At 54.1% G+C, this 115,343-nt stretch carries 92 protein-coding genes, 1 pseudogene and 1 riboswitch; of the genes and pseudogenes, 55 read left to right on the top strand and 38 right to left on the bottom strand.

Going from position 1 to position 115,343, the window contains the following annotated elements:
- Positions 1-31 precede the first annotated feature (31 nt).
- Positions 32-967: a LysR family transcriptional regulator gene (locus L1D47_RS00465; RefSeq protein ID WP_239882133.1), complete on the top strand. Its 936-nt coding sequence runs from the start codon at positions 32-34 to the stop codon at positions 965-967.
- 27 nt (positions 968-994) lie between these two features.
- On the opposite strand, the gene queF is transcribed toward L1D47_RS00465, so the two are convergent.
- Complete coding sequence (gene queF / locus L1D47_RS00460; RefSeq protein ID WP_239882132.1) at positions 995-1,852, bottom strand: NADPH-dependent 7-cyano-7-deazaguanine reductase QueF; 858 nt, start codon at positions 1,850-1,852, stop codon at positions 995-997.
- Positions 1,853-1,912: 60 nt separating this feature from the next.
- Between queF and syd the strand changes: the two genes are divergently transcribed.
- The gene (gene syd / locus L1D47_RS00455; protein ID WP_239882131.1) at positions 1,913-2,575 is read left to right on the top strand and encodes a SecY-interacting protein; all 663 of its coding nucleotides are present in this window, start codon (positions 1,913-1,915) and stop codon (positions 2,573-2,575) included.
- A 92-nt stretch (positions 2,576-2,667) separates the two neighbouring features.
- On the opposite strand, the gene L1D47_RS00450 is transcribed toward syd, so the two are convergent.
- A complete protein-coding gene (locus tag L1D47_RS00450; protein WP_239882130.1) occupies positions 2,668-3,441 on the bottom strand; it encodes a Zn-ribbon-containing protein in 774 nt (257 codons plus the stop codon).
- Entirely contained in the window at positions 3,441-3,776 is a 336-nt protein-coding gene (locus L1D47_RS00445) for a hypothetical protein (RefSeq protein ID WP_239882129.1), read from the bottom strand. The genes L1D47_RS00450 and L1D47_RS00445 overlap by 1 nt, the downstream gene beginning before the upstream one ends.
- Positions 3,777-3,923: 147 nt before the next feature.
- Here L1D47_RS00445 and L1D47_RS00440 point away from each other — a divergent pair, with 147 nt between their 5' ends.
- A complete protein-coding gene (locus L1D47_RS00440) occupies positions 3,924-4,295 on the top strand; it encodes a DUF3192 domain-containing protein (RefSeq protein WP_239882128.1) in 372 nt (123 codons plus the stop codon).
- A 182-nt stretch (positions 4,296-4,477) separates the two neighbouring features.
- Here the strand turns inward: L1D47_RS00440 and L1D47_RS00430 are convergent, their stop codons facing one another.
- Positions 4,478-5,140 (bottom strand): DUF2789 family protein, encoded by a 663-nt coding sequence (locus L1D47_RS00430; RefSeq protein ID WP_239882127.1) that lies wholly within the window; start codon positions 5,138-5,140, stop codon positions 4,478-4,480.
- A 143-nt stretch (positions 5,141-5,283) separates the two neighbouring features.
- On the opposite strand from L1D47_RS00430, the gene L1D47_RS00425 reads away from it, so the two are divergent.
- Complete coding sequence (locus L1D47_RS00425) at positions 5,284-5,934, top strand: GNAT family N-acetyltransferase (protein WP_239882126.1); 651 nt, start codon at positions 5,284-5,286, stop codon at positions 5,932-5,934.
- Complete coding sequence (locus L1D47_RS00420) at positions 5,927-6,226, top strand: DUF962 domain-containing protein (protein WP_239882125.1); 300 nt, start codon at positions 5,927-5,929, stop codon at positions 6,224-6,226. Before L1D47_RS00425 ends, L1D47_RS00420 begins: the two co-directional genes overlap by 8 nt.
- Before the next feature lie 1,661 nt (positions 6,227-7,887).
- Here L1D47_RS00420 and L1D47_RS00415 read toward each other — a convergent pair.
- Together L1D47_RS00415 and L1D47_RS00410 are read right to left on the bottom strand one after the other, a co-directional pair.
- Positions 7,888-8,277: a DUF3301 domain-containing protein gene (locus L1D47_RS00415; protein ID WP_239851565.1), complete on the bottom strand. Its 390-nt coding sequence runs from the start codon at positions 8,275-8,277 to the stop codon at positions 7,888-7,890.
- On the bottom strand, positions 8,274-9,287 hold the full coding sequence (locus tag L1D47_RS00410; protein WP_239882124.1) for a DUF3549 family protein: 1,014 nt from the start codon (positions 9,285-9,287) through the stop codon (positions 8,274-8,276). The genes L1D47_RS00415 and L1D47_RS00410 overlap by 4 nt, the downstream gene beginning before the upstream one ends.
- 135 nt (positions 9,288-9,422) lie before the next feature.
- On the opposite strand from L1D47_RS00410, the gene L1D47_RS00405 reads away from it, so the two are divergent.
- From L1D47_RS00405 to purU, 5 genes are all read left to right on the top strand, one after another.
- The gene (locus L1D47_RS00405) at positions 9,423-9,740 is read left to right on the top strand and encodes a YqcC family protein (protein WP_239882123.1); all 318 of its coding nucleotides are present in this window, start codon (positions 9,423-9,425) and stop codon (positions 9,738-9,740) included.
- 10 nt (positions 9,741-9,750) lie between these two features.
- Positions 9,751-10,572, top strand: a complete 822-nt coding sequence (truC, locus tag L1D47_RS00400; RefSeq protein WP_239882160.1) for a tRNA pseudouridine(65) synthase TruC — start codon at positions 9,751-9,753, stop codon at positions 10,570-10,572.
- Between the two features lie 405 nt (positions 10,573-10,977).
- Entirely contained in the window at positions 10,978-11,442 is a 465-nt protein-coding gene (locus tag L1D47_RS00395) for a flavodoxin (protein ID WP_239882122.1), read from the top strand.
- Positions 11,406-12,863 carry a PTS transporter subunit EIIC gene (locus tag L1D47_RS00390; RefSeq protein ID WP_239882121.1) on the top strand — a complete coding sequence of 486 codons (1,458 nt, stop codon included), beginning with the start codon at positions 11,406-11,408 and terminating at the stop codon, positions 12,861-12,863. Before L1D47_RS00395 ends, L1D47_RS00390 begins: the two co-directional genes overlap by 37 nt.
- Before the next feature lie 29 nt (positions 12,864-12,892).
- Positions 12,893-13,726 carry a formyltetrahydrofolate deformylase gene (purU, locus tag L1D47_RS00385; RefSeq protein WP_239882120.1) on the top strand — a complete coding sequence of 278 codons (834 nt, stop codon included), beginning with the start codon at positions 12,893-12,895 and terminating at the stop codon, positions 13,724-13,726.
- Between the two features lie 101 nt (positions 13,727-13,827).
- Here the strand turns inward: purU and L1D47_RS00380 are convergent, their stop codons facing one another.
- Positions 13,828-14,172, bottom strand: a complete 345-nt coding sequence (locus tag L1D47_RS00380; RefSeq protein ID WP_239882119.1) for a DUF3718 domain-containing protein — start codon at positions 14,170-14,172, stop codon at positions 13,828-13,830.
- 204 nt (positions 14,173-14,376) lie between these two features.
- Between L1D47_RS00380 and L1D47_RS00375 the strand changes: the two genes are divergently transcribed.
- Complete coding sequence (locus tag L1D47_RS00375; protein ID WP_239882118.1) at positions 14,377-16,293, top strand: HD domain-containing phosphohydrolase; 1,917 nt, start codon at positions 14,377-14,379, stop codon at positions 16,291-16,293.
- 52 nt (positions 16,294-16,345) lie between these two features.
- Here L1D47_RS00375 and dapD read toward each other — a convergent pair whose 3' ends face one another.
- The 3 genes from dapD to map all read right to left on the bottom strand — a co-directional run bounded on the left by dapD (position 16,346) and on the right by map (position 20,703).
- Positions 16,346-17,170 (bottom strand): 2,3,4,5-tetrahydropyridine-2,6-dicarboxylate N-succinyltransferase, encoded by an 825-nt coding sequence (dapD, locus tag L1D47_RS00370; RefSeq protein ID WP_239882117.1) that lies wholly within the window; start codon positions 17,168-17,170, stop codon positions 16,346-16,348.
- A 35-nt stretch (positions 17,171-17,205) separates the two neighbouring features.
- Complete coding sequence (gene glnD, locus L1D47_RS00365) at positions 17,206-19,779, bottom strand: bifunctional uridylyltransferase/uridylyl-removing protein GlnD (protein ID WP_239882116.1); 2,574 nt, start codon at positions 19,777-19,779, stop codon at positions 17,206-17,208.
- Positions 19,780-19,860: 81 nt separating this feature from the next.
- Positions 19,861-20,703, bottom strand: a complete 843-nt coding sequence (map, locus tag L1D47_RS00360) for a type I methionyl aminopeptidase (protein ID WP_268747955.1) — start codon at positions 20,701-20,703, stop codon at positions 19,861-19,863.
- A 234-nt stretch (positions 20,704-20,937) separates the two neighbouring features.
- Here map and rpsB point away from each other — a divergent pair, with 234 nt between their 5' ends.
- From rpsB to tilS, 17 genes are all read left to right on the top strand, one after another.
- Entirely contained in the window at positions 20,938-21,666 is a 729-nt protein-coding gene (rpsB, locus tag L1D47_RS00355) for a 30S ribosomal protein S2 (protein ID WP_011866432.1), read from the top strand.
- 119 nt (positions 21,667-21,785) lie between these two features.
- Entirely contained in the window at positions 21,786-22,634 is an 849-nt protein-coding gene (gene tsf / locus L1D47_RS00350; RefSeq protein WP_239882115.1) for a translation elongation factor Ts, read from the top strand.
- 133 nt (positions 22,635-22,767) lie between these two features.
- The gene (gene pyrH, locus L1D47_RS00345) at positions 22,768-23,511 is read left to right on the top strand and encodes a UMP kinase (protein WP_011866430.1); all 744 of its coding nucleotides are present in this window, start codon (positions 22,768-22,770) and stop codon (positions 23,509-23,511) included.
- A gap of 35 nt (positions 23,512-23,546) precedes the next feature.
- The gene (frr, locus tag L1D47_RS00340) at positions 23,547-24,104 is read left to right on the top strand and encodes a ribosome recycling factor (RefSeq protein WP_041509278.1); all 558 of its coding nucleotides are present in this window, start codon (positions 23,547-23,549) and stop codon (positions 24,102-24,104) included.
- Between the two features lie 81 nt (positions 24,105-24,185).
- Positions 24,186-24,977, top strand: a complete 792-nt coding sequence (gene uppS / locus L1D47_RS00335) for a polyprenyl diphosphate synthase (protein ID WP_239882114.1) — start codon at positions 24,186-24,188, stop codon at positions 24,975-24,977.
- A gap of 20 nt (positions 24,978-24,997) precedes the next feature.
- Entirely contained in the window at positions 24,998-25,855 is an 858-nt protein-coding gene (locus tag L1D47_RS00330) for a phosphatidate cytidylyltransferase (protein ID WP_041509280.1), read from the top strand.
- Between the two features lie 2 nt (positions 25,856-25,857).
- Complete coding sequence (ispC, locus tag L1D47_RS00325) at positions 25,858-27,045, top strand: 1-deoxy-D-xylulose-5-phosphate reductoisomerase (RefSeq protein WP_239882113.1); 1,188 nt, start codon at positions 25,858-25,860, stop codon at positions 27,043-27,045.
- A gap of 81 nt (positions 27,046-27,126) precedes the next feature.
- On the top strand, positions 27,127-28,488 hold the full coding sequence (rseP, locus tag L1D47_RS00320; protein WP_239882112.1) for a sigma E protease regulator RseP: 1,362 nt from the start codon (positions 27,127-27,129) through the stop codon (positions 28,486-28,488).
- A gap of 31 nt (positions 28,489-28,519) precedes the next feature.
- Positions 28,520-31,003: an outer membrane protein assembly factor BamA gene (gene bamA / locus L1D47_RS00315; RefSeq protein WP_239882111.1), complete on the top strand. Its 2,484-nt coding sequence runs from the start codon at positions 28,520-28,522 to the stop codon at positions 31,001-31,003.
- Between the two features lie 69 nt (positions 31,004-31,072).
- Positions 31,073-31,567: an OmpH family outer membrane protein gene (locus L1D47_RS00310; RefSeq protein WP_239882159.1), complete on the top strand. Its 495-nt coding sequence runs from the start codon at positions 31,073-31,075 to the stop codon at positions 31,565-31,567.
- Positions 31,568-31,573: 6 nt separating this feature from the next.
- Entirely contained in the window at positions 31,574-32,599 is a 1,026-nt protein-coding gene (lpxD, locus tag L1D47_RS00305) for a UDP-3-O-(3-hydroxymyristoyl)glucosamine N-acyltransferase (protein ID WP_239882110.1), read from the top strand.
- Positions 32,600-32,629: 30 nt separating this feature from the next.
- Positions 32,630-33,091 (top strand): 3-hydroxyacyl-ACP dehydratase FabZ, encoded by a 462-nt coding sequence (fabZ, locus tag L1D47_RS00300; protein ID WP_041509285.1) that lies wholly within the window; start codon positions 32,630-32,632, stop codon positions 33,089-33,091.
- Entirely contained in the window at positions 33,088-33,873 is a 786-nt protein-coding gene (gene lpxA / locus L1D47_RS00295) for an acyl-ACP--UDP-N-acetylglucosamine O-acyltransferase (protein ID WP_239882109.1), read from the top strand. Before fabZ ends, lpxA begins: the two co-directional genes overlap by 4 nt.
- A 261-nt stretch (positions 33,874-34,134) precedes the next feature.
- Positions 34,135-35,283 carry a lipid-A-disaccharide synthase gene (gene lpxB / locus L1D47_RS00290; RefSeq protein ID WP_239882108.1) on the top strand — a complete coding sequence of 383 codons (1,149 nt, stop codon included), beginning with the start codon at positions 34,135-34,137 and terminating at the stop codon, positions 35,281-35,283.
- Positions 35,284-35,296: 13 nt separating this feature from the next.
- Positions 35,297-35,923, top strand: a complete 627-nt coding sequence (gene rnhB, locus L1D47_RS00285; RefSeq protein ID WP_239882107.1) for a ribonuclease HII — start codon at positions 35,297-35,299, stop codon at positions 35,921-35,923.
- Positions 35,924-36,067: 144 nt separating this feature from the next.
- Entirely contained in the window at positions 36,068-39,541 is a 3,474-nt protein-coding gene (gene dnaE / locus L1D47_RS00280; protein WP_239882106.1) for a DNA polymerase III subunit alpha, read from the top strand.
- Positions 39,542-40,918: a tRNA lysidine(34) synthetase TilS gene (gene tilS, locus L1D47_RS00275; protein ID WP_239882105.1), complete on the top strand. Its 1,377-nt coding sequence runs from the start codon at positions 39,542-39,544 to the stop codon at positions 40,916-40,918.
- A gap of 113 nt (positions 40,919-41,031) precedes the next feature.
- Here the strand turns inward: tilS and L1D47_RS00270 are convergent, their stop codons facing one another.
- Complete coding sequence (locus L1D47_RS00270) at positions 41,032-41,907, bottom strand: GGDEF domain-containing protein (RefSeq protein WP_239882104.1); 876 nt, start codon at positions 41,905-41,907, stop codon at positions 41,032-41,034.
- A 232-nt stretch (positions 41,908-42,139) separates the two neighbouring features.
- On the opposite strand from L1D47_RS00270, the gene L1D47_RS00265 reads away from it, so the two are divergent.
- Positions 42,140-44,089 (top strand): monovalent cation:proton antiporter family protein, encoded by a 1,950-nt coding sequence (locus L1D47_RS00265; RefSeq protein ID WP_239882103.1) that lies wholly within the window; start codon positions 42,140-42,142, stop codon positions 44,087-44,089.
- Positions 44,090-44,104: 15 nt separating this feature from the next.
- Positions 44,105-44,863: an SGNH/GDSL hydrolase family protein gene (locus L1D47_RS00260; protein ID WP_239882102.1), complete on the top strand. Its 759-nt coding sequence runs from the start codon at positions 44,105-44,107 to the stop codon at positions 44,861-44,863.
- Here L1D47_RS00260 and L1D47_RS00255 read toward each other — a convergent pair.
- Positions 44,860-45,984 (bottom strand): patatin-like phospholipase family protein, encoded by a 1,125-nt coding sequence (locus L1D47_RS00255; RefSeq protein WP_239882101.1) that lies wholly within the window; start codon positions 45,982-45,984, stop codon positions 44,860-44,862. The two genes, L1D47_RS00260 and L1D47_RS00255, sit on opposite strands and share 4 nt — an antisense overlap.
- 496 nt (positions 45,985-46,480) lie before the next feature.
- On the opposite strand from L1D47_RS00255, the gene L1D47_RS00250 reads away from it, so the two are divergent.
- Positions 46,481-47,149, top strand: coding sequence for a response regulator transcription factor (locus L1D47_RS00250; RefSeq protein ID WP_041509294.1), 669 nt, complete (start codon positions 46,481-46,483; stop codon positions 47,147-47,149).
- An 85-nt stretch (positions 47,150-47,234) separates the two neighbouring features.
- On the opposite strand, the gene L1D47_RS00245 is transcribed toward L1D47_RS00250, so the two are convergent.
- Positions 47,235-50,735 carry a PAS-domain containing protein gene (locus L1D47_RS00245; RefSeq protein WP_239882100.1) on the bottom strand — a complete coding sequence of 1,167 codons (3,501 nt, stop codon included), beginning with the start codon at positions 50,733-50,735 and terminating at the stop codon, positions 47,235-47,237.
- Between the two features lie 257 nt (positions 50,736-50,992).
- Between L1D47_RS00245 and L1D47_RS00240 the strand changes: the two genes are divergently transcribed.
- The 9 genes from L1D47_RS00240 to L1D47_RS00200 all read left to right on the top strand — a co-directional run bounded on the left by L1D47_RS00240 (position 50,993) and on the right by L1D47_RS00200 (position 65,234).
- Entirely contained in the window at positions 50,993-52,030 is a 1,038-nt protein-coding gene (locus tag L1D47_RS00240; protein ID WP_239882099.1) for a DcaP family trimeric outer membrane transporter, read from the top strand.
- A 119-nt stretch (positions 52,031-52,149) separates the two neighbouring features.
- Entirely contained in the window at positions 52,150-52,947 is a 798-nt protein-coding gene (locus L1D47_RS00235) for an ABC transporter ATP-binding protein (protein WP_239851525.1), read from the top strand.
- Positions 52,947-54,914: a long-chain fatty acid--CoA ligase gene (locus L1D47_RS00230; protein WP_239882098.1), complete on the top strand. Its 1,968-nt coding sequence runs from the start codon at positions 52,947-52,949 to the stop codon at positions 54,912-54,914. Before L1D47_RS00235 ends, L1D47_RS00230 begins: the two co-directional genes overlap by 1 nt.
- Complete coding sequence (locus L1D47_RS00225) at positions 54,911-55,804, top strand: branched-chain amino acid ABC transporter permease (RefSeq protein WP_041509297.1); 894 nt, start codon at positions 54,911-54,913, stop codon at positions 55,802-55,804. The genes L1D47_RS00230 and L1D47_RS00225 overlap by 4 nt, the downstream gene beginning before the upstream one ends.
- A 60-nt stretch (positions 55,805-55,864) precedes the next feature.
- A complete protein-coding gene (locus L1D47_RS00220; protein ID WP_239882097.1) occupies positions 55,865-56,938 on the top strand; it encodes a branched-chain amino acid ABC transporter permease in 1,074 nt (357 codons plus the stop codon).
- Between the two features lie 139 nt (positions 56,939-57,077).
- A complete protein-coding gene (locus tag L1D47_RS00215; RefSeq protein ID WP_239882158.1) occupies positions 57,078-58,322 on the top strand; it encodes an ABC transporter substrate-binding protein in 1,245 nt (414 codons plus the stop codon).
- A 63-nt stretch (positions 58,323-58,385) separates the two neighbouring features.
- On the top strand, positions 58,386-59,204 hold the full coding sequence (locus L1D47_RS00210; RefSeq protein WP_239882096.1) for an ABC transporter ATP-binding protein: 819 nt from the start codon (positions 58,386-58,388) through the stop codon (positions 59,202-59,204).
- 8 nt (positions 59,205-59,212) lie between these two features.
- Entirely contained in the window at positions 59,213-60,439 is a 1,227-nt protein-coding gene (locus L1D47_RS00205; protein WP_239882095.1) for an AMP-binding protein, read from the top strand.
- Between the two features lie 178 nt (positions 60,440-60,617).
- Positions 60,618-65,234, top strand: coding sequence for a PKD domain-containing protein (locus tag L1D47_RS00200; protein ID WP_239882094.1), 4,617 nt, complete (start codon positions 60,618-60,620; stop codon positions 65,232-65,234).
- 100 nt (positions 65,235-65,334) lie between these two features.
- On the opposite strand, the gene L1D47_RS00195 is transcribed toward L1D47_RS00200, so the two are convergent.
- The gene (locus tag L1D47_RS00195) at positions 65,335-67,044 is read right to left on the bottom strand and encodes a proline--tRNA ligase (protein ID WP_239882093.1); all 1,710 of its coding nucleotides are present in this window, start codon (positions 67,042-67,044) and stop codon (positions 65,335-65,337) included.
- A gap of 212 nt (positions 67,045-67,256) precedes the next feature.
- Between L1D47_RS00195 and L1D47_RS00190 the strand changes: the two genes are divergently transcribed.
- Entirely contained in the window at positions 67,257-67,529 is a 273-nt protein-coding gene (locus tag L1D47_RS00190) for a hypothetical protein (RefSeq protein WP_239882092.1), read from the top strand.
- A gap of 81 nt (positions 67,530-67,610) precedes the next feature.
- Here L1D47_RS00190 and L1D47_RS00185 read toward each other — a convergent pair whose 3' ends face one another.
- The gene (locus tag L1D47_RS00185) at positions 67,611-69,335 is read right to left on the bottom strand and encodes an AMP-binding protein (RefSeq protein WP_239882091.1); all 1,725 of its coding nucleotides are present in this window, start codon (positions 69,333-69,335) and stop codon (positions 67,611-67,613) included.
- A 213-nt stretch (positions 69,336-69,548) separates the two neighbouring features.
- A complete protein-coding gene (locus tag L1D47_RS00180) occupies positions 69,549-71,102 on the bottom strand; it encodes a M28 family metallopeptidase (RefSeq protein ID WP_239882157.1) in 1,554 nt (517 codons plus the stop codon).
- Positions 71,103-71,832: 730 nt separating this feature from the next.
- Between L1D47_RS00180 and L1D47_RS00175 the strand changes: the two genes are divergently transcribed.
- A complete protein-coding gene (locus tag L1D47_RS00175) occupies positions 71,833-72,066 on the top strand; it encodes a hypothetical protein (RefSeq protein ID WP_160794500.1) in 234 nt (77 codons plus the stop codon).
- Positions 72,067-72,075: 9 nt separating this feature from the next.
- Here the strand turns inward: L1D47_RS00175 and L1D47_RS00170 are convergent, their stop codons facing one another.
- The 6 genes from L1D47_RS00170 to L1D47_RS00145 form a co-directional block, all read right to left on the bottom strand.
- Complete coding sequence (locus tag L1D47_RS00170; RefSeq protein WP_239882090.1) at positions 72,076-72,705, bottom strand: acyltransferase; 630 nt, start codon at positions 72,703-72,705, stop codon at positions 72,076-72,078.
- Between the two features lie 2 nt (positions 72,706-72,707).
- On the bottom strand, positions 72,708-73,445 hold the full coding sequence (tsaA, locus tag L1D47_RS00165; protein ID WP_239882089.1) for a tRNA (N6-threonylcarbamoyladenosine(37)-N6)-methyltransferase TrmO: 738 nt from the start codon (positions 73,443-73,445) through the stop codon (positions 72,708-72,710).
- A gap of 42 nt (positions 73,446-73,487) precedes the next feature.
- A complete protein-coding gene (rcsF, locus tag L1D47_RS00160) occupies positions 73,488-73,892 on the bottom strand; it encodes an Rcs stress response system protein RcsF (RefSeq protein WP_239882088.1) in 405 nt (134 codons plus the stop codon).
- A 78-nt stretch (positions 73,893-73,970) separates the two neighbouring features.
- Positions 73,971-75,239: an amidohydrolase family protein gene (locus L1D47_RS00155; RefSeq protein ID WP_239882087.1), complete on the bottom strand. Its 1,269-nt coding sequence runs from the start codon at positions 75,237-75,239 to the stop codon at positions 73,971-73,973.
- Entirely contained in the window at positions 75,239-78,367 is a 3,129-nt protein-coding gene (locus L1D47_RS00150; RefSeq protein ID WP_239882086.1) for an amidohydrolase family protein, read from the bottom strand. The genes L1D47_RS00155 and L1D47_RS00150 overlap by 1 nt, the downstream gene beginning before the upstream one ends.
- 323 nt (positions 78,368-78,690) lie before the next feature.
- The gene (locus L1D47_RS00145) at positions 78,691-79,083 is read right to left on the bottom strand and encodes an H-NS family nucleoid-associated regulatory protein (RefSeq protein ID WP_239882085.1); all 393 of its coding nucleotides are present in this window, start codon (positions 79,081-79,083) and stop codon (positions 78,691-78,693) included.
- Positions 79,084-79,395: 312 nt separating this feature from the next.
- Between L1D47_RS00145 and L1D47_RS00140 the strand changes: the two genes are divergently transcribed.
- The 3 genes from L1D47_RS00140 to L1D47_RS00130 all read left to right on the top strand — a co-directional run bounded on the left by L1D47_RS00140 (position 79,396) and on the right by L1D47_RS00130 (position 83,078).
- On the top strand, positions 79,396-80,145 hold the full coding sequence (locus tag L1D47_RS00140; RefSeq protein ID WP_041509319.1) for an electron transfer flavoprotein subunit beta/FixA family protein: 750 nt from the start codon (positions 79,396-79,398) through the stop codon (positions 80,143-80,145).
- Positions 80,146-81,069: an FAD-binding protein gene (locus tag L1D47_RS00135; protein WP_239882084.1), complete on the top strand. Its 924-nt coding sequence runs from the start codon at positions 80,146-80,148 to the stop codon at positions 81,067-81,069.
- A gap of 148 nt (positions 81,070-81,217) precedes the next feature.
- A riboswitch (Lysine riboswitch) is annotated at positions 81,218-81,434 on the top strand.
- A gap of 78 nt (positions 81,435-81,512) precedes the next feature.
- The gene (locus tag L1D47_RS00130; protein WP_239882083.1) at positions 81,513-83,078 is read left to right on the top strand and encodes a Na+/H+ antiporter NhaC family protein; all 1,566 of its coding nucleotides are present in this window, start codon (positions 81,513-81,515) and stop codon (positions 83,076-83,078) included.
- 252 nt (positions 83,079-83,330) lie between these two features.
- On the opposite strand, the pseudogene L1D47_RS00125 reads toward L1D47_RS00130, so the two are convergent.
- Together L1D47_RS00125 and L1D47_RS00120 are read right to left on the bottom strand one after the other, a co-directional pair.
- Positions 83,331-85,476: pseudogene (locus L1D47_RS00125) on the bottom strand (M3 family metallopeptidase).
- Positions 85,477-85,659: 183 nt separating this feature from the next.
- Positions 85,660-87,660 carry a cytochrome C gene (locus L1D47_RS00120; RefSeq protein WP_239882156.1) on the bottom strand — a complete coding sequence of 667 codons (2,001 nt, stop codon included), beginning with the start codon at positions 87,658-87,660 and terminating at the stop codon, positions 85,660-85,662.
- Between the two features lie 1,073 nt (positions 87,661-88,733).
- On the opposite strand from L1D47_RS00120, the gene L1D47_RS00115 reads away from it, so the two are divergent.
- Complete coding sequence (locus L1D47_RS00115; RefSeq protein ID WP_239882082.1) at positions 88,734-89,312, top strand: thymidine kinase; 579 nt, start codon at positions 88,734-88,736, stop codon at positions 89,310-89,312.
- A gap of 68 nt (positions 89,313-89,380) precedes the next feature.
- Here L1D47_RS00115 and L1D47_RS00110 read toward each other — a convergent pair whose 3' ends face one another.
- Entirely contained in the window at positions 89,381-89,812 is a 432-nt protein-coding gene (locus L1D47_RS00110; RefSeq protein ID WP_239882081.1) for a hypothetical protein, read from the bottom strand.
- 222 nt (positions 89,813-90,034) lie between these two features.
- Positions 90,035-90,799, bottom strand: a complete 765-nt coding sequence (locus tag L1D47_RS00105; protein ID WP_239882080.1) for a transporter substrate-binding domain-containing protein — start codon at positions 90,797-90,799, stop codon at positions 90,035-90,037.
- Between the two features lie 384 nt (positions 90,800-91,183).
- Between L1D47_RS00105 and L1D47_RS00100 the strand changes: the two genes are divergently transcribed.
- The gene (locus tag L1D47_RS00100) at positions 91,184-92,758 is read left to right on the top strand and encodes a PAS domain-containing methyl-accepting chemotaxis protein (RefSeq protein ID WP_239882079.1); all 1,575 of its coding nucleotides are present in this window, start codon (positions 91,184-91,186) and stop codon (positions 92,756-92,758) included.
- A 118-nt stretch (positions 92,759-92,876) separates the two neighbouring features.
- Here the strand turns inward: L1D47_RS00100 and L1D47_RS00095 are convergent, their stop codons facing one another.
- The 8 genes from L1D47_RS00095 to L1D47_RS00060 all read right to left on the bottom strand — a co-directional run bounded on the left by L1D47_RS00095 (position 92,877) and on the right by L1D47_RS00060 (position 101,516).
- A complete protein-coding gene (locus L1D47_RS00095) occupies positions 92,877-93,533 on the bottom strand; it encodes a 3-oxoacid CoA-transferase subunit B (protein WP_041509327.1) in 657 nt (218 codons plus the stop codon).
- Positions 93,534-93,545: 12 nt separating this feature from the next.
- On the bottom strand, positions 93,546-94,247 hold the full coding sequence (locus L1D47_RS00090; protein ID WP_033537610.1) for a CoA transferase subunit A: 702 nt from the start codon (positions 94,245-94,247) through the stop codon (positions 93,546-93,548).
- Between the two features lie 47 nt (positions 94,248-94,294).
- Positions 94,295-95,194 carry a hydroxymethylglutaryl-CoA lyase gene (locus tag L1D47_RS00085; RefSeq protein ID WP_239882078.1) on the bottom strand — a complete coding sequence of 300 codons (900 nt, stop codon included), beginning with the start codon at positions 95,192-95,194 and terminating at the stop codon, positions 94,295-94,297.
- 2 nt (positions 95,195-95,196) lie between these two features.
- On the bottom strand, positions 95,197-97,230 hold the full coding sequence (locus L1D47_RS00080) for an acetyl/propionyl/methylcrotonyl-CoA carboxylase subunit alpha (protein ID WP_239882077.1): 2,034 nt from the start codon (positions 97,228-97,230) through the stop codon (positions 95,197-95,199).
- A 57-nt stretch (positions 97,231-97,287) separates the two neighbouring features.
- Positions 97,288-98,088: an enoyl-CoA hydratase-related protein gene (locus L1D47_RS00075; protein ID WP_239882076.1), complete on the bottom strand. Its 801-nt coding sequence runs from the start codon at positions 98,086-98,088 to the stop codon at positions 97,288-97,290.
- A gap of 49 nt (positions 98,089-98,137) precedes the next feature.
- Complete coding sequence (locus L1D47_RS00070) at positions 98,138-99,745, bottom strand: carboxyl transferase domain-containing protein (protein ID WP_041509330.1); 1,608 nt, start codon at positions 99,743-99,745, stop codon at positions 98,138-98,140.
- A gap of 89 nt (positions 99,746-99,834) precedes the next feature.
- The gene (locus L1D47_RS00065; RefSeq protein ID WP_239882075.1) at positions 99,835-101,004 is read right to left on the bottom strand and encodes an isovaleryl-CoA dehydrogenase; all 1,170 of its coding nucleotides are present in this window, start codon (positions 101,002-101,004) and stop codon (positions 99,835-99,837) included.
- Between the two features lie 110 nt (positions 101,005-101,114).
- On the bottom strand, positions 101,115-101,516 hold the full coding sequence (locus L1D47_RS00060) for a MerR family DNA-binding transcriptional regulator (RefSeq protein WP_041509332.1): 402 nt from the start codon (positions 101,514-101,516) through the stop codon (positions 101,115-101,117).
- A 553-nt stretch (positions 101,517-102,069) separates the two neighbouring features.
- Here L1D47_RS00060 and L1D47_RS00055 point away from each other — a divergent pair.
- On the top strand, positions 102,070-103,974 hold the full coding sequence (locus L1D47_RS00055; protein ID WP_239882074.1) for a propionyl-CoA synthetase: 1,905 nt from the start codon (positions 102,070-102,072) through the stop codon (positions 103,972-103,974).
- Positions 103,975-104,034: 60 nt separating this feature from the next.
- Here L1D47_RS00055 and L1D47_RS00050 read toward each other — a convergent pair whose 3' ends face one another.
- Positions 104,035-105,663: a methyl-accepting chemotaxis protein gene (locus tag L1D47_RS00050; protein WP_239882073.1), complete on the bottom strand. Its 1,629-nt coding sequence runs from the start codon at positions 105,661-105,663 to the stop codon at positions 104,035-104,037.
- A 187-nt stretch (positions 105,664-105,850) separates the two neighbouring features.
- Here L1D47_RS00050 and L1D47_RS00045 point away from each other — a divergent pair, with 187 nt between their 5' ends.
- From L1D47_RS00045 to L1D47_RS00035, 4 genes are all read left to right on the top strand, one after another.
- Positions 105,851-106,867 (top strand): toxin-antitoxin system YwqK family antitoxin, encoded by a 1,017-nt coding sequence (locus L1D47_RS00045; protein WP_239882072.1) that lies wholly within the window; start codon positions 105,851-105,853, stop codon positions 106,865-106,867.
- Positions 106,868-106,884: 17 nt separating this feature from the next.
- Complete coding sequence (locus L1D47_RS21135) at positions 106,885-107,010, top strand: hypothetical protein (RefSeq protein WP_275661339.1); 126 nt, start codon at positions 106,885-106,887, stop codon at positions 107,008-107,010.
- A gap of 3 nt (positions 107,011-107,013) precedes the next feature.
- On the top strand, positions 107,014-107,358 hold the full coding sequence (locus L1D47_RS00040) for a cytoplasmic protein (protein ID WP_239882071.1): 345 nt from the start codon (positions 107,014-107,016) through the stop codon (positions 107,356-107,358).
- A gap of 276 nt (positions 107,359-107,634) precedes the next feature.
- Positions 107,635-107,826 carry a DUF3185 family protein gene (locus L1D47_RS00035; RefSeq protein WP_041509336.1) on the top strand — a complete coding sequence of 64 codons (192 nt, stop codon included), beginning with the start codon at positions 107,635-107,637 and terminating at the stop codon, positions 107,824-107,826.
- Positions 107,827-107,918: 92 nt separating this feature from the next.
- Here the strand turns inward: L1D47_RS00035 and L1D47_RS00030 are convergent, their stop codons facing one another.
- Positions 107,919-108,917, bottom strand: a complete 999-nt coding sequence (locus tag L1D47_RS00030) for an NADP-dependent oxidoreductase (RefSeq protein WP_239882070.1) — start codon at positions 108,915-108,917, stop codon at positions 107,919-107,921.
- Positions 108,918-109,160: 243 nt separating this feature from the next.
- Here L1D47_RS00030 and L1D47_RS00025 point away from each other — a divergent pair, with 243 nt between their 5' ends.
- Positions 109,161-109,634: a MarR family transcriptional regulator gene (locus L1D47_RS00025; RefSeq protein ID WP_239882155.1), complete on the top strand. Its 474-nt coding sequence runs from the start codon at positions 109,161-109,163 to the stop codon at positions 109,632-109,634.
- A 259-nt stretch (positions 109,635-109,893) separates the two neighbouring features.
- Positions 109,894-111,435: an NADP-dependent phosphogluconate dehydrogenase gene (gene gndA, locus L1D47_RS00020; protein ID WP_239882069.1), complete on the top strand. Its 1,542-nt coding sequence runs from the start codon at positions 109,894-109,896 to the stop codon at positions 111,433-111,435.
- 339 nt (positions 111,436-111,774) lie between these two features.
- Here gndA and L1D47_RS00015 read toward each other — a convergent pair whose 3' ends face one another.
- Entirely contained in the window at positions 111,775-113,307 is a 1,533-nt protein-coding gene (locus L1D47_RS00015) for a DUF3612 domain-containing protein (RefSeq protein ID WP_239882068.1), read from the bottom strand.
- Between the two features lie 189 nt (positions 113,308-113,496).
- Between L1D47_RS00015 and L1D47_RS00010 the strand changes: the two genes are divergently transcribed.
- The gene (locus L1D47_RS00010; RefSeq protein ID WP_239882067.1) at positions 113,497-114,033 is read left to right on the top strand and encodes a malate synthase; all 537 of its coding nucleotides are present in this window, start codon (positions 113,497-113,499) and stop codon (positions 114,031-114,033) included.
- Between the two features lie 102 nt (positions 114,034-114,135).
- Here the strand turns inward: L1D47_RS00010 and L1D47_RS00005 are convergent, their stop codons facing one another.
- Positions 114,136-115,008, bottom strand: a complete 873-nt coding sequence (locus L1D47_RS00005) for a 1,4-dihydroxy-2-naphthoate polyprenyltransferase (RefSeq protein WP_041509341.1) — start codon at positions 115,006-115,008, stop codon at positions 114,136-114,138.
- Between the last annotated feature and the right edge of the window lie 335 nt (positions 115,009-115,343).

Here is a 115,343-nt window from a genome sequence, read left to right as displayed (position 1 = left end):
AATATTTATATTATAAATAGTATTCGAGCCTATGCCGCAACGTAAACCATTAGACTTAAACCTGTTAAGGGTGTTTGCCGTCGTCTGTCGTACCGAGTCCTTTAGCAAGGCGGCTGAGGAACTGGATCTCACTCAGTCCTCGGTGAGTAATGCCATCACCCGCCTGAAGGCCAGGGTTGGCGAAGCCTTGTTTGTGCGCGTGGGAAGAGGCGTTAAACCCACGGCCGCGGCGCTGAATCTGTATTGGCATCTCGCCGGCCCCTTGGCTGAAATCGAGCAGTTGGTTGCAGGCCTGGAGGCTTTCGACCCTAAGTTGAGCCAGAGAACCTTCACCGTTTATGCCAACGACACCATCATTGAGCTGCTTCAGGCGGCGGCTGAGGAATACCTCAGTGAGATGCGGGTGGAGATCATCTTTAAAGAGGCGCCTGTGCAGGAGCAGGATTTTTTGAAAGATCTGCAAACTGAAAAGGTGGATCTGGCTATCGATGTCTCTAAGCCACAGGAAGCCGGCTTTGACGTTGCGCAGATATTGCAAGAGCGCATCGTCTGTGTGGCGCGCCGGCAGCATCCGCGCATTCAGGGGAGTCTGAGTTTTGAGCAGTATTTTGCGGAGAAGCATATCATCTTCAACCTCAGGCGTTTTAACCTCAAGGTGGTGGATATGCTGACGACCCAGGTGCTGCCGGAGCGTAAGGTGTATTGTGAGCAGTCTTCGCTATTGAGCATGATAGCCACGGCGGCGAAGAGTGATGCCCTGGCCATAGTGACCGAGTCTTACGCCAGGGAATATGCCGAACTGTTTAAGCTGCAGGTGTTTGAGCCCCCCTTTGAGACCAAGCCACTGAATATCTATATGCTGTGGTCAAAACGGCTCGCTCAGAATCCTGCCAATGTGTGGCTGCGCCAGACGCTGGTGAGTCTGCTGCAGGGGCAGCATCGTCAGGGCAAGAAAAAGCCCGCTTAGTGCGGGCTTATTTACGCATTCAACAGATCACTGACGCGCCAGTCGATGGTTTTCCGGTGGATTTTCGAAGTCGCTGCGATAGGGGTTAATGTCTAAGCCACCGCGGCGGGTGTAGCGGGCATAGACGGTCAGCTTGGCGCAGTGACACAGGCGCTTGAGGTCGACGAAGATACGCTCGACACACTGCTCGTGAAACTCATTGTGCTGCCTGAAAGAGATAAGATAGCGCAGCAATTTCTCGCGATCTATCTTGGGGCCCTGGTAGCGGATCATTACGCTGCCCCAGTCGGGCTGAGAGGTGATCAGGCAGTTAGACTTCAACAGGTTAGAGGTGAGTGTCTCGGCCACCACGCTCTTGTCATCCGTGCTGTCGATAAGATAATTGCTAGAGAATTCGTAGCTGTCGATCTCGATATCCAGATCGTCGATGCAGGTGCCTGGCAGTTCTACGACGCGCTGATGGACGAACTGCTTTGGCTCGATGATTTTTACTACCACCTCACCGCCGGCGCAGGCCGACAGATCCTTGGCTAAAGTCTGCTGAACCTGCTCGATGGAGTCGAAGCGGGTCTGGTTGAAGCTGTTGAGATAGAGCTTGAAAGACTTGGACTCGATCAGGTTGTCGCTGTTGAAGTCGAGGATAAACTCGGCGATGGCCACCATGGGTTTGCCTTTGGCGTTTAACCAGGAGAGTTCATAGCCGGTCCAGATGTCGGCCCCATGGAAGGGCAGGGGATCGCCTAAGGCGATGGCATCCCGGTTGAGCTGGCGCGGCACGCCTTGTAGCAGGGAGGCATCGTATTGGGCCTGATAGCCAGTCGATTTACCTAAGGTCAGTTTGGACAACGCGGGGGCGTCGCGATAAGGGTCATGAACCTGTGTCATCAATCGTTTTTCCATGTCAAAATAGGCGCACATTATACTTAAAATTCGGGTAACTGCTAAGTGTCTTATTTGCCTGCACTGGATCAATTTTTTACGCTTTATCATCAAGCCTATAGCGACAAACTGGGGGAATTTCCCCGCTATTTCCCCTTAGGGGAAGCCTCAATCTGCGTCCTGGCGTGCGATCAGGAAAAGGTGGAAGCGTCGCCCGAGCGCTCGGTGCAGTGGCAGGCGGTAAGACGCGACAGCCAGGGGCAGTTCGACAACATAGAGCATGCGCTCTCCATCAAACTGCATCCGAGCATACAGGCCTTGTATGGGCGCTATTTTTCGGCGCCGCTGATGTTTGACTCAGACTTTGGTAAAGGGGAGCTACTACAGCCTTGGAACCAGCAAGATTTTGAATACTTACAGCAAAATCTCATCGGCCACCTGATGATGAAACAGAAGCTGAAACAGCCTGCGACCTGGTTTATCGGCGTGCTGGGGGAAGGCGACGAGATGTTGGTGGTGGATAATGAGAATGGCAGCGTCTGGATAGAGATTCCGGGTGAGCTGCCTCATCGTCAACTGGCCGATAGTCTGGAGGATTTTATTGCTTCTCTTAGCCCGCGAGTCTGTCCGCCGCAGAAACCGGTCGAAGTCGCTATGCCCGAGACAGATCATCCCGGGATCTGGCAGCGACTCAAGACCATGTGGCGCCATCTGCGCGCTAAGGGCTAAGCTCAGCGTTAAATAATAGTCTGCTCACAAAGGACTATAGCGGTGAAGAGACGCCTTGGTTGAAGTGCGCCTCATTTGCAGAGACGTATTGATTAAAGGTGATCCCAGGAGATGTTGGAGACGATGCGGCAGTTATCGCATTTGAAGTGGAACAGATCCAGCAGTGGTGTCTCCTGTAGCCAATGGGGGTTACCGCAACGTGGACAGGGTCTTTGCTGTTCGGCGGCCAGACTCTCGCCCCCTACACGATAGAGATAGTAGTAGGTAGGGATCTTGGTGAGGTATTCGATGCGTCCACGCAGATCCCAGCCGCGACGAAACAGGTCGCTGTCGCACTGACTCAGTTCGTCTAAGGCGGCAAACTCTGCCTTAGTGGCCGCCGCCATCTGCAATTCATCACAGGCCTGCCATTCGGTTTGCCACTTGATCACCCGCTTGTGATCGCCGTTAAAGGTCGCCGGGAGTCGATACAAGGGAATGGGCTGCAGGGTATCACCATTTCTCAGGGGAGAGCACATATGCACATAGCTGGTATAGAGTAGTTGCCAGCTGGGTGTCTCTGTGCTGCTGACTTCAGAGTTGATATCCTGACCGATATATTTTTCTCTTGGATGCAACAGTTTGGCCTCGGTGAGTTCTTCGAGGGCATAGTTGACCCAGGGGCTGTTGAAACGTTTGGCTAGGCTGCTCTTTTCTGGTAACAGCAGATGCACCCTGAATTCACCTTCGTTGAAGGCCACGGCAAATTCGCGTCCCAATACCTGACCATTGGCGCGGTAGGCTTCGAGTAGACCATTAATGGCACGCTCGGCGGCCGTGATGGTGGTGTTGTCAAAACACTCGAATCTGAGTTCCACCACGTGCATCAGCAATTACCCTTGTCGTTTAATTTGGCTTCGAGCTCGGTGATACGTTTAATCAAGATCTCTTGATTGGCAGTGAGCTTAGCGACCTGCTCAGCCAGCTGGGCAAGATTCGGCGCCGCCTCTGCACTCTGAATACTTGCTGTAGGTGCCGCTGCGCTGACCACTATCGCCGCCTGTTCGTCGGCCGACATTGATTTAAAGCGTTGTAACCCTTGTACCAGTATGGGCATGGGAAGTGAGTTGCCGAGACTCGCCTTGATTAAAGCCAGGCTGGGGGGCTTACCCGCCAGACTCAATTTTCGTGCGGCGACCAGCACCTGTTCGAGAGGACTCATGATTGGTGAAATTCCTTACTTTTTAGCCTGGCTGACATGAATTAAAAATCAAATTTATCTTAAGGTTTTGATAAATATTGATATGTCTGTTTGGCATAAGCTTTGCTTTACCTGAATCCAGTTATAATAGATAAACAGGACGTGAAAGTGAAAACAAAATTAACAACAGCATTGGTCTTAGGCGCCGCCAGTATAGCGCTATCTGGGTGTGTATTGAATGTGGGCGAAGGCGACAAGGGATGGAGCACAGGTAATTCTTGGGAGCGCGTGCAGGAGCAGAACCGCGTTAATCTGTCTAAGTTATCTTTGGGGATGACCCGCGACCAGGTGCTGACACTGATGGGCACAGCCGATTTTAACGAGGCCTATACCAAGCAAGATAAGACGATCAACGTACTCTACTATCGTACCCAGCGTACGCGCGAAGATGGCACGACCACTAAGGATGAATGTACACCTATTGTGATCACGGATAACCGCGTCGTGGGCTGGGGCGAGAAGGCCTATCAGAACATGTAATGGAATAAGTTAACCTTTAAAGGCAAGCCAAGTTGGCTTGCTTTTTTGTTTAGGTCTTTTGGTGTTAAGCCTTTTGGCGGCCTTAGTTCGTTGCGCTATAAGGTGATACTTTATGCCTATAGCCTAGGCTCTAAGCTGGGCATCGAGATGATCGATCACCTCTGTCCACATGGCATCTTCTGCTAAGGAAGGTGCGAATAAGTCCCGTGCTTGCTCTGCGTGTGCTTAAAGTGGATAGATGCTAGGCACAGTTTGCAGCGAATGGCCCTAGTCCTTCGCAAGAACTGTAACGCAGCAAATACCGCTGTAAGCCTCGCCCTGCGGGGCTTTGATAGCAACACCATTTCGGCGTTATTCAACTTCAGCAGGCCTCGGCATGCCCTCAGTTGAATGCCTTGAACTGTCGCTGCTATCAAAGCCAGAGCTGTGCGCTTGCTCTGCGTGTGCTTAAAGTGGATAGATGCTAGGCACAGTTTGCAGCGAATGGCCCTAGTCCTTCGCAAGAACTGTAACGCAGCAAATACCGCTGTAAGCCTCGCCCTGCGGGGCTTTGATAGCAACACCATTTCGGCGTTATTCAACTTCAGCAGGCCTCGGCATGCCCTCAGTTGAATGCCTTGAACTGTCGCTGCTATCAAAGCCAGAGCTGTGCGACGACTTGTTCGCACCTTCCCTAAGGCCTCGGCTAAAAAGTGCTTCTGGGCCTGAGACCAGAAGGGCGCCTCGGCAATATGGATCTCCGCGGCGATGGAATGTTGCTTGATAAAAGCCTCTACGGCATCGGGGTCGCTCGGCAGGCCGAGTTGATCAAATAAGCTGGCTAGATCGGGTTGTGTTATATCCATCTTATCCCTCGCTTGTTAGTAGTAATGAGGTGCTCCTATTTAGTATGCAATAAATTGATAAAGTTTCGAATCGATTAAAGTTTGCACTTTTTTACGAGCTTGTTACATTGGACAATGTTGATCTGGATCAAGGAATAACAGCAATGATGACAACAGCTACCCCACCTGTTAATGAAACCTATAAAGCTGTCTATTTAACCGCCGAAGACCTACGTGTCGCCGCCTCGATTCTCTATAACGCCTACCATGATGATCCCTTCTTTATTGCCGCCCTGCATAAGGGAGACAAGGCGCAATATGAACAGAAGCTGCGTGGGGCTATTCGCGAGGAACTGCATACCCTCTGGCAAGAGGAGCAGGCTTTGATCGGCCTGTTTGAGGAGGAACGCCTGATTGGCTTGGCCTGTATCGTGACCCAGCAGGTACCTTTAGGGGAAGCCAGATATTGGCATTGGCGCCTCAAGATGTTGTTAAGCGCCGGTTGGCAGTCGACCCAGGCGCTGATGAAGAAAGAGTCTTCGATCCTCGAACATCTGCCCAGCACTCAATGTGGCATATTGCAGTTCATTGCCGTCCCCCCGATCGAGCAGCATAAGGGGTTAGGTAAGCGTTTGATTCAGGCGGTAATGAGCTGGTGTGACGAGCAACCCGAGCTCGAAGGCGTCGGGGTTTACGTGACACAGGACGAGCATGCTCATCTCTTTTCTTCCATGGATTTTGCGCCCATTGAGCGCCTGGTCATCGGTGGCGTGCCGGGGGAGCTGCTTTTCTATCGGAGCACCGAAATTGAGTAAACGCTATACCAACTTTCGGGATTTCTATCCGTTTTATCTGTCGCAGCATAGAGATCCTAGGTGCCGCACCTTGCATTATGTCGGTAGCCTGTCGGTGCTCGCACTCTTAGTCATGGCTATTGTGCTGGGCAAATATTGGATGCTGTGGCTGCTGCCGGTCTTGGGCTATGGTGCGGCCTGGATAGGGCATTTCGTGTTTGAGCGAAATAGGCCCGCGACCTTTGAGTACCCCTTCTACAGTTTCATTGCCGATTGGGTGATGTTGGCCCAGTGGCTTACCGGGCGTCGATGACTGCTTGGTCAATAACGCCTGTCTTAAGGTGGTCTAAGTGATGTCAGTTAACTCGCGGCGGATTAAGCGCGTGGCTCCTGGTTAATAAACTGGTGGGTGGGTCTGCGCTTGGCCTAGAGGCGCTAAATTGATTCAGAGAAGGTCTTTGAAATTCGCACTATGGCGCAGACGACTCACAATTTGCCAAGCTGTTTGTGAGAGATCGCTTACAAGTATGTGAGTCTTCCTCCTTATCTCTACCCTGTTTTCTCCTGCGGACACTTAAATAATATTTATATTCAATGTGTTATTCTTAACTTTCGCCTTGCTTGAAATTTAGTCGGTTTAAGGTTGTTTTCAGAGGCGTACATTCTGGCGCTGCGCCCAGTATACTGAAATTAAGTTAAGGAGCTTACTTAAGCAATGTGAAGGCAAAGGATATCCAAAGCTAAGGAATGTAAGCTAAGGAATAGCAGGCCAAGGAAGAGCAAGATTGTCGAGGACGTGAGAATCTTATCAGGGACGAGAGCTGGATGCTTTAGGACGATAGGCGATATGGATCATCGCGAAATGGATTTTCACTCAAGGGATACGAGTGTAACCAAAGGACAGCTACCAGGGAACAGGTAAGCGTAAGCATAAAAGGATAGCGGCAGGAAGCGTCGGAGCCCATAGGATGTGGGAGCGTGGTTGAATGAGTCGACCACCCAGGGAAGAAAAAGATAGGATGTCTCAGGAATTGGAGACGGCAGGAAGCCGATGTGATCAGGATGATGCAGGGAGCAAGGTGATAGCAGGATGGCTAACACAAGAGTATAGAAAGGCGCACTTATGGTGCGCCTTTTCTTTTTTGGGCTAATCGTTTTGGGCTACCTCAGCCCTTGGCCTGGGCGCAGGAAACGAAAGGTTTTGCAGGTGTTAGACTTAACTCACAGAAAGTGCCCGCCGCCGTGTGAGACATCTCTTACATTGATGTGCGAGATAAAGCTGATAACCTGCTATCTATATCTGTACCATTCTTTATTTGTTATTAAATTCAGGTGTTTACCTATTTTTTGTTGAGATGGAGATAATGTGACCAGCCAAGCAGAACTTTTTCCATCTCTATTATTGGGCGACAAGGGCACTAGAATTAACAGTGTTCAAGGATGAATGGAAAAGGAAGGGTCAGGACGACCTAATCATCATCAGGATGATGGATATCTGCCTAGGATGGCAGATGACAAGGAGTGTAGGAAAGGAATCCCAAGGACGAGACTGGACATGCTTAAGGATTAAGCAAACTTGGTAAATGGATGACCAAGTAAAGGGACGGTACCTAAGTACGCAAGTGCTAAAAGGTACAAGGAATGGAAGGACCAAGGAAGATGCAAGGAGCATAAATTCGCAAGGATGGAGCAGGGAGCACTTAAATAGCTGGATTGCTTAGCGAAAAAGACAGAAGGCGCGGCTCTTAATTGAGCCGCGCTTTTTCTTTATCTGCGCCATATAGAGAATTTCTATCCGTGAGCCTTATTTGTCATCAGAGGCTTCTCGGTTTAGTCGCCTCGATTTAGTCGTCTCGATTTAGGCGTCTCGATTTAGGCGCCTTTATAAAAGTACCTTGGTCAAAGTTTTTTGATTAAGGCATTGCGGCTGACTGAGCACTATTGTGGATCAGCCTTAGAGGTGAATTTGATGGCTTATTTGCAGCCACCAGAGTTGCAACCGCCGCGACTGCCACAGCTGCCGCCGACTGAACCTCTTGCCTCTGGCGCTTCGAGCCATTCCGGCTCGGGAAAGATGGGCCACTGAATTTTTTCTATCTTCTTACCATGCATCCAGATATGTGCACGATATTGATTGATACCGTCGGTACTGAACTCCATCAAGAACTTGGCTTTCCAGGTGAGTCCGCTAGTGCCGCCAATGCTGGGGCGGGCCGATTCCATGGCGATAGCCAGGAGCTGTACTCGCTGCTTCTTGCATTCACTGCTGGCGAACATCCGGCTCAGCTCAGCCATCTGTCTTAGCTGCCAGAAGAAGGCGGCAATGATCACCAGCGCGGCGATCATTAAAAAGTCTGTCATCATGCTTTTGTCACCTTAAAGAGTCCACCTATGGCATTGGCGAGGGCCTGGCTGCGCTCACTGTCTCTTAATGCCATCAAGAGTTGAGTTCGTATCGCTGGAATTGCCACAATATCAGCAAAGATATGGTTAAAGAAGCCTTGGGGTTGTTTTGCTAGGGCCTCGAGATAGATCTTGCGAGTCCGATCGTCTTTTAACGCAGTCCAGTTTCTGCCTGCTATGGTGATAAGGGCGTTATTGTCCAGCGCATCTTGCTCATCCAGATACTGTATCGCTTGTTGTGCCAGGGCGGGTGCTGAGGCCAGTGCACGCAGGTAATAAAGCCTCTGCTGGGCATTGGCATGATAAAACGCCTCAAGCAGCCGCTCGGCTAAGGGCGCCTCGAGGGTGATGTGCTCTAGCTGTTGGCACAGGGCTATCTTGACTTCGTCAGCGCTGTGCTCCAGGGCGTTGAGTAGTTGTTTACTATGATCGAGTTCTCTGGCATGCACGCAGATGTCGGCCATTCCCTGTAAGCCTACATCCTGCCAACGCTCGGCTGCAACCTGCCCCGATAGATACTGATAAGCAAACTCATATTGCGCCGAGGCGGGCAGGCCTAATTGCTTGCGAACCAAGGCGTTGAACAGCGCCAGCTTCTCTGCGCTGGGTTTGAAGGCAAAGGGATGGTTGGCGAGCTTGTCTTGCTGCTCCTCGGATAAAGCCTGAGTCGGGTCGCTGCCTAGGGCCTCAATCACCATGCGGATAAACTGCGTTCTCGGCGCCGGCGAGAGCAGGCCACGTTCATCCAGAGGTAACTTGAGGAACCAGATGAAGTGTTGGTTAGACTTGTCCCAGAAGACGATGGCAAATTGCGCATGACCCTGTATAGGCGAAGGATAAGGCGCCTGGAGGGCCTCAATTTGGGAGAAGGCCATCATGTCGATATGCTGTACCCGGCGGCCGAGATCATAGACCTGGAACTGGGTATTAGCCGTGGTGAGAAATTGAGTCAGGGTCGTAATTTCAGTCATTTGAATGCCGTTTTACTTACAGGGAACAGATTAAATGGCGCTTATTATAGGGAGAAGTCAGGTGAGATGGTACAATTTCGGCCGAATTAGCGCTCAGGCCTAGGCGCCGCGGCGAAAGATATCATCGAGGAAAGTGTGTCTCTCTATACCGAAAAACAGCTAAGGCTTATCGAAGCCGAATTGAAACGACTGCAACTGTGGCAAGACGAGCCGCCCTCCGCCGAGGCGATGGCCGACCCGACCCCCTTTGCCTGCGAGTCCATGGCCTTTGAGCAGTGGCTACAGTTTATCTTTCTGCCCAAGATGGGTGAGATCATTGCGGTCAATGGCACGCTACCCAGTCAGATAGCTTTAGGCCCCATGGCCGAGTATGTGTGGCAGGGGCGGGGCGAGATGCAAGCTTTAATCAACATTATTAATCAATTAGATGAGCATTTGAGTGGATCCAATTAATCCTGAACCTATGGAAAATCTTACCGAGCAACTAGCCGGTGACCATGACAGCACCACAGTTGAAGTGGCAAAGAAAATCGAGATCCTCTACGAAGATGACGACCTGGTTGCTATCCACAAACCTGCCGGCCTGCTGGTACACCGCAGTTATCTGGCGAGGCGGGAGAAATATTTTGCCATGCAGATGACGCGGGATCTGGTGGGCTGCCACGTCTTCCCCGTCCATCGTCTCGACCGGCCAACCTCTGGCGTATTGCTGTTTGCCAAGAGCAGTGAGATGGCCAATCAGCTGTGCGAACAGTTTGCCAGTAAGTCGGTCCAAAAGCATTATATCGCCTTCGTCAGGGGCAATATGCACGAGCCTGGGCTGCTGGATTATCCTCTGAAGCAGGAGCTCGATGACCTGGGCGACAAAGATGTCGATCCTAATAAGGCGGCGCAGGAGGCGCAGACCAGCTATCGCCCCTTGCTTAACTGTGAGATCCCTTATCCATCAGGCCGATACGCCACCAGTCGTTATGCCCTAGTTCAGCTGACACCACATACAGGGCGTAAGCATCAGCTGCGCCGGCACATGGCACATCTGCGCCACCCCATCATAGGTGACACTACTCATGGCGACGGCAAACAGAACCGTTTCATGCGTGAGCATAGCGGTATCAATCGTTTGTGGTTGATTGCCAAGAAGCTGGAGTTTAATCATCCGCGAAGCGGCGAGCGAATTGCGGTAGAGGCAGAGTTAGAGAGTGAATGGTTGGCGCTGTTTCAGCTACTGGGGTGGGACGATACACTACTGAGCGGCGAAGCTGCGCAGCTTATCTGTGAGGCTTAACCTTTAACGTCTAATCGCCAACTTCTAATGTCTAACGTCTAGCGTCTAACATCTGGTCTCGAAAACAGAATGTCTCAAAGCAAAACGTCTGTTGCTCAAGGCTAAGGGCCTATGGTTACTTTACCAGTGCGCAGGCCGATTTGATTGCCGAGAGGGGCGATAGCTTCTCTTCGGGGGCGTCTGTTTCTGATGGGGAGGGCGGATTGAGCGAGAGGGACTGAACGGTTCTGAAATAACACATGCGCCTGATGTGCGCGCTGCGGTGAACATGCTTTAGATGTTTCTGTCGGCTCGAGTGTCGCATCTAATTGATCCTTGAAACTCAATAACCTAGTGTAGCTATCAAGCTTTCAATAAAGTATGTTTAGAGTATAAGTAAATAATGCGCTAAGGGCTAAGTAAAACATGAGAAAAGTGAATCTGGTATATGGAACTGTCTATGGCAATGCGCAGTTTGTTGCCGAGACCCTGCAAGAAGAGCTGATGGCCAAAGATATCCAGGTTACTCTGATGACGCCTGAGACGCTCAATGGTTTCTTACCACCCGAAGATGAGCTGCTGCTGGTGGTGACCTCTACCACGGGCCAGGGCGATCTGCCCGATGATATCAGCCCTTGGTTTGAGACCCTGAGGGGCGAGGCGCCCTATCTGCCTAAACTCGAATATGGCATGGTGGCGCTGGGTGACTCGAGTTACGAGACCTTCTGTTTTGCCGGCATACGTTTCGATGAGTTGTTGACTGAGCTTGGCGGCACACGCATAGGCGAACTGCTTAAGATAGATGCCTGTGAGACGATGGAGCCGGAAGTAGAAGCAAAAGCATGGTTAACCCAATGGACCCAACTCATCAACGACCGCACGGCCGATTAAGTCGGATCAGTCGTCAATGGTTTAAGTTTGCCCAGCGGCTGAGCCAAGCACTGCTGCTGCCTATCGCCATCTTGCCTGCTGCGGGCGTGATGATAGGCCTGGCGACTAATCCCATCCCCTTTATTTCGGCCGATCTTGCCACCCTAATGTGGACCGTGGGCAACCTGGTTTTCTCCATGATGCCCATGCTGTTTGCCGTCACCATAGCCATAGGTTTCTGCAAAGATCAGGGGATTGCCGCCTTTAGCGCCGTATTCGGTTATGGGGTATTTTTCTCTAGCCTGTCGGCCCTGGCGAAGATCCATCACTTACCCACCGAGATGATCTTGGGGCAAGCCACCATAGACACAGGGATTGCCGGTGGCATGTTGGTGGGGGCCTTTACCTGTTTCGCAGTCAAACATAGCGAGCGCATACGCTTGCCAGCGGTGTTCTCTTTCTTTGAAGGGCGTCGTTCGGCGCCCTTGATGATGCTGCCCATGGCTATCTTATTGGCCTATCTTTTTCTGTTGTTGTGGCCCTTGCTTTCACAGTGGATTGAGCAGATCTCTAACTGGGCGGTTTATCAGGAGCCCGCCTCGGCGTTTGCCGTATACGGCATGGTGGAACGCCTGCTGATCCCCCTTGGGTTACATCATATCTGGAATGCGCCTTTCTACCTGGAGATGGGGCAATACTTTAATGGCGATGAATGGGTAAGGGGAGAGGTGGCCCGCTACCTGGCGGGAGATCCGCAGGCCGGTAACCTGGCCGGTGGCTACCTGATTAAGATGTGGGGGCTGCCCGCGGCGGCGCTGGCCATCTGGCGCTGCGCCGATAAACATGAGCGCAACCGGGTGGCTGGTATCATGCTGTCGGCGGCCACCGCCTGTTGGCTGACCGGGGTCACCGAGCCCATCGAGTTTGCCTTCATGTTTGTCGCCCCGCTGCTGTTTATCCTGCACGCCCTGATGACGGGGATTGCCTATGCGGTGACGATTTCGCTGGATATCCACCACAGCGTGGTGTTTTCCCATGGCTTAGTCGACTTCAGTCTATTGCTGGGACAGTCGAGAAATGTAGAATGGTTTTTGATCCTTGGTCCCATCACGGCGGTTATCTATTATCTGGTGTTTCGCGGCGCCATATTGGCCTTTAACCTCAAGACGCCGGGACGCATGGAGGCGGGGAGCGGCCAGCGGGCCGGCCTGATCTCCATGATCACCGCCCTGGGGGGGCAGGATAATATCAATGAATTAACCGCCTGCCTGACACGGCTGCGTATCTGCGTGAAGCATGCCGAGTTGGTGGACAAGGCTCAGCTTAATCAGCTGGGGGCTAAGGGGGTGGTGTTGGTCGGAAACGGTGTTCAGCTGGTTTATGGCACGAAAGCGGAGAGTATCAGGCGTTTATTGCAACGCTATCTGGATAGGCGCAAATAGTGAGAATTTGACATTAAGAGGTAGAGAAGATGCAACAGAGAGTATTAATCACAGATTGTGCCGACGCACCAGGACTTATCACTAAGATCACAGGTGTTTGTTATGCCCACGGGCTCAATATCGTTAAGAATAGTGAATTTGTCGATAATGCTCAGGGGCGATTCTTCATGCGCACGGAGTTGGAAGGTGTGTTCGATGAGACGAAGTTCTTGGCCGATATCGATGAGGTGCTTCCTGAGCAGCGACATCGTAAGCTGGTGGTCAAGGGCAAGAAGCGTGTGGTGGTGATGGTGACCAAGGAGGCGCATTGCCTCGGGGATATCCTGATGAAGGCCTACTATGGTGGTCTGGATGTGGAGATTGCCGCTATCGTTGGCAACTACGATACGCTCAAGCCGCTGGCCGACAAGTTTGATGTGCCTTTCTACTGTGTCTCTCACGAGGGCAAGACCCGCCATGAACATGAGCAGGAGATGCTAGCAGTCATAGCACAATATGACCCAGACTACCTGGTGTTAGCGAAATTTATGCGGGTATTGACCCCTGAATTTGTTGAGCAATACCCCAATCGTATCATCAATATCCATCACTCTTTCCTGCCGGCCTTTATTGGCGCCTCTCCCTATCGCCAGGCGTGGGAGCGAGGGGTGAAGATCATCGGAGCCACGGCCCATTTCGTCAATAACTGTCTGGATGAAGGGCCGATTATCAAGCAGGACGTGATCCCAGTAGATCATAGTTACAGCGCCGAGGAGCTGGCCAGATGTGGCCGGGATGTCGAGAAGAGCGTCCTCAGTAAGGCATTGCAACTGGTGTTGCAAGAAGCGGTGATTGTCTACGGCAATAAGACGGTGGTGTTTTAGCAAGCTTACTTATCGGCGAACCCCAATAAAAAAGAGCCTTTAGGCTCTTTTTTTATCGGCAATCTAGCGTAGATTCTGTCTTAGACTCGTTAGCTCTTGTCTTAGAAGTTAACGACGAAAATATCATCGTCATCATAGTTCATGGTGATATCTTTAATTGTTACAGAACCTAAGGTGTAACGTTCAATCTTGGCGGCGGTGCGATCGGCGCCGTTGCTTAGGGCAAACTGATGGAAGCTCTGATCATTACATACCAGGCGTGGGAACACGCGCTGCTTATTGATGCGATACTCTTTCATTGTGCCATTAAAGGTAATGACACTGTTGCTTGCACCGGCTTTGCATACGGCAACTAAGGTTTTTTCCATCTGAGGAGACATGGCGGCTTGAGAAGAAAAAGCCAGTGGTGCTAATGCGATGGCGGCAATCGTGAGTAACTTTTTCATTTTGTGCTCCTAGCATATTTCTGTTGGGTTCGATTATGAGTAAAGCTCTTTACCCAGTGAAAAGCTGTTAGCTATTTGTCGCTAAATGTATCGCAATGTGAGGTGTGGAAATTAGTATGTCTGTAGGTAACAAAATGTTTAAAGATTGGGCTGAAGGGGGTATGATAAATCCAAATAGGGACTGTTTTGATTTGGAGTGTGTGGATGAGAATACGCAATAACGATCAGTTTCTAAAGGGAACTGAACTGCCTACGAATTGCCCTGTCGCTTGGGCTATCATTAACAGCCATTTTGAAATAAAAAGAGTGAGTGAAGATTTCTACCGGTTGGCTGATAAGCCTATTTCTACATTATTAAACAGACATATATCTTCATGTTTTTCATCATTTGACGCTTCAAATATTACATTGTCTGATAAGGAAAGAGCAGTTAGTCATTGGGTGGATGACAAAGGGCGAGGTCTTCAAGGTGTCTTTACTCCCATACCTAATAAAGAAAAGCTCTGGTCAGTCATTTTGAGCGAAATCAACTTAGAAGATAAGTGGTTGATGGAGCTTCACCCTGACTATCATCATGCAATACAGTCCAGTGATGAATGGTTAACTCAGATCGAAACAGTCATGCTTTCTAAGCCTGAAGCTGTGTTTCAAACCGCAGTAGAACAAGCTATCTCTCTCACTTACAGCAAAATTGGCTACTTACATTTATACAACTCTAAGTCAAAAAAACTTACTCTGACGGCTTGGTCTAATTCAGTTTTAAATGTGTGCTCTATCCCTGTGGAAAAGCACCAAGATCTTAATGATGCGGGGATATGGGCTGATTGCATAAGGAAAGGCGAGGCGGTGATTCATAACAATTATGAGTTAGCGCGAAGTAAAACGGGTTTGCCTGAGAAACACTTCGAATTAACACGGCATATGAGTGTGCCTATTCATTATCGTAACCGAATTGTGGGCGTTATAGGTGTAGGTAACAGAGATACCCCCTATACCCCTGTTGATGCGAAATCGTTGAGTGTATTCGCAGCAATCCTTTGGCATAGTGTTGAATTACCTCGTTCAATGCGAGTGTTATCTAAGCAGTCCCAGGTGATTAGAAGTCAGCGTGAGCAACTAAGTTACACTTTAGTACAGTTAATTGGTGCGGTATCTGATGCCGTCGAATTGAAAGATGCTTACACGGCTGGACATCAAAAATCGGTTTCTCAGCTCGCATATTTAATGGGAGAGAAGCTTGGGCTGAAAGATCAACAGCTGGAAGGGTTAAAGCTTGGTGCATTAATACATGACATTGGCAAATTAGGTGTGCCAGGACAAATTTTAGCCAAACCTTCTAGGTTGACCAAGGAAGAATATGAGTTAGTAAAAATGCACTCACAGCAAGGTGCAGACATCATTGATGAGGTTGAGTTTCCATGGCCAATCAAACAGATGATTTTGCAACATCATGAGCGTTTGGATGGTTCAGGCTACCCAAGAGGGCTTAAAGGTGAGCAGATAATTCTTGAAGCTCAAATAATTGGTGTTGCAGATGTTGCTGATTCAGTACTTAGTCATCGCCCATATCGTCCTTCTCTTGGTATTAAAAAATTGACCGAGATTTTAGAAAGCGGTAAAGGAACTCTTTTTGACCCTAAAATTGTTGAAGTTTGTCTAGATATGCTCTCTGGACATGAATTTAGTAACATGCAATATGTTAGTCACATTCATTTAGAACCTGTAGCTGAAGTGGGGCTATATAATAGCATTGGAGAAGTACGCCAACTAATGAGCGATTGTAATGCTAAGGTTGCGCTGGTTCGAGATGAATCTGCTTTCAAGGTAGTCGGTGTAATCGATAAGACAGTTTTAGATTATTGGCATAGTCCATTACTAGATACTGCAGCAGAGAGGACCGTTGATAGAAACATCGAAAACAAGCGAATTCATCAAATTATGAGTCATAGCTTACCACTTGTTGAGGGAAAAACTATTTTAAAAGATGCTAAATATCTGATGGAAAATGGAGATTACGATTTTCTTATAGTGATGGAAGAGCAAACGCCATTAGGATGCTTAACGTGGAAAGCTCTTGCTAATGCGCATTCTTACGAAGTAGAGTACTTGTCAGGCCATTAAGGAAAAAAGCCAGGTAATAACCTGGCTTTTTAATATTGGCGCTGGATAGAAATTAATCGACGATGCGTAGAAGCTCGTTGATACCCACCTTGCCACGGGTCTTGGCATCGACCTTCTTCACTATGATGGCTGCATATAAGTTATATTTGCCACACTGAGATGGCAGGGTGCCAGATACAACAACGGACCCCGCAGGTACTCGACCATAGTGGATCTCGCCGGTTTCACGATCATAGATACGGGTACTCTGGCCTATGTATACCCCCATAGAGATAACACTGCCTTCTTCGACCACCACGCCCTCGACGATCTCTGAGCGCGCACCGATGAAGCAGTTGTCTTCGATGATGGTTGGACCGGCCTGTAGTGGCTCCAATACGCCGCCGATACCGACACCGCCTGACAGGTGAACGTTTTTACCGATCTGGGCGCAAGAGCCTACGGTTGCCCAGGTGTCTACCATGGTGCCTTCGTCGACATAGGCGCCGAGGTTAACGTAGGAAGGCATAAGCACGGTATTTTTACCGATGAAAGAACCTTTGCGCACCGCAGCTGGTGGTACCACACGGATTGCTTCCTGCTTGAAACGCGCCTCATCATAGTCGGCAAACTTCATCGGTACTTTATCGAAGAACTTGGTTTCTGCACCGTCGATCACTTGGTTGTCGAAGATGCGGAAAGAGAGTAATACGGCTTTCTTCAGCCACTGATGCACATGCCACTGGCCGTTGATCTTCTCGGCAACGCGTGCTTCACCAGTGTCCAGCATGGCGATGGCTTTTTCAACGTCGGCACGAACACTCGGCTCGACTGTGGTAGGGGTGATATCTGCGCGAGCTTCAAAAGCTGCTTCTATACGTTGGCGTAAAGCCTCCATTAACGTCTCCCAATTATCGTAAAATAGTCTGTTGATTAAACTTGGTTATGCGTATCGAGCGCCTTGGCCAGTGCTTCACTGAGCGCCTCTTGTTGTGTCTCGTTCAGTTGCTGCCCACCTCGTGTCTGCAACATAAAGAAATCTTCGGCGCGTTCGCCTATGGTGGTGATCTTTGCCGCTAACAGGGTGATCTCACAGCGATAAAAGATATCCCCCACCTTGGCCAGCAGCCCTGGGCTGTCTAGGGCGATCAGCTCCATCATGCTGGTGCCTGGTTTGCGCGCCGGCAGGAAGCTCACCTGCGTCGGTACCCTAAAGGGTTTCATCTTACGCGGTAGCTTCTTAAATTTTGGCAGTTTTGCCGTGTCATTGCTTAGTGCTTTCACCAATGTCTTCTTGATCCCCTGGATACGGGAGATCTGCGACACCGGGCTGCCATCTTGCTCTAAAATGACGAAAGAATCCAGTGCGTAGCCATCTTTTGAGGTCATGATATTGGCGTCATGCACATTGATGTTCTTGTTGTCCAGCACGGCCATCACTGTGGCAAACAGCTTAGGCTTATCCTGGCTGTAGACAAACAGTTCGGTCCCCCCACGTGTGGTGTGCTTGGAGATCAGCACCAGAGCCTCATCATGCTTGTGCTTGAGTATCGCCTCGGCGTGCCAGGCCACCTGATTGGGTTGATGACGCAGGAAGTAGTCGGCCTTGAAGCGCTGCCAGAGGGTATCCAGGCTCTTCTCCTTGATCCCGCGGCGTAGCAGTTCTTTCTTTGCCTTGGCCTGATGCTCGCGCACGCGGGCTCGAATATCCACCGGCTTCTCCTTGCCCCGGGCGAGTACCCTCTGGGTGGAGAAGTAGAGATCGCGCAGCAGCGAGCCCTTCCAGTTGTTCCAGGTTTTCTCGTTGGTGGCGCAGATATCGGCGACCGTGAGGCAGTAGAGGTAACTCAGGTGCACGGCGTCGCGCACCCGGTCGGCAAACTCGGCCACCACATCGGGATCGGAAATATCCCGGCGCTGGGCGGTCACCGACATCAGCAGGTGATTCTCTACCAACCAGCTGACCAGGCGGCCATCATGCTTGTTGAGGCCGTGTAGATCGCAAAAGTCCTGGGCATCGACGGCGCCGAGCTTACTGTGATCGCCGCCGCGTCCCTTACCGATATCGTGGAAGATGGCCGCGAGCACCAGTAGCCCCTTCTTGGGCAGCTGATTAATCAGTATGGAGCCCAGAGGGAACTCATCCTTCTGCTCCGTCTGTGAGAACCTGTCGATGTTGAGCAGTAGTCTGTGGGTATGCTCATCGACCGTGTAGGCGTGAAATAGGTCGAACTGCATCTGCCCTTCGATATTACGCCAGGCGGGCAGGTAGGCCGATAAGATGCCGTGGCGGTGCATCAAGGAGAGTGAGGCGATACCACGTGGATGACGCAGTATCTCTAAAAATACCTTTCGGCAGTCCTCATTGTCCATCAGCGGCGCTTGCTGGGCGCGACGGGCGCGTCTTAGGCTGCGCAGGGTAGGGGCGTAGATCCCCTTGATGTTGGAGTTGCGGGCCGCGTGTAAAAATACCCGCATGATCTCCACAGGGTCCTTAAACAGGTCCGTCTGGAGAGATTCGATGAAACTGCCGCGGCGCTGGTATTGTTCGTCGATGGGCTGGATCTCCAGCTCTTTGGTGTGGCCCAAGGTGGCGCGCTTAAAGAGTTGCAGCAGCATCTGGTTGAGCTCCATCACCCGGCGCACGGTGCGGTAGTAGCGCTTCATCATCTGTTCGACCGCAAGTTGAGTCTCATCCTTGTAGCCAAGAAGCTCCGCCACCTGGCGTTGTAGGTCGAACAGCAGGCGATTCTCGTCGCGCCCCGAGATCAGATGCAGGGCAAAGCGCAGCTGCCACAGGTAACCCTGACACTCGAGCAGCTCCTCGAGTTCATCCTGCTCGAGGAAGCCATGGGCGACCAGCTCCTCGGCGCAGCTGGCATCGAAGTAGCGCATTGCTACCCAGGTGATGGTCTGGATGTCTCTCAGGCCACCCGGGCAAGATTTAAGATTCGGCTCGAGATCGAAGGCGCTGGCCTTGGCGTGGCGCATGACCTGTTCATCGCGCTTGGCGACAAAAAAGTCGCTGGCGGGCCAGAAGTCACCTTCGCGCACCTTGTCATACAGGGTGTTAAACATGGCCTGGGGCCCGCAGAGTAATCTGGCTTCGAGCAAGTTGGTGGCTATGGTGATATCGGCCTTGCCCTGAGCTATGGTCTCATCCAGGGTTCTCACGCTGTGGCCCACCTCGAGGCCCGAATCCCAGAGGAAGGCGATAAACTGACTCAGTTTGGCTTCGTCACTCTGGACGAGCGCGCCTTGGATAAGGAACAGCAGATCCACATCGGATTGCGGGTGCAGCTCCCCACGGCCATAGCCGCCGACGGCGATCAGGGCGATGGAGGTTCCATCGAGTTGATGGGCTTGCCACTGGGCAATGAGGAGTTCGTCGACGAAACGGCAGCGTTGGCTGACCAGGGCGGTCACAGATTCGCCGGCGCTGAAACGCTCTAGCAGTTCTTGGTTTTGTTGTTTTAGGGCGTTCTTAGCTGTTAGCGCAGTGTTCATTGCAGTCCTTAACCTCAGAGCGAGCATAGCAGGCCGGATGGCCTGCTATGGGAGTAAACCACAATTTAGCTGCGTGTGCGATTAGTGGTTGATGATGCGGGGGAAGTTTTCTTCTTCGCGCAGAGTCAGGACTTCCACGCCAGTTGGCGTGATCAGCAGGGTGTGTTCCCACTGGGCCGAGTTTTTACCGTCGGAGGTCGTGACGGTCCAGTTGTCGTCCTTATCCAATACACTGGTGTGACGACCGGCATTGATCATCGGCTCGATGGTGAAACACATGCCAGGACGCAGTACCGTCTTGTCATTGTTTTTATAGTGCATCACCTGTGGCTCCTCGTGGAAGCCGGCGCCGATGCCATGGCCACAGTAGTCGGTCACGATACTGTATTTCTCCAGGCCGGTTTTCTTGCTCTTGATATACTTTTCGATGATGGTGCCGATCTCGCCCAGTTTCATGCCAGGACGTACCTTCTTGATCGCCTCATATAGGCTTTCTTGTGCCACACGGCATAGACGCTTGTCTTTCGCGCTGACATCGCCGATGAGGAACATCTTTGAGGTATCGCCGTGGTAGCCATCCTTGATCACTGTGATGTCGATATTGATGATGTCGCCATCTTTGAGGGCGCGATCGCTGGGAATACCATGGCAGATCACTTCGTTGATGGAAGTACAGATAGATTTAGGAAAGCCGTGATAATCCAGCGGAGCCGAAATCGCGCCTTGCTCTTCGGTATATTTCGCACAGATATCATTGAGTTCGTTTGTGGTGACCCCGGCCTTAACGTGGGGGGCAATCATCTCTAATACTTCGGCGGCCAGCTTGCCTGCCGCGCGCATTTTTTCGATCTCTTCGGCGGTTTTTATCACTATACTCATTAAGCTTTCTCTGTTGTGTCGGTAGTCGAATTCGGGGCGCCTCAGGGCGCTAAAAATTTGTGTTGGCGCCGATATTATGGTATAAAGCGCGCCGTTATGTTTGACTCTTGTCGATGAGGTGCATTGTTACCCCATCTCAGAGCGAATGTGGCGGCCATTATACATGGCTATGACTAAATACTAAATCACACACGTATCGACACGTTCTTCGGGGTGCCTATTTAGGTCGGAGATATGGGATGCGTGGAGGTCTAACCCCTAATTTTTTAAGGTAAAAAAATGACTACAGTTTCAATGCGCGACATGCTTCAGGCCGGTGTTCACTTCGGTCACCAAACTCGTTACTGGAACCCAAAGATGAAGCCTTTCATCTTCGGCGCTCGTAACGGTGTACACATCATTAACCTAGAGCACACTGTGCCTATGTTCAATGAAGCACTAGCGTTCATCAGCAACGTAGCATCTAAGAAAGGTAAGGTACTTTTCGTTGGTACTAAGCGCGCTGCAAGCGAAGCGATCAAAGAAGCTGCTATTTCTTGTGATCAATACTACGTTGACAACCGTTGGTTGGGCGGCATGCTGACTAACTGGAAAACAGTTCGTCAATCAATCAAGCGTCTAAAAGATCTTGAGAGCCAGTCTGTAGACGGTACTTTCGACAAGCTGACCAAGAAAGAAGCGCTAATGCGTACTCGTGAGCTTGAGAAGCTAGAAAAGTCTCTTGGTGGTATCAAGAACATGGGCGGCCTACCTGACGTTATCTTCGTTATCGGTGCTGACCATGAGCATATCGCTATTAAAGAAGCTAACAACCTAGGTATTCCAGTTGTTGCTGTTGTTGATACTAACTCTTCTCCAGACGGCATCAACTACATCGTTCCTGGTAACGATGACGCTATGCGTGCAATTCGTCTGTATGCTGAGTCTGTAGCAGCGGCTGCTAAAGCAGGTCGTGGTCAAGACCTAGCGGTACAAGCTGAGCAAGACGGTTTCGTAGAAGCTGAATAATAAAGGCGAGATGAATTTCATCGCCCTTATTAACCAAGATAGATAATTGGTGAACAGGGGCCCACAGGCCCCTGTTTTTTCACATTTGATTTGTAGAGTTACCTATAGAGGATTTAACAATGGCAATTACTGCTGCCCAAGTTAAAGAACTACGCGAGCGTACTGGCGCTGGCATGATGGATTGTAAGAAAGCGCTAACTGAAACCAATGGTGACATTGAGCTAGCGATTGAAAACATGCGTAAGAGCGGTGCTGCTAAGGCTGCTAAGAAAGCGGGTAACATCGCTGCTGAAGGTACTATCCTGATCAAGCAAGGCGAAGGTTTCTCAGTACTTCTAGAAGTTAACTGTCAAACTGACTTCGTTGCAAAAGACTCTAACTTCCTAGCATTTGCTAACGAAGTTCTAGATGTTGCTGCAGCAGGTAAGGTGACTATCGCCGATCTACAAGCTCAGTTCGAAGAAACTCGTGTTGCGCTAGTTGCTAAAATCGGTGAAAACATCAACGTTCGTCGCGTTGAGTACATCGATGGTGCTAACCAAGCTTCTTACCGTCACGGCGACCGTATCGGTGTTGTTGTTTCTGGCGAAGCTGACGAAGAGACTCTGAAGCACGTTGCTATGCACGTTGCTGCTTCTAAGCCTGACTACGTTAACCCAGAAGACGTACCAGCTGAAGTTGTTGAAAAAGAGAAAGCCGTTCAGATCGAAATCGCAATGAACGAAGGTAAGCCTGCTGAGATCGCTGAGAAGATGGTTGCTGGCCGTATGAAGAAGTTCACCGGTGAAGTATCACTGACTGGTCAAGCTTTCATCATGGAGCCTAAGAAGACTGTTGGCGAAATCCTAAAAGAGAAAGGCGCTACAGTAACTAACTTCATTCGTCTAGAAGTTGGTGAAGGTATCGAGAAGAAAGAAGAAGATTTTGCCGCTGAAGTAGCAGCGCAAATCGCCGCTTCTAAGGCTTAATAGCCAGTTGTAAGATACCCTAAAAACCGCAGCATTCGCTGCGGTTTTATTATGCCAATTAGATTGCTGCAGAGCGCTTTTTTTCCTATATAATTGGCACGTTACCCATCGGCATTTATCAGGATAAACAACTATGAGCACAAATCCAAAACCTGCTTTTCGACGTATTCTTCTCAAACTGAGTGGCGAGGCCCTGATGGGCGAAGAGGGCTTTGGCATCGATCCCAAGGTGCTAGATCGCATGGCACAAGAGATTAAAGAGCTGGTCGAGCTTGGTATTCAGGTAGGTGTTGTGATTGGTGGCGGTAACCTGTTCCGCGGTGAAGGCCTGGCACAAGCCGGTATGAACCGTGTGGTGGGTGACCATATGGGCATGTTGGCAACCGTAATGAATGGCCTGGCGATGCGCGATGCGCTGCACAGAGCCTATGTGAATGCCCGTCTGATGTCGGCCATCCCTTTGAAAGGTGTGTGTGACGACTATAACTGGGCCGAAGCGATTAGCCTGCTTAAATCTGGCCGAGTAGTGATCTTCGCTGCCGGTACGGGTAATCCTTTCTGTACCACAGATTCTGCCGCCTGTTTACGCGGTATCGAAATCGAAGCGGAAGTGGTGCTCAAGGGCACTAAGGTAGATGGTGTTTACTCAGATGACCCGGTCAAGAACCCTGAAGCGGTGAAGTATGACGAGATGGGTTATGGCGAAGTCCTAGAAAAAGAATTGAAAGTGATGGATCTTGCGGCATTTACCCTTGCAAGAGATCACGATATGCCTATCTTAGTGTTTAATATGAACAAGCCTGGTGCGCTACGACGTGTTATCATGGGCGACCATGAAGGTACGCTTATCAGAAGTAGCCGTAAGACTGCCGAATAAATAACCCGATACGAACGAATTTAAGGATATTTAACGTGATTAACGAAATCAAAGAAGATGCAAAGAGCCGCATGGCGAAGTGTGTTGAAGCGACTAAGAATCAAATGGCTAAGGTACGTACTGGTCGTGCTCACCCAAGTCTGCTTGATTCAATCAAGGTGCCTTACTATGGTACGCCAACGCCGCTTAAGCAGGTGGGTAACGTATCGATCGAAGATTCTCGTACACTGGCAATCACAGTCTTTGATACCACTATGATTGCAGCCGTTGAGAAGGCGATCATGAGTTCAGATCTGGGCCTAAACCCAATGTCTGCCGGTACGACTATCCGTATTCCACTGCCTGCACTGACCGAAGAGCGTCGTAAAGACTTGATCAAGGTCGTTCGCGCCGAGGCTGAAAATGGTCGTATCGCCGTACGTAACGTGCGTCGTGACGCTAACTCTGACGTGAAAGCGCTAGAGAAAGAGAAAGAGTGTACCGAAGACGATGTACGCCGCACCGAAGATGAGATTCAGAAATTTACTGATGCTCACATCAAGCAGATCGATGAGATCTTGGCGGCAAAAGAAGCAGAGTTGATGGAAGTCTAATCTCCCAGTTTCGTTACTAGAGTTCGCACGCCGTGTAGGGGTATACTACACGGCGTTTGCTATTTTTAAGGGTTGTAATTGATGTCAATCGAATCTCAATCTGGCTCTGAGTTATCTAATGAAGCACTCGCAGAGCTGGTAAAACAGTCTATCCCCAAGCACGTGGCTATCATCATGGATGGCAACGGGCGCTGGGCACAGGCACAGGGCAAGCCCCGTGTCGCGGGCCATAAGGCCGGTGTGAAGACTGTTCGTCGCGCCGTGAGTATGGCACGAGAGATGGGGATAGGTTCGTTAACCCTGTTTGCGTTTTCCAGTGAGAACTGGCGCAGACCCGAGAAAGAAGTCAGCCTCTTGATGGAGCTGTTTTTCACCGTTTTACAACGAGAAATAAAACTACTGGATAAAAACGGTGTAAGACTTAACGTCATAGGGGACACCAGTCGTTTCTCTGCCCGACTGCAGAAGCAGATCGCCGCGGCGATGGAGAAGACGGCTCACTACGATGGTTTAATTCTCAATGTGGCTGCTAACTACGGCGGTCGTTGGGACATAGTGCAGGCGGCGCAAACCTTAGCCAAAAAAGTGGAATCTGGTGAAATGACCAGCAGTCAGTTCACCGAGGAGGCGCTAAGTCAGCATTTAAGCATGCAAAATCAACCGGAAGTTGATTTAATGATTCGCACCGGTGGCGATTTTCGCATTAGTAACTTTGTGTTATGGCAAGCCGCCTATGCAGAGTTAGTGTTTACTGATGTGTTGTGGCCAGATTTTGATGAACAAGCCTTTAAAGATGCGGTAGCCGTATTTGCTACCCGGCAGCGCCGTTTTGGATTGACGGGTTCTCAAATTGAGACTTTGCAGGCTGAGTAATAAATATAAGAGGGAAAGTTTTGCTAAAACATAGAATAATAACAGCAGTATGGTTGATCCCATTGGTGATGGGAGCCATTTTCTTTTTCCCTGTGGAGTATTTTTCATGGGCCTTGGTGGCGGTATTTTTGATCGCCGCCAAAGAGTGGGGACGCATCATAGACAAGCGCTGTAATGTGACCCAGTGGAGTTTCACCCTGACCATAGGCATCTTGTTGGTGGCGTTAAACCTCTTGGTGCCCACCGAAGAGATCTGGTTTAAGGGGCAAATGCACCCCGTCTATCTGGCCATCACCCTCATTGGCGCCATGTGGTGGACCATCTCACTCCTCTTGGTGCTGAGTTTCCCTAAAAGTTCGGCGTTGTGGGCCAAGAGCCATATGCTCAAGTCCATGTTTGGTCAGCTGACCTTAGTTCCCTGTTTCACTGCGCTGATCGCGCTAAAAGCCCTGAGCACGGCGAGCATGCCTTACTATGGCGGCTCCCTGGTGTTCCTGGTGATGCTGACCGTATGGGCGACCGATTCCGGCGCCTATTTCGCCGGCAAGGCCCTGGGCAAACACAAGTTGATGCCAAACGTCAGCCCGGCAAAAACCGTCGAGGGGCTTCTCGGTGGCCTGGTGACCACTATGGTTGTAGTGGCCGGGGTCATGATGGTCTCGCCCGAGCAGGAGCTGGGGCTAGTGATCTGTGTTACCCTGTTTGTTGCCCTGGTCTCTGCCCTTGGGGATCTCTCTGAAAGTATGTTTAAGCGGGTGGCCGAGATTAAAGATTCGGGCACCATATTGCCGGGTCATGGTGGTGTGCTGGATCGCATCGACAGCCTGACGGCGGCACTGCCTATCTTTACCCTAATTTATATCGCATTTTGGATGTAACCATGCAGAAAATGGTGATTCTGGGCGCCACAGGTTCTATCGGTGCCAGTACCCTGAGCGTTATCGAGCAAAATCCTGAGGCCTACAAGGCATTTGCCCTGGTTGCCCATAAGAGCGTCGATAAGATGCTGGACTTGTGTATCAAGCACAATCCATCTATCGCCCACATGGTCGACCCACAGGCGGCGGCCGAGTTGCAGCGTCGCTTGCCGCCGCATATGGCGATTGCCGTCTCGTCTGGTGAAGATGAGCTGGCGGCCATCGTCGCGCTCCCCGAGGTCGACAGCGTCATGGCGGCCATCGTCGGCGCGGCGGGCTTGCCGTCGACACTGGCGGCGGTTAAGGCCGGTAAAAGGGTGCTGCTGGCCAACAAAGAATCATTGGTGATGTCGGGTCGCCTGTTTATCGATGCGATGCAGGGCTCAAACGCCAAGGTGTTACCTGTAGATAGCGAGCATAACGCCATCTTCCAGTGTCTGCCTGAGCCTGCTCAGCAGGCCATTGGCGCCTGTGATCTGGCCGGTGCGGGTATCTCACATATTTTGCTGACAGGCTCCGGCGGACCATTTCTCAGCTCGGATCTCGATAGCCTGAGTCAGATGACGCCAGATCAGGCGTGCAAACATCCTAACTGGTCGATGGGCCGCAAGATCTCGGTCGACTCTGCCAGCATGATGAACAAAGGACTCGAGTATATCGAGGCTCGCTGGCTGTTTAACGCCACCAAAGAACAACTCAAGGTGGTGGTGCATCCCCAGAGCGTGATTCACTCTATGGTGCAGTATAAGGATGGCAGCGTGCTGGCCCAGATGGGCAACCCAGATATGCGCACCCCTATCGCTCACTGCATGGCCTATCCGCAAAGAATTTCGGCGGGTGTTGAACCTTTAGATTTTTTCAAAGTCGGACAGTTAAGCTTTCTTAAGCCCGACTTTAACCGCTTTCCCTGTTTGAAGCTGGCCATAGATGCCTGCGAACAGGGGCAGGAAGCCACAACGGTATTGAACGCGGCTAACGAGGTGTCGGTAGAGGCCTTCCTGGCAGGTAAGATACGTTTCACCGATATCGCCCGGGTAAATGAGTATTGCCTAAGCCATGTCGAGCAGCGTAGCTTAGACACCATAGAAGATATTTTGGCGCTGGACAGCCTGGCACGGCGTGCGGCGCAGGAACGAGTCGCCAAGCTTTAAGGCTCACGCCAAATAAGTTTTAAGGCTCGCGCCAATTAGGTTTTCAGGCTCGCGCCAACAGAAGCAGAGATAAGGAGAGGAATGCTAGACTTTTTGTGGAACTTGGGCTCATTCATCATTGCCCTTGGGATTCTGATCACGGCCCATGAATATGGTCACTTTTGGGTGGCCAGACGCTGTGGCGTGAAAGTTGAGCGTTTCTCTATCGGTTTTGGTAAGGCTATCTGGCGCAAAATCGGTGCCGATGGTACCGAATACGTGGTGGCCATGATCCCCCTGGGTGGCTATGTCAAGATGCTCGATGAGCGGGTCGATACCGTTGCCGATGAGCTAAAGCCACAGGCCTTTAACCGCAAATCAGTCTGGCAGCGCATCGCCATCGTCGGTGCCGGCCCTATGGCGAACTTTATCTTTGCCATCTTTGCCCTGTACATCATGTACCTCATAGGTGTGCCCTCGATAAAGCCGGTGATCGAATCGACCCAGGCTGATTCCCCCGCGGCTGTGGTTAAGGTCAACAAGCCGATGCAGGTGATCGCCGTTGGCGATAGCAGCGTGCGCAACTGGGAAGAGGTGACCTATGCCCTGGTGGGCCATATCGGCGATGAAGCCATCGATGTAACCTTGGCGCCCCTATCTGGCGTGATGGGCGAGGAGCGTACCTATAAGCTCGATACTCGCAACTGGAAGTTTAACCCAGAGACAGAGTCGCCCATTACCTCTTTAGGCCTCAACCCCTATAGACCCGCTATTATCCCTACGCTGAGATTTGTCGACGAAGATGGCGCCGCCTACGCCGGGGGGCTGAGGGTCGGCGATACCTTGGTTGCCGTCGACGGCCGTGCCTATAGCAACTGGGACCAGTTTGAAACTAAGGTCAAGGCCGCTGCCGACAAGCGGCTTACCGTGACCATCAGACGCGACGGCGAACAGCTTAAGTTTGATGTTACTCCCAAGGCACGTAACATTGATGGTGGTAAGGTGGAGGGGGTGATCGGCGTGGCGCCGACTCAGGCACCTTGGCCGGATGAGATGCGCCTGCAACTCGAATATGGCGTCGGCGAGTCCCTCTGGGTTGCCGCGGATAAAACATGGCAACTTGTATCGGTCAGCATTAAGATGATCGGCAAGTTATTCACCGGTGACGTGTCGGTGAAGAATTTGAGCGGCCCTATCTCCATCGCTCAGGGCGCGGGAAGCAGCGCCAATTACGGATTAGTTTACTTTTTGGGATTCCTGGCATTAATCAGCGTGAATTTAGGCATTATTAATTTATTGCCTTTACCCGTGCTTGATGGCGGGCATCTGTTATATTACTTCATCGAAGTGATCACAGGCAGGCCTGTACCGGAAAAGGTGCAGGAAATTGGATTCAGATTTGGGGCAGCCTTGCTGCTAATATTGATGAGTATCGCCCTTTTCAATGATTTTTCCCGACTCTGAGCAAGGACAGACACATAATTAGAAGCGCTCTATGAGATTGAATAAAATTTTTGCCTCGATGTTATTAGTCGGTGCGTCTTTATCAGGGAAGGGTTGGGCCGATACATTCCAGCCTTTTGAAGTGACCGACATCCAGGTTAAAGGATTACAGCGTGTCGCGCTGGGTGCCGCCTTGTTGAATATTCCCATCAAGGTAGGGGATACGGTTGACGAGATGCGTCTACAGCAGGCGATCAAGAGCCTGTACTCCTCGACCAACTTCGAGCATATCGAGGTGAGTCGCGACGGCAGTGTCTTGGTGGTGACTGTCAAAGAGAGACCTACCATCAGCGTGGTGACCTTCGAAGGTAACAAAGATATTAAGGACGAGCAGCTGCAAGAGAGTCTCGACGGCAGTGGCGTCAAGTCGGGTGAGTCACTCGACCGCACCATGCTTAGCGGCATCGAGAAGAGTCTGCAGGACTTCTACTATGGCGTAGGTAAATATGGCGCCAAGGTGGAAGCGCAGGTGATCAACCTGCCACGTAACCGTGTCGAGTTGAAGTTTAAGTTTACCGAAGGTTTGGCGGCAGAGATTCGCCAGATCAACGTGGTGGGTAACACAGTCTTTAGCGATGCAGAGCTTATCGGCATGCTGGAGCTGAAAGACTATGTGGCCTGGTGGGATCTCTTTGGCGAGCGTCGCTATCAGAAGCAGAAGCTGCAGGCCGACCTTGAGACCATCAAGACCTTCTATCATAACCGTGGTTATATCCGTTTCGAGGTAACCTCGACTCAGGTGGCGATGACGCCTGACCGTAAGGGTCTCTATATCACCATTAACGTCGATGAGGGTGAGCAGTACAAGGTTAAGGAAGTTAACCTGACTGGCGACCTCATGGGACGCGAAGAGGTGATGGAGAAGATCTTGCCGATCAAGGTTGGTGATACCTATAACGGCGCGGATGTGACCTTTACCGAAGAGATGTACGGCAAGTATCTGGGCCGCTTCGGTTACGCCTATCCTGAGGTGAAGACCTATCCTGAGATTGATGATGAGACCAAAGAGGTCGCGCTTAACGTCAACATCAAGCCGGGTAAGCGTGTCTACGTGCGTAGCATTAACTTTACCGGTAACCAGGTGACCAAAGACGAGGTGATGCGCCGCGAGCTGCGTCAGATGGAAGGTGCCTGGCTGAACTCGGCTCAGGTCGAACAGTCCAAGGCGCGTCTGAATCGTTTGGGTTACTTCGAAACCGTCGATACCCAGACAGTTCAGGTACCGGGCACTGATGACCTGGTGGATGTTGACTTTACCGTGAAGGAGCAGCCATCTGGCTCGTTCAACGCGGGTGTGGGATATGGTACCGAGTCGGGACTGAGCCTGCAGTTTGGTGTGCAACAGAGTAACTTCCTCGGTACGGGTAACCAGGCGGGGATCAACCTCAATACCAACAAGTATTCCAAGAACGTCAACATCAACTACACAGATCCTTACTTCACTAAAGATGGGGTGAGCCTGGGTGGTAGCATCTACTGGAACGAGTTTGACGCTCAGGAAGCGAACCTTGAGCGCTATAAGAACAGCTCTTACGGTATTTCGCTGAATTCCGGTTTCCCGATCAACGAATACAACCGTATCAACGGTGGTATAGGTTATCGTCACAACAGTATCTCGGAGATCTCGGCCTACGAGCAGGCCCTGCGTTTCTACAACATCTACCGTGATGCCAACGATCCTAACGCCGACCTTGCGTTCGATAACTTCGAGCTGACCCTTGGCTGGTACCGCAGCACGCTTAACCGCGGTACCTTCCCAACTGACGGCTCATCACAGCGCCTGAGCGGTAAGATGACGGTACCTGGCTCGGATCTGCAGTACTTTAAGACAGATTTCGATACCAGCTTCTACTTGCCGATCAACCGTAGTCACAGCTTCGTGCTCCTGACTAAGGCGCGCCTGGGTTATGGTAACGGTTACGGTCAGTTTAACGACAATGACCAGATCCTACCTTTCTGGGAGAACTACTACTCGGGTGGTAGCAGCTCACTGCGTGGCTTCAAGTCTAACTCTGTCGGCCCACGTTCATTCTACTTGTATCGTGGCAGCGAGCCTTGCTCGCCGGATCCTGCCGGCGATAGCTGTACCTTGCCTGGCGATCCTAACCGTGTCACGGTAAGTGATGGTCGCTCTATCGGTGGTAATGCCATTGCCACGGCGAGTGTCGAGATGATAGTGCCAACCCCATTCCTGGATGAGGCCTACACCAACTCGGTTCGTACCAGCTTCTTCGTCGATGCGGGTAACGTCTGGGATACCGAGTTCGATTATGACGCCTATCGCTTCCTGCCGGCTGAGCAGTTTGACAAGCTGTCGGACTATTCAGACCCAGGGCGCATCCGCGCCTCGGCGGGGATGAGCGTGCAATGGTTGTCGCCCATGGGGCCTATGGTATTTAGTCTTGCATGGCCAATCAAAAAATATGAAGATGATGACACAGAGATCTTCTCGTTCAACATTGGTAAAACTTTCTAAAGTAGAACTAATTTAAATAAAAAGTCATCGGCAAGTTTTGCTGATTATAAGGAGTTTATTTTGAATAAGATGTTTAATCGCGCAATGATGGTGTTGGTTTTGTTGGGTGCGCCTATTGCGGCACAAGCTGAAAAAATTGCCGTAGTCGATATGCAGGCGGTATTTGAGCAGCTACCACAGCGCGAAGAAGTCAGCAAGACACTGAAAACCGAGTTCGGTGATCGTGTGGCTGGCGTGCAGAAGATGCAGGACGAGCTTCGCGGCATGCTAGAGAAGCAGCAACGCGATGCGGCGCTGATGAGTGAAACTCAGAAGACTGAGATGCTGCGTAAGATGGAGTCCCTCAAGGCTGAGCTACAGCTTAAGGGGAAGGCGCTAGACGAAGATATGCGTCGTCGTAACGGTGAAGAGCAAAACAAGCTATTGGTTAAGGTTCAGAAAGCCATCAGCACCATCGCCGAGAAAGAGCAATATGACGTAGTGCTACAGCGCGGCGCCGTGATCTACGTGAAGCCTACATCAGATATCAGCAGCAAAGTGGTTGAAGCTCTGAGCAAAGGCTAAGCATTGATGACAAGTTATACCCTAAGTGAGATCGCCGCCCATCTAAATGCCGAGGTCAAGGGTGACGAGACGGTGACTATTCACCGTGTCGCCACGCTGGAGAAGGCTCAGGCGGGGGAGATCTCCTTTCTAGCAAATAGCAAATACCAGAGTCAGCTAGAAGGCACGGCAGCCTCTGCCGTGTTGCTCTCGCCCAAGATGGCAGAGCATTACAACGGCAATGCCATAGTGTTAGCCGACCCCTATGTGGGATTCGCAAGAGTCGCCCAGCTGCTCGACACCACGCCTAAGGCCGCCGAGGCCATTCACCCTAGTGCGGTTATCGACCCTAGTGCCCAGTTGGGTGAAGGTGTCGCCATAGGTGCCAATGCGGTGATCGGCGCCAACGTCATCTTAGGTGAAAATGTGCAGATAGGCCCAGGCTGTGTGCTAGGGCAGGATGTCATCATAGGTTCAAATACCATACTCTGGGCCAATGTGACGATTTACCACGACGTGCATCTGGGCATAGACTGTATTGTGCATTCTGGCACAGTGATCGGCTCTGATGGTTTTGGTTATGCCAACGAGCGTGGTCAGTGGATCAAGATCCCACAAACCGGTGGTGTGCGTATCGGCAATCGTGTCGAGATCGGCGCCTGTACCAGTATCGACCGTGGCGCGCTGGATCATACCGAGATCCACGATGGCGTGATCATCGACAACCAGGTGCAGATAGCCCACAATGTTATTGTGGGTGAAAACACCGCGCTGGCAGGCGGTTCGACCTTCGCCGGCAGCTGTAACATAGGTAAATACTGTATCATAGGCGGCTGCAGTGCAGTGGCCGGGCATCTGTCGATTGCCGACGGTACCCATGTCTCGGGTGGCACTAATGTGACGAGTGTTATTCGTGAGCCTGGTGTATACTCTTCTGCTACTATTGCGATGGAAAACAAGTTGTGGCGACGTAATACCGTCAGATTCAGACAACTTGATGAGTTGTTCCAACGCGTGAAACAGCTTGAAAAAAACGTTAATTCAGATGATTAACTGCCCGAGGGCAGCTAAGGAAGTTATTGAGTGTCAAATCAATTAAATACGATGGATATCAAAGAGATCCTAAAGTTTCTACCTCATAGGTATCCGTTTTTATTGATCGATAGAGTCCTCGACTTTACGCCAGGTGAAACACTGCATGCGATCAAGAATGTCACCATCAACGAGCCATTCTTCCAGGGACACTTTCCTGTGGCGCCGGTTATGCCAGGCGTATTGATCCTTGAGGCCATGGCCCAGGCAACCGGTCTGTTAGCGTTTAAAACCATGAGCGATGAGCCATCTAGCGATGCCTTATACTATTTTGCCGGTATCGATAACGCCCGCTTCAAGCGCGTGGTCGAGCCAGGTGACCAACTTCATTTTGAAGTTAAGATGATTAAAGAACGCCGCGGGATTGGCGTCTTCACAGGTGAAGCTAAGGTTGATGGCGAACTAGTTTGTTCGGCAGAGATCATGTGTGCCCGCAGAGAGATTTCCAAGTGATTGATAAGTTAGCATTTGTACACCCAGATGCCAAAATCGGTAACAATGTTACCATAGGCCCGTGGACCTACATCGGCCCAGATGTCGAGATCGGCGACGATTGTCATCTCAGCTCTCACGTGGTGGTCAAGGGCCCTACGGTTATCGGTAAGGGTAACCGTATTTTCCAGTTCGCCTCTGTGGGGGAAGATTGCCAGGATAAGAAATATGCTGGCGAGCCAACCCGACTCATTATCGGCGACAACAATGTGATCCGTGAGTCTGTCACCATACATCGCGGCACGGTGCAGGATAACAGCGAGACCCGTATCGGCTCTAACAACCTGTTTATGGCCTATGTGCATATCGCCCACGACTGTGTGGTGGGTAACAATGTGATCATGGCCAACAATGCCTCTATCGCAGGTCACGTCCATGTGGGCGACTGGGCGATTTTGGGTGGCATGACAGGCGTGCACCAGTTTGTTCATATCGGGGCCCACGCCTTTACTGCGGGATATTCGTTGATCCTTCAAGATGTCCCACCCTTCGTGATGGCATCGGGTCAGCCAGCCATCCCAAGGGGTCTGAACAGCGAAGGCATGAAACGCCGTGGCTTTTCCAAGGAGAGCCAGTTAGCGGTACGCCGTGCCTACAAGACCTTGTATCGTAAGGGCTTGACGGTAGAAGAAGCGGTTGCCGCCTTGGGTGAGGATGCCCAGGATGCCCAGGATGCCCAGGATGAGCAGGTTAAGCTGATGATGGACTTTGTGGTCAACTCAAGCCGAGGCATTATTCGCTAATCGGTTGGGTTAATCGGTATTAATCGGTATTAATCGGTATTAGTTATCGAAGAAAAGCTCGTATTCACGGGCTTTTTTATTTTCAGTAATACCAATTACAGTAAGTGAGCAGAATTAGCGCTAGAAAAGGCTTGAGAACAAGTCAGGATTTTTAGATAAGTCGTTATTCTACAATTTAAAATACTAATGTCGTTATCGAGTGTTTTAACAAGCTAGAACGTTCAGTTTTTTATTCGGATTGGTATAAGCAAGTAACAGAAGATGAATCAGAGCAATCAAAAAGTATTCGCCATGGTGGCGGGTGAGTTTTCTGGCGACATTCTCGGCGCCGGTCTGATCAAGGCCTTGAAACAGCAATACCCGGATGCCCGCTTCGTCGGTATCGGTGGCCCACAGATGGATGCCCTGGGGTTTGAATCCCTGTTTTCTTTCGAAGAGCTGGCCGTGATGGGGCTGGTCGAGGTGTTGTCGCGCCTGCCACGCCTGCTCAAGGTACGCAGGACGCTGATCGACGAGATCACCGCCCTAAAGCCCGATTGCTTCATCGGTATCGATGCCCCCGACTTCAATATCGGCCTGGAGCTGAAACTCAAGGCCCAGGGGATCAAGACGGTCCACTATGTCAGCCCTTCGGTCTGGGCCTGGCGCCCTAAGCGGATCTTCAAGATCGCCAAGGCAACTAACATGGTGCTGTCGCTGCTGCCCTTCGAGAAGGCCTTCTACGACAAGCACAATGTGCCTTGCACCTTTGTCGGTCATACCCTGGCAGACGATATTCCGCTGGAAAGCGATAAATTAAGCGCCCGCGAGCAGTTGGGGTTAGCGCCTCATGATGAATACCTCGCCATTTTACCCGGCTCTCGCGGCGGTGAGCTCAAGCAGCTGGCCGAGCCTTTCGTGCAGGCGGCGGTGAAATTGCGTCAGCGCTACCCGGACCTTAAATTTGTCACCCCACTGGTCAATGCCAAGCGCCGCGCCCAGTTTGAGCAGGCGCTTAAGACCCATGCGCCGGATCTCGACATCCATCTGGTGGAGGGACAGTCTCGCACCGTGATGGCCGCGGCGGATGCTATTCTGCTCGCATCAGGCACGGCGACCCTGGAGGCCATGCTGGTGAAGCGCCCCATGGTGGTCGCCTACCGGGTGTCGCCTATCACCTATCGCATCGCCAAGGGGATGATGCAGATCTCTCACTATTCGCTGCCTAATTTGCTGGCGGGCAAGGAGATCATTCCTGAGTTGATTCAGGCCGACTGTACGCCAGACAAGATAGCCGAGGCTGTCGCAAACCAGCTCGATGGCGATCATAAGCCCTTGATGGCGACCTTTATGGCCCTGCATCAGCAGTTGAGGTGTGACGCCAGTGCGCGTGCCGCTCAGGCCGTCATCGAACTCATCGAGACCAACTAGGGGAGATAAAATAATGGCAATCTATAAGCAGATCACCCCGCAGCAGGTGGATGAGCTATGTAGTGGCTTCTACGCCGGTGTCGACGAGGTGGGCCGCGGCCCCTTGGTGGGCGATGTGGTCACCGCCGCCGTGGTGCTGGACCCTAACACTCCCATCGAAGGACTCAATGATTCCAAGAAGCTGTCGGAGAAGAAGCGCGACGCCCTCTTTGAGGAGATCCTGGCCAAGGCGCTGGATGTCAGCGTCGGGCGCTGCTCGCCGAGCGAAATTGACGAGCTCAACATCTTACATGCCACCATGCTGGCGATGCAGCGTGCCGTGGCTGGGTTGCGTGCCAGACCCGATAGGGTGCTTATCGACGGCAATCGGGTACCCACTTTCGAGGACGCCACCCTAGAGGGCCACGCGGTGATCAAGGGCGACGGCCTGATCCCCGCCATCAGCGCCGCATCGATTGTTGCCAAGGTGGTGCGCGATAGGGAGATGGAAGCCCTGGATGAGCGTTATCCAGAGTATGGCTTTGCCAAGCACAAGGGCTACCCCACCAAAGCCCATTTTGAGGCGCTCGAGGTCCATGGTGTCCTGGCCGAGCACCGCAGGAGCTTCAGGCCGGTCAAGGAGCGTCTCGACGCCTGTTGAGTCGATGCGCCGGGGCGCCATTAACTGGTGCCCTGTGTGTGACTCTGATACTCTTTCAAGGCGACTCTTTCAAGGTGATTCTTTCAAGAGAGTAGTTCGCCGCACAAATATTAGAAAACTAGCTAACTAAATTAGAACCTCCATATGTCAGAACCTCGTTTCGTGCACCTGCGCGTACACAGTGATTTTTCCATGTCTGATGGCCTGGCCAAGGTCAAACCTATTCTCGCCAAGGCCAGTGAAGATCAGATGGCCGCGCTGGCCCTGACCGACAACACTAACCTCTGTGGTCTGGTGAAGTTCTATGGCGGCTGCCACGGCGCAGGCATCAAGCCCATCGTCGGTTGTGACTTCTTCATGCTGGTGCCGGGCTTCGAGGACGAGTTTTGCGCTATCACGGTGCTGGCGATGAACAACGAGGGCTACAAGAACCTCACCCTGCTGATCAGCGACGCCTACCTGCGTGGCCATGTGAGAGACAGGGCGGTGATCGACCAGGCCTGGCTTGAACGTTACAGCGAGGGGCTAATTTTGCTCTCGGGCGCCAAAGATGGCGACGTGGGCAAGGCGCTGCTCAAGGGGAACCGCGGTCAGGTGGATTCCCTGGTCGCCTTCTATCAAACCCATTTCCCAGATCGTTACTATCTCGAGCTGATCCGCACCGGCCGCCCCGACGAGGAGCGTTACCTGCATATGGCCGTCGAGCTGGCGGGTGAGAAAGAGCTACCTGTGGTGGCCACCAATCAGGTGGTGTTTATACAGCCGGAGCAGTTTGAGGCCCACGAGATCCGTGTGGCTATCTCTGATGGCTTTACCCTGGCAGACCCAAGACGGCCGCGTCGCTACAGCGAGCAGCAATATTTCCGCAGTCAGGATGAGATGTGTGAGCTGTTTGACGATATCCCCGAGGCGCTGCAAAACAGTGTCGAAATTGCCAAACGCTGCAACGTGACGGTGAGACTAGGGGAATACTTCCTGCCGAATTTCCCCACAGGTGATCTCTCCATCGAAGATTACCTGATTGAGGTCTCTAAGAAGGGGCTCGAGGAGCGTCTCGAGTTTCTCTTCCCAGAGGAGGCCGAGCGGGCCGAGCGCCGAGGCGAGTACGACGAGCGCCTTGATGTCGAACTTACCGTAATTAATAACATGGGGTTCCCTGGTTACTTCCTTATCGTGATGGAGTTCATCCAGTGGGGTAAGGACAACGGCATCCCGATTGGTCCTGGCCGTGGTTCGGGGGCGGGTTCTTTGGTGGCCTACGCCCTTAAGATCACTGACCTGGATCCGCTGGAATTCGACTTGCTGTTCGAACGTTTCCTTAACCCTGAGCGTGTCTCCATGCCCGACTTCGACGTCGATTTCTGTATGGACAGACGCGACGAGGTGATCGATCACGTGGCCGACCTCTATGGCCGCGACGCCGTGTCACAGATCATCACCTTCGGTACCATGGCGGCTAAGGCCGTGGTGCGTGACGTGGGCCGTGTGCTGGGTCACCCCTATGGCTTCGTCGACCGCATCTCTAAGATGATCCCGGCAGAGCCCGGTATGACACTGGCCAAGGCGTTCGAGGCCGAACCGGCGCTGCCCGAGGCCTATGATGCCGACGAAGAGGTTAAAGATCTCATCGACATGTGCCGGGTGCTCGAAGGGGTCACCCGTAACGCGGGTAAACACGCCGGGGGCGTGGTGATCGCCCCGACAGTGATCACCGACTTTGCGCCGCTCTATTGTGATGCCGAGGGCCACAACCCTGTCACCCAGTTCGATAAGAACGACGTGGAAACCGCGGGGCTGGTGAAGTTCGACTTCCTGGGTCTGAGGACCCTGACCATCATCGACTGGGCGCTGCAGATGATCAATCCGCACCTCGAGAAGCAGGGCAAAGAGCCGGTGCGTATCGAGGCGATCGAGCTGGATGATCCGGCCTCCTTCCGTCTGCTACAGCGCTATGAGACCACCGCCGTATTCCAGCTGGAATCCCGCGGCATGAAAGACCTGATTAAGCGACTACAGCCTGACTGTTTCGAAGATATGATCGCACTGGTGGCCCTGTTCCGTCCCGGGCCGCTACAGTCGGGCATGGTAGATAACTTCATCGAGCGTAAGCACGGTCGTGAAGAGGTTTCCTATCCGGATCAACAGTGGCAACACGAGAGTCTCAAGCCGATCCTAGAGCCAACCTACGGCATCATTCTCTACCAGGAGCAGGTGATGCAGATCGCCCAGGTACTGGCGGGCTACACCCTGGGCGGCGCGGATATGTTGCGTCGTGCTATGGGTAAGAAGAAGCCCGAGGAGATGGCCAAGCAGCGTAGCATCTTCGAAGAGGGGGCGGTGAAGAACGGTGTCGACGGCGAGCTGGCGATGAAGATCTTCGACTTGGTGGAGAAGTTCGCCGGTTACGGCTTCAACAAGTCGCACTCGGCCGCCTACGCCCTGGTTTCCTACCAGACCCTCTGGCTCAAGACCCACTATCCGGCGCAGTTTATGGCGGCGGTGATGTCGGCGGATATGGACAACACAGACAAGATCGTCACCCTGGTGGACGAGTGTGAGCGCATGGGCTTGCCGCTGCTTCCGCCGGACGTCAACAAGGGCCTGTTCCGTTTCACCGTGGATGACGACCTCAACATCGTCTATGGCATCGGCGCCATCAAGGGCGTGGGTGAGGGGCCGGTGGAATCGATCCTCAAGGCCCGTGAAGACGGTCCATTCGTGGATCTGTTCGACTTCTGTGCCAGGGTCGATCTCAAGAAGCTCAATCGAAGAGTTATCGAAAAACTGATCTGCGCCGGCGCCCTGGATAACCTGGGGCCGCACCGCGCCGCCATGATGGCGACTCTGCCAGAGGCGATACGCGCCGCGGATCAGCACGCCAAGGCCGAGGCGATTGGTCAGCACGATATGTTCGGTCTGCTCAACAGCGAGCCGGAAGATAACAAGCAGCAGTTTGTGCAGTGCACCCCCTGGCCCGATAAGGTGTGGCTCGAAGGCGAGCGGGAGACCTTGGGCCTCTATCTCACCGGTCACCCCATCAATCAGTATCTCAAGGAGCTGAAGCACTATACCTCGGGCAGGCTCAAGGATGTGCATCCTACCGAGCGGGGCAAGACAACCAAGGCCGCAGGCCTGGTGGTGGCTACCCGTGTGATGATGACCAAACGCGGCTCCAAGATGGGCCTGGTGACGCTGGATGACAAGAGTGCCCGCCTCGAGGTGATGTTGTTTACCGAGGCTTTTGAGAAATTTGGCGAACTGCTGGAGAAAGACAGGATCCTGATCGTCGAAGGAGAGGTGAGTTTCGACGACTTCTCCGGCGGCAATCGCATGACGGCCCGTAACATCATCGACATGGGCGAGGCGCGCAGTCACTTCGCCCACGCGGTAGAGGTCGATCTGGATGGCGAGAGCATCAATCCGGAGTGGCTCAGCCAGTTCCAACAAGCTGTCGAGCCCTGGAAGGCGGGGAGTGTACCTTTGGTGATCAACTATGCTCAGCCCACCGCCAAGGCCCAGTTCAGGCTGGGGGATGAGTGGCGGGTCAACCCGACCGACGAGCTGATGCTGGCGCTGGAGACACTGACCGGCTCAGACAAGGTAAGGATCCTCTTCTAGATGGCGCAGGATAGCTTCTGTCCGACTGCGGCACTGACCCAGTTGCTGGCGCGTGTCGCACCTGAGTCTGGCACTAAGTTAGTGCTGGCTTACAGTGGCGGCGTCGATTCAGAGGTGCTTGCCTATGGGCTGAGCCGTTTTGCCAAGGTGCATCCCGAGTATCACTATCTTTTGGTGCATGTGCATCATGGCCTAAGCGGCAATGCTGGCGCCTGGCAGGCTCATTGTGAGCGCCGCGCCCATGACTATGGTTTGCCTATCGTGGTTAAATCGGTGACCGTAGCCAGCGGCGCCCGCATCAGCTTGGAGGCGGCGGCTCGCGAGGCGAGGTACGACGCGCTGTTAAGTGAGCTGGCCCCTGGCGATATTCTGCTTACCGCCCATCATCAGGACGATCAACTCGAGACCCTATTGCTGGCGCTCAAGCGTGGCCTTGGGCCCAAGGGGCTGGCGGCCATGGGAGAGGTGCAGGCCTTTACCCCAGATAATCTGTTGCTCAGGCCGATGCTGACCTGTTCCCGCGCCCAGATAGAGGCGTTTGCTAAGGCACTGGGGCTTGAGCATATCGAGGATGAGAGTAACCAGGACAGTCGCTTCGACCGTAATTTCTTACGAAATGAAGTGCTGCCGACCCTCACGGCGCGCTGGCCGGCCTTTGCCGCCACGGCGAGTCGCAGCGCGCAGCTGTGCGCCGAGCAGCAGGCGCTTATCGACGAGGAGGTGAGTCTTCGCTTACCCGCTATGCTGATGTCAGTGCCCTATAGTCGGCAACCTGTGCTGGATCTCAGCGTGCTGGCGCAAGAACCCAAGCGCTGGCGCCCCCATCTACTGCGGGGCTTTATCGAACATAGTGGTTTCGCCTTGCCCTCGGCGGCGCAGCTTGCCGATATTCTGGCGCAGTTCGAGGCCAAGGCCGATGCGCAGGTGGCGATTCGTATCAAATCTATGGTGCTGAGACGTTTTCAGCGATCCCTCTATTTGGACCCTGTCGAGGTTGAGCCCAGGTGCGAGCAAGTCTTGTCAGACCTGAGCCTTGACACACTATCCCAAGGGGCGAACGAGCTAAGCTGGCCCCTCGATAGCCACAGCAAGTTAGTGGCGAAGTGGGGCATGACTGGGCCTCGGCTGTGTCTGAAAGGTGATGAGATGACGCTGCGTTTTGGCGCCCCGGGCGCGCTGCGCTGTCACCCCCATGGGCGAGACAAGGGGCGGGAGCTGAAGAAGCTGTGGCAAGAGTTTGCCGTGCCGCCCTGGGAGCGCGGGCGGATCCCGCTGATTTTCGCAGGCGAACACTTAGTGGCCGCGGTTGGGCTCTGGGTGGATAAACGCTATCTGGCGGCTGAGGGTGAGGGCGGCTGGCAGTTTAGCCTCGCCTAACGCCGGGATAGGACTCACACGGCGGCGTCCTTTGCTGCCGCGTGCCTAGTTTTTGATACAATTTTCACTTCGATTTTCGCCACGATTTTAGCTGAGTTAGCTTGTTTCGCTTGCTAGTCGACGCGGTAGCAGCGACGTCCCGCCGCCTTGGCCTGGTAGAGGGCCTTGTCTGCCCTGAGATACAGGGTCTCGGGCTCATTACCTAGCTGCCACTGAGCCACGCCTATGCTGGTCTGCACCTGAAACTTATTCAGCAGGCTGTCGTGTTCCATCATGGCGAGGATACGTTCACACAGCACGCTTGCCGCCTGGGCATCGCCTTCGATAAGCAGTGCAAATTCGTCCCCGCCGATGCGAAAGGCCTGATCGCTGTCGCGAATCGCCTGACTCAGCGTCTGGCCGAATTGACTCAGCACCTCATCACCGACTAGGTGACCATACTTATCATTGAGACTCTTGAAGTTATCGAGATCCAGCACCACCAGGGTGATGGCGTTGCCGTGGCGTTGAGCGCGGGCCAGTACCTGTTTGAGACTCTGCTCATAGTAGCGGCGGTTGCCAAGCTGGGTGAGTGAGTCGTGCATTGCCTGTCTCGCCATCTGCTGGTAGGCGATGGCGTTCACCAGAGGGCTCAGCAACAGCGACTGCAACTGGTACAGCAGCTCTGTCTGTGGCTTGATCAGCGGCGCCGACAGACGATAGGCGATGCTGATGCTCACCCCATCATGGCTAAGGTTTTGTTTTATTAGTAAACCTTGCTCACCGCCCCAGCTTAGCTGATACTCTTTATAGCACAGGGTGATTCCCTGCACAGGCAAGTGTTGTCCCATGAGTTTGCCGTAGCAGGCAAATACCGTCCGTGGATCTAGGCTCTCATGCAGCTGCTGCATGACGGTGACCAGGTTAGGCGCACCGACTGTATTGTGATGGTGATCTGGCTGATAGCGATATTCGTCAAACGAAAATTCTGTCGCTAAGGCAAAGTCCATAATCTTTACTCCACAATGTAACGGACCCGAGATAGATTATATAAAGCAAAAATCGTGCCTAATACTAAATGATGATTTTGTCTATATTTGTCATTGAGTTAGTCTGAGGTAGCGGTAACTTGGATGATGACAGTATTTTGACTGTGACAATAAACTTGACACTATGAGGTCGCGCCACGGGGCGAATTGGCGCAGGCTTAATTGAGGGCGGCGCAAGTAGAATGGAGCGTTAATGGAACACAGCATACTGGTTAAGATCCTTTTGATGTTGATGATGGCCATAGTGGCGATCGCCCTCTTTAGGCGGGTGGGATTGCCGGCGATCCTGGCCTATCTGATCACTGGGGTGATCAGTGGCCCCTCTGCGTTCAACTGGTTCACCCAGCAGCAGATCCACTCGGTGGCCGAGCTGGGGGTGGTGCTCTTGATGTTCTCTCTCGGCCTCGAATTCTCTCTGCCCAGGTTGTGGGCCATGCGCCGTACAGTGTTTGGCCTGGGTAGCGCCCAGGTGTTCGTGACTGCCGTCTTAACCATGTGCATCAGCATGTTGATGGGGCTTAATCTGAGCGAGTCTATCGTGGTGGGCTCGGCCATCGCCCTCTCCTCTACCGCCATCGTCTTGAAGTTACTCAACGAGCGCGGCTGGCTCAGACGGCGTCACGGGGAGCTGTCGGTCAGTGTGCTGCTGTTTCAGGACTTGGCTGTGGTACCGCTGCTGATCCTCATGCCGCTGCTGGCCTCTGACGGTGAGATGCTCAGCTGGCATGAGATACTGCTGGCCATGGGCGAAGGGGTACTGGCCTTTGTCGCGCTGATGGCCGTGGGTAAGTGGGCGCTACCTAAGGTGTTTGACGAGGTGGCCCGCTCGCGCTCCAACGAGCTATTTGTGCTCTCAACCCTGGTCGTGGCCTTGGTGACAGGCGCCTTGACTCAGTGGCTTGGTCTCTCCATGGCACTGGGGGCCTTTATCGCCGGTATGCTGCTTGGTGAGAGCCAATATAAACGCCAGCTGGAGGCAGATATTCGTCCCTTCAGGGATCTGCTGATGGGGCTCTTCTTTATCTCTATCGGCATGCTGCTCGACTTTAGCCTGGTGATCACCTTCTGGTGGCAAGTGATTCTGCTGGTGGTGGCGGTGATCATCGCCAAGGCACTGATCGTCTTTGGCCTACTCAGGGCCGCCAAGGAGTCGTTTCGTACCTCGGTGGCAACCGCCATCAGCCTGGCGCAGGTGGGGGAATTCAGCTTCGTGGTGCTAGCGCTGGCGGTCAACTATCAGCTGCTGGGGATCACCGTCAGCACTAAGCTGGTGATGGTGGCGGTACTCTCCATGGCCGTAGCGCCCTGGTTGGTGCGCCACAGCGTGGATATCGCCAGGCGCCTGCATGGGGTCAAGTCCATCAAGCAGGGTGGCAATGAAACCATTCCGATCCCAGAGCAGAGTAGCGACCTGGTGCTGATCTTGGGCTATGGCCGGGTAGGGCAGACCATAGCACGCTTCATGAAGACGGAGGCGATCCCCTATCTGGTGCTCGACAGGGACCCCACCAGGGTGACCGAGGCGCGCCGGGCTGGCGAGCCTGTCTATTTTGGCGATGTGGCCAAGCGGGCGATCCTCAAGCAGGCGCAGATTAAACAGGCCAAGTTGATCGTGCTGACCTTCACCAGCAGTCATGTGCTCGATGAGGTCTTGCCCCTGTGTCGTCAGCTAGCGCCCGAGGCCAAGATCTTAGTCAGAACCCGTGACGATGAGGGGATGGAGGCATTAGAGGAAGCCGGCGCCAGTCAGGTGATCCCCGAGACCTTAGAGGGCAGCCTGATGCTGGTGTCTCAGGTGCTCTATCAGTGCGGCGTGCCTCTGACCCGCATCCTCAAGCGCCTCGAGTATGAGCGGCGCAATCACTACCAATATCTGCATGGTTTCTTCTCCGGCGAGGAGACAGACTTTACCCTGGAGCTGCTGCACGCCGTCGCCCTGCCTAAGGGGGCCCAGGTGGTAGGGCAGCCACTCTCTGCTATTCCCTGGGAAAAGCTGAGGGTGGAGCTGAGGGCGGTGCGCCGTAGCGGCGCCGAGGTGGAAAGCCCCGAGCTGGACTGGCTGATCCGCCCGGGGGATATATTGATCATCCTGGGTAAGCCGCGGCGTATCGAGAAGGCCGAGCACTATCTGCTTCAGGGCTAAAGCGGTGGCAAGCCTATGATGCGAGCAAGCCTGTTATTGGTATTTTCTCCGCTGCTGCTGATGCAGGCCCTGTGGGTCAAGTGGCGCACTCCCAGGTTGCCCGAGCCCAAAGGCGCACGCTGCGGCGAGCTGGGGGAGGGACCGCCGCTTAGGCTATTAATTCTGGGCGATTCAGCCGCCGCAGGAGTTGGCGTGACCCGTCAGGATGAAGCCCTGAGTGGTCAGCTGACGGCGCTGTTGCAGCCCCACTTTCGCCTGCATTGGCGCTTGCTGGCCGAGTCGGGGATGACGACGCCCCAGACGCTCAGCCTTATCCGGCAAGAACCGATTCGGGTCGACGTTATTCTTATCTCCCTGGGGGTCAACGATCTACTCTCGCCCATAGGCGTGCAGCGCTGGCTGAGCGCGACCCGCGCGCTAATTGAGGGACTGTTACAGGACTCGCCGGGTGCCAGGCTGCTGTTGACGCCACTGCCCCCCCTGGGGGCCTTTCCCGGCTTTGCTCAGCCTCTGGCCGGTGTGTTGCAAAGAAGAGAGGCGCGATTTAATCAGGCCTTAAAACAGTTTTGCCGCGACCAGAATGCCTGCCAGCTCTTGCCGCTAAGGCTGCCGTTGACGAGTGATGCCCTGGCCAGCGATGGCTTTCACCCCAGCGCCAGCAGCTATCGGCTATGGGCCGAATGTGCCAGTCAGGTCATTCTCGGCCAGCACACCTCAGGCTGTTCATCGGATAGCGCTGACGAGTCTGGGCAACACCTTGCTAATCTGGTCTAGGGGATTTCGAAGAAGGCCTTGATCTCATCTATCTGACACATGGCATCCTGATAACCTAAGTTGATCAGCGCGCTACAGTATGACTGCTCGAACAGCAGGTAGGAGACGATACTCGAGTCCGATTGCTGGTTGATGCCGATCAGCCTTAGCAGCAGCTTCACCGCCAGGGGCATCTCATGATAGTGCTGGGCGGCCAGCAGACTCAGATCTTCGCTGGGTTTAATCACCAGCGTGTCTATGTTCTTGAGCGACGCCTCATGGCGGCGCTCCTCGGGGATCAGGTTTATGGTGCCGTTGATCCGCTGCAATCGCTCGAGATCGCTGTTGAGGGTGTCGGAGAAGATGGTATCGAGCAGGTGACCGGCTATGGTTGCCGTCTTGGGATGATGTTCGAACTCCTTATGTACCTGCTTGTGGGGACTCTCTAAGTTGATCACCATGATCTTCTCTGCCCCAAGATGGATCGGGCTGCTCAGGGGCGCCAGCTGATGCACAGAGCCGTCGCCGTAGTAGCCGCGATTGAGCTTCACTGAGGGGAATACCAGGGGGATGGCGGAGCTGGCAAGCAGGTGTTCGGTATGCAGATGGGTGCGCTGGCCGCCACGTCGGGCACGGTTCCAGTCTTCAATTTCTTTGGCGGCCTGAAAGAAGCTCACCGAGCGCGACGAGTTGTAGCAGGAGGTGTCTACGCTAAGGGCGTGCAGGGCGCCATTGGCAATGTTGCGATCGATCCGCTCGAAATTAATCAGGTTGTTCAGCAGATTTCTCAGGGGTTGGTTGTCGAACAGGCTACCGGCTTCTGTATTGATCTTCACATCCTGTAGTCCCATCAGCGCCATCTGTGCCAGGTGGGAGAAGATGCCGCCGAAAGAGGAGCGGTACACCTTATGGGTGTTAAAGTGGCGCCAGACCCACTCTAGCTTACGTACGCCGAGGTGAAAACAGGAGGCGTGGGTGGCAATCGAGGTGCCGTTGATGGCGCCAGCAGAGGTGCCGCAGATGATCTTAAAGGGCACGCCGTGGTTACGGGGATAGAACTGCACTATCGCCTTGAGTACCCCGACCTGGTAAGCGGCGCGCGCACCACCGCCTCCTAATACCAATGCTGTCTTATCTGGCAACTGCGTTCCCTCTAAATGGTTTCTGTTGTCGTGCGTTAGGATTTAACTTATTGATTTTCTTATTGTCTTGAAGCGCTATTATGCTTCTTGCTAACAGTGACCAGGCGTACTGTCTCGCCCAGCGCTTTGGCGATGATTTTCGTGGCTGATATTGATTAGAATATGTGAGCCGTGTGATATGTTCAAGCCAGCGCCTATAGATGATTCTCGGCAAATCATGGGGCATTTCGGTGCGAGCCATGGGCCGTTATTGGACCATTAAGCGCCGACCATCTCCTCAATACGCCATCTCTAGCACAAATAATAGCGCCCTGACCTAGATAATAAGTCTATATTGACGCCACTGCCGAGGATGGGCTTTAGCAAATTTATGCCGCTATCTAGTTGTAATGTAAATGTTAACTGACAAGTGGTTCCTCGGCTACGGCTTTTGGGCCTGTTTGATAATCTCTAAGGTTCGCGTAGACTGGAAATGAGTACATATGAGGGATCAAAAATGTTACAGCCACTAAAAATAATAATAGCTGATGATCATCCACTGTTTAGACAAGCACTCGTAAACACCCTAACCACCCAGTTTGATCAGCCTTTGCTGTTCGAGGCGGAGACGGTGACGGCACTGGATGAGATCTTAACCCAGCACCAGGATGCAGACCTGCTTTTATTGGATCTGAACATCCCTAACGCACATGGATTCAACACACTCGTCAATATTCGTAATAGCTATCCTCATATCGGGATAGTGGTGATCTCCGGCCAGGAGGATAAGGTCACAGTAGGTAAGGCGATGTCTTTCGGCGCGGCGGGCTTTATTCCCAAGTCCTCGCCGGTCGAGCAGATGGTCAAGGCGATCAATGCCGTGATGGCCGGACGCCAGTGGACGCCGCCGGGCTGTGAGGATCTCAGCGCGGTGACGCTGGACAGCATGAGCAGCAAGATAGCCAGCCTGTCGCCGCGTCAGCACAAGATCTTGATGATGTTCGCCGATGGCCTGCTCAACAAGCAGATCGCCTATGAACTGGGTCTGTCGGAGGCAACCATCAAGGCCCACGCCAGCGCTATCTTCCTCAAGCTCGGGGTACACACCCGCACCCAGGCGGTGATCGCCATGAGTCAGCTCTACCTGGATAAGACGCCGCTGACCGCCGAAGTGGAAGAGGTTTAGCCACAGAAGTTCAGGACCAATAGGCCCAGTTTGAGCTAGCTTGAAGCGCCCCGCATCTGTAGATTTCAGGTGCGGGGCGTTTTCGTTAGTCGGTCAGTGGGTCTACCAGGTTAAAGTGGGGGCTCGGCTGCGCCGAGTAGTTGTTGTGCAGGCTGTTGGCCAGGGTGGCACTCATCACGGCGCGCAGGGCGATGGGTTTGATGATCTTGCGCAGATAGCCATAGCCCAACTCTTTGGTGCGCTGCACCACCTCTTCGTCTATGGTGGCGGTGATCAGAATCGCCGGGATGGGGCGGCTGGACATGGCCTGCAGCTCGGCCATGAGATCCAGGCCGTTCTGATTGTTCTCCAGCTGATAGTCCATCAGCACAATATCTATCTTACTGGCAAACTGGCCGACACAGGCCTTGGCCTGCTGCGCCGAGGAGGCGGTATAGACCTGACACTTCCAGCCCTTCAATAGCTCCTCCATGCCCGCGAGCACGTTCGGATCGTCATCGACACACAGTACATGTACTCCGTTGAGGGTGAGAATATCCGGCTGGCTGGCGTGCTCCTCGACAAGTTTCGGGGTGACGGCGTTCAGGTTCAGGCTGAAGATACTGCCCTGGTTGACCTTAGATGACAGGGTGAGCCTGTGCTGCATCAGCTCTGCCAGGCCCTGGGCGATATTGAGCCCGAGTCCCAGGCCGTTGACCCCTTCGTGGCCCGAGTGCTGCAAACGGGTAAACTGCTCGAAGATCACCGCCTGCTTGTCATCCGGGATCCCCGGGCCATCATCCACCACCTGGATGGCGATGGTATCGCCGTGGCGGCGACAGCCCAGCAGGATGCGACCGCCACCGGCATAGCGAAACGCGTTGCTGATGAGGTTCTGTAAGATGCGTCTGAGCAGCACCTTGTCGCTGCGCACCCAGAGCTTGGTCTTGATGCATTTGAACTCAGCCTTTGTGGTACTGGCCATGGCGCTAAACTCTTCTACCAGAGAGTCGAGCACCTCCTGCAGGGCAAACTCGGTGATCTCGGGCACTACCGTACCGCCCTCGATGCGCGACACCTCGTTGAGATCCAGCAGCAGCTCGTTGGCCACCTGCAGGGCGTTGTCGATATAGCCGATCTGTTGCTTCTGCTTGTTCGACAGCTGACCCCCTTGGACAAAGGCGGAGGAGAACAGGCGTGCCGCCGACAGAGGCTGTAGCAGATCATGACTACAAGCCTTTAGATACTGGCTCTTCTTCTGGTGTGCCTGCTCCACCTTCTGCAGGGCCTCGGCCAGCTCGGCGTTGGATTTAGCCAGCTGCAGGTTGGCCTGCTCCAGGCGCTTTGTGCGCTCAAACACCCTGGCTTCTAGATCTAAGTTTTTCTCTTTCAATAGTTTTTCAGCCTCGCGGTACATGCTGATGTCGGAGAAGATCATCACGAAGCCGCCGCCCGGAATGGGGTTGCCCTGAATACGGATCGTCTTACCGTCGGGCTGGATGCGCTCTGTGCTGTGGCGGCTGCCTTGGCGTAGGAAGTTGAGGCGTCGCTCAATCTGCTCATCCAAGTTAGGTACATAACCCTTGCCAAATTTGAGGTTGTACTCAATCAGCTGCCTCACCGGACAGCCGATGTAGATGAGGTCATCCGGATAGTTAAACAGGCTGAGATACTGCTGATTCCATGCCACCAGGTTGAGATCTTTGTCGATGACAGATATCCCCTCGCTGGCGTTCTCGATGGCGCTGTGCAGCACGCTGCGGCTGAACTCCTTGCGATGGCTGGAGGCTTCCTCTACCAGTTGGGCCACATCCTCGATGGCGATGTCGCGGCCATGGAGGGCGCAGGAGAGCACCAGGCGCGCCGAGGCCGAGCCCATGACGCTGGCGAGCATGTTTTCGGTAAAGAAGATAAGCGCCTGATTATGGGCGTTCTTGTCCTGAATTGGCTGGGGCTGACAGGAGAAGAAGGAGTAGAAGCCTTGGGCGGCCTTATCTTTGCCGACGAAGCGGGCCACCAGTAGCTCAAGCTCGGTGGGGTTCACATGTTTAGGCACCTCGGGCAGCGCCTTGTCGAGCTCTGGGCGCTCGATGAAGTGACCTATCTGCATCTGCTCGTGCACGCTCTGGCGGGTAAAGGAGGAAACCAGCCAGATGGCCGTCACGTTGACAAACAGGCCCAGCAAGGTCGACATAGTCGTCATCGAATAACCGCTACCGGCAAACGGGTGGCCATAGAGACCGAGCTGTGGCAGCAGGTTGAGCACCAGCCAGAGGGCGAAGCCACTGGAGATCCCCACCAACACGCCGATCAGCGTGACCCGGCGCCACAGGAAAGCGGCAAATAGCGCCGGACCTATCTGGGCGATGGCGCCGAAGGCCACCTCACCCAGGGAGGCCAGGGTATCGGGCGGGGCGATGAGAAACATGCCATAGCTCAGGAAGATCACCAAAAGTACCAGCGCCTTGCGGATATTGAGCAGGTGCGAGCGGAACTTGTGGAAGTGGTTGCTCTGTATGTTGTTGATCTTAAATAGTGTGGGGAAGACTATCTCGTTACTCAGCATGGTGCTCAGGGCGATGGTGGAGATGATCACCATGGAGCTGGCCGCCGAGATGGTGCCGAGAAAACTAAACAGCCCCAGCCAGATATCACCGCTGAATACCGGCAGAAACAACACATAGGCATCGCTCTGCAGCGAGTCGCCATAGAGGATGTTGCCCGCCTGACCCAGAGGGGTGGCGAAGAAGGCAAACACCAGCACATAGAGGGGGAAGGTCCAGCGGCTCCAGAGCACATGTTTTTGTGATTTCAGCTCGACGATCAACACCTGAAACTGACGTGGCAGACAGAGAAATGCCGACATCACTATGATCAGCAGGCCAAACAGCGAGATGAAGTTAGGGTAGGTAAACTCGGTTGCTATCGGCTTGATTTCTGTCGCCTTCTGCCAGATCTCCATGGGGGAGTCGAACAGGAAGAAGGAGACGAAGATGCCTATGGTGAGGTAGGCGATGAGCTTCACCAGAGACTCGAAGGCGATGGCCAGCATCATGCCCGGATGACGCTCGGTCACGTCGATGGCCCGCACCCCAAACACTATGGTGAAACCGGCGAGGATCAGGCTGACCACCAGGCCCAGCTGCCAGGAGGAGAGCAGATGGTCTTGCCGTAAGATCTCATAGGAGTTGACGATCGCCTTCTGTTGCAGCGCGATATAGGGCAGGGTGCCAAACAGGGCGACGAAGGTGACCACCACCGCCAGCAGCGGCGATTTACCGAATCGGGCCGCCAGCAGGTCGGCAATAGAGGTGATGTTGAGCTTGAGGCAGACGCGGATCACCCTCTGGATAAAGGGCCAGGCGAAGATAAACAGTAAGATAGGCGCAATATAGACGGGCAGATAGGCAAAGGAGTTGTTGGCGGCCTGGCCGGCGGTGCCGAGAAAGCCCCAGGAGGTACAATAGACCCCCAGCGACAGGGAGTAGATGATGGTGTGCTGCCCGGAAAACCACTTGCCGCGGTACTTGTCACCCAGAAACGCCATTAAAAACAGCAGGCCGATGTAGCTGATGCTGATGGCGACCAAAAGCCAGTTAGGGAACATTTGTCACTTATCCTATCTTTTCAGGAGCTTATCTCGCCATCCCGGCTCACTCCTTTTATTTTGTTATTCAAGCCAACATATCACAGTTAAGGCCAAAGTCGGCATTTACGGCCATCGACTTAAGTATTAGTGCTTACTGTCTAAGTCTCACGTATTGCGCCCTTTGGCCTACTACCGCTGCATTACTACCTATTCCCAATTGAGGCAAAGGAGGCATTTCTCCATCTTGAATGCAACCACAAAAGGGGATAATCAAGATGATATCAACAATAAAAAAACTCTCGCTCGCAACTTCACTTGGCCTTATGGCCAGTTCGGCCATGGCTGGCTATGACTTTAATGTCGGCGACGACGGCAAGCTGTCGTTCGGCGGCTACCTCAAGGTCGATGCCCGTTATGTTAACGGCGACGTCGGCTATCGCGACTTCTGGATTGGCACAGGCACGCCGCTCGAAGAGAGCGCGTCACAGTTCCGTATCTTCGCCAACGAGTCTCGTTTCAATACCAAGTATGTTCACGGCGACGTGATGGGTTTCATCGAGATGGATTTCCTCGGCGGTGGCGGTAACCAGGTGGTGTCTAACTCGGCCCATCCGCGTCTGCGTCATGCCTTCATCAAGTACAAAGACTTAACCGTGGGTCAGACCTGGACCACCTTCATGAACACCAGCGCCATCCCGGAAACCGCCGACTTTGCCAGTGCCACAGTCGGTTTGGCCTTCGTGCGTCAGGGGCAGATCCGCTATGACATAGGTGGCTTCCAGGTCTCTATCGAGAACCCAGAGAGTCACGGCGGTGATACCGCTAACGACGATCTGCCGGACGTAGTGGCTCGTTATAACTTCAAGGGCGACTGGGGTAACGTCTCCATCTCGGCCCTGGGCCGTCAGCTCAACACCCTGGGCGGCAACAGCGAAACCGCCTTCGGTGGCTCTATCGCCGGTCGCATCAACACCTTCGGTAAAGACGACCTGCGTTTCCAGTTCCACCAGGGGGAAGTGGGCCGCTATGTGGGCCTTGGGGTGACGCCAGATCTTATCGGTGAAGAGGTGGAAACTACCACCTCATATCTGGCGGCCTACCGTCACTACTGGACAGACACCCTGCGCAGCACCTTCCTGTATGGCCGTATCGAGACCGACGAGTCGGATGCGGATCGCAGCCAGTGGAGCGTCAACCTGTTCCAAAACCTGACACCGGCACTGGCCGTGGGCATCGAAGTGGGTAACTTCGCCCTGGACGACCAGAACGTCGATTCTAACTACGCACAGTTCTCAATGCGTTACGCCTTGTAAGTGCTCTTGGGGGAGGGTTTCCTCCCCGCTTTTTTTACCCGTTTAACCCTCGTCCTGGCATGTGCCGGGGCGACTCATCGCCGAAACACCCAGGCAGAGCCGTTTAAAGGAGTAGGGTTGTGAAAGATACCATTTTAACTGTCGATCAGATCTCGCTCGCATTTGGTGGGGTAAAGGCCCTGACCGATGTGAGCTTCGAGGTCGAGCGCGGCGCCGTGTTTTCGATTATCGGTCCCAACGGGGCGGGTAAGACCTCGATGCTCAACAGCATCTCGGGTCGCTACCGTCCACAGAAGGGGACGATTCATTTCGATAATCAGGATGTCACCCATCTCAGACCCAATGCCCGTGCCGATCTCGGCATAGGCCGTACCTTTCAAAACCTGGCGCTGTTTGGTCACATGTCGGTGCTGGACAACATCATGGTGGGCCGTCACCACCTGATGAAGAACAACTGGCTCACCGGCCCGCTCTACTGGGCGTCTCCGGCGCAGAAAGAGGAGCTGACCCATCGCCGTCAGGTGGAGGAGATCATCGACTTTCTCGACATCTCCCATGTGCGCAAATCTATCGCCGGCACCCTCTCTTACGGCCTGCGCAAGCGAGTTGAGCTGGCACGTGCCATGGCCCTCAATCCTAAGCTGATTTTGCTCGACGAGCCGATGGCGGGGATGAACCTGGAGGAGAAGGAGGATATGGCCCGCTATATCCTGGATCTCAACGAAGAATTTGGCATTACCGTGGTGATGATTGAACACGACATGGGGGTGGTGATGGATATCTCCCATGAGGTGATGGTGCTCGATTTCGGTAAGAAACTGATCTGTGGCCTGCCCGAGGCGGTGATGGCCGACGAGCACGTGAGACAGGCCTATTTAGGCCTTGAAGATGACGAGCAATTACAAGAGGTTGGCTAATGACTCAGGTAAATAATGCGTCGACGGCGCGGGCCTTCGACATGGGCTCTCTCGACACCTTTCCCAAGATCCTGCGCCATAATGCGGCCAACTGGGGTAGCGAGGTCGCCATGCGCGAGAAGGAGTTCGGCATCTGGACCGAATTCAGCTGGCAAGATTATCACAACCGGGTGAAGTGGATGGCGCTGGCCTTTGACCACCTGGGTATCGAGTCCCACAGCACCATCGCCCTGCTGGGGGAGAATCGTCCCGAGTGGGTCTGGGGCGAAGTCGCCGCCCATGCGCTGGCCTGTTTCTCTCTGGGTGTCTATCAAGACTCGCTGCACGAAGAGGTGGCCTATCTGCTCAATCGCAGCGAGGCCAAGGTGATCGTCGCCGAAGATGAGGAGCAGTGTGACAAGCTGCTGGAGCTGGGCGACAGCATCCCTTCGGTGAAATATATCGTCTACTGTGACCCGCGCGGCATGCGTAAATATGACGACCCACGCCTTATCAGCGTCGAGGAGATCTATCGAATCGGCCAGGAGGTGGACAACACAGATCCGCGCCGTTACGACAACCTGGTGGATGCGGGCAAGGCGGAGAACATCGCCATCTACTGCACCACCTCGGGCACTACCTCTAAGCCCAAAATCGTATTGCTACAGGGCAGCAAGTTTATCGACCATTGCTGTTCCTACCTGCGGGCCGATCCCCGCGCGCCGGGCGACAACTATGTTTCCGTGCTGCCGCTGCCCTGGATCATGGAGCAGGTTTATGCTGTGGGCCAGGCGCTTATCGCCCGTCAGATCGTTAACTTCGTCGAAGAGCAGGAAACCATGATGGCGGATCTGCGCGAGATAGGTCCAAGCTTCGTGCTGCTGGCACCTCGGGTGTGGGAAGGGATCCTCGCCGACGTCAAGGCGCGCATGATGGACTCGACACCTTTCAAGCAGAAGCTGTTCGACTTTGCCATGAAGCGCGCCGAGCAGCGTCTGGCCGAGGGCCGACGCTCTAAGCTGGCCGATATCGTGCTGATGAAGGCGCTGCGTGACCGCTTGGGCTTCTCTTTCCTCAAGTCGGCGGCCACAGGCGGCGCGGCCATGGGGCCAGATACCTTCAAGTTCTTCCAGGCGATAGGCGTGCCGCTGCGTCAGCTCTATGGTCAGACAGAGATGTGCGGCGCCTACACCATACACCAAGAAGATGACGTGGATTACGACACGGTAGGCGTGGCCTTCGATACCGCCGAGCTTAAGGTGATCAACACCGACAGCGAAGGGGTGGGTGAGGTGATTGCCAAGACGGTGGGCATGTTCAACGGCTACCTGGGCGATCAGGCCGCCTATGAGGAAGATGTCAAAGATGGCTGGATGCACACAGGGGACGCAGGTTACTTCAAGCCGTCGGGCCATCTGGTGGTGATCGACCGCATCAAAGACTTGGCCAAGACCAGCCAGGGCATTCAGTACTCGCCGCAATATATTGAGAATAAGCTCAAGTTCTCCTCCTTCATCGGTGAGGCGGTGATTCTGGGCAAGGACAAGCCTTATCTGTCCGCCATCTTGTGTATCCGCTTCAGCATCGTCTCCAAGTGGGCCGAGCAGCAGGGGCTGGCCTTTACCAACTACACCAACCTGTCGAGTCTGCCCGAGGTCTATGAGCAGCTGCAGGCGGAGGTGGAGCAGGTGAACCAGACTCTGCCCGAGGCGCAGAAGATCAACAAGTTTGTGCTGCTCTACAAGGAGCTGGACGCCGATGACGGCGAGCTGACCCGTACCCGTAAGGTGAGACGTGGCGTCATCGCCGACAAGTATGGCGAGATCATCGAGGCCATTTATGGCGACCAGCCCCATGTGGATATCGATACCGTGATCACCTTCCAGGACGGTACCAAGTCGCGCATTCAAACCCAAGTCAAGGTGGCGACAGTGATCGCGCCACAGCATCGTCTCGAGGGCGACGCCACTCAAAGGAGAGCATCATGAACTTTGAACTCTTATTGCAACTCATCGTCAACGGCCTGATCGTCGGCCTGCTGTATGGCGTGGTGGGTATGTGTTTCGTGTTGGTGTACAAGTCGACCCAGATCGTTAACTTTGCCCAGGGCGAGTTTCTGCTGGTGGGGGCCTGGGTCTGCTGGGCATTTCTCACCTATTTCCAGCTGCCGTTTTTTGTCGGCTTCCTGTTCACCCTCTGTTTCATGGCGGTGTTCGGCGTGCTGCTGCAGATGATAGTGCTGCGCCCCATGATCGGTGAGCCCATCATCTCGGTGATCATGGTGACTATCGGCCTGTCTATCTTCTTCCAGTCGCTGACCAAGTGGATATTCGGCGTCTCGCCACAGAGCTACCCTAAGGTGTTCGATACCCAGTCTATCGCCATCTTCGGCCTCAACATCGAGCTGGCGTACCTGATGAGTACCATCATCGCCATCTTGATCATGGCCGCCTTCTTCCTCTTCTTTAAATACTCCAAGCATGGCCTGGCAATGCGTGCCACGGCGTTTGACCAGCAGGTGGCCCAGAGCCTGGGGATCTCGGTCAAGCAGGTGTTTGCCATGAGCTGGGGCATTGCCGCGACCGTCTCGGCCACGGCCGGTGTGGTGATAGGCATGGTGAACGGCGTATCAGACTCGCTCTCGACTATAGGCATCAAGGTGTTCCCTGCGGTGATCTTGGGCGGACTGGACTCAATCGTCGGCGCCATCGTCGGTGGCGTGGTGATAGGCGTACTGGAAAACGTTGCCGAGTTCTTCGACAGCCAATGGCTGCATGTGGGCAACCTGTACAACATCGCCCCCTTCTATGTGCTGTTGGTGATTCTCTGGTTCAAGCCCTATGGCCTGTTCGGCACCCGCGACATCGAGCGCATCTAAGGAGCATAGCCATGACACACCTAATTACGTTCGACCCTATTGCAGTTCAAGGAGTTTTCTATGTCTAGTTTAGCGATGCGCCCGTGCGGGGATTTTCGCACCAGCTATAAGGCTGACAACACGATTTTTGAGACCAAGACCATACGCCTGGTGACCTGCCTGGTGATCGCGCTGGCCTGCGCCGCGCCCCTGGTACTCGATGGTTACTTTCTGACCCTGTTTATTCAGATCTCTTACTTAGGCATTGCCGCGCTGGGGCTCAATATCCTGGTGGGCTTCACTGGGCAGATCTCCCTGGGGCACGGCGCCTTCTTCGGCTTCGGCGCCTTCGCCTCGGCCTGGCTCAACACCAGTTTTAACATCCCTGTGGTGTTTTGTATTCCGCTGGCGGGCTTTCTCACCATGGGCGTCGGCATGATGTTCGGTATGCCGGCGGCGCGAATCAAGGGGCTCTATCTGGCCATCGCCACCCTGGCGGCGCAGTTCATCATTCAGGACTTCTTCGGCCGCGCCGAGTGGTTTACCGGCGGTGCGTCCGGGGCCATGGCGGCGCCCGTCAGCCTGTTCGGTTTCGACTTCGATACCGATATGAGCTTCTACTTCATCGCCCTGTTTGCCTTGGTGTTCATGTACATCTGGGGCTGTAACCTGATGCGTAGCCGTGACGGCCGCGCCTTCGTGGCGGTGCGCGACCACTATCTGTCGGCGGAGATCATGGGGGTCAAGCTCAACAAGTACCGTCTGCTGTCCTTCGGTATCTCCTCCTTCTACGCCGGGATAGGTGGCGCCCTCTATGGCCACTACCTGGGCTATGTCTCGTCCGAGGGCTTCACCATCTTAATGTCGATTCAGTTCCTGGCCATGGTGATCATCGGTGGCCTGGGCTCAATCAAGGGCACTCTGATGGGCGTGGTGTTCATGGTGCTACTGCCCGAGGTGTTAGAGGGGATAGTCGGCCTGATGAAATACACTGACTTTGGCAACCTGCCCATGGTCACCGACGGCCTGGCCTATATCAAGGAGATGGCTATCGGCCTGGTGATCATCCTGTTCCTCATCTTCGAGCCCGAGGGACTGGCCCATCGCTGGGGACAGATCAAGAACTACTGGAAGTGCTACCCCTTCGCCTACTAAATCGAAGACAGATAAGGGCGAGAACAAATCAATTTGCTGTAAAACCGACACAGTTTGAATCGCAATGAGCGTTAAACCTGGCTGTAGCGCTGCCTTAACCGCATTCAATCTTTATGGATCATGTTGAAGGAAGAAAATGATGACTAAAAAAATACTGCTTAGCACCACGCTTGCTTGTTTAACCTTTGCCGCTGGCGCCGCCCAGGCCGAAGACAGTGTCTTTGTTGGCCACCTTGCTGACATGTCGGGGCCTACTGCCTTCGTGGGTAAGCCCTACGCCGACGGCGTGCGTGACGCCCTGGCCTATATCAATGCCCACGGCGGTATCGACGGCACTCAGCTGGAGTATGAGACCATAGATTACGCCTACAAGGTGCCCCAGGCGATTGCTTCCTATAAGAAGTGGCTATCGCGCAAGAACATGGTGGCCATGCAGGGCTGGGGCACGGCCGACACCGAGGCGCTGATCTCCTTTGCCGCCAAGGATAAGACGCCTATCTTCTCTGCCTCCTATTCGGGCCACCTGACAGACCCTCAGGGTAAGAACCCTAAGACCACTAAGCCGGCGCCTTATAACTTCTTCTATGGCGCATCCTATTCAGATGCCTGTCGTGGCCTGGTGCAGTGGGCGGCCGATGACTGGAAGGCCAAGGGCGGTAAGGGCAAGCCTAAGTTTACCCATATTGGCGCCAACCATCCTTTCCCTAACGCGCCTAAAGAGGCCTGCGCCGAATACGCCACCGAGCTGGGCTTTGACGTGCAGCCCTCTGTGGTGATCTCCATGAAGCCGGGCGATTTCAAGGCCCAGTGTCTGAGCCTCAAGAGTTCGGGCACCAACTACGGCTATATCGGTAACTTGGGGGGCTCGGTGCAGTCGCTGATCAAGTCTTGTGACACTGTGGGTACCGATATCCAGTTTATGTCTAACATCTGGGGCGGCGACAAGCTGGTGTTTAAGGCGGCCGGTGAGGGGGTAAGAAACTATATTTTCCCAACCATGACGCCGTTCTGGACCGATGATGTACCCGGCATGAAGCTAGTACGTGAGATCTCGAAAATGTCTGACAGCACGGGCACAGAGGAGCGCCTGCATCACTATATCCGCGGCGTCTGTTCGACCTACTTCATGAAGGAGTCGATGGAGTGGGCCAAGGCCAACGGCGGTATTACGGGTGAGAATGTGAAGAAGGGCATGTACGCACACAAAAACTGGGTGCCTAAGGGACTAGAGGGCGTCTGCCTGGCAGCCACCTGGACCCCAGAGGATCACCGCGGCATCAACCAGGTCAACATCTACAAGGGTAACTTTAACCATGGCGACATCAAGGTCGAAAAGGTTAATCAGGTGACCCTTGAGCGTCGCGTCGACTGGTTAGGCTATTAATCTCTTTTCCATCTGCCGGGTAAGGGAGTCTTGCTCGGCCCGCTTCTTGACCTTGGAGTTGTTATGACACAAGCAGTGCAGTTAAAGCCCGAGACACCACTTCTCTCGATCAACAATATTGAAGTGGTCTATGACGATGTGATCCAGGTGCTACGCGGCGTGAGCATAGAGGTGCCCCAGGGGGAGATAGTTACCCTGCTCGGGCCAAACGGCGCAGGTAAGTCCACCACCCTTAAGGCGATCTCAGGCTTGCTTAAGACGGAAAATGGCGAAGTATCCCGCGGGGATATTCATTTCATGGGCGAGCGTATCGACGTGAAAAACGCCGATGAGGTGGTGCGCTCTGGCCTGTTTCAGGTGATGGAGGGGCGCCGTATCGTTGAGGATATGACGGTGATCGAAAACCTGAAACTGGGCGCCTATACCCGCCGTGATGGTCAGGTGAACCAGGATATCGAGATGGTGTTCAACTACTTCCCGCGCCTCAAGGAGCGCACCGGGCTGGCGGGTTACTTGTCGGGCGGTGAGCAGCAGATGCTGGCCATCGGCCGCGCCCTCATGGCCAGGCCTAAGATGATCTGCTTGGACGAACCCTCTATGGGCCTCTCGCCCCTGTTGGTCAAAGAGGTATTTGGCATCATAGAGAAGATCAACCGCGAGCAGGGAATTACCATGTTGCTGGTGGAGCAAAACGCCAACTATGCCCTCAAGGCCGCTAACTATGGCTACATCATGGAGTCGGGCAAGATAGTGCTCGACGGCACCAAGGCCCAACTGCTCAACAACGAAGATGTGAAGGAGTTCTATCTGGGGGGCGGCAACGAGACCCGCAAGAGCTTCAAGAACTTAAAGTCCTATAAACGCCGTAAGCGTTGGCTGTAGGAGGCAATATGGCCGAGTATTTCAAACCCCAAGAGGCTATCGCCCCTGCCGAGCGCGAACAGCAACTGATGGCGGCGCTGCCCAAGCAGCTAGACTATGCCAGCCGTCATTGCGACTACTTTGCCCGCTTGTTTGAGGGGGTCTGCCTCACTCAGATTAATAGCCGTGAGGCGCTGGCAACCCTACCCATTACCCGTAAGGCCGACCTGATCCGCCTGCAGGCAGAGCAGCCACCCTTTGCCGGCATGACGCCAGACAGGCCAAGTGGCCGCATCTTCCAGTCGCCAGGGCCTATCCTAGACCCCGAATGTGACGGCCATGACTGGTGGCGCATGGGCCAGGCCTTCTTCGCCGCCGGCTTCCGCCCCGGCGATATTGTGCAGAACTGCCTAGCCTACCACCTGACGCCCGGCGGCTTCATCATGGACTCGGGCGCCCAGGCCTGTGGCTGCAAAGTGATCCCCGCGGGTCCTGGACAGACCGAGATGCAGCTGGCGCTGATAGGCTCAATCAAACCCAATGGCTACTGCGGCACCCCCTCGTTTCTCAACATACTGCTGGAGAAAGGCAGGGAGCAGGGGATGGACACCAGCTCGATCACTAAGGCGCTGGTGTCCGGCGAGGCGTTAACCCCATCCCTCAAGGCCAGCTTCGAGGCGGCGGATATCGACGTCAAGCAGGCCTACGTCACCGCAGATCTGGGGCTTATCGCCTTCGAGAGCGTCTCGGGTGAAGGGCTTGTGGTGGCCGAAGAGATTATCGTCGAAATCGTGCGTCCCGGTACCCTGACACCTGTGCCCGAGGGCGAAGTGGGTGAGGTTGTGGTGACCAGCTTTAACCGCGATTATCCCCTGGTGCGCTTTGCCACCGGCGATCTGTCGGCCATTATGCCGGGCGCTAGCCCCTGTGGGCGCACCAACATGCGCATCAAGGGCTGGCTGGGACGCGCCGATCAGACCACTAAGGTGAAGGGGCTATTTGTACATCCTGAGCAGGTGGAGCGGGTACGCGCTCGTCATCCCGGCATTGTTAAGGTGCGACTGGTTGTCACCCGTCAGCAGGAGAATGATGTGATGCGCCTGTTGTGCGAGGTGGATGAGACGACGCGGCCACAGCTGGATGTCGCCGCCGTGCAGGCGTCGATCCGCGCCGAGACCCAACTATCAGGCGAGGTGGCCTTGGTGGCACCCGGGGCCTTGGCCGATGATGGGCTAGTGATTGAGGATCAGAGGTAATGGTCTAGGCTTCGTCTAGCCTGACTTTGAGGATAATGCCCGGCCTTGGAATAGGTTGGGCATTTTTGTTTCCTTGACCTACTTCGTTTGTATGATGTAAGGCGTTGTTTTAGCTATTTTGTTGCCTAATTTGTAATTATTGAACATAGTTAGTAAAAATATTGTGTGAGGGTGCGTTATGGATAAGATTAGGTTTTGTTGTGTGGTATTGGGATTAACATTGCTACATGGATGTAGTGGAGACAATCAAACTTCAGAAGAGCTTCCTCCTGTTAAGCCACCCGTTGAAGTGGTATTGCCAATAGCCGATGCCGGGCACCCTATTCGTGCCATGTCCGGTGCCAGTGTGGTTCTTAATGGCAGTGGCTCCCATGACCCAGATGGCAAACCGCTCACATTCCAGTGGCAACTGCTTGACAGGCCAGTTGGAAGTGCAGCCCAGCTGACAGACTCTTCAAGCCCTTACCCGGGACTGACACTCGACCGCCCCGGTGAATACCGTGTACAGCTGGTGGTTAATAATGGCAGCCAAAGCAGTAAGCCGGCCGTGGTGGTGATAACCGATACAGATACGCCTCCTGTCGCGAATGCCGGGGCAGATATTAAGCTGTCCGGCTCTGCCGCTGTGGTGCTCGATGGCAGTCAAAGCTTTGATGTGGATGGCGATAGCCTGAGTTATTCGTGGACACTGGTTGAGCGTCCTTCGGGAAGCGAGGCAACTCTCTATCGCGACATGACGGCCTTTCCTCTGTTGCAGCATGATGTTGCCGGTCAGTATATTGCTGAGCTGGTGGTGAGTGATGGCACGCTAACGAGCGCGCCGGACAGAGTCATTATCTCGGATACCAATACGGCGCCGGTTGCCAAACCTGTGGCAGGCGCTTTTACGGCTCTGGGCTCAGCTGTTCGCCTAAGCGGTTCAGGATCATATGATGCAGATGGCGACAGTTTAATTTATGAGTGGCATTTAGTGGCCAGACCAACGGGCAGTCAGGCTAATCTCTTGGATACTAGCATTGCCGAAACCAGTTTGACCCCAGATGTGGCAGGCGACTACATAGTGGCCTTGGTGGTGAAAGATGCCAGCACGACCAGCCAAACGGCCACAGTGACCATTCACGCCGCTTCTGCTGTAAACCGGATGCCCATAGCGGTAACCGGGCAGGACAGACAGATAGCTACTTCGCAGGAAGTGCATCTGGATGGCAGCGCCTCCCACGACCCGGACGGTGATACTTTAACCTACCGCTGGTCACTGGTGCATAAACCCGCTGCCAGTTTGACAACCCTCAGTGAGCCATTCAGTGTCCATCCTTTCTTTACCCCCGATGTTCCCGGTAGCTATGTGGCGCAGCTAATCGTCAACGATGGTGCCCGAGACAGTTTGCCAGTGACTGTGCTGCTGACTGACACTAATTTGCCACCGGTGGCGCATGCGGGCAGCGATATCAAAGGCACCCCGGGGCAAACTGTGCTGCTCGATGGCAGTGCCTCCACCGATGGAAATGGTGATCCGCTCAGTTATCGTTGGAGTCTGGTGAGTCAGCCTCGGGGGAGTCAGGCTGTGCTTACCGATACAAGTGCTGCCCAGCCTGAACTCACCCTAGATATACAGGGCCATTACGTGGTGCAGCTTATTGTGAACGATGGTTACGCTGATAGTTCCCCGGACACTGTGGTGATAACCGATGTGAATCTCGCCCCAGTTGCCGATGCTGGTAGTGACCAAAAGGCCAGCAAAGGCAGTAGGGTGAACTTAAGTGGTAGTCGCTCCACAGATCCTGAGGGCCAAACACTCAGCTATCGCTGGAAATTATTGAGCCAGCCAGCAGGCAGTGCCGCCGTGCTGAGTGCTACCGACACCATAACGACTGACTTTGTGGCCGATGTCAGTGGCGATTACATCGTCCAGCTGGTGGTCAATGATGGTGAGCTCGACAGCACGCCCGCGACCGTCATAGTGCGTGATTTTGATAAAAACACCTTACCCGTGGCCTCTGCCGGCTTAGACTTGGCAGCTGAAGCAGGTCAGAGCATATTGCTCGATGGCAGCGCCTCCTACGATGCCGACGGCGATAGCCTGAGCTATCAGTGGGCGCTGCTGACCCGACCAAGTGGCAGCGCGGCTCAATTGACTGATGCCGTTAGTGCCAATCCGATGCTTAAAACCGATCTCGTGGGTGACTATGTCGTGCAGTTGGTGGTAAGTGACGGTAAGGGCAACAGTCTGCCTGATACCGTACTTATTCATGACATAGCCAAAAACGTTGCCCCTGTTGCCGATGCAGGCAGCGATAGACAAGTTGATCTAGGTAGCCAGGTGACTCTTAGTGGCCAGGCATCCTTTGATGCCAATGGTGATACCTTGAGTTACCGCTGGGCATTGCTCAGTAAGCCTGCCGCCAGTGCGGCCTCGCTGAGCAGTACCAGTCAGGCTAGTAGCCAGTTTACGCTGGATGTTGCAGGCAACTATGTTGCTCAGCTTATTGTTAATGATGGCAAGCTCGACAGTAGCCCGGTAACTGTGTCCATTAGCAATAAGCCAAGTACGGGCATAGCTACTAACCCAGTTCCCAGTGGTCATACGCTGATTTTAAGCAGTTCCTTAGGCGGTGAGGATCAGGTTGGTGGCCTCTATTCCATCAGCGAGAAGAACCTCAATGAAATACACTCGCTGATGAGTCTGAAGGGCAAACCTGGGGTACAGACAACTGACTATTTGGGCTTGGTGTTCAGCCCAGAGCGGGGCAAGTTCTTCTTTATGCTGCCAAATGAGGGCTTGTACGGCGGCGCGACCGTGATGAGCTTCGATCCGGTAACCAAAGCGGTGGAGGTGTTACGCCATATTGAGTATGAAGTCGTCAACGGTTATCGAGTTTATGGGTTTGCTAGCCGCTTGTTGATACACCCATCCGGAAACGCGCTGTTTGGTTTGGCCAAGTTTGGCAGTGTGTTGGATGCGGGGAGGGTGTTTTACCTGAACATAGATCCTGCCAGTGCGGATTATCTTAAATTTGCCTGGGTCGCAGACCTTGGTGCCCCCGATGCTAAGGGAGATACTTTTGGTCGCTCGCCACTGGCCCATATGCAATGGAATGGTGAAAACCGCATCTTTATTGCCAACTACAGTAGAGTGAATGCGACCAAGACCAATGTGTTTGAACTCATGCCTTCCAATTCAGCGGATTTAAGTCAGCCTTGGGTTCCCACTTCCTACCTCAACTCACGTTTTATTAGTGAATTTATCTACACCTACAGTGGCAATTACATCAGTACCTATGGAGACGCCTTTCTCAGTGCAAATAGCTTTGAGGATAAAACCATTTTTGATGTCAGCGACCGCGAAGGTGCAGGCCTTGGTACCGTCAATTCTGACTGCAGAAACAGCATGGGGGTATTCAGTTGGATTGGAAATAACCGCTACTCTGTTTGCAAAGGAATCGGTTCACAGGCCCCTTTGCTGACAGAAGTAAACACAGTGAATGGTAGTTCAAGCGATGTCAGACGCTTTTCCAATTGGGGAGGAGCAATCGCAACGGGAATTGCACCATCCACCACAGGAGGAGCGCTGTATATTGCTAATGGAGATAATGCGGCAACCGTTTTTGCTGATTTGGTGCGCAGTAGTGGTTCGAATGTGATTGGCGGCTACACGGTAAAACCTTCGCAGGTTCGCAGTGTCGGTGGTCTTAACTTTACAGATAGCGCATTTATTGTGGCTGGCGCAGACCGAGGTTATCTCTTCATGGGGGATCCTGGTGTCGCCGATTTCCCCAATGACAACATCAATGACAGGTACGTGTCTGTTTTAAGCTATGACGGCGGAGCGACCCGCAACGGTGCGATCGTCACTAAGGATCGTTTGGATGATAGCGTCACTGTAACCAGTCTGGGTTATGCGGCGGGCGCCTATCCGATTGGCAAACCGTTAGTGCATTCTAGCGGTAATATTTTCAGCGGAGTTTGGTTTGCGCCAGGGTTTGAAGGATGGGGGGCGACGTTCAGCTACGATCCAACTAATGCCCTGATCAAGTACGGAAGCGGTAACCAATCAGTCCGTCCAGGCATTGCGCTTAAAGAAGATTCGCAAGGGCAACTCATTGGCCTTGGAACCGACACTAACGATGCGTTCCGGCTGGTGCTGTACAGCATAGATCCGGACACCCTGGCCTATTCTGCCATTGCCAGTTTTGACAGTACCGGTCAGGCAGAGGCAACCACAGAAGTGGCTCTAAAAGACACTCAGGCATGGGTCATTTCAGACGCCAATCTCTATTGCTTTGATTTGCAAACAAAGGCGCGCGCCAATACAGGTTCCTTTGTCAGCAACGGGGCACATGCCCCCGTCAGAGCCATGACCTATTCTTCTGCGAGTAGCCACTGGTATTTACCTACGGCGGCAAGTGGTGTCAGTGGGGAGGGAACGATTCAACAAATCACCGATGATTGCGCAGCACCAATCAGAAGTGATGCCGTGACAGGCCTTGTGGATATTCCGTCTACCGCTTTGTTGGCGGCTTCTGACGGCAAGCTTTACTACGGAACCAAGAATGGTCTGCTGATGCAGTTTGATCCCTTGCTCAACCAGGTGCAGCAGTTTGCAACCTTGGGACAGGGGGAAGTCGTAGGTTATCTCACTGAAGACAGCAACGGTGACATTCTGGGCATAATGCGACAGAGTTCGGGGGATATATTGTTTGCAGCACCTTTGGCTGGAGGTGCGGTAACCGCTAAGGCGCTGCCAACTACCTCACCAGTAGACGCATATTACCCAGGCGTGGTAGAACTCAAATAGTTTGTTTAACCGCATTACAGTAATTTTAGAAAACCACAAACGCCCGGCAGATGCCGGGCGTTTGTGTAAGTGAACTCTTGTTTAAGCGAGTTTTATCGTCCTAGTTAGCAGACTTGATGAAGTCGACCATCTGCTCGAATGGGATCTCTTGCTTCTCACCGGTGCGACGGTTCTTGTACTCGAATACGCCGTTGTCGATGTTGCGATCGCCAATCACGATAACGTGTGGCAGGCCAATCAGCTCCATATCGGCAAACATCACGCCTGGACGCTCTTTACGGTCGTCGAATAGGACTTCGATACCTGCGTCGTTGAGATCTTGATACAGCTGCTCGGCCATATCTTTAACGCGATGCGACTTGTGCATGTTCATCGGCAGGATACCCACCTTGAAAGGTGCGATGGCGTCTGGCCAGATGATGCCGCGATCATCGTGGTTTTGCTCAATGGCGGCGGCCACGATACGGCTTACGCCGACACCGTAACAACCCATCAGCAGGGTCTGTGCCTTACCGTTCTCATCCAGTACGTTAGCGCCCATGGCTTCGGAGTAGTTGGTGCCTAGCTGGAAGATATGACCCACCTCGATACCGCGTAGCAAGCCGATGGTGCCTTTACCACATGGGCTAGGCTCACCTTCGAGTACGTTACGCAGGTCGGCAACCTGAGCCTGTGGCACATCGCGTTCCCAGTTGATGCCCACATAGTGCTTACCGTCTTGGTTGGCACCGGCGGCAAAGTCGCTCATCACGTTAACGCTGTGATCCACATACACAGGGATGGTCATGCCTACTGGGCCAAGTGAGCCGGGACCTGCCCCTAAGGCGGCGCGGATTTCAGCTTCGTCGGCCATCTCGAACGGTGAAAGTACCGCGTCGAGTTTTTCAACTTTGACTTCGTTCAGTTCATGGTCGCCGCGAACGATCACAGCAACCAGTGGTGTGTCTTCGCTGGCACCCTTAACGATAATCGTTTTAACGGTTTTTTCGATGGCGATACCGTGCTGCTCAACCAACTCTTCGATGGTCTTGGCGTTTGGTGTGTCGATAACGCTCATTTCCATGGTGGCGGCGCCGCGTGGCTCGCTTGGAATGGGCGCTTCGGCCTTCTCGATGTTGGCGGCGTAATCGCTCTCGGTTGAGTAAGCGATTAAGTCTTCACCACTGTTCGCCAATACATGGAACTCGTGTGACATGCTGCCACCGATAGAACCTGTGTCGGCCAGTACCGGACGGAAAGCCAGACCCATGCGGCCTAAAATGTTGCTGTAGGCGGTATACATGGCCTCATAGGTTTCATCCATGGTCTGCTGGTCCAGATGGAAAGAGTAGGCATCTTTCATCAGGAACTCACGTGAGCGCATCACGCCGAAACGGGGACGCACTTCGTCGCGGAACTTCGTCTGGATCTGATACAGGTTAAGTGGCAACTGCTTGTAGGAGTTAACCTCTTTACGAATGATGTCGGTGATCACCTCTTCGTGAGTCGGGCCCAGAACGAAGTCGCGGTTATGTCTGTCTTGGAAACGTAGCAGCTCGGGGCCAAATTTTTCCCAACGGCCCGTTTCAACCCAAAGATCCGCCGGCTGGACCATGGGCATTAAGATCTCAACAGCACCTGCATTATTCATCTCTTCGCGAACGATCGCTTCGACCTTGCGCAGCACACGTAAGCCTGTCGGCAACCAGCTGTATAGGCCAGAAGCGTTACGGCGTATCATACCGGCGCGTAGCATTAATTGATGACTGATCACCTCAGCGTTTGCTGGGGTCTCTTTTTGTGTTGAAAGCAGGTACTTGCTAACTCGCATTCCCAATATCCAGTTGTGTTATGAAATAGGCCGACATTTTAGCACCCTGACGTTTGATGTCACCTAGTTTGTTGGCTGCCACAGCCTTGTCAGTGGCAGGTAAATATAATTTTTGCTTTGCTAGTGATCAATCGAGATAAATTGCGTAAAGTACGAGACTTTTTAAAGGGCTGCGTGAGGTAAGCTGTAGTCATCTTTCACAAAGGATAATCATGAAAATGAAGTATTTTGTTGTCTTTGCACTGATCTTAGGGGTTGTTGTGATACTTCCTAAGCTCGAGACCACCTATCAGAAGGCGACCCTGAGCAACGACAAGGGGGAGACGGTGCAGTGTGAGGTGAGTTGGACCGGGTTTGGCTTCGGTGAAACCCTATCAGACGGCAAGTATCAACAGTGTATCGACGACTATATCGACCAGGGCTATGTGATCAGCCGCAACGAGAAGCGGGTTGAGAAGGTAGGGGCCCAGCTGCTGAGTCTTTGATATCAGCCTTTTAAATTGATGCTAGGCAAAAAAATGCCAGCCTATTTAGGGAATAGGCTGGCGAAGGGCTAGCTGGGATCGCTAGTTGCAGTTGATCGCCTCATACAGCTCCTGATACATCATCTCGCGCATCTTGAATTTCTGTATCTTACCCGTCACCGTCATCGGATACTGTTCGACGAATTTGATGTATCTCGGCACCTTAAAGTAGGCAAATTTCTCGGTGAGGAAGTGACGTATCTCCTCCTCGGTCACGTTCGCGCCCGGTTGCACCTTGATCCAGGCGCACACTTCTTCACCATATTTCTCGCTCTTCACGCCGAAGATGGCCGCATCTTGCACGTCGGGGTGGGTGTAGAGCTTCTCTTCGATCTCTCTGGGGTAGATGTTCTCGCCGCCGCGGATGATCATATCCTTGATGCGACCGACAATTTTGACATAGCCTTCGCTGTCCATCTCACCTAAGTCGCCCGAGTGTAACCAGCCTTCGTCATCTATGGTGGCGGCGGTCTTCTCGGCGTCGTTCCAGTAGAACTGCATCACGCAGTAGCCGCGGCTGCACACCTCTCCGGGTTGACCCACCGGCAGCACTTCGCCGAACTCATCGACGATCTTTACCTGGGTGTGGGCCAGGGCGCGGCCGACCGTGGTGACGCGCTTTTCCAGCGACGAGCCAATCTCCGTCATGTTGTTGATGGGGCTGCACTCAGTCTGGCCATAGCCTATCAGCACTTCTTTCATGTACATGAGATCTTGCACCCTGCGCATCACCTCTTCGGGGCAGGTGGCCCCCGCCATCACGCCGGTGCGTAGCGAGCTGAGATCGAAGCGTTTAAACTCGGGGTGCTCCAGCTGGGCGATAAACATGGTTGGCACCCCATGTAGTGCGGTGCAGCGCTCGGCCTGTACCACCTCAAGTGTGGTGAGTGGATCGAAGGAGTCGCCAGGGTAGATGGCCGAGGCGCCCACCGAGATACAAGAGAGGTTACCCAGCACCATGCCGAAACAGTGGTACAGGGGCACGGGAATACAGAGTCTGTCTTCCAGTCCAAGGCGCATCGCCTTGGCAACCAATAGGCCGTTGTTCAAGATGTTGTGGTGGCTCAGGGTCGCGCCCTTAGGGCTGCCTGTGGTACCCGAGGTAAACTGGATATTGATGGCATCGAAGGGGGAGAGCTGGGCGGCGGTGTCTTTGAGCGCCTTGCGGTCGCTCTCGGTGAGCGGACGCTTGATATGGTCGAAGTTGAGCATGCCGGGCGAGGCTTCATCGCCCATGCGGATCACAAACTCCAGGCTCGGCAGATTGGCCGATTGCAGTTGTCCCGGCAGGCAGTGCCCAAGTTCGGGAGCCAGCTCGTTGAGCATGGAGAGGTAGTGGCTGGACTTAAATTTCTCGGCGCAGATGATGGCGCGGCAGCCCACGTTGTTGAGGGCGTATTGCAGCTCCTCCGGGCGATAGGCCGGGTTAATGCACACCATGATGGCACCTATCTTGGCGGTGGCAAACTGGGTCAGACACCACTCGATGTTGTTGGGTGACCAGATGCCGACACGGTCCCCTGGCTTGATGCCTATGGCCAGCAGGCCGGCGGCCAGTTCGTCGATGTGGGATTGATATTCCTGATAGCTCCAGCGGATCCCTTGATGATGCATGACGATGGCCAGCTGGTCGGGATGGGTCGCCGCCATCTGATCCAGATAATCGCCTATGGTTTGTTCGATCAGTGGTGTGCTGGTGTCGCCGTTAAATTGGCTCAGTTGAAGGGGAAGTTGGTTCTCAGTTGCAAATGTCGTTACAGCAGACATAGAGCCTCCGTGCATAGAGTGTGTCATTAGCGGTCTGAAGACACACTACTCAAAGTGTGAGGTTTCTCACAAGCAAAGAATGGCGTTTATAGACTAAAGAACTAAGTTGGCCGCGGGGGATAGATAGAAAGGTGAAGCAGGGATTTTATTCAATAAAAACAATATGAAAAGGAGGCCTTGGCCTCCTTTAATCGGTAAGTGTCACGGCTATGGCTAGCGGCCGTCCTGGGCGCGGCGCGTCTTAAAATCTGACGCCTCGAGCCACTTTGGCCAGTCGTTATTGTTGGCGAGCTTCTCTAGGATATCGCTGATGAGCGCCAAATCTTGCTCTACACCGCCGAGCGTCCAGCTGGGATCGTAATCGTCGGCGCCCTGATGATACTTGTGGGCGATATAGTCAGGGTCGGTATCTCCCAGGCTCATAAACATCAGGCCGGGCACGCCCTGTTTGGCCAGGGCAAAGTGATCCGAGCGGAACATCAGGCCATTCTGCGGCCTGGGATCGGCCTTGACCCAACGTCCCTGCGCCTTGGCGGCGTCGTCCAGATAGTGTTCCAGCTCTGACACCCCTTCACCATAGCGCAGTATGTAGTCGACGCCTTTACCGACATTCATGCCATCTATGTTGAGGAAGGCGACCAGCTGCTTGGTGGGCACAGGCGGGTTCTCGGCAAAATATTGCGCGCCGATAAGGCCGGTCTCTTCGGCGGTGAAGGCGCTAAACAGCATGGAGCGCGCAGGCGGTTGGGTGGCGCTTAGCGTCTTGAAGTGACGTGCCAGCTGCAGCACGCCAGCCACGCCAGAGGCGTTGTCGACCGCGCCGTTGTAGATGCGAGTCTGGTCTTCGTGCACTGTCTTGCCCAGGTGATCCCAGTGGGCGTGCATCACCAGCCACTCGTCAGGACGCTGCTTGCCTGGTAGCAGACCGGCGACGTTGTAAGAGGTGGCCAGCTCAATAGCATTTTTCACCTCGAGCCTGGCCTTGAGATCTAGCGAGCGCGACTTAAAGCCCGGTTTGGCGGCGGTGAGCTTGAGCTTGTCATAGTCGAGCCCGGCGGCGGCAAAGATCTTCTGCGCCACCTCATGTTGGATCCAACCCATGACCCCGATATGTGAGCGATTCTTCTGCTTATCGACCAAGGTGTACTTGGTATTAGTGTTGCTGTTTTGCACCACGTTCCAGCCATAGGCGGCAGGTGCGGTTTCATGGACGATAAATACCGCTTGGGCACCTTGTCTTGCGGCCTCTTCATACTTGTAGGTCCAGCGGCCATAGTAGGTCATGGCGTTGCCCTTGAAGACTTCTGGGTCTTGAGTGGCAAAGCCCGGGTCGTTGACCATGAGGATCACCGTCTTGCCTTTTACATCGATACTCGCGTAGTCGTTCCAGCCATATTCTGGGGCATTGATACCGTAGCCAACGAAGACGATATCGCTGTTATCCAGCTTGATGGTCGGCTGGAGCTGCTCGGTGCGGGCGGTGAAGTCGCTGCCGTTGTTAAACACCAGATCGCCAACACTTAGTTGCATATTCTGGTCGGCGGTGATCTTGGCCATGGGCACGCTCTGGCGGTAACTGTCGCCAAAGCCCGGTGCGAGCCCCATCTGCTTGAAGGCATTTTCCAGGTATTCCACCGTGAGGGTTTCCCCCTTGGAGAGCGGGCCCCGACCCTCAAATTGGTCGCTGGCGAGGGTTTGAACATCTTGCCGGTAGCTGGCTTGGTCAAAGACGAAGGGGGCGGCACTGGCGGCCGGTAGTAGCAACAGGCCGAGTAAGCCCAAGAGGCGTGGGGTATTCACAGACGACTTCCTTTTGTGATGTTTGTTTTATTATGTGGTGCTCGCCGCCTTAGTAATGGCAAACGATTAATACCAATCAGGGCAAGTAAGTGATCAGAAGTAGCGTAGGAAAATGTTCGAGAACAAGGCATGATTTTTCGATAAGTAGCTATTCTACAATCAAAAATAGTAACGCTGTTACCGGACCTTTTAACAAGCTAGCATGATCAGTTATTTACTACGATTGGTATAATCATCATATGTGCATCAGAAAGGTTGATGCAAGAGGGGAGCGATGGCGGGGCTGAGATCTGTTAAGTTTGTTTGCTTGTTAAAAAAAGCTGCTTTATCTTTTAGGGCCTGTTTATCTTTCGCGTTCATTTTTGCAGCATTCTGTATCGCTTTTATACAAGGCAGAGCGATTGTAATGTAGTGTGCTACATCAATGAGCGATAACGCAGTAGAAAAATGATACAGACGCTGCCCGCAGGGTTCGTCTTGAGCACGTTCAACTCTTTGTTACTCGGCTTTTATATAGAATAACTATACACCAAGCCTCCTGCCGCGATTTGAACGTGCTCAATTAGAACAAAATTTGTTCTCAAAAGGTCAACAGGCCCTAGTTATGGGCAAATTTAGGTTTGCCATTGTTTGGCACTATGAATGTTAGCGGATTCAAGGAATGACGATGAGAGTAACCTGGGGAAAGGAAAAGACGATGAAGGCCACAATAATCATGCTGATAGCAAGTGTCAGCCTAGGGCTCATGAGCGGTTGCGCCAGCAATAAATCCCTCGATCAAGCATTTTACGATGGGGTTAAGAAAAGCGCCGAGTCGCGGCCCAATAATCCAGATAACCGAGTCGAAGATAAGGATTTAGCGGGCGGAGTGGTCAACGTGATTTTCCATGGTACTGGTAAGCTGATCCACGGTGATGGCGCGACTAAATAGTGCGGCGGTTTATTTCTTATCGCGCCTGTCACCTATGATACGCGCCGGGTTCCCGGCGACGATGGCGTAGTCGGGCACATCTTTGGTGACGACACAACCCATGCCGACCACGGCGCAATCGCCTATGGTCACCCCATCGACTATGCCCGCCTGGGCACCGATCCACACATCCTTACCTATGACGATCCCCTTAGACTGACTGTTCTGCTGATATATCGGCGTGTCAGGGCGCATGCCATGGTTAAAGGCGTAGATGGTGACATTGTTGGCTATACGGGTCTGATCGCCTATGACTATCTTGCCGCGACCGCCATCTAAGGAACAGCCATGATTGATAGCCACCTCATTACCCATGACGATAGGGCCGTGCAGGAAGCTGTCGGCGGCGATCATGCAGCGATTGCCTATCTGAATATCCCGGCCTGGCTCGGCAAACAATTTGGCCTGGGGCGCAATAAAGCACTCCTCACCTATGCTCACGGTTTCGACCGCCATCAGCCCTTGTTGTATCTCCTCCTGCCAGGGCTTGGCCCAGGTGAGATGTTTAGGTTTCAGGGAGAAGTAGAGCCAGGGCATGTAGGCCAGGCGCTGCTTATGTTGCTCGCGATAGTCCACTTGATTATCTAATGGCCCCTGCATGATTAATCCGCCTGCTCCAACGCCTGAGGTTTCACCGGACGCACCGCGTCGACCAAGATACCTGCCTCGTCCACGTGCCAGAGGATGTCGAGATCATACAGGGCGACCTGGTAATGCTTTGGATCTTCCTTGGCCTTCTTGTAGGCGGGGCGTGGGTCTTGTGCCAATACCCCTTGGATGATGGCCTTGAGGTTGGGGTACTTATCGGCGGGGAGACTGTCGATCTGATGCTGCACCGCATCGGTAAAGCGCACACCGATCAGTACTGGTGCCTCCTGAGCGATACCGCCGAGGGCACCCTCGATGGCATCTGAGAAAGGGATATAAGGTTTGATATCCAGAATAGGCGTGCCGTCCAGCAGATCCATGGCGGAGATCTCAAGCTCCACCTTGCCCTTGCGTTGATGGATGGCGTGCAGTCTGACCACAGACTGGCCGATGCCGTTGGGGCGGAAGGTGGAGCGGGTGGCAAATACTCCTAGTTTCTCGTTACCGCCAAGGCGCGGCGGTCGAACTGTGGTCTTCCAACCTTGGCTAAGGTTTTCATGGAAGGTAAACAGCAGCCAGATGTGAGAATACTGGGATAGGCCGCGCACGGTATCGATATGGTTATAGGGCGGCTGCAACTCGACGAAGCCGCGGGCGGCGGTGACCAGCCCTGGCTGTCTGGGGATGCCAAATTTCTGTTTATAGGGGGTGCGGCAGATAGCCACAGCCTCAATTTCACGCTTGAGTGTCATGGTAAAGACTTATGTTTACGCTGGTGCGCTGGGCGATAAAAACTACTTGTCTGCGGTGGGCAACAATATGGCCTGACCGACACACAGGGCTTGGCTAACGCAGGCCTTACTCGGTTCCTGGATCAGGGCGCAGCGTTTGATGATAAGGCCATTGGCGCCTTTATCGGCGGCGGCGCGGCGCGCCATGGTGCGGGCCTCGCCGATGGATGCGGGGACATCCTGAGCGCGTTCCTGACAGGATTCTCCCTCTACCATCCCCTTTAGTTCATAGGGGACCTTGGGCTGAGTGTCCTGAAACAGTTGGACCTCTCCGGCCTTGAAGTACTCGTTGATGGCCTGGCCATCTAAATTGCTGTTGAAGGTGTATTCGCCTGCACAGCCACCCAGTAGCAGGGCTGAGAGGAGCAGGACTGTCTTCGGGGCGGTCTTCAGGTCGGAGTTAGTCATGATGTTGGCCTGTGTAATGAGCTGAACTCAAAACCGGCCGAATAATCGGCCAGTTTTGAGTCGTTTAGAAGCAAAAGTCTAACGCTTTAGGTACTTTTGATAAAGTTGTTGTTGGCGATTATTGAGATCTATTTGGCGACCGTCGATAAACACAGCATCTATCTTGCTCGCGGCGGGATCGAGTATGTCCCCCTTAGAGAGCACCAGGTTGGCGCGATACCCAACGGCGATGGCGCCCATGTCGTTTACGCCCAAGATCTTGGCTGCATCTAGGGTGATGCTCTTGAGCGCCTCCTCCTTACTCAGGCCATAGGCCGCCGCCTGACCCGCGGCAAAGGGCAGGTTACGGGCGTTCCAGTCGCCGCTAAAGCCGATGGCGAAGGGGATACCCGCCTGTTTGAGCAGAGCAGGGATCTTGAAGCTCATCTCCACCGGCTCATCTTTGCGTAGCGGCAGGCTGAGGGTGCGATTGTAGATCACCGAGGCGCCGATCTCGTTGAGCTGATCCGCCAGACGCCAGGCATCATAGCCGCCGACAAACACTAGCTTGAAGCCGTAGGGGCGCGTCATGGCGATGGCGCGTTCTATCTCCTCGCTGCGATTGGCGTGGATAAACAGACTCGCCTTGCCCTGGTAGAGGGGCAGAGCCGCCTGCCAGCGGTTGTCTATCTTCTGCACAGTGCCTGCCTTGTCGGCCAGATAGTAGCGGTAACCCGCCTCGAGCTGCTCGCCGAGCTGGCTCATCTGTGCATCGAGTCCCTTAAGCTGCTTATCGGCAGTCTCCTTGTCCTTGGAGAGGTAGCGGATGTTGGGCCAGTAGAGATGAAATTGTGGCGCCGTGGTCACCAAAGCCTCTTCCACCGTCCAGCTGTCGAGGGAGACCAAGGAGGACTGACCGGCCAGGGCATCGCCTTGGGGCACCACCTGGGCGTGGGTAATACCGTTGACCCTGATGGTGGGGATCAGCTCTGAGTCGGGATTGAAGGCGCTGACGGCCAGCAGTTGGGGGTTGCTGTCACCCACCTCGAAGGCGTCGTTACTGGCGCGCATCATCTCCACCTCGACGAGGCCGATAGAGCTGTCCAGCGCGATAAGCCCTGGGTAGAGGTCTTGCCCGGCGGCGTCGATCACCTTGGCGCCGGTCTGCGGCAGCTGCTGGCCGATGGCGACGATCTTGCCTTGTTCAAAGCGCACATCGGTGGCGTCCAGCACGCCGTTCAGGGCGGTATGCACCCTGGCGTTGTGGATCAGTATCGGCTGGCTCTGGGCGCTGGCGGGCACCATGTCGTGGGCCAGCGACGCGCAGGAGAAGAGGCCCAGGCTAAGGGCGAAGAGTGTCGGCTTCATTAGATGGCCTCCTTGTGTAGCTTGCTGTGGGCGCTGTTCTGGCTGTGGGACTTATGCTCGCTCATGGCTTTATGCTCGCTCAGGGCTGTTTGGCTCAGGGCTGTGCCCCAGGCGTTGTAATGGGTGTCGCAGTGCCACTGGGGCTCTTGCTTATCCTCTGGCGTCTCGCCGGGTACCTCGGGTTTATCCCGGGTCAATACCGCCTGGATCAGCGCGGCGCGCTCCCGTTCAACCTCGAGCTGCATCTTCTTGTCTTGCTGACGGTCGAAGTAGCGGCGGCCTTCCACCCAGGTGTTTTCTACCTTGGCATAGACGGAGAGCGGCGAGGCATTCCAGAGTACCAGGTCGGCCTGTTTGCCTTCTTCCAGTGAGCCGGTGAGCTGGTCTATGCCTAACTGTTTAGCCGGGTTGATGGTGACCATGTTCCAGGCATCAATTGGCGACATGTCGCAATACATCATGGACTTGGCCGCCTCCTGATTGAGACGCCTCTGCATCTCATAGTCGTCCGAGTTGATGCTGGTGAGAACCCCCTTGTTGTGCATCAGGCAGGTGTTTTGCGGTATGGCGTCATAGACCTCGAACTTATAGGCCCACCAGTCGGAAAAGGTGGAGGCGTAGGTGCCATGCTTGGCCATCTCGTCGGCCACCTTATAACCTTCCAGAATATGGGTGAAGGTGCCGACCCTAAAGTTATAGGCCTCGGCGAGGCGCAAGAACATCAAGATCTCTGACTGTACATAGGAGTGAATATGCACCTGACGTTCGCCGCGCAGCACCTCGGCCACTGCCGCCAGGCGATAGTTTGGCTTGGGCGCCACCTGCTTGCGTTGCTGACTGCTGCGTAGGCGCTCATAGTCGGCATTTTCCTTCTCATAGGCCAGCGCCTCGTTGAAGGCCTCTTCGAACAGGGACTTCACGCCCATGCGGCTCTGGGGGAAGCGGCGGTTGTAGTTGTCGCCCCAGTTGGCCTGTTTGACGTTTTCGCCGAGGGCAAACTTGATGCTGGCCGGTGCCTGTTTAAGTTTCATCGCCTCGGCGCTCTCACCCCAACGCATCTGGATCACCTGGGCCTGACCGCCTATGGGGTTGGCGCTGCCGTGGAGGATCTGCGCCGTGGTCACCCCGCCTGCGAGGGCGCGGTAGATAGAGATATCGTCCGGGTTAATCACATCGCCGATACGCACCTCGGCGGTGACGGCGTCGGTATCTTCGTTGGTGCCGCCGTTCAGGGCGATGTGGGAGTGCTCGTCGATGATGCCGGCGGTGAGGTGTTTGCCGGTGGCATCTAAGGTTTGGTAGCCAGAAGGCGTCTTAAGGGATTGGCCTATCTTCTCGATACGACCATCGCGGATAAGCAGATCATAGCCGGTCAGCACTCCACTATCACTCGAGGTCCACAGGGTGGCGTTTTGAATATGCAAACGCTCCGTCTTGGGCTGCGCGCTGAGTCCATAGGCCGTGTTGGGCTGAGTGAGTTTGGAGATGAGCGCCTGGGCAGGTTTCTCCTGCTCGGATTCATCTTTGTGCTCTTGTGCCATAACCACACCCGCGATTGGGTGTTGGCGATTACTATTGTCCAGCATCCTGCCGTGAATTCCCTGGGGATCGAACCAGAGGGTGAAGCGGCTGATGCCAGGGTAACCCGCCTCATCGAGATTGGCGTTGAAGGTCAGGCGTTCATTGGCATAATTGAGGTCGCTCAGGGTTATCTCCTGCTCGCCGCTGGCCAGGGTGCCGCTGAGCTTGTCGTCATCGACCAAGTCCAGATCTAAGGTGAGCTCGCCCAGCGTCAGCTGATAGCCTTGGCCGAGCCAGTGTCTGTCGCGAGGCACCTTCTGTGTCTCGCTGCCCTGTAGCCAGACGCTGACAATTTTGCCTTGGGTAAAGATGTCGCCATCGGTCACGACCAGATCCGCCATGAAGCCGGGCTTAAGCTTGCCGCTAAAGGTAGAGATGCCCGCAATTTCTGCCGCCTCTGTGGTAAGTGCCGCCAATGCTGTCTCTTGGCTCAGCCCTTGTTTGACCGCCTGTCTGAGTCTTGGCCAGAAGGCGTCGGCCTTGATGCCATGCTGGGTAAAGGCGAAGGGGATCTCGGCATTTTCCAGTGCGTGTGGATTGCTCGGCGCGCGCTCCCAGTGGCGTAGATTGGCCAGGCTTATCTCTCTCTCTTTGTCGCCGTCTTTAATATTGGGGGCCGCGGGAAAATTGAGCGGGGCGATGATACTAAAGCCAGTGGCCTTGACCTCGTCGATGCGGGCATATTCTCGTCCGCTGCCCACCAGGCTTGCCGATAATTTAAATTCGTTCATTAAGTGAGCGGCGCGCAGCAGGCTATTTAAATTCTTGGTTTCAAATATGGCCGGGTGTTTGTCTATATCACCCAGGCGCTGCAGCGCGATATTAAATTCGATATTTTTCTCTTGGGTAGCCGAGTCGGCTTTATCTATATTGGCGCTATACCAGTTGGCATCGGCCAGAGTTTGTCGAATAAGCGCGATACTGCCCATTAATGAGTTGGGGTAATCCTGAATCGAACTGCCTTTATCGAAGGCGAGCAGGTGATTGGATTTTGCGCGATAAATAATGTTATTGGCTTTTAAGGGGGCCAGTGAGATAGTCGCGGCCCTGCCTCTGAATATGCCATCTAACATACCGGTTTGTACGCTGGTAAACCCATTATCAATCCATTGCTTGGCCGCTTCCTGGTCGGGATATATATAGTTAAACCACTCTTTTTCAGCGTGAATTGCACCATTATCGGCATTGCCACCTATGCGTTTAATTTCATAAACCGGGCGCGCCACTTTCTGCTCGTCATATTTAAAGTCGATGCCGTAATTGGTATACGGGTCGATAAAGCCGGGATAAATATGCTTACCTGTCATGTCGATGACATAGGCATCTTCGGGTATTTTGTCATTGGAGATAATGGCTTTAATTTTATTATCTTCAATTAACAGGGTGGCATCCTGTTTGGTTTCGCCGGGGGCGATCATCAAGGTTGCATGGGACAGCGCGGTTAATTTGGGCGTGTTATCTGTTAGCTGAGCGTTTGCTATCGCGGACGGGCTCGCCAAGAGGCAGGTCACCAGACTCGCGGGCACTGAGAGGAAATGGATTCGCATGGTGTTTAATTATTATTGGCTGGGATCAAAAGTAGCTCAAGATTATCCCATATTATGAACAATTTCCAAGCATTGAACTGTATCGGTTTATGTCAGGCACCTGAGAAATAGCGGCTTGGCAAACACTCGGCATAAGTTGAGAAAGGGAGGCTGGAAAATCATTCGGAAAAGCATTGGGGAAATGACTGAATAATGGTCGAGAAAATGCGAAGGAAAGGGGAAATGCAGATGGATGTAGCAAACTTGCACTGAATAACAAATAAAAAAGCCAACCCTGAGGCTGGCTTTTTTGCTCGTTCATCCCACAGTGGGAATGTTTAAGCTTAGATAAGGAACTCTTCGAGTGAACGACCCTTATCTAACTCATTTTTAAATACGGTTGGTGTGCGACCCTGACCCGTCCAAGTGATCGTTTCGCCATTCACTTCAATTTTATATTTTGGTGGGCGTGGAGCACGTTTCTTAGGAGCTGGCTTAGCAGCCACTGCGCCTAAATCGTCAATTGATAAACCAACAGCTTCCATTTGTTGGCGAATCTCTTCTATCTTTGCATTGCGCTCGGCCATAACCGCGCTTTCTTCTTCTGCTTGCTTCTCTTTCTCGGTAATGATTTTTTCAAGCTTAACTGCTACATCTTTTAAATCTTCTACCGACAATTCTTTAACAGCAGCCTTAAAGCGACGACCATGCGTCAATATATCTAGAAATTCGCTCATATTTATAATGTCCTGCTTAAAAATAAAATAGTAAATAGGATTACAGGGCTAATAATAGGAACTAAAAAAGGTTTTATCAAACGAATTAAATGAATATTTGAGCCTTTAAGGTAAATTTTATTTCAGCTTTTCTTTTTTTGTCCCATTTTGACCCCTTAGTCACCCTTAAACACCCTGTTTTTGATGTAAGACAAAGATGCAGGTGACTTCCTGTTGACGTTAACGTCAACAGCACGTAAAGTGGCGTAAGTTGGTGATAGTTTCGCTATGCACTATTTGTTATTCAGAATAAAGACGTAAGAAGGAAGCCTTATGAAAGTATTGGTGCCAGTAAAACGCGTCGTCGATGCTAATGTGAAGGTCAGGGTTAACGCTGACAATACAAATGTCGATACCGCAAATCTGAAGATGGCCATTAACCCATTTTGTGAGATTGCTGTAGAAGAAGCGGTACGTTTGAAAGAAGCAGGTATTGCGACCGAGATCGTGGTAGCAACCATAGGGCCTAAGGCGTCGCAGGAGCAGCTACGCACGGCGATGGCGCTGGGCGCAGACCGTGGTATTCATGTGGAAACCGACGAAGAGCTTGCGCCGCTTTCTATTGCAAAGATCCTCAACGCGATTCAAGCCAATGAGCAGGCTCAGCTGATCATGCTGGGTAAGCAGTCTATCGATGGCGACAACAACCAGACAGGCCAGATGCTGGCGGCGCTAGCCGGTCTACCTCAGGCCACCTTTGCCTCTGAGGTAAAGGTTGAAGGCGAGCAACTTGTGGTTACCCGTGAGATCGACGGCGGTCTGCAGACCCTTAAGATGCCATTGCCTGCGATTGTCACCACAGACCTGCGTCTGAACGAACCTCGCTATGCCAAATTACCTAACATCATGAAGGCGAAACGTAAGCCGCTCGATACCATCACGGTAGATAGCCTGGGCGTGACCCTTAAGCAGCATCAGAAGGTGCTCAAGGTGACACCGCCTGCGGAGCGTCAAGCGGGTATTATGGTGGCTTCTGTCGAGGAGCTAGTGGACAAGCTAAAGAATGAAGCGAAGGTGATCTAAATGGCGATTCTAGTAATAGCAGAACATGATAATGCGACTTTAAAACTCGATACCGCCAAGGTAGTTGCTTGTGCTCAGGCGATCGGTAGCGAAGTCGATGTGATGGTGGCCGGTCACAACTGTGGCGCCGCGGTTGAGAGCGCCAAGCAGCTTGCCGGTGTGCGTCAGGTATTGATGGCCGATAGCGCCGTTTATGCCAACGCCATTGCCGAAAACCTGTCATCGCTGATCGTTTCTGTGGCCAGCGAGTATCAACACATCCTGGCTGCGGCCTCGAGTGTCGGTAAAGATGCACTGCCACGCGTTGCGGCCCTTTTAGATGTGGCGCAGATCTCTGAAGTGGTTGAAGTGGTTAGCGAAGATACTTTCGTGCGTCCTATTTATGCCGGTAGCGCCATGGCGACGGTTCAGAGCCTGGATGCCATCAAGGTGATGACGGTTCGCGCCAGTGCCTTCGATGCGGTTGCCCAGGACGGTAGCGCCTCGGTGCAGACCCTGGATAACGAGTACAGCGGCGATGTCGAGTTTGTCTCGCAGACCCTGTCTGAGTCTGAGCGTCCCGATCTTGGTGCGGCCTCTGTCGTGGTTTCGGGTGGTCGTGCCATGGGCAGCGCCGAGAACTTTGCGATTCTCGAGCAGTTGGCCGATAAGCTGGGCGGTGCACTGGGTGCGTCTCGCGCCGCGGTTGACGCCGGTTACGTGCCAAACGATCTGCAGGTGGGTCAGACGGGTAAGATTGTCGCGCCGGACCTCTATATCGCCGTGGGTATTTCGGGTGCCATCCAGCACTTAGCGGGGATGAAAGATTCTAAGGTGATCGTGGCGATCAACAAAGATCCAGAGGCGCCTATCTTCCAGGTGGCTGACTATGGTCTGGAAGCGGATCTGTTCGAGGCAGTGCCTAAGCTACTCGAACTTATTTAATAAAATGTAAATGCTTGGTGAGCACTTTGGTGTTCATCTAAAATTTAGTGTGATATAGATCACATGGAGCGGCTTTGAGGTAGCGTCCTTAAAGCCGCTTGTGTTTTTATGTGCCTCACGTTTGCCGATAGTGACATTGGCAGGCGTCCTGAGACGTAGAGGTGCATTAAATATCAGTAGTATTCGTTAGGGTGATGCCGTTAAGCGAATATGAAAGGATTTGGTGCCGAAGTGGTGGAGTTGATCAAGGCTTGCCGCTGGGGCTGTCATCGAATAGAGGCAGCACTGCCATAGTGCTTCTTATCTGGATTGATAAGTGGAAGGTATACCGAGAATGGGTATCACTATGGAGCGCTACTGATAGGACAGGTGTAATATCTCATGCTATATCCCACCAGTTCAGTTGCCCTCCATTCGTATTTAAACGAAGACAATATTTTACAATGACAACTTTGAGTTATGCCGATTCGGCACTTTCTTTGCTGCCGCCCGTGGTGGCGATTCTGCTGGCGATCTTTACCCGCCGCGTCCTGCTCTCGCTCGGTGTGGGGATCCTCCTGGGGGCACTGTTAATTGCCGATTTTTCACCGCTGGATATGGGCCAATACCTGGGACAACAGGTGGTGGGCCTGGTGTGGGATGATGGCGCCTTAAACAGCTGGAACGTCTATCTGCTGGGTTTCTTGATCCTGCTTGGGATGATCACCGCACTTATTACCGTCAGCGGTGCCGCCAAGGCCTTTGCCGACTGGGCCCGTCAACATATTCGTAATAAGCGTGATGCCAAGCTGCTCACCATGTTCCTGGGCTGCGTGGTCTTCATCGATGACTACTTCAACAGCCTGGTCGTGGGCAGCGTCGCCCGGCCGCTCACCGACAGATACTATATCTCCCGCAGCAAGCTGGCCTACCTGCTGGACTCGACCGCCGCGCCAATCTGCGTGATCTCGCCGGTCTCTAGCTGGGGGGCCTACATCATCGCGCTGATCGGCGGCATACTCACCGCCCATGGCTTTGCCGACACCGGCCATCTGAGCGTGTTTATCCAGATGATCCCGATGAACTTCTATGCCATCTTCGCCCTGGTCTTGCTGCTATGTGTGGCCTTCATGGGGCTGGATGTGGGGCCGATGCGCCAGCATGAGCTAAATGCCCAGAAGGGTAACCTGTATGACGAGGCCAAGGGCCTGCCGCCAGGCGCCAATAGTGACCTGCCAGAGGCGGATTCGGGTAAGATCTTAGGCCTGTTCCTGCCTATTACCGTGCTGGTATTTGCTACCATCTACTTCATGATCGACAGCGGTGCCGCTGCGCTGGCCGCGGAAAACCTGCCCTTTAGCGTGATAGGGGCGTTCGAGAAGACGGATGTGGCCTCATCGCTCTTCTTCGGTGCCGTGATTGGTCTGGCAGCTACCCTAGTGCTGGTGGCTGTTCAGGGGCTGGACAAGGCCCTTATCTTTAAAGGTGTGCTGGCCGGGGCGCGCTCCATGTTGCCCGCCATCTATATTCTGCTGTTCGCCTGGACCATCGCCGGGGTGATCGGTCAGATGGAGACGGGTAAGTATATGGCGAGCCTGGCGACGGGTAACATTCCGTTCGCGCTGCTGCCTGCCGTGCTGTTCGTGCTGGCGGGTCTGACGGCCTTCTCTACCGGCACCAGCTGGGGCACCTTCGGTATCATGTTGCCGATTGCCGCCGATATGGCCATGGGCACCCACACTAACATGATGCTGCCTATGCTGGCCTCTGTGCTGGCGGGCGCCGTGTTTGGCGATCACTGCTCGCCTATCTCGGATACTACTATCCTGTCGTCTACCGGGGCGAACTGTCACCACATAGACCATGTGCTGACTCAGCTACCCTATGCCCTCATCGTGGCGGGGATCAGCCTGGTGGGGTATACCGTGCTGGGCTTTACCGAGTCGGTCGGCGCGGGACTGGCCGCCTGTAGTGGGGTGTTTGTGGTAAGCATTCTGGTGCTGCGTCATAAGGCTAACCGTCTGGTTTAATACCAATCACAGTAAATATGTGATCAGAAATAGCGCAGGCAAAACGCTTGAGAACAAAGCAGGATTTTTAGATAAGTAGTTATTCTACAATTAAAAATACTAATACAGTTATCGAGTGTTTTAACAAGCTAGAATGATCAATTGTTTATTACGATTGGTATAAGTGACCTGTCGATACCACACAGACAGAAAAATGCCGCTCATGGAGCGGCATTTTTTTATGGTTAATATTCCCCTTTAACGGGAATTCGCTTAGTTGAGACCGCGGCGTTTTAGCAGCGCCTCTGTGGTCGGCGCCTGACCTCTAAAGGCCTTGTAGGCCTCCATCGGCGGCACGCTGTTGCCGACCTCGCGGATGGTCTTACGGTACTTCATGCCGATCTCGCGGTTGAGACCGCCCTGGGTCTGCACATAGGCGAAGGCATCGGCCGCCAGGATCTCGCTCCACATGTAGGCGTAGTAGCTGGCCGAATAGCCACCGGGGAAGGCGTGGGCGTAGTAGGTCGACTTGTAGCGTGGCGGCACGGCGGCGATATTGATGCCATGTTTCGCTAGCGCCTTGGCTTCGAATTCGGCCACATCCTGCAGCGGCGCGTCGGCGCTCAGTGAGTGCCACTCGAGATCCACCAGGGCCGCCGCCATATACTCCAGGGTGTCGAAGCCCTGATTGAAGCTGCGTGATTTCAGCAGTTTCTGCAGCAGGTCGTCGGGGATCACTTCGCCCGTCTCGTAGTGCTTGGCGTAGTTGGCCAGCACCTCGGGGTGGGCCGCCCAGTCTTCTTCGAAGGTCGAGGGGAACTCGACAAAGTCGCGGGAAACGGCCGTGCCCGACAGGCTAGGGTAGTTCACCTTAGAGAACATGCCGTGGGTACCATGGCCCATCTCGTGGAACATGGTGGTGACCTCGTCGTAGCTGACGAAGGTCGGCTCACCCTCTGGTGCCTTCTTGATATTCATCACGTTGACCACCACAGGCTTCTGGTTCAGAAGTTTTGACTGGGTCACGAAGGAGCTCATCCAGGCGCCGCCGCGTTTGCCTTCGCGGGCAAAGTAGTCGGCGTAGAAGATCGCCATCGAGCTGCCGTCGGCGTCAAACATCTCATAGGCTTTCACGTCTTCATGGTAGACAGGCAGATCTGGGCGTGGCTTGAGGGTCACGCCATAGAGACGCTCCAGGGTGAAGAACACGCCGTCCTTGAGCACACGTTCAAACTCGAAGTAGGGTTTGATGGCGGCGCTGTCGAGATCGAATTTGTCTTTACGTACCTTCTCGGCATAGAAGGCCCAATCCCACGGGGCCAGGGTGAAGTCGCCGCCAGTCTTGTTGATCATCGCCTGGATATCGTCGGCTTCCTTCTGGGTGTTGGCCACCACGGCGGGCACCATAGAGCCGAACATCTGATAGACGGCTTCTGGGGTCTTGGCCATCTGCGGCGTCAGGCGATAGTCGGCCCAGCTATCGTAACCCAGGAGTTTGGCGCGCTCGGCGCGCAGCTGTGCCAGACGGGCAACCAGAGATGCGGTTTCGTTGTCGCCGCTCATGCCGCGATTAGATGAGGCCTGCCACACCTGCTGGCGTAGCTCTCGGTTTTCCAGCTTGGCTAGGATAGGCTGACGAGTGGTATTGGTGATATTGATTAGATACTTGCCTTCATGTCCGGCGGCTTTGGCATCGGCCTTGGCGGCGCGGATCTCACTCTCTGACAGCCCCTTCAGCTCATCGACACTGTCGACGACGACGGCGATCTCCTTGGTGAGTCTTAGCAGACGCTGACCAAACTCATTGGTAAGCTTAGACTGCTCTTCGTTCAGCAGGCGTATCTCGGCCTTTTGCGCCTCGGTCAGCTTAGCGCCAGCCATGACGAAGCGTTGATGATAGATCTCTATCAGGCGCACCTCTTCGGCCGTTAGCCCTAAGGTGTTGCGGCTCTGATACAGGCTATCGATGCGGGCAAACAACTTGCCGTTGAGGTGGATGTTGTCTGAGTGAGCGGCCATCTTAGGGGCCATCTCGCCCTGTAGCTTACGCAGGGCGGGGTTGCTGTTAGACCCAGTTAGGTTGTAGAACACCTTGGAGGCGCGGGTCAGCAGCTCGCCGCTGGTCTCCAGCGCTACGATAGTGTTGGCAAAGGTGGCGGGCTCTTTGTTGTCGGCAATGGCCAATACCTGTGCATGGTGTTCTTCGATGCCTTGCTCGAGGGCGCGCTCGAAATGCTCATCCTTGATCTGGCTAAAATCGGGGGGCCTGGTATTGCAGCGTGCTGGCTTGCATCAGCGGGTTTTGCGCTTCCATACCAGCGGCGGCCTGTGTGGGCGCATTGTTTGTCTGACAACCACTGAGCAGCACTGTGGTCGATAATGCGCCGACGACGGCAAAGGCGATAAGGTTCAATTTCATCTATACAACTTCCTTAGATTGAGATTGTTATTCTTATGTGGGCGAGTTTGGCAACAATGTAGCTTTTGTAAATTAACTCAGGCTGAAAATGGTGCATGGGTCAAAAAAAAAAGGAGCCTGGCGAAGGGCTCCTTTGGTTAGAACTAGGGATAATGTTTAATTACCTTGCCGTCACCTCAGGTGTTAGCGGGTAAAGTTATGGTATTTCTCAATACCAAAGCTGCTGCCCTCGGCATGACAGGTTGCACAAGACTCGGTGGTGCTAAGCTTGTACCACTCGGTAGCAGGTACATCTTCCGTGGTGGTACCGCCGTTTTGCATCATGTGGTTCAGCGCGCTGTCATCGTTATGGCAAGCGTAACAGTTGGCCGTGATTGGGCTGGCCATCTTGTCATTTACGCCATAGGCACGTGCCTTGATGAACTGATTTGGTACGGTATTCAGATCTACCACACCGCTATCATGACATGCCACACAGCCCGTTTGCGGTGCGATCACGCTTGCAGAGTTAGACACTTCCTTGCCGTTTTCATCTAGGCTCTTGCTGCCTACACCCCAGTGCATGCTGTGCACCATAGGGCCGAAGCCTGGAGAGGAGTAGCCGGCGCGGCGATCTTGACCATTGTTGTGACAGGCCACGCAGCCCAGGCCACCTTCAGCAAAGTTACCGTTCTTGTGGAAGTTAGCTTCGCTATTGTGACAGGTGGTACAAGACTCGCTGCCGACGTTATGACGACGGTCGTAGCTGCTCACTTCTCCTGAGACAGGATTAACAACATCTGTGTAGCCATGGATGGTGACCACGTCGGTTTCATCACCCTGATAGTCTTCAGTGGTGAAGCTAACTCTTAGTGACGCCATTAAGCCTGCATCAGGCACACCGCTTAAGTCCACACCTGTAAAGCACATGGTTTTACTGCCATCGGCTTCATAACTGTAGTCGTAAGAGCGGGTTAAGCGCGCTACTATCGAGTCATTGTATACGGCATGCGGGTAAGAGCCTGCGTAGATGATAGGCTTCTCTGGGTTGTAGGCCACATTTTGCTCTTCATACAGGGCATGCAGATCCACTAAGGTTTCAGTTTCACCTTCCACTTGGTAGAGCGACATAGTGGTACACCAGAGGCCAGCATCGTTAAGTGCTAGTGGTGTGCCTTTCACCTTGTATGATTCTTTAATGACCTGTTTCTTATCAAGTTTAGCCTTAGCTTCATGTAGCTTGCGCAGATCTGAGCCGTTACCGGGAGCGATATCTCCTGGAATGCCACCTGTGTCATGACAATCGGTACAACCTGGTCCTGCGATGTTGACATTAACCGTTGGCTTGGCGTGGCAAGAGCTACAGTTCATAGCACTAAAGCCTGTCTCAAACGCTTGGTGGTTAATGTGACCAATCTTAGAGAGGGTATTGCTAGCGTAACCGCCGATGGAGAAGCCTTGTTCGTTAACCACAGTACGGCTCACTGAGCCGTGGCAAACCATACAACCTTCGACGAAGGTCACTTCGCCATCCATACCCTGGGCGACATAACTTGAGTGGCGATTAGGACTGGTGGAGTAGTCGACGTGACAAGAGAAACAGGCTTCTGTAGTCGTCGAGAAAGCACCTTCTGGCTTGTTAACCACATATTCACCAGAACCAGCAATACCCGATTCGCTATGGCCACCGACACGTAGCCAAATAATGCCTTCGGTCGCGGCATTAACGCCTTTTAAAGGTAGAACGAACTCATAATGACCATCGCTTACCTGAGTAAGTGTTGCTCCTTCGGTATCGGGCGTTCTAGAAGACTCCATGTTTACCCCACCATATCCACCGATATGAACATTGTCTTCGACTTCGTTGATCGGGCTTTCGGTGCGGTTATTGATAAAGCCTTTGTCAGTCAGCGCTGCAACTTTACCCTCAGCTTTTTTCAAGCCATTGACAAGTTCACCCTTTTCGTTGGTGATCTCAAACTCGTAACTAATAGTACCTTCACCTAACGCAAAGTTAATGACTTTGACATTAGTTTCTAAAGCTGTTGTTGCTACGGGTGGTGTCCATGAATCGCCAGGTGTACCGGGTTGGCCATCAACACCATCCTTACCATCTTTACCGTCATCTCCACTGCATCCTACCAGGGCGCCTGTCAGCACAACAGCGACTAGGTAGGCGAGTTTTTTCGATTTGAATAATTTCATCATTCATCTCCAGTTGATCCAAAGTGTCAGATGCGATGCCTTTGGGCGATTGCTTGCAGGGGAGGGCGCTCGTCTCAACACATACCCTGAACCTTTTGGATACTTGTTATATTTATTATTTGAACCGATGCCAATTCATTCATCGATAAAGAAAATGGATGTAAAAGCTATCGACTCGTAAATGATTGTAATGTTAAGGTCTTGTTGATTTCTTGACCTGGCTCACAGGCAGATATAGCTCTTTGGAGGTATGTCTCATTTTTGTTAAATTTATTCAATAACAGTTACTTGTTTAATACTAATTAATGTTCGGTTAAGGTTGTTTTAAGTTTATGGCGCTGCTTTGTGGTGTGGTGGTTGCGGGATTGCTAAAAGGCCTGATGTAGGCGTTTGAGGGAACCATGTTAGTGGGCATGAATAATCTGACAACCAGGCCATAAAGAAGCAATCAAGATAAAACGCAATATAAGTATGCATAGTCTCGCAAGAGCAATATTGAAGAAATGGTAGGAGGGGGAGATAAGTGGAACGAAGAGTTTTGCTTGCGAGTCCATTGTCGACTCTATGAGGGGGAGATCTTAGTTCATATAAGCGAGTGTCTTTTGGCGAGGGGCCTCGTCCAACTCTTCTTCTCTCTTCAACTCTTTTCCTTTGGCTTCCTTTGATCTCGCTAACCGCCTGAGACAATGGATGGGAAAGTAAGATAATGTGTGGCATCGGCCAATGCTAGGGAAGGTGCGAATAAGTCCCGTGCTTGCTCTGCGTGTGCTTAAAGTGGATAGATGCAAGGCACAGTTTGCAGCGAATGGCCCTAGTCCTTCGCAAGAACTGTAACGCAGCAAATACCGCTGTAAGCCTCGCCCTGCGGGGCTTTGATAGCAACACCATTTCGGCGTTATTCCACTTCAGCAGGCCTCGGTATGCCCTCAGTTGAATGCCTTGAACTGTCGCTGCTATCAAAGCCAGAGCTGTGCGACGACTTGTTCGCACCTTCCCTAGGGTTATTGGCGCTGCTAATTGGCGCAATATGGTGATAGAATCGCTCGATAACAATAATCAGGGGACTACTCGCTTTGGCACAGCTCTATTTTTACTATTCGGCAATGAATGCCGGCAAATCTACCTCACTGCTTCAATCTTCCTATAACTATCGCGAACGCGGCATGAATACTTTGGTTATGACGGCGTCGATAGATGATCGATATGGAGTGGGTAAGGTCGCGTCTCGTATCGGTATAGAGACAGATGCTCAGGTGTTTGCCAGTGACGATAACCTGATTGAGATGGTGAAAACCGCCTGCCAGGCGCAGACGCTTCACTGTATCTTGATTGATGAGTCGCAGTTTCTCAGCAAGGAGCAGGTAAGACAGCTGACCTATGTGGTCGATGTGCTGGATATTCCTGTGCTCTGTTACGGCTTGAAGACCGATTTTCAGGGTGAGCTGTTTAGTGGCAGTCAGTACCTGTTAGCCTGGGCCGATAAGCTGGTGGAACTTAAGACCATTTGTCACTGTGGTCGTAAGGCCAATATGGTGGTGAGGCTGGATGGCGAAGGCCGCCCCATGAAAGAAGGTGAGCAGGTTGCCATCGGCGGTAACGAAAGCTATGAGTCTGTCTGCCGTAAGCATTTCCGCGAATTTTTGTGGGACTAATTCTCCCACTCGTGTGAGCTAAGCAATAAGCCATCCAACAGGGTGGCTTTTTTATGCTTGCGCCTCGGCTATTCAAAGCTGGCGAGTAAGTGTCTGACGCTAGCGCGGGTATGGTCAATCTGCTCGACGATACGGGTGGCGCTCTCTCGCTGGTCGGTCATTTGTGGCCAGTGGTCTTGCCATACGGTCTTAAGATCGGCGCATGATGCAATAACCTCCTCCTCGGTGATCATGCTCAAGTCGTTAATCAGGTTTACCTTGATCCAGCCCTTGCGCGGATTACCCGCACGGGGGTCTTTATCATAGTGCGCGGCAAACACTATCGCCTCAAGTTCGGAGAGCTGCAGTAAGAGTTCGAAGCTGGCGGTCCGCATGGTGTTGTTATACTCGCTAATTTCCATGCGCCATACGTTGTAGCTAAATCCTATCAGCGCAAATATCATGCTGAAGATGGCGGTGAGCTGGAAGATATAGCGCCTTCGATTGAGTTCGCTAAGCATGGATCCTCGCTGGTGCTAAAAGGCTTTCTGTAAAAAGGCTTTCTGTAAAAAGACTCTTTTTGAAAAGCTTCTTTGTGAAACGGCGTGCAGCTGTCTACTTTTTGGCTCGCTTATTGACAGTGTAGCCGCAGATTGAGTTTGTGTGGGCTTCTGCGAGGGGGAGGACACGATAGTTAATGGCTGTGGCTAGCAGCTAACGGCTAGCTGCTAACGGCTATCAGGTTATCCCTTGTTGCTGCTATGCGGAAACCATTTCTGGTATAGCCGCTCAACCTCGCCTTCTTCAATGAGAGCGTGCAGGGTGCTTTCAATTTGGCTCAAGAGTTCGCTATTGCCTTTCTTGACCGCAAAGGCCACGGGCGAGCCGGGATCGGGATTGTCCAGTATCGTAACGCCTATCCCCATCTGCCGGGCGAGGTAGAGACCGACGGCCTTCGGCATGATGGCCGCCTGGATCTTACCCGCCTTTAACAGCGCCATGGACTTTTCCTTGCTAGGGGTCGCTATGATGCGAAAGTTATACAGTGTGCCCAGCTCCTTCCAGTGGGTTTCGATGTAAGAGTGGCGATCGCCGCTGACAAACTTGTTATGAAGATCCTCCAGTTTAGCGATCTGCTGGTTGTCTTCGAGAATGAAGATCACGTCATATCGGTAGTAGTAGGGCCGGGTAAAATCGAAAAACTTGGTTCTGAGGTCGTTGACTTCCATGCCGGCAATCACCTCTATGTCACCAAACCTGAGTTCATTGAAGACCAGATCCCAAGACTCCTGCCTAAACTGAAACGCCTTGCCGAGCCGCTGAAAGATCAGCCTGGCTACGTCGGCATCGAACCCAGTGGTTTCACCATCGATGGAAAACTGATAGGGGGGAAACCCGGTCGCCACGCCGCAACGCACCTCTGGGGTATGCTTTGCCAGCGCAGGAAGACTCAAACAGAGCAGTAGCGCGGCAAGGGGTACGTTCTTGTAGGTGGCAAAGTAGGGCATCAGTTTAGGTGGCCTGCTAGTTTCATCATTTCACTCTTAGGTTTTTATTTTAGTTGTCTTTGGAGCTTCGGCGGCGAGTGCGCTATGGGCCACCCTGGCAGGCGCATCGTTCTTAAAATCCATGATAATAGTGTGGATTAGGCAGGTTTTGCAAACAAAAGCTGTAGCAAGGGATTTTCTGGCTATAAATTCAACTGATTAGGTGTAAATAATCTTTATTGATAACGACTTAATTAGCAACAGAATAATGCTTGCCTATGAGATCTGCCTCATAATTTCAACAGCTGTAACCTACTTGATACAGATACATTGCGTTAGATCAATTGATGAAAATTTGTCAGGCGTCAAAATTCAGTCACCGTTTGGGTAACTAACTAAAATGCAATGCGAAATAATCAACCCGTGATAGACAATGAGGTTGCGCTGACCGACGATGATATCCTGCTGTCCACCACAGACCTCAAGGGCAACATAGGCTATGCCAACGAGGATTTCTGTCGTATCTGTGGATTCTCCGAAGAGGAGTTACTCAGTCAGCCCCACAACATAGTGCGTCATCCAGACATGCCAAAAGCCGCCTTTGCCATGTTGTGGCAGCGACTGACCGATAAGCAACCCTGGTTGGGCGTCGTCAAGAATCGCTGTAAAGATGGCTCCTATTACTGGGTCAACGCCTATGTGGCGCCCGTGCTGGAGAACGGTCAGATCAAGGAGTATCAGTCCGTGCGCCGCCGGGCCAGTCAGGAGCAGGTTGCGCGCGCCAGCGACATCTATCAGAGCCTAAACAGGGCCGAGCAGCGCAGCGAGATCGTTGATGCCAAGTTCAGCTATGGCGCTAAGCTGACCCTGTTCGCTCTCGTTTGTCTGTTGCTGGCCATTGGGCTAAGCAACATCTCCCCCTGGCTGGCGCTGCTTTGCGCCCCCTTGTTGGTCTTTGGCATGCGCGCTATGTTGGTGCCGCTGCGCGCCCTCAACCAGCATGCGCTGTCCATAGTGTCAGACCCTGTGGCCAGACATATCTATGCCGGGCGGCGGGATGAGCTGGGGAATATTCAGTTTGCCATGGAGTTCACCACCGCGGAGATCGCCGGGGTGGTAGGGCGCATGACAGATGCCTCGACCACTATCGCCAGGGACAGTGATACCTTGCTGAGCTCTATCACGGCCACCGCCGATCGCGCCGATGGTCAGAATCAGCAGACGGCCCAGGCCGCGGCGGCGGTCGAGGAGTTGACCGCCAGCTTCAATGAGCTGGGTCAGCAGATCAAGCAGGTGTCAGTCGATGTCGAGGCCAGTCAGGCGGCGGTGCAGCAGGGCTATGAGCAGCTCGATGCCGTGGTGGCCAGCATAGACGAGTTACATGGCGAGGTAGGTAACTTTGCCCAGGTGGTGAGTGAAATTGAACATGACAGCGTGGCAATTAATCAGGTGCTTGAGGTGATCACCAAGATTGCCGAGCAGACCAACCTGCTGGCGCTCAATGCCGCCATCGAGGCGGCGCGGGCCGGCGAGTCTGGCCGGGGCTTTGCCGTGGTGGCCGACGAGGTGCGCCAGCTATCGGCGCGCACCGCCGACTCGACCAGCCAAATCGATGCCATCATCGCCAAGTTCCAGCAGAGCACCGCCAATGCGGCCCATACCCTGAGCGCTGGTCAGCGTCAGGCTACCCAGGCGGTGCAGTTGGTTAAGCAGGCCGAGGCGGTATTTGCCGAGCTGGTGACCCGTATCGATAAGATCAATCAGATGGCAGAGTTGAGCGCCAACTCCATGCAGGAGCAGGGGCTGGCGGCGGTGGATATCAGCGACTCGCTGCAGGCGATTAGCGAGCTGGCCAGCGAGGGCTTTGCCCAGTCCCAGGCCGACAGACAGCTGGGTGAGCGCAGCTCGCTCAAGTCGATGGAATCGCGGCAGTTGGCGCGGCAGTTCTGGCGTCAGGCGGTACATCGCGCCAACGCCTAAGCGCATACAAAAGCGCTATACCCAAAAGCCATACAAAAAGTTATACGAAAAGCCATACAAGAGAGCCATATAAAAAAGCCCAGACATCTGTCCGGGCTTTTCATGTTAGCGAGTGCAATTAGAACTGCATCTCGGGAACATGCTCGGGCACGACCAGCTTGCCGGCCGTCTTCTCGATGATCTCCTCGACGCTCACGCCTGGTGCGCGCTCCAGCAGGTGGAAGGCGCCGTCTTTGATCTCCAGGAAGGCAAGGTCGGTCAGTACGCGCTTGATGCAGCCATAGCCGGTGAGTGGCAGCTCACACTTAGGCAGCAGCTTAGAGTTGCCGTGTTTATCGGCGTGCATCATGGTGACGATAATATTGTCGGCACCGGCCACCAGATCCATGGCGCCGCCCATGCCTTTGATCAGCTTGCCTGGGATCATCCAGGAGGCGATAGAGCCCTCTACATCGACCTCGAAAGCGCCCAGCACGGTGAGATCCACATGACCACCACGGATCATGGCGAAGCTCTCGGCCGAGGAGAAGAAAGAGGCGCCTGGCACTGCGGTGACCGTCTGCTTACCCGCGTTGATGAGATCCGCGTCTATGGTCTCTTCTGTGGGGAACTCGCCCATGCCCAGCAGGCCGTTTTCAGACTGCAGCATCACCTGCATGCCTTCGGGAATATAGTTGGCCACCAGGGTGGGGATGCCTATGCCTAGGTTGACATAAAAACCATCCTGTAGCTCCTGGGAAACACGCTGTGCCAGTTGTTCTCTCGATAAAGCCATGGTGTCTCCTCCCTATTTGCTCTTGACGGTGCGCTGCTCGATACGCTTCTCGAACGTACCTTGGATCAGGCGATCCACATAGATGCCTGGGGTATGGATATGGTCTGGGTCTAGCTCGCCCGGCTCGACGATATGCTCGGCTTCTACCACAGTGATCTTACCGGCCGTGGCCATCATAGGGTTGAAGTTGGCGGCCGTCTTACGGAAAACCAGGTTGCCCATGGTATCGGCCTTCCAGGCGCGAACCAGGGCGAAGTCTGCGGTCAGCGCGGGCTCTAGCACATAGTGACGACCATCGATCTCACGTGTCTCCTTGCCTTCGGCTACCGGGGTACCGTAACCGGTTGCGGTGAAGAAGGCGGGGATACCGGCGCCGCCGGCGCGGATCTTCTCGGCCAGCGTGCCTTGAGGGGTGAGGATCACGTTGAGCTCACCCGAGAGCATCTGCTGCTCGAAGGTGGCATTCTCGCCCACATAAGAGGCGATCATGGTGCTGATCTGACGGCTCTTGAGCAGCAGCCCCAGGCCAAAATCGTCGACCCCGGCGTTGTTCGAGATGGCGGTGAGTCCCTTGGCACCACTCTTAACCATCTGGGCAATTAAGCCTTCTGGGATGCCGCAGAGGCCGAAACCGCCGACCATGACGGTCATGTTGTCAGTCAGACCTTCCAATGCTTCTTCATAGCTGCCGACCAGCTTATTGAGTCCTGCCATTATCATTATCTCCTTTGAGCGTGAGCCGGGCCTGAGCCCAGCCCCTGTTATTCTGTTAGCGCGCGTGCAACCTTGGCACCGCTGACTCTGCCCAGCGCCTGGCTGATGATGTTACCCGCCTTGATCAGGGCGTCGAGATCTATGCCTGTCTCTATCCCCATGCCGTGGAGCATGTAGACCAGGTCTTCGGTGGCCAGGTTGCCCGAGGCCCCCTTGGCGTAGGGGCAGCCACCCAGGCCGGCCACCGAGCTGTCGATGACGCTGACGCCGGTTTCCAGACAGGCAAGAATATTGGCGAGCGCCTGACCATAGGTGTCATGAAAGTGTAGCGCCAGTTTCTCCACTGGCACCTTTTGCGCCACGGCTTCCACCATTCTACGGGCATTTAAGGGGGTGCCAACGCCTATGGTGTCACCCAGTGAGATCTCGTAGCAGCCCATTTTGTAAAGGATATCTGCCACGCGAGCCACTTCCTCGACCTTGATCTCGCCCTCGTAGGGACAGCCCAGCACACAAGAGACATAGCCGCGTACGGGGATCTGTTTCGCCTGAGCCGCCTCCATCACAGGGATGAAGCGTTCGATCGACTCCTCGATAGAGCAGTTGATGTTGCGCTGGCTAAAGCTCTGCGAGGCGGCGCCGAAGATGGCTACCTCGTCCGCGCCGGCGTCAAGGGCAAGTTCCAGTCCCTTGAGATTCGGTGTCAATGCGCTGTAGATCACGCCCGGGCGTTTGCTCAGCTGGCGGAAGATCTCGCCCGAGTCGGCCATCTGCGGCACCCACTTTGGGGAGACGAAGCTTCCGGCCTCGATGCGGGTCAGGCCCGCCTCGCCGAGCTGGTCGATCAGGGTCAGCTTATCGGCGGTGGTGACCGCCTTCTCGTTCTGCAGGCCGTCGCGGGCGCCGACCTCGAAGATGCTGACCCGGCTTGGATAAGTCTTGCTCATGGTTAGGCGTCCTCGTTAGGGGTAACGTTCAGCAGCAGGGCGCCGTCGCTCACCAGCTCACCCGGCTGGAAGAAGAAGGCGGCAACCTTGCCATCAAACGGTGCTTCGATGGTGTATTCCATCTTCATCGCTTCCATCACCATCAGCCCCTGTCCCGCCTCGACCTCATCGCCCACCTCGACCAGGTGAGTCACTATGGTGCCGTTCATCGGCGCCTTGAGCTTATCTTCGCTGCTGGCCTGATCTTCCACTACCTCTGTCTGCAGGGCGCGGAAGTGATAGCTGCCGCTTGGCAGGAAGAGGGTGAAGTTGTCGCCTTCACGGCTGACGGGGATCTTGCTCTTGTGGCCATTGATCTCGGCGTGCAGCAGATCTTGCTTTAGCTCACCGCTCAGGGTCAGTTGCTGCTCGTTGAGGCTTAAGTAATAGCAATCGCCCACTTGGCTCAGGGTCAGGTGTTGGATCTCATGCTGGTCATCCAGCAGAGAGAGCTGATGTACGCCGCTGCGGTTGAGTCTGAAGCCGCTGACCTGGCCCCAAGGCGAGTAAGGGTCGTGGCTGTTGGTCGCGGTGAGCTTGGCCTGCTCCTTCTGGGCACACAGATGATAGAGCGCGGCGAAGGCCAGGGCGCCATTTTGCTCGCTGGAGTTGTCGCCATCTAGGTTGGCACCAATTAGGGTGTCGCCATAACGCTCGATAAAGTCTGTGCTGAAATCGGCCTGGGCGAAGGCCTGATGTTCGGCGATGTTGGCCAGGAACTCTATGTTGTGTTTCAGGCCGCTGATCTGATAAGACTCTAGGGCGTGCACCAGGCGCTGCAGGGCGCGGGGACGCGACTCGTCCCAGACGATCAGCTTGGCGATCATAGGGTCGTAGAAGTTGCTGATCACATCGTTTTCGCGGATGCCTGAATCGATGCGCACATAACGGTTCTGTTCGGGTTCGCGCAGGAAGTTGAGCTTGCCGCTGGCGGGCAGAAATTCGTTTTGCGGATCTTCGGCGTAGATACGCACCTCGAAGGAGTGGCCGTGAATGCGCACATCTTCCTGGCGCAGTGGCAGCTCGCTGCCGCCGGCGACCATCAGCTGCCATTTAACCAAGTCTTGGCCGGTCACCATCTCGGTGACGGGGTGCTCTACCTGCAGACGCGTGTTCATCTCCATGAAGTAGAAGCAGTCGGTCTCGTCGCTGGCATGGGTGTCGAGCAGAAACTCCACGGTACCCGCGCCCACATAGTCGATTGCCTTGGCGGCGGCGACGGCGGCTTCACCCATGGCGCGGCGCAGGCTGTCGGACAGACCCGGCGCCGGTGCCTCTTCGACCACCTTCTGGTGACGACGCTGAATCGAGCAGTCGCGATCCGACAGATAGATGCAGTTGCCCTGGGTATCGGCAAATACCTGCACCTCGACGTGACGGGGCTGTCTCAGGTAGCGCTCGATCAGCAGCTTGTCGTTGCCAAAAGATGAGGCCGCCTCGCGGCGCGCCGAGTTGATGGCGTCTAGGGCTTCGGCTTCCGACTCGACGATACGCATCCCCTTACCACCACCGCCGTAGGCAGCTTTGATCAGCTGAGGGAAGCCTATCTCTTTCGAGGCCTTGAGCAGCACCTCGTCGCTCTGGTCATCGCCGTGATAGCCGGGTACCAGGGGCACATTGGCCTTCTCCATGATGATCTTGGCGGCGCTCTTGCTGCCCATGGCGTCGATGGCATCGGCGCTTGGGCCGACGAAGGCGATACCCGCCTGTTCACACTGACGGGCGAAGTCGGCATTTTCCGACAGGAAGCCGTAGCCAGGGTGGATCGCCTGGGCGCCGCTGCGCTTGGCGATCTCAAGGATCAATTCGCCCTTGAGGTAAGACTCGCTCGGGGCGCTGCCGCCCAGGTAGAAGGACTCGTCGGCCATGGCCACATGGCGGGCGTCCTTGTCGGCGTCCGAATAGAGGGCGACAGTTTTGATGCCCATGACCTGTGCGGTCTTGATGATTCTGCAGGCGATTTCGCCGCGGTTGGCGATCAGTAATTTGGTAAACATGTTAGCGAGCTCCCCGAACTGGTAGGGCAATAGGGTCTAAGATGATCTCTGTGTTCATTAGGCGTTCCACCTTGGGCTTCTCTTCTCGAAGAAGGCGTTAAGCCCCTCCTGGCCCTCGTCTGAGACGCGGATGCGGGCGATGCGCTCGCTGGTGTAGGCCAGTGCCTCCTGGTCAATCACACCATCTTCCAGGCGTGACAGCAGGGTCTTGACCCAGGCCATGCCCTGAGGGCTGTTGCCCTTGAGCGCCTTGATGATGGGCGCGCTGGCGCTATCGAGTTCATCGTTAATCTCATGGATCACATTGAGCTTGAGCGCCGTTTGGGCGTCGAAGCGCTCTGCGGTCAGCATGTAGCGGCGCGAGGCGCGCTGGCCCATGGCGCGTACCACATAGGGGCTGATCACCGCGGGGATCAGCCCGAGCTTGACCTCACTGAGGCAGAAGCTGGCGCGGCTATCGGCGATGGCGATGTCGCTGGCGCAGATAAGCCCCAGGGCGCCGCCGAAGGCCGCTCCTTGTACCAATGCCAGCGTCGGCTTGGGGAACTTGTCGAGCTTGTGCATCAGGGTCGCCAGCTCGTTGGCGTCATTCAGGTTTTGCTCGAAGTCCATCTTGGCCTGCTTGCGCATCCAGTTGAGATCCGCGCCGGCGCTGAAGTTACGCCCGTTGGCCTTAAGCACCAGCAGCTGACAGCTGTCGTCGCTTGCGAATAGGTCGAGCGCGGCGATCATCTCACTTATCATCACCTCGTCGAAGGCGTTGTGTTTGTCGGCGCGGTCAAGCACCATCTCGCCGACTCCATCGTTTAGGGAGCAGCTTAAGTATTCAAATTCTTGTGCAATTGTTTGGCTTGTCATGGGTTTCCTTCCTTGCCTCTGCGTTATCGATTGCTGACTGAGCGGCGCATTACATGCGGAACACGCCAAACTTAGTCTCTTCAATTGGCGCATTGAGCGCCGCAGAGAGGGCCAGGCCGACTACGTCGCGGGTCTGGGCCGGATCGATAATGCCATCGTCCCATAGACGCGCGCTGGCATGATAAGGATGTCCCTCCTTGTCATACTGAGCCACGATAGGGGCGCGGAAGGCGGCTTCCTCTTCGGCGGGCCATTCCACCCCTTTGCGGGCCAAGCCGTCGCGGCGCACGGTTGCCAGTACGCCGGCTGCCTGTTCGCCGCCCATCACAGAGATGCGGGCGTTAGGCCACATCCACATCATGGTGGGTTCGAAGGCTCGGCCACACATGCCGTAGTTACCGGCGCCGTAAGAGCCGCCTATGATGACGGTGAATTTAGGCACAGTGGCACAGGAGACGGCGGTCACCATCTTGGCGCCATGCTTGGCGATCCCTTCGTGCTCATACTTTTTACCCACCATGAAGCCGGTAATGTTTTGCAAAAACAGCAGCGGGATCTTGCGCTGGCAGCAGAGCTCGATGAAGTGGGCGCCTTTCTGCGCCGACTCGGAGAAGAGGATGCCGTTGTTGGCGACGATGCCAACTGGGTAGCCGTGGATGCGGGCGAAGCCACATACCAGGGTGGCACCATAGTTGGCCTTAAATTCGTCGAAGTCTGAGTCATCGACGATACGAGCGATCACTTCTTTGACATCGAATGGCTTCTTAAGGTCGGTACCTACGATGCCGTAGAGCTCGTTGATATCGAACTTAGGCGGTTTCGCCGGGCTCAGCAGGCTGGCGATCTGCTTGTTATGGTTGAGGCGAGTGACCGACTTACGTGCCAATTCCAGCGCGTGTTCATCGTTTTGAGCCATATGGTCGGCCACGCCAGAGATCTTGGTGTGCACCTCGGCGCCGCCCAGCTCTTCGGCCGAGACCTCTTCGCCCGTGGCGGCTTTCACCAATGGTGGGCCGGCGAGGAAGATGGTGCCTTGTTCCTTGACGATGATCGATTCATCGGCCATGGCGGGTACATAGGCGCCGCCCGCAGTACACAGGCCCATCACCACAGCTATCTGTGGGATGCCCTTTGAAGACATCTTGGCCTGGTTATAGAAGATGCGACCGAAATGGTCTCTGTCGGGGAAGACCTCATCCTGGCGCGGCAGGTTAGCCCCGCCCGAGTCCACCAGATAGATGCAGGGCAGGTGACAGCGCTCGGCGATCTCCTGGGCCCTAAGGTGTTTCTTCACCGTCAGCGGGTAATAGGTGCCGCCCTTTACCGTGGCGTCGTTGGCGATGATCATGCACTCGACGCCGCTGACGCGGCCGATACCGGCGATGATGCCCGCAGCGGGGACTACGTCGTCATAGACCTGGTAGGCGGCAAATTGGGCAATTTCCAGAAACGGCGAGCCGGGATCCAGTAGCTTTTCGACACGCTGACGTGGCGACAGCTTGCCACGGGAGAGGTGGCGCTCCATGGCGACGGGGCCGCCGCCCTGTTCGATTTCAGACAGTTTTAATTTGAGATCGGCGACCACCTGGCTCATCTGCTGGTGCTTGGCCTTAAACTCGTCGCTGCGGGGATTGATTTGACTGCTCAGTTGCGTCACGGCTTGGTTCCTTTTAAGACTGTGTTGAACGGGAAGCGGCGATTGCCCGCCCTGGGCCGGATTGGCTCCGGCCCGTTTTACGCATTCGACTATTTCGACTCGTTGAACAGCTCGCGGCCGATCAGCATGCGACGGATCTCTGAGGTGCCGGCGCCAATCTCGTAGAGCTTGGCATCGCGCAGCAGGCGTCCGGTGGCGTATTCGTTAACATAGCCGTTGCCGCCCAGCAGCTGGATGGCATCCAGCGCCATCTTAGTGGCTAGCTCGGCGCTGTAGAGGATGGCGCCGGCGGCGTCTTTACGTGTGGTCTCGCCGCGATCGCATGACTTGGCCACGTTATAGACGTAAGACTTGGCGGCGTTCATGCCGGTATACATGTCGGCAAGCTTGCCCTGTACCAGCTGGAACTGACCGATAGACTTGCCAAACTGTTCACGCTCGTGAATGTAAGGCACCACGATATCCATACAGGCGGTCATGATCCCCAGCGGGCCGCCAGAGAGCACCACGCGCTCGTAATCTAGGCCGCTCATCAATACCTTAACGCCGTTGTTGAGGCCGCCGAGGATGTTCTCTTCTGGCACCTCGCAGTCTTCGAACACCAGCTCACAGGTGTTAGAGCCGCGCATGCCCAGCTTATCCAGCTTCTGTGCCTGGCTGAAGCCCTTGAAACCGCGCTCGACGATGAAGGCGGTGATGCCGTGTGGACCCTTGTCCATGTCTGTCTTGGCGTAGATCACATAGGTGTCGGCGTCCGGGCCGTTGGTGATCCACATCTTGTTGCCGTTGAGGATATAACGGTCACCCTCTTTGCGGGCGCTCAGCTTCATGGAGACAACGTCCGAACCCGCGTTAGGCTCACTCATCGCCAGGGCGCCGATATGCTCGCCGCTCACCAGCTTAGGCAGGTACTTGGCCTTCTGTTCGCTATTACCGTTACGATTGATTTGGTTAACACACAGGTTTGAGTGGGCACCATAACTCAGGCCGATAGAGGCCGATGCGCGAGAGATCTCCTCCATGGCGACTACGTGGGCCAGGTAGCCCATGTCGGCGCCGCCAAACTCTTCGGGGACGGTGACCCCAAGTAGACCCATTTCGCCCAGTACGGGCCATAGCTCGTTAGGGAAGGCGTTTTCCTGATCCACCTTGGCGGCGATAGGAGCGATTTCATTGGCGGCGAAGCTACGCACTGCATCACGCAGCATGTCGACATCCTCACCGAGGCCGAAGTTGAGAGAAGAGTAGAGTTGAGTCATGGTTTTATCCTACAGGTCTTATGCTTTTATAATTTTTTTTAGTCAGGCTTCCTAGCCTGGCTTGTGTCTAATTTGTTGCTGTGTTAATTCGATATGGTGCTTGCTGTGCCCTAGGTGCTCTGTTGCTGCTCCAGTGCGGCGCGGCACTGCTGCTCGGCAGAGTTTAGCTCCATCAAGACCACCTTGATGTCGTCCATCTGCTGCTGCAGGGCCGATTTTTTCTCTTCCACCAACTCCAGCATGGTATGTAGCTGAGTGCTGCTGTTCTTGTCGGCATCGTAGAGCTCAAATAAGCGGCGGGTTTCGGCGAGCGAGAAGCCCAGACGCTTACCCCGTAAGATCAGCTTGAGGCGCACGCGATCTTTCAGGCCATAGATGCGGGTTTGCCCACGGCGCTTGGGTTTGAGCAGCCCCTGATCTTCGTAGAAGCGGATACTACGTGTGGTAATATCGAACTCCTTAGACAGGTCGCTGATGGAGTAGGTGGTCTGTGGACTGTGTTTGTCGCTCATCGAAAAAATACCATATTGATTAACTTTTCTAGCACGATATATGAAGTTTACGTAAAGGTAAAGATTTTAGGTGGTCTGATCGGTGTGTTTGGCTGTAAAAATCTCAGCAACAAGTGGTTAAGTAACCACCAGCCCTGGGTTGGGGTGAGGTAAGGGAAGTTGCGAATAAGTCCTCGTGGCACTCTGGCTTTCACAGCGATTGGCGTTCAAGGCGTCTGACTGAAGGCATGCCGGGGCCTGGCAAAGTCAGATAACGCAGAGAGCCAGTTGCTGTGAAAGCCCCGAAGGGCGTAGTTTACAGGCCAGACTGCTGTGTTGTGCTTCTTGCAAAGGACTTAGGCCATTTGCCGCGAACCACGCCTTGCATTCAGGCCTGTAAGGCGACGCAGAGCACACAGGGGACTTGTTCGCACCTTCCTTAGGCAAAGGTCTAATGGGAAAAGTGTCACTTGCCTCCATAATGTGATCTATGGCGCATAAGCCAAATCGTTTGGAAGGGGAAGCCGATATGTCGACCGTGAGTGGCGGGCGCATGTCATTCGGAGAAGATCACATGAAGGATTTGCATAATCAGTTACACCAGGAATCTATCGATAATCCCAATGCCTTCTGGGGCGAGGCCGCCGGGGCCTTAACCTGGGACAAGCCGTTTGAGCGGGTACTCGATGACAGTCAGGCACCTATGTATCGCTGGTTCAGCGGCGGTCAGCTCAATACCTGTTACAACGCGGTTGACAGACATGTCGAAGCGGGGCGCGGCGATCAGGTGGCGATTCAATATGTGAGCCCGATAACGGGCACCGAATATGGGATCACCTACAACGAGCTGCAGGCCCAGGTGAGCCGACTGGCGGGCTACATGGCCAGCCAGGGGGTGGTAAAAGGCGATAGGGTGATTATCTATATGCCTATGGTGCCAGAGACCGCCTATGCCATGCTGGCCTGTGCGCGTCTGGGGGCGATTCACTCCGTGGTGTTCGGTGGCTTTGCCGCCAACGAACTGACGACCCGCATCGACGATGCCAAGCCTAAGATGATCCTCTCCGCCTCCTGCGGCGTAGAGCCCTCTGGCGTGGTGGCCTACAAGCCGCTGCTGGATGATGCGCTCGAGCAGGCCGCTCACAAGGTGGATCAGTGCGTGATCCTCAACCGTCCTCAGCTGCAGGCCGAGCTGCTCGATGGCCGCGACGTCGACTGGCAGAGCGCGATGGCCGATGCGCCGAATATCGATTGCCAGAAGGTCGAGGCGACCGATCCTCTCTATATTCTCTATACCTCGGGTACCACGGGTCAGCCCAAAGGCGTGGTGCGCGACAACGGCGGCCACGCCGTGGCCCTCGCCTGGTCGATGAAGCATATCTATGATATCGATGTCGGCGACGTGTTCTGGGCCGCCTCGGATGTGGGCTGGGTGGTTGGTCACTCCTACATCGTCTACGGCCCCTTATTGGTGGGTGCAACAACTGTGCTGTTCGAGGGCAAGCCGGTGGGCACGCCAGATCCCGGCATCTTCTGGCGTACCATAGCCAAATATGGGGTGAAGAGCTTCTTCACCGCGCCGACGGCGATCCGCGCCATCAAACGTGACGATCCCGAAGGTGGCTACCTGAAGGATGTGGATCTTAGCTGTCTGGGCACCTTGTTTCTCGCCGGTGAGCGCTGCGATCCCGATACCCTGCACTGGGCCGAACAGCAGCTGAATAAGCCGGTGATCGACCACTGGTGGCAGACAGAAACCGGCTGGCCGGTGGCCGCTAACCTGATGGGCACGGCGCCCGTGCCGGTCAAGGCGGGCTCGCCTGCCAAGGCGGTACCCGGCTATGACGTGCAGGTACTCGATGAGATGGGCGATAGTGTCGCGCCGGATCAGTCGGGTAACGTGGTGATCAAGCTGCCACTGCCGCCCGGCACGCTCGCGACCCTGTGGCAGAACGAGGGGCGTTATAAAGAGAGCTACCTCTCCATGTATCCGGGTTATTACCTCACAGGCGATGCCGGCTACATGGATGAAGAGGGTTATCTTTATATCATGAGCCGCATCGATGACATCATTAATGTGGCCGGTCACCGTTTATCGACCGGACGCTTCGAAGAGGTGCTGTGTCAGCATGAGGCGGTGGCCGAGGCGGCGGTGATTGGTGTCGACGATAAGCTCAAGGGGCAGGTGCCGCTGGGTCTGGTGGTGCTCAAGAAAGGTTGCGATCTCAGCGACGAGCAGCTCTACAAGGAGCTTATCGCCCTGGTGCGTGAGCAGATTGGCCCAGTGGCGGCCTTTAAGCTGGTGAGCGCCGTGCCTAAGTTGCCTAAGACGCGCTCGGGTAAGATCTTGCGCGGCACCATGCGTAAGATTGCCGATAACCAGAGCTTCAAGATGCCGGCGACGATCGAAGATCCTTACACCCTCGAGCTGGTGCGTAACGCCCTGACCCGCATGGGGTATGCCGACGCCCACGTCTAGTATCGCTTTTGCTTGCTATTAAAAAAGGGCCCTCTGGCCCTTTTTGTTTTTTTGGTCACCTTAAAGCTTGAAGGTCTCTATTCTGGCCTTGAGGTTGTGGGCCAGATTACTTATCTCCTGACAGGCGATGGCGGTCTGTGACGAGGCTTCGGTCATCTCGGTAGAGACATTATTGATATGATCCACGCTGCGATTTAGCTCCTCGGAGACCGCATTTTGCTCGCTGCAGGCTGTGGCGATCTGGGTGCTCATCTGGGCGATATTTTCCACCGAATGTTCTATCTCGCCTATCTGACTCCCCGCCGCATTCACCTGCTCGACACACTGGGCGATGCCGGTTTGGCACTCCTGACTCGAGTGACCTATCTTGCTGCTGTTTTCCTGCAACTGGTTAACGATGTCGACGATCTGGGCGGTAGAGTCCTGGGTGCGCTGCGCCAGGGATCTCACCTCGTCGGCCACCACGGCGAAGCCGCGACCCTGCTCGCCGGCGCGGGCCGCCTCGATGGCGGCGTTGAGGGCCAGCAGGTTGGTCTGCTCGGCAATGCCACGGATCACATCCACCACCATGTTGATGTTGTTGGAGCTGGATTCTAACTCGTGAGCCAACAGGTCCGACTCTTGAATTGTCTGGGAGACACGCTCGATCACCGCAATGGTCTGCGCAAGCGTCTCTGTGCCTTGTTTGGCGATCTCTGTGGCCGAATAGGCCGAGGTGGCACCGTTTTCGGTGTTTTGCGCCACTTCACCCACGGCGGCCTGCATCTGGGTCATGGCCGAGGCGACCGAGCTCAGTTCCAGCTGCTGATTCTGCATGCTGGAGGCGTTCTGCGCCGAGATGGCGCTCACCTCTTCGACGGCGGCGGTTAACTGTATGGTGGAGTCGTTGATCTCTGAGACCAGGGCGTGCAGATTTGCCTGCATGGTGACGAGCTCGCGCAGCAGGGTGCCTAGCTCATCCTGAGTCAGGGCCTCCTCGTCGATGGCGTTGGTGAGTTGTCCCTTGGCGATATTGGCGGCAAAGGCCAGCGCCCGGTCGATGGGACGGCAGATGGCGCGTGATAACAGGGTAGAGGCGAGGGCGATCACTATGATGATCACTAGCGCGCCAATGCCGGCGCTGTATTGGGTCGATAGCGCCTCGTCGTGCACATTTATGCCTATTTGCTTGACCAGTTCGTCGTTGAGTCCCAGGGTGTCGTCCAGGCTGCTCAGCGCCTTGGAGTAGGTGCCGAAACTCGCCAGCACCACCTGATTGGCCTTGTCGGCATCTCCCTGATTGAGCAGGCCGTTATAGGCGCTGGTCTCCTGTATGTACTGATTCCAGGTGTCTTTGAATACCTTAAAGGATTGCCTTTCTTTGGCGTTGAGCTCCAGGGCTTCATAGGCGGAAATGCCCGCCTGAACATCGGCGCGCCATCTGTCCAGATCCTGCAGCCACTGACCTATCTTAGGGTTGTCGCTGTTGGGAAGCAGGGAGAACTCATCTTTGCGGACCTTGGTAATGTCCACCTGGATCCCCTTGAGAATGGCGACCGAGGGCAGACTCTTATCGGTCAAGGTGCGAATGTTCTGATTCAATGTCGATAGACTTAACATCAATAACATGGCAACCAGGATGAAGACGATAAACACGGCCAGATAACTTGCCCATATCTTCTTGACCACACTCAAGTCTCTAATATTCATAAGCTTCCCCATAAAGTACTTGCCAAAAGACCAATATCTATTAACTATAGCGGCATTCTTGGCTGTCTGATGATCAATTAGCTGTAAATTATAGCTTTTATTTTATGAATGGCTGCGGCCTGCCTAATAGAGCGAAATGACAGAGGAAAAAGGACTACTTTTGGGGTCAGGGAGTTGGAGAAAAAGGATGATGAAACCTAAGCGCTTGCTGGTGGGTCTGGGCTACCAGGTGGCGAGTGAGCTGACCAAGGACTATGTCGAGTTAGACGCATTAGAGAAGGTGAACGGTCGCTTTCACCTGCGCGACGAGGCCGAGCCCTATAGCGGTAAGGCGAAGTATTTCGCCGACGAGGGGTGGCTGAAGCAACAAGCCACCCTGCATCAGGGCAAACTTAATGGCGAGCTGGTGAGCTTCTATGAAACTGGCGCCATCGAAGTGGTCGAGCCTTATGTCGACGGCCAGTTAGAGGGGGTGACCCGGGTCTATCTGGAGGATGGCACCCTGAATAAGACCATCCCTTATCACAATGGACTGAAAGAGAGGACAGAAGCGCACTATGGCTTCGAAGGAGGCCTGCTGTCTAAGTCTATCGAGTATCGCCAGGGCAAGCGCAACGGCTGGAGCACCAGTTATTGGGATCCAGACAGGCTGCGCAACCGCATCCACTATGTGGACGATCTGCGTGACGGCCTGTGGCAGCAATATAGCTTCGGCAAGGTGGTGATCGAGGGCCCTATGGTGAAGGATAAGGAAGAGGGCGAGTGGCGCTCCTATTTTCAGGACACCGATATCTTGAAGGGGATAGCTCACTTCAAGGCCGGAAAGCTGCACGGAGAGGTGACCGAGTTCTATCAAAATGGTGCCAAGGAGTGCATCGAATATTATGACTCGGGTAATAAGGTGGGGACCTGGACACGCTTCTATGATGATAACAGCCCAGAGCAAGTAAAGAACTACCGCGACAACCAGTTAGATGGCAGCTACCGCGAGTATCACCGCGGTGGCAAGCTTGCAGTGGAAGGACAATACCAAGATGGCGAGAAGGTAGGCGTGTGGCGCCGATTCGGCCCAGATGGTCGGCTCATCTCTGTGGGTGAGGAGCCAAAGGCTCGGCTTGAAGCGGACAGTGCTCAGAACTCAGTTCCCAGAGCACAGAGCACAGAGCCCAGAGCCCAGAGCCCAGAGCAAGGAGTAAGGGATTAAGGAGAAGGAGTTAAACTATGCAAGTCGTTTTTACCAAGGGAGATGGACGCTACGGCAGGCTAACTTGCATTCGACAGGATGCCAGTCGCACCGAGACGCAGATGCCAGAGCAGGGCATAGCGCCCCATGACATGATCCACTAGGTGGTGGAGAAGACCTTAGCGATCCCTGGTGCCTTCTATGGTCAGCTAAAGGCCGGGGCGAATATCAGCTTCACCCTGGAGCATAATCAGCTGTCGCGGCAGGTAGCCGATAAGACCCAGGTGTGGCAGACGGAGTCTATGGTGGAGTCATTGCAGTCGCTCTACTGGTCTCAGGAGCTTAATTTCGAGGCCTTCAGTTATTTGCTGGAGCAGAGCTGTGAGCAGCGAGGGCTAGTTATCCCTCAGGTGAGTGAGCATGAGTTCGAGCAGATGCTAGCGAGCATCACACAGCTCTCGACCCAGTGGCAATCCTTAGCGGCGGGACAGAGCATCACACTGGCGTTTTAGCCGTACAGTATTAGTCGCACAGTGTTAGCCGCACAGCTTGAACCGCACAGTGTTAATTATTAGTTAGAGATAAATATAGTGATTAGGCCCATGGGCAGACTTAGGTAAGTCAAGGGCTCGGGTTGGGAGCCGGTGCATGCGCTTGTTCGGCCGGTGGCGAAGCCGGTGACTGGGCCGGTGGCAGAACCGGAGATTGGGCCGGTAACGTTGCCATTGATATAGCACTTTGAGCTGTCGTATGCTGAGGCGGTCAACTATTTTCAAGAGGCTATGAAAATGAAGAGTCAGTATTTAGGGATAGTGCTATTGGTCATAGGCGTGGCCTTAGCCTGGTGGGGATATAACATCTACGACTCCACCAGTTCGCAGATCTCTCGCGCGGTCAGTGGCGATACGCCGATAGAGGCGTGGGCGGGTATGGTTGGCGGTGCCATCTGTGTCTTGATAGGGCTGCTGAAATTAAAGTAGTGGCTATCACTCTCGCTTAGACGAGGGCTGCTTTTCCCGTTATAAAAAAAACCGGCTCAGCGAGCCGGTTTTTTCGATAGGCTAGGCGATATTTAAGCCAGCTTGACCACCATCTTACCGCGGTTCTTGCCTTCGAACAGGCCGATGAAGGCCGCGGGAGCATTCTCTAGTCCTTCATATATGGTCTGCTCGGCTTTGACCTTGCCGCTGGCCAGCCACTCACTCATCTGCTGGGCGAACTCGCCATAGTGTTGCCAGTGCTCGAACACGATAAAGCCTTCCACTCTCAGCTTCTTCATGATGATGTAGGCCAGGTTGCTTGGGCCAGGCGTCGGTGCTGTGTCGTTGTACTGGGCAATCATCCCGCATACGGCGATACGGCCATGGTCGTTCATGTTATCCAGTGCCGCAGCCAGATGCTCGCCGCCTACGTTTTCGAAGTAAACATCGACCCCTTGAGGGGCGGCGGCTTTAAGTGCCTGGCTCAGGTTAGGCGTCGTCTTGTAGTTGATCACCTGCTGTATTCCCATCGCCTTGAGCGCCTCGGCTTTTTCATCTGAACCCACGGAGGCAACAACCTTGGCACCCATCAGAAGCCCTAGCTGACAGGCGACGCTGCCCACCGCGCCCGAGGCCGCCGAGACAAACAGGGTCTCACCGGCTTTGAGTTGGGCGATGCGATTAAGGCCTGTCCAGGCCGTCATGCCCGGCATGCCCAGGACGCCGAGAAAATGAGATTCTGACAGGGGCGTATCCGGTAGCAGGGTGTGATCCGTACCATCTGTAACATAGTGGCTGCGCCAGCCTTTCATGCTGCTCACCTTGCTGCCCACGGGAAAGCCTTCATGGTTCGATTCAATCACCTCACCAATGGCGCCACCTTCCAATGCTTCACCCAGCGCGAACGGGGCGATGTAACTCTCTCTGTCTATCATGCGGCCGCGCATATAAGGGTCGACCGACATCCATAGGTTCTTGACTAAAAACTCGCCAGGCTTGAGCGGCGGTAACTCAAGTTGTGTCAGGCTGAAGTTGGCTTGAGTCGGCATGCCTTCAGGGCGGCTGGCCAGTATTATCTCTTGTGCTTGCATTAAGTTGTCCTCTTTTGCTTTGCGCGCTAACTAATTGTGTTAGACTCTACAAATAAATTGATCGCAATGCAAATACTTTGTGCGCAAAGTAATGGGTTTTGATGTCAGCGTATCCTGCGTCAATTCTGTTAAGATAGATGACCTGAAGTGAGGCGACCGATTGCTCGAATGAGCAACGCCTTGAAAATGCTTTGAAAAGTGTCCGGTAAAATGAAGAGTAAGCAGATGAGTGAAACGCAAATGATGCAAGTGACGACGGATGTCATCGAGGGGGAGAGCTGTCAACAGGGGGGAGAATGCCTGTCGGATAATGTCTGTTTCGCCCTATATACGGCCGCCAATGCCCTGGTGCGGGCCTATCGTCCCTTGCTGCAGCAGTGCGATCTGACCTATCCGCAGTATCTGACCATGCAGGCACTCTGGTTAAAGGACAAGGCTAGCCTGACCGATCTCTCTCAGGCGACCCGCCTCGATCTGGGCACCTTAACCCCTATCGTCAAGCGCCTGGAGGCCAAGGGCTTGGTGGTGCGCCAGGTGGACAGTCGGGACGAGCGCAAGAAGGTGATTCAGGTGACGCCCGCCGGCGAGGCGCTTAAGCAAGATGCCCTGGCGTTGAAACAAACTTTGCTGGAGAAGGTGAGTGTGTCGGATGCCGAGCTCGAACAGCTGCGGCAGATCTGTCTGACCCTGACCCAAGATCTTAATCTACGCGAGTGAACCTCTTAATGTATAAGGGCTTTGTGGCCCTTTGCGCTTAAAAGGAAACACTGTTCTGTCAGGCGGTCAGTCATCGCCGAGTTTTTCTAGTAATTAACTTACCAGTTTTTGTATAATCGCGACCAATTTCGTGCCTATCGACTATGTGGCTCGCAGTTGAAGCAATAGAGTGATTTAAGCTCATGATTTGACTCAGATAGTCCAGACTATAATAAAAGATAGGTGTAGACAATCTCAGTTTCCCATGGGGAAAAATCTCATGCAAAATCACTCAGACCTCCTCGACATAGGCGTGATAGGCCTAGGCGTCATGGGCAAGAACCTGGCGCTCAACATTGCCGATAACGACTACCGCGTCGCCGCCTTCGATCTCGATAGTGCCAAGATAGATGCCTTACTGGAACAGGAGCAGAAAGAGCGTCCTGCCAATCATACACAGCGTATCGAAGGCTGTAGCAATCTTTCAGAAATGTTATCTAGTCTCGCAAAGCCGCGTGTCTTAGTCTTGTCGGTGCCAGCCGGCGCGCCTGTGGATGGTGTCTGTAATGCCCTGTTGCAGGCCGGTATTGAGCAGGATGATATCGTGGTGGATACGGGCAACAGCCTGTGGACAGATACGGTTGAGCGTGAAGCCCAATATCAAGACAAGTTTATCTTCTTCAGCTGCGCCATCTCTGGTGGTGAGATGGGGGCCCGCTTCGGCCCCTCTTTGATGCCAAGCGGCGACATCAAGGCCTGGGATCGTATCAAGCCCATCTGGGAGGCGATAGCCGCCAAGGTGGATCCCGACACCGGCCTGCCGATAGAGCGTCAGGAGCCGGGAAACCCAGTGACCGAGGGCGAGCCCTGCACCACCTACATAGGTCCTGCTGGTGCCGGTCACTACGTGAAGATGGTGCATAACGGCATCGAATACGCCGACATGCAGCTGATCTGCGAGGCCTATCAGCTGCTCAGCGATGGCTTGGGGCTTAGCGCCGGCGAGGTGGGGGAGATCTTCGCCCGCTGGAATCAGGGGAGCCTCAACAGCTACCTGATGGAGATCAGCGCCGAGGTGCTTTCTCAGGCGGACCCGCTTACGGGCAAGCCTCTGGTTGAGATGATCTTGGACAAGGCGGGTCAGAAAGGCACTGGCCTGTGGACCGCGGTCAGCAGCCTACAGATCGGCTGCCCGGCACCGACCATCGCCGAAGCCGTCTATGCCAGGGCGGTCAGCACCCAGAAACATCAACGTCAGCAGCTGAGTCTGCTGCTCGCAGGCCCGCAGCCGCTTGAACTCGGCGAGAATGAGCGCGGCGCCTTTATCGACGAGCTCGAAAACGCCCTCTACTGTGCAAAGATCGCCTGCTATGCTCAGGGTTTTCAGCTGATGGCGATGAACGCTCAGGAGCGTGGCTGGCAGCTTGATTTTGCCGAAATTGCCAAGATCTGGCGCGCCGGCTGTATTATTCGCGCGACCTTCCTACAATCGATCACCCAGGCCTACCAACAGGCGCAGCTAGTGGGTCAACCCCTGGATAATCTCCTGATGGCGGAGACCTTTAGCCAAGCCCTGTCGGCCAAGCAGCAAGATTGGCGCCACGCGGTGGCAAGAGCCATCATGAGTGGCGTCCCCGTGCCTTGTATCGGCTCGGCGTTGGCCTATTACGACAGCTACCGCAGTGAGACACTGCCGGCTAACCTGCTACAGGGACAGCGGGACTTCTTCGGTGCCCATACCTTCGAGCGTATCGATAAGCCAGCGGGGGCGAAATATCACCTCAACTGGAGCCAGAGCGATCGCACCCTAGAGAAGCTCTGATTGCTGCTGACAATAAAAAACCGCTACTCGTTAGCGGTTTTTTTATCTCCAAAGTGTGCCCTGGATTCGGTTAGGGAAGGTGCGAACAAGTCGTCGCACAGCTCTGGCTTTGATAGCAGCGACAGTTCAAGGCATTCAACTGAGAGCATGCCGAGGCCTGCTGAAGTTGAATAACGCCGAAATGGTGTTGCTATCAAAGCCCCGCAGGGCGAGGCTTACAGCGGTATTTGCTGCGTTACAGTTCTTGCGAAGGACTAGGGCCATTCGCTGCAAACTGTGCCTAGCATCTATCCACTTTAAGCACACGCAGAGCAAGCACGGGACTTATTCGCACCTTCCTTAGCCCTGACAGCCGCCGCTCTCGTAGCAGCTTGGCTTACGGGGACAGCTGGCGCCGCGGGCGCAGATGAGCCTGGCCTCGCTGTCGATGCCTCGCTCAACCCAGTTGATGTTGAGGATCTTGGCGACGCGTTTGATATCTGTCTTGATATTGCTCGGCAGCGGCGCTGAGCCCCCCTTGTCGACACAGACCTCCTTGAGCTGCTGAGCTACCTGGTTGGCGTCACCGCCCTGGGCCTGGATGGCCGGGTTGAGGTCGATACCGGCGCAGAGCACGTGGGGGTTACCCGCCAGATCTTTCACCCTAATCGATTCGCAGCAGTAGATCTTAGGCTCGTTACCCACATCTAGGATGGAGATCTGCGCCGAAGAGCCCTGGGTCGAGGCGTTGATCATCCTAAATACCGCCCAGTGTTGGCAGGGATCTTCCACCTGGCGCATGTTGCCCCAGGGCAGGGGGATACCGTTACCGCGGTACACCGCCTTGAGTTTACCCGGCGAGTAGGCGTCGAAGTAGTGCCAGTGACTGTAGGGCGAGACCGCCGTCATGCGGCGCATGGCCACCGAGGGGGAGACATCCACCAACTTGGCTACGTCTATCTCGTAGCCGTGGCGGTCGAGTAGCTGTCTGAAGGGCACCTTAGGGCAGAGCAGGGCGCCGGCGAAGAAGCTGGACTCAAAGTCTCGCCAGGCATGGAGGATATCCTGGGCATCCACGGTCGACGATTGGGACCGATTATCGGCCTCATCCACCAGGCTGGTGCCGTGGCTGCGCCCGGCCACCATGATGCTCTTCAAACCATCTTTGTTGTGCAGCACGTTGTGGCCGATGTGAACCGCCAGATCATACTTGAGACGCCGGGTATGCTGGTTAAGCAGCTGGTTGAGGCAGATCTTGTTGGGACGCTCAAAGTAGGAGGTGATGATGTGCTGTTTCCCTGCACCAGCCTCCTCGCGGATCGCCTTGGGGGCTCGGGTAAACCACTTCACCACCAGGCCGAGGCGTTGGACGATGGCCAGCAGATCCTCGAGGCTCAGGGGCATGCGTTTCAGCCCCACCTCTTCGGCGGCGCGCTCGAGATCGGGAAAATGATTCTGATGATGCTCCTGATGGGCACGGATCAGCAGGTGGGCGAATTGCCGACCACTGATGCCGGTCTGGGACAGCATCTCAGGGATGGCTATTTGTAAAATTTCATTGGAAAACAGAAAGCTTGGCTCCAGCGCCATACCGCTTATTCCGCCGCGCGAGCCCTTGACCGGGGTAATAGCCTGCTCCTCGGGGGCATCGTCGAGAAACCAATCGACCTCTTTCTGGAACACGGCGGCGATCACCGCCAGCATGCCTGCACTGGGCACCCGCTTGCCGCGTTCTATCATGGAGAGGTAGGAAACCGAGGGCGCCGAATCCGCGTCCACCCTGATACAGCGGGCCGATAGGTCTTCCATGGTTAGATTATTACGTTTCCTGAGGTTGCGTATCTTGGTACCCAGAAAATGTGACTTTCTCATCAAGCTGCTATTGGTTTTCATTTTGTAAAATTCACACTGTGAAATTTTTATTGTGAAATTGTAATAAAAAAGTCGCTAGACTACAAATTAAGCAATCGGGGGAATCATTCATCCCTAATGAGAGCCACATGACGCTGTAGGGCAATTGTCGTCAGCAAGTCAAAATTAGCGAGTACTAGAATAGCGATCACAAGCGAGAGGGATGAGGCGATGAATATACAGACACAGCAACTAGACCAGAGTATCTATAACTTCATCAAGCAGGTAATGCCTATGACACAGATTAACGGAAACAACGCACTGGCAACTCAGACACAGCAAGACGGCCTGACCTATGCCAAGCAGATATTAGATGAGTACTTTCCGCTAAGTCAGGGCTCTCACCAGGATGTGTGTAGCTATGTGATCTACTACAAGCAGCTGCTGGCCTTCTTCGCCGACGGCAGCCAGAGCGGCCTGGCACAGCCCAAGCAATTTGTGGCGCTCTCGGGCCATAAGTGTGAGCCAAGCTCATTGGTGCTAAAGAACAACGGTTTCCATATCGAGATTGCACTGGATCGCCGCGGCGAGCAGGGACGTCACGATCTGGCCGGTATCGACGACGTACAGGTCGAGGCGGCGCTGATGACAATCGTCAATAGTGAGCAGAGCCCTTGCCAGCGCACCTGGACCAGCCTAGTGACTGGGCAGGTGGATCAACACTGCAAAGAGTTCACCTCCAAAGACGGCAACGAATACAGCCTCTAAAATGTGTGACGACTCGCTATAAAAATGCCAGCAATTGCTGGCATTTTTTATACTGGCATTTTTTATAGTTGTCTTAGCTTAGATTGTGCTACTCACTTCGCCTTAGGCCAGGGCCAATCCCAGGCTGAACAACGCGCTAAAGATCACCGTCAGCTTGGCGGTACGTCCCAGTAATGGGTTTAGGGCCGCCCCGGTCGTTTGACTAAACTCGCTGTTGAGCTTGCGCGCCAGAATGAGTGAAAGGCCGCCGAGCAAGACGGGCAATCCAGGAAGTAGCCCCAGTAAGAAACCGCCAATAATCAGGGCAAATGGCAGATAGACTAAGGCCTGATACAGGACTCTGGCTTGGCCTTCACCTATCTTGACCGCCAGGGTGCGCTTACCCGCCTTGGCATCGGTGGGGATGTCGCGGGTGTTATTAACCAGCATCACGGCGGCATTAAACAGGCCGATGGCGCTGCCTAGTATCCAGGCGGCGACACTGGTGTCGTGGGCCTGCAGGTAGTAGCTGCCGACCACGGCTACCAGGCCGAAGAAGACAAAGGCGGCCACTTCGCCCAGTCCGTGAGAGGCCAGCGGGTATGGACCACCACTATAGCCAAGGGCACCCAAAATCGAGGCGGCGGCGAGTATGGCGATGGGCCATCCACCGTGATAGATGAGTAAGGAACCCACCAATAGCGCCAGCACCAGGCAGGCGATCATGGCGTTGCGCACCTTGCTCGGGTCGAGCAGGCCACTCTGGGTGACGCGAACCGGGCCGAGTCGCTCCTCGGTGTCGATGCCACTCTTAAAATCGAAGTAGTCGTTGGCCAGGTTAACGGCGATCTGCAGCAATAGTGCGCACAACATGGAGGTGGCGGCAATTAGCCAGCTAAATTGTGTCAGTGATAGGGCAAGCGCATTGCCGACCAAGATAGGGCCAATGGCAGCGGGAAGAGTACGTGGGCGTGTCGCCAGGATCCAGGGATTCATTATCTGTGTTCGTAATTATTAGGTAGGGACTGAGTCAGGCTCGAAAATATAGCCCAAGCATAGCAAATAAGCCCAAGTCGATGAAGCGCTTGCATTAGCATTATGTGAACAGCCTCGTTTTATTTTTCCGGGATCTTTAGGATAATTCCCCAAGCCTTTAATAAACCTTAAACGCCTTGTTAAAAATTTGTGTGATTTTGACGCGGCGCACATCTTTGCTGCTTCTTTCCATCAAATCTGTTGCCAGCCTCAAAGATCTCCGGCCTGACATGTGCTGTTATAGGTGTCTGACGGTGAGATTCAGCCGAGAAAGCTTTAAGCTTATCTAATTAATT

The sequence above is a fragment of the Shewanella sp. Isolate7 genome (assembly GCF_022398425.1).
Classification (GTDB): Bacteria; Pseudomonadota; Gammaproteobacteria; order Enterobacterales; family Shewanellaceae; genus Shewanella.
This window is presented reverse-complemented; position numbering and strand designations above follow the sequence as displayed.

Coding starts and splice junctions, on each gene's coding strand:
- L1D47_RS00465 (WP_239882133.1), top strand. CDS start 32: ATGCCGCAACGTAAACCATTAGACTTAAACCTGTTAAGGGTGTTTGCC.
- queF (WP_239882132.1), bottom strand. CDS start 1,852: ATGACACAGGTTCATGACCCTTATCGCGACGCCCCCGCGTTGTCCAAA.
- L1D47_RS00450 (WP_239882130.1), bottom strand. CDS start 3,441: ATGCACGTGGTGGAACTCAGATTCGAGTGTTTTGACAACACCACCATC.
- L1D47_RS00445 (WP_239882129.1), bottom strand. CDS start 3,776: ATGAGTCCTCTCGAACAGGTGCTGGTCGCCGCACGAAAATTGAGTCTG.
- L1D47_RS00430 (WP_239882127.1), bottom strand. CDS start 5,140: ATGGATATAACACAACCCGATCTAGCCAGCTTATTTGATCAACTCGGC.
- L1D47_RS00425 (WP_239882126.1), top strand. CDS start 5,284: ATGATGACAACAGCTACCCCACCTGTTAATGAAACCTATAAAGCTGTC.
- L1D47_RS00415 (WP_239851565.1), bottom strand. CDS start 8,277: ATGATGACAGACTTTTTAATGATCGCCGCGCTGGTGATCATTGCCGCC.
- L1D47_RS00410 (WP_239882124.1), bottom strand. CDS start 9,287: ATGACTGAAATTACGACCCTGACTCAATTTCTCACCACGGCTAATACC.
- truC (WP_239882160.1), top strand. CDS start 9,751: ATGGAAAATCTTACCGAGCAACTAGCCGGTGACCATGACAGCACCACA.
- L1D47_RS00395 (WP_239882122.1), top strand. CDS start 10,978: ATGAGAAAAGTGAATCTGGTATATGGAACTGTCTATGGCAATGCGCAG.
- L1D47_RS00390 (WP_239882121.1), top strand. CDS start 11,406: ATGGACCCAACTCATCAACGACCGCACGGCCGATTAAGTCGGATCAGT.
- purU (WP_239882120.1), top strand. CDS start 12,893: ATGCAACAGAGAGTATTAATCACAGATTGTGCCGACGCACCAGGACTT.
- L1D47_RS00380 (WP_239882119.1), bottom strand. CDS start 14,172: ATGAAAAAGTTACTCACGATTGCCGCCATCGCATTAGCACCACTGGCT.
- L1D47_RS00375 (WP_239882118.1), top strand. CDS start 14,377: ATGAGAATACGCAATAACGATCAGTTTCTAAAGGGAACTGAACTGCCT.
- dapD (WP_239882117.1), bottom strand. CDS start 17,170: ATGGAGGCTTTACGCCAACGTATAGAAGCAGCTTTTGAAGCTCGCGCA.
- glnD (WP_239882116.1), bottom strand. CDS start 19,779: ATGAACACTGCGCTAACAGCTAAGAACGCCCTAAAACAACAAAACCAA.
- rpsB (WP_011866432.1), top strand. CDS start 20,938: ATGACTACAGTTTCAATGCGCGACATGCTTCAGGCCGGTGTTCACTTC.
- tsf (WP_239882115.1), top strand. CDS start 21,786: ATGGCAATTACTGCTGCCCAAGTTAAAGAACTACGCGAGCGTACTGGC.
- pyrH (WP_011866430.1), top strand. CDS start 22,768: ATGAGCACAAATCCAAAACCTGCTTTTCGACGTATTCTTCTCAAACTG.
- uppS (WP_239882114.1), top strand. CDS start 24,186: ATGTCAATCGAATCTCAATCTGGCTCTGAGTTATCTAATGAAGCACTC.
- ispC (WP_239882113.1), top strand. CDS start 25,858: ATGCAGAAAATGGTGATTCTGGGCGCCACAGGTTCTATCGGTGCCAGT.
- rseP (WP_239882112.1), top strand. CDS start 27,127: ATGCTAGACTTTTTGTGGAACTTGGGCTCATTCATCATTGCCCTTGGG.
- bamA (WP_239882111.1), top strand. CDS start 28,520: ATGAGATTGAATAAAATTTTTGCCTCGATGTTATTAGTCGGTGCGTCT.
- L1D47_RS00310 (WP_239882159.1), top strand. CDS start 31,073: ATGTTTAATCGCGCAATGATGGTGTTGGTTTTGTTGGGTGCGCCTATT.
- lpxD (WP_239882110.1), top strand. CDS start 31,574: ATGACAAGTTATACCCTAAGTGAGATCGCCGCCCATCTAAATGCCGAG.
- lpxB (WP_239882108.1), top strand. CDS start 34,135: ATGAATCAGAGCAATCAAAAAGTATTCGCCATGGTGGCGGGTGAGTTT.
- rnhB (WP_239882107.1), top strand. CDS start 35,297: ATGGCAATCTATAAGCAGATCACCCCGCAGCAGGTGGATGAGCTATGT.
- dnaE (WP_239882106.1), top strand. CDS start 36,068: ATGTCAGAACCTCGTTTCGTGCACCTGCGCGTACACAGTGATTTTTCC.
- tilS (WP_239882105.1), top strand. CDS start 39,542: ATGGCGCAGGATAGCTTCTGTCCGACTGCGGCACTGACCCAGTTGCTG.
- L1D47_RS00270 (WP_239882104.1), bottom strand. CDS start 41,907: ATGGACTTTGCCTTAGCGACAGAATTTTCGTTTGACGAATATCGCTAT.
- L1D47_RS00265 (WP_239882103.1), top strand. CDS start 42,140: ATGGAACACAGCATACTGGTTAAGATCCTTTTGATGTTGATGATGGCC.
- L1D47_RS00260 (WP_239882102.1), top strand. CDS start 44,105: ATGATGCGAGCAAGCCTGTTATTGGTATTTTCTCCGCTGCTGCTGATG.
- L1D47_RS00250 (WP_041509294.1), top strand. CDS start 46,481: ATGTTACAGCCACTAAAAATAATAATAGCTGATGATCATCCACTGTTT.
- L1D47_RS00245 (WP_239882100.1), bottom strand. CDS start 50,735: ATGTTCCCTAACTGGCTTTTGGTCGCCATCAGCATCAGCTACATCGGC.
- L1D47_RS00240 (WP_239882099.1), top strand. CDS start 50,993: ATGATATCAACAATAAAAAAACTCTCGCTCGCAACTTCACTTGGCCTT.
- L1D47_RS00230 (WP_239882098.1), top strand. CDS start 52,947: ATGACTCAGGTAAATAATGCGTCGACGGCGCGGGCCTTCGACATGGGC.
- L1D47_RS00225 (WP_041509297.1), top strand. CDS start 54,911: ATGAACTTTGAACTCTTATTGCAACTCATCGTCAACGGCCTGATCGTC.
- L1D47_RS00220 (WP_239882097.1), top strand. CDS start 55,865: ATGTCTAGTTTAGCGATGCGCCCGTGCGGGGATTTTCGCACCAGCTAT.
- L1D47_RS00215 (WP_239882158.1), top strand. CDS start 57,078: ATGACTAAAAAAATACTGCTTAGCACCACGCTTGCTTGTTTAACCTTT.
- L1D47_RS00210 (WP_239882096.1), top strand. CDS start 58,386: ATGACACAAGCAGTGCAGTTAAAGCCCGAGACACCACTTCTCTCGATC.
- L1D47_RS00205 (WP_239882095.1), top strand. CDS start 59,213: ATGGCCGAGTATTTCAAACCCCAAGAGGCTATCGCCCCTGCCGAGCGC.
- L1D47_RS00200 (WP_239882094.1), top strand. CDS start 60,618: ATGGATAAGATTAGGTTTTGTTGTGTGGTATTGGGATTAACATTGCTA.
- L1D47_RS00195 (WP_239882093.1), bottom strand. CDS start 67,044: ATGCGAGTTAGCAAGTACCTGCTTTCAACACAAAAAGAGACCCCAGCA.
- L1D47_RS00190 (WP_239882092.1), top strand. CDS start 67,257: ATGAAAATGAAGTATTTTGTTGTCTTTGCACTGATCTTAGGGGTTGTT.
- L1D47_RS00185 (WP_239882091.1), bottom strand. CDS start 69,335: ATGTCTGCTGTAACGACATTTGCAACTGAGAACCAACTTCCCCTTCAA.
- L1D47_RS00175 (WP_160794500.1), top strand. CDS start 71,833: ATGAAGGCCACAATAATCATGCTGATAGCAAGTGTCAGCCTAGGGCTC.
- L1D47_RS00170 (WP_239882090.1), bottom strand. CDS start 72,705: ATGCAGGGGCCATTAGATAATCAAGTGGACTATCGCGAGCAACATAAG.
- tsaA (WP_239882089.1), bottom strand. CDS start 73,445: ATGACACTCAAGCGTGAAATTGAGGCTGTGGCTATCTGCCGCACCCCC.
- rcsF (WP_239882088.1), bottom strand. CDS start 73,892: ATGACTAACTCCGACCTGAAGACCGCCCCGAAGACAGTCCTGCTCCTC.
- L1D47_RS00155 (WP_239882087.1), bottom strand. CDS start 75,239: ATGAAGCCGACACTCTTCGCCCTTAGCCTGGGCCTCTTCTCCTGCGCG.
- L1D47_RS00150 (WP_239882086.1), bottom strand. CDS start 78,367: ATGCGAATCCATTTCCTCTCAGTGCCCGCGAGTCTGGTGACCTGCCTC.
- L1D47_RS00145 (WP_239882085.1), bottom strand. CDS start 79,083: ATGAGCGAATTTCTAGATATATTGACGCATGGTCGTCGCTTTAAGGCT.
- L1D47_RS00140 (WP_041509319.1), top strand. CDS start 79,396: ATGAAAGTATTGGTGCCAGTAAAACGCGTCGTCGATGCTAATGTGAAG.
- L1D47_RS00135 (WP_239882084.1), top strand. CDS start 80,146: ATGGCGATTCTAGTAATAGCAGAACATGATAATGCGACTTTAAAACTC.
- L1D47_RS00130 (WP_239882083.1), top strand. CDS start 81,513: ATGACAACTTTGAGTTATGCCGATTCGGCACTTTCTTTGCTGCCGCCC.
- L1D47_RS00120 (WP_239882156.1), bottom strand. CDS start 87,660: ATGAAATTATTCAAATCGAAAAAACTCGCCTACCTAGTCGCTGTTGTG.
- L1D47_RS00110 (WP_239882081.1), bottom strand. CDS start 89,812: ATGCTTAGCGAACTCAATCGAAGGCGCTATATCTTCCAGCTCACCGCC.
- L1D47_RS00105 (WP_239882080.1), bottom strand. CDS start 90,799: ATGCCCTACTTTGCCACCTACAAGAACGTACCCCTTGCCGCGCTACTG.
- L1D47_RS00100 (WP_239882079.1), top strand. CDS start 91,184: ATGCGAAATAATCAACCCGTGATAGACAATGAGGTTGCGCTGACCGAC.
- L1D47_RS00095 (WP_041509327.1), bottom strand. CDS start 93,533: ATGGCTTTATCGAGAGAACAACTGGCACAGCGTGTTTCCCAGGAGCTA.
- L1D47_RS00090 (WP_033537610.1), bottom strand. CDS start 94,247: ATGGCAGGACTCAATAAGCTGGTCGGCAGCTATGAAGAAGCATTGGAA.
- L1D47_RS00085 (WP_239882078.1), bottom strand. CDS start 95,194: ATGAGCAAGACTTATCCAAGCCGGGTCAGCATCTTCGAGGTCGGCGCC.
- L1D47_RS00080 (WP_239882077.1), bottom strand. CDS start 97,230: ATGTTTACCAAATTACTGATCGCCAACCGCGGCGAAATCGCCTGCAGA.
- L1D47_RS00075 (WP_239882076.1), bottom strand. CDS start 98,088: ATGACAAGCCAAACAATTGCACAAGAATTTGAATACTTAAGCTGCTCC.
- L1D47_RS00065 (WP_239882075.1), bottom strand. CDS start 101,004: ATGACTCAACTCTACTCTTCTCTCAACTTCGGCCTCGGTGAGGATGTC.
- L1D47_RS00060 (WP_041509332.1), bottom strand. CDS start 101,516: ATGAGCGACAAACACAGTCCACAGACCACCTACTCCATCAGCGACCTG.
- L1D47_RS00055 (WP_239882074.1), top strand. CDS start 102,070: ATGAAGGATTTGCATAATCAGTTACACCAGGAATCTATCGATAATCCC.
- L1D47_RS00050 (WP_239882073.1), bottom strand. CDS start 105,663: ATGAATATTAGAGACTTGAGTGTGGTCAAGAAGATATGGGCAAGTTAT.
- L1D47_RS00045 (WP_239882072.1), top strand. CDS start 105,851: ATGATGAAACCTAAGCGCTTGCTGGTGGGTCTGGGCTACCAGGTGGCG.
- L1D47_RS21135 (WP_275661339.1), top strand. CDS start 106,885: ATGCAAGTCGTTTTTACCAAGGGAGATGGACGCTACGGCAGGCTAACT.
- L1D47_RS00035 (WP_041509336.1), top strand. CDS start 107,635: ATGAAGAGTCAGTATTTAGGGATAGTGCTATTGGTCATAGGCGTGGCC.
- L1D47_RS00030 (WP_239882070.1), bottom strand. CDS start 108,917: ATGCAAGCACAAGAGATAATACTGGCCAGCCGCCCTGAAGGCATGCCG.
- L1D47_RS00025 (WP_239882155.1), top strand. CDS start 109,161: ATGCAAGTGACGACGGATGTCATCGAGGGGGAGAGCTGTCAACAGGGG.
- gndA (WP_239882069.1), top strand. CDS start 109,894: ATGCAAAATCACTCAGACCTCCTCGACATAGGCGTGATAGGCCTAGGC.
- L1D47_RS00015 (WP_239882068.1), bottom strand. CDS start 113,307: ATGAAAACCAATAGCAGCTTGATGAGAAAGTCACATTTTCTGGGTACC.
- L1D47_RS00010 (WP_239882067.1), top strand. CDS start 113,497: ATGAATATACAGACACAGCAACTAGACCAGAGTATCTATAACTTCATC.
- L1D47_RS00005 (WP_041509341.1), bottom strand. CDS start 115,008: ATGAATCCCTGGATCCTGGCGACACGCCCACGTACTCTTCCCGCTGCC.